Raw genomic sequence first — 112723 nt, 5'->3', positions numbered from 1 at the left:
GCCGCAAACAGACTAACCAAATGTTTGCCTGACAATGGCTTTATTGCAAGAATTGGCGGGGATGAATTTTTAATGATCTTTCCTCACATGGAGCATAACACACATAAAATTGAACAGCTTTTGAAAAACATCATTCGCCAATTTGAACGTCCTTTTTTCATTCAAAACCATCAGCTCATTACATCCATTAGTATTGGAATCGCCATCTCTCCGCAAAACGGTAAGAATGGTATGGAATTGATGAGAAAAGCAGATATGGCCATGTATTTATCAAAGAAACATAAACAAAGCCGCTATGAATTCTTTACTGAATCTATGGAGAGATTGAGTGAGGACAGACTCAATCGCGAATTGGAGCTACGAGACGCCATTCAAAGAAAGCAGTTTGTGCTTCATTATCAGCCGCAAATCAGCGCCAAAACAAGACAGATGACAGGTGTTGAAGCCCTTTTAAGAATGAAAGCACCAGACGGTTCTCTAAAATCACCAGAGGCTTTCATTGAACTTGCTGAAGAATCGGGCCTGATTATCGATATTGGAAGGTGGGTCATTGACACGGCATGTAAGCAGGTAAAATTGTGGTATGACAAGCAATTGAAAATCCCTGTAGCGGTCAATTTATCTGCTAAGCAGTTTAACTCCGAAGACTTAATTGATTTGATCAAGCTAACGCTAAAAAAATACGACCTTCAACCATCACTTCTTGAGCTTGAAGTGACAGAAAGCATGACAATGGATAACATCAAGCAGTCAAAACAAGTACTGACATCTCTAAAACAACTTGGCGTCCGTATTAGTATTGATGATTTTGGTACAGGCCATAGTTCTTTAAGCTATTTGAAGGATTTGCCGATTCACCGTCTGAAAATTGATAAATCATTTATCGAGGATATTTTGAGCGATTCAAAGTCTGAGCAAATCACAGGGGCTATTATTGCAATGGGGCACCAGCTATCTCTAGAAGTCATTGCTGAAGGTGTTGAAACTTTTGCACAAGCGCAACTTTTATCTGCGCAGGGCTGTGACGATCTACAAGGCTTTTATTATGCCAAGCCCCTTCCAGCTAGTGATATTGAAAAATTTATCGCCTATCCTGCTCATCAGCTGGATACATAAAAAAGGTGCCAACCATGGCACCTTTTCGTTTTATCTAAATAACAAATGCTGACTGTGAATACCTGCTTTTTTCAGCAGACTAATTAATTGCTCCTGTTCTTCACGCGAAAGACCAGAAAACGCCCGCGCAATTCGAAGAGAATGGATTGGATAAATTTTATCCAAATAACTGCGCCCTTTATCCGTTAAATGAGCATAAACTGACCGCTTATCCTTTGGGTCCTGTTCTCTTTCAATGAAACCATTTCGTTCTAACTTGTCAATTACGTACGTAACATTCCCGCTGACAAGCAGGAGTCTTGAGCCGATTTGCTGAAGTTTTTGAGCACCTCTCGTATACAGTAATTCGAGAACGGCAAATTCAGTTGGATTGAATCCATGCTCCTTGCTGTCTCTAATACTGTGTTCGGAAACGCTTTTAAATGCCCTTGCAAAAACTTTGTAAAGCGTCATTGAACGTTCTACTTCTTCTTCATTAAACGATAGTCTCATCACATATCTACCTCTTATAATATTTTTTTAACTTCAAGGCTTTCTTGCGGTGCAGTTGGAGCCTTTCGTAAAAAATAGAAGTACGTTTTTGAAAACCCTTTCAACCACATAAGTGACTCCATTCGTGTTATGTATAAGATTTCGATATAAACTTTTAAAATCCTTCTTATTTTTCACAATCATCTCGAAAAAAAGCTTTTCCAGCAAACCATCATGTTACGACAAATTTTAACATAATCTGTAAAGGCTCTATATTTTCTTACATTTGATTCGTCAAATTTCTACAAAATTCAATATTGCTATAATATTAAACACACAAAAAAGAACCCTTCATGTGACAAAGCACATGATAAGGGATGTTAAAGATAGCGATCGGTTTTGTTGAAAAAGAAATGATACTCTTTTTTTAAGTCACTAATTGTCATGTTCTTGGTCATATCAGGGCTATACACCCCAAGTGAGCAAAGCTGCTTCGTATAATAATGTCTTTCTTTCGCTAAAGCTTCTTTTAATATACGCCGCATGACATCTCCCCTCCTATCAATGGATATGGATCGGGTGCTTATGAGGACTTTTTATACAAATCATTTTGTACGGCTCTAAGAAGAGCATGTGCATTCTGACCCGCAGCCTGCATGAACTGCTCCAGCAGTTCATCCCTCTTCACATCTAATGCGATGATTTCTTTTGCCATACGGATGATCTGTGTTTTCTCCATCAAGTGCGCCTCCTCCTTATTTTTTCTTTTTCTTATCATATGTTCACGTGATATGATTTGCACTTTATATGTTAATTTTCCTTCCATTGTTTTTCGATTTTTTCATTTTTGTGTTATATTATCTAACAAACGTTAGGTTTTTTTACTGACTGTTGGATATAATATGAAGAAAAGACTTGCAGGGGTGAGGATATGACGCAGGAAGATGTATCTTATAAAGATAAAAAAGTCATTTCAATTGGGATTGTCAGTGAATTAACAGGACTTTCCGTCAGGCAAATCCGATATTATGAGGAACGTAAACTCATCTACCCCCAGCGCTCAACAAGAGGCACACGGAAATATTCTTTTTCTGATGTAGAACGTTTAATGGATATCGCCAATAAACGGGAAGATGGTGTGCAGACAGCGGAAATTTTAAAAGACATGAAGAAAAAAGAACAGGCATTAAAAAGCGGACAATATAAGAAAAAAATGCTGGAAGGACAGATCAACGCGCACTTCCGGTACAAGAATCGATGAACTAAATAACAATTGCTTACTCGGCAAAATAGACTTAGCATCTGATCGTCCTGAATATGAATCGATGAAAGCACGAACTGACCCAAAGACCGATTCTTGCTGAAGAGTCTATTTCAGGTAGCGAAAGCAAATGCGTTACAGCTCATCTTGAATCATTGAAGCAACAAAACGAGGCAGCAATTGCAGCCTCGTTATTAGCTAAAACAACCATTCAACTATTTATCACCTAAGATACTTGATCTTTAACGATTTAGTTTTTCAAATTTGTTCAGGAATCGAAACAGTTCGCTCATTGAGCACATTCCCCGTGTTTAGCGTCGTTTTGGGTTCTATTAAGAGCAAGTGAACTTCTTCTTCAGCAATTGGCTGATGTTCAACTCCTTTTGGAATCACAAGAAATTCTCCTTCATTAAGCGTTATTTCCCTATCCCTAAAACGGATGACTAGATTGCCTTTCCACACAAAGAACATTTCATCCTCATCATCATGGTGATGCCAAATGAATTCACCCTTCATTTTCACCATTTTCATGTATGAGTCGTTCAACTCTCCACCTATTCTAGGATTCCAATAATCATTTATTTGCGAAAATTTTTCTTCGATATTTACCTTTGAAATCAATCGATTCCCCTCCTTATTAAATGGAAACGTCTGTTTTAGTTGCCACAGCTAAAAAATTCTCATTTTCTCCTCTCGATCAGATAAAAGGGACGCCGCAATGAGCATCAACCTCTTCTATCATTTAGTTTACATACTTCTTTGGATCACGTAAAATCAAAAAATAGCATATAAATCATCACAATTTGTGATGCAAAAAAGGAGAGTTAGTTTGGATATTAAATCTTTGGAAGTATTTAAAGCCGTTGCCATTGAACAAAGCATCACAAAAGCTGCTCAAAAATTAAATTATGTGCAGTCCAATGTCACCGCAAGAATCCAACGTCTTGAACAAGAGTTAGGTGTACCTCTTCTCTATCGATATCATAAGAAAATATCTTTAACGCCTGCAGGACGTGAACTGCTGCCCTATGTAAATAAATTACTATACGATTACGAAGAAGCGATAGAAGCAGTAAAGCTTTCCTCTACTCCGCGGGGATCTTTACACATTGGATCTATAGAGTCCACCGCATCTACAAGATTGCCCAGCATTTTCACAGAATATCACAAAAAATTTCCACAAGTAGAATTGAGCTTGTATATGGCACCTACAGTCGACCAAGTTAGCGCTATCCTCAACTACAAAGTAGACGGCGCGTTGGTAGATGGGCCAATTCTTCATCCAGAAATCATCGAGTATCCTGTATTGGAAGAATCCCTCGTTCTCATTACAAGCTACTCCACGGAGCAATTCCAGGTAGAATCTATTTTACACGAGCCGTTGCTCTCGTCATTCGCCCATTGTATTTATTTAGGACGATGGCAAAAGTGGCTAGAGAACAACGGCTATCCTCCTATGAAGGTCATGGAATATGGTACGTTAGAGGGCGTCCTTAAATGTGTTGAAAGCGGGCTGGGAGTGACTATATTACCAAAATCTATGGTTGAATCTCGGGGGGAAGGCAAATTTACCTGTCATCCATTACCAGAACCACATCGAATCGTGCCCACTGTGTTGATCAGGCGACGTGATTCGTACATGACCAGTGCTCTGTCACAATTTATGGAGTTAATAGGCATTACGAATATGTGATCTGAGACAAATCATTGTTTTCATTAATAAGATCATGTGTGATAAAAAAAGAGGATAGATAGAGCGACATTCTTTCAGCTCTTCTATCCTTTTACATTATCTCAACTTATGCCTGATTTATCATAAAGCATATGAACGATACTTTTTATTTAGATGAAGCGTCAGTTCCTTCAACAACCCCTACAAAGTCAATTCGTACGCCGCCTTTTTCAGGATCTTCTTTCACCCGAAAGGCAAGCGCCTTTTTTTCTCCAGTGTTTACATCTTTATAATTTGCATGAAAGACATGGATGCTGGCTTCTTCCAATTGAAAATCTTCATAAGAAAGCGTCTCAATTCCCCATTCCTTTTTCGATTTAAGAATGTCATTTGGGCTTGGGACTGCGCCTTCGACATAGACATTGTCCATTTTTCGTTTATTTCCTTCAGTTATCGCTTCAAGCATATGCTCTGATGCCACAAGTCTTCTGTCTTTCCCCTCGTCTTCTCTTGAACATGCACTTAGCAAAACAATGCACATGAAAATGAATAAAAACTTCTTCATTTTTCTCTCCCACCTTCTCCTTAAAATGTAAAGGATGGAAGCGCTATATGCAATCTTTATTCAAAAAAGACTGTAAAACGTTACATTTTACAGTCTTTTGACTACATCAGTGTATGAAGAAATGCTGTTGCAATTCCAAAATAGATGAGTAAGGATAAAATATCATTCAATGTTGTAATCAGCGGTCCAGATGCAATGGCTGGGTCGACGTTTAATCTGTGTAAAATAATCGGCACGACCGTACCTGCCATCGTCCCAATAATCAGTGTTGCAAGAAGCGAGGAACCAACAACAAAACCTAAAATCATATTGCCCTGCCATACCATGGCAACGACCGTAATAATGATTGAACAAACAATCCCAATATAAATACTTGTTCTCAGCTCTCTGAAAATCAAGCGCATAATGGTTTTTTTCGTTAATTCTTCTTTTGACAATCCTCTAATGACAACCGCTAGAGACTGTGTCCCTGTATTCCCTGTCATACCTGCAATCATCGGCATGAAGAATGCTAAAGCAACGACTTGCTGCAAGGTATCTTCAAAATAATTTAAGATACTGCCTGAAATCAGCCCAATGAATAGGAGCAAAATGAGCCATGGAAGACGGCGATATGCCGCCACAAATGCCGGTGTGTCGAACGTGATATCTTTACCAGAGGCAGCAAACTTTTCATAGTCTTCTCCTGCCTCTTGAATCACAACATCAATGATATCATCGACTGTCACAATTCCGACTAAGACATTGTTCTCTTCTACAACAGGGATGGCAAGGAAATCATATCGTTCAATGAGCTTTGCGATTTCTTCCTGGTCTTGAAAGGCACCAACGGCAATGACTCTTGTAAACATAAGATCCTGCACTTTTTCATCTGGCTCACCTAAAATAAGATCCCTGTATGAGAGTACCCCTACAAGCTGTTTTTGATCGTTTATGACATATAAGTAGTTGATCGATTCAGCAATTTCAGCAAAGCTTTTCAGCTTCACCACGGCATCCTGAACCGTATAATGCTGCGGAATCCAAACGTACCGATTGGTCATGATCCGGCCTGCTGTCTCAGCAGGGTAATTCATGAGAAGCTGGACGGCCTTGGATTCCTCTGCTTCCATGTTAGATAAAAGCTGATCCTTCAGCTCATCCTCCATCTCATCAAACAAGTTGGCTAGATCATCGTTATCCATTTTGTTTGTGACGAAGGTGGCTTTGTCTTTCCCTACTTTTTCAAGAACAATCTCTTGATATTCCCGCTCCAGTTCACCCATCATTTCCGTCACGTCATCGACTGTTAAAAAGCTGAGAAAGCGGCCGCGGTGTTTTTCTGGAAGCTCCTTGAATAAGTAGGCCATATCATAAGGCTGAAGTTCTTCCATAATGTTTTTAAATTCTTTACGTTTTCCATCTCTTAGTAAAATAATGATGCGTAAAATGAGTTCATCGTACGTAATGTTCTGTATCATCGCTGTTACCTCCCCAAAATCAGGAGATACCCGAATCCCTTAGATTGTGCGGGGGTCAGGATCTCCTCTATCTGATGCGTCAATCTGATCTTTTGACATACTCTCTATGTGTCTCGAATCGGGATGATCCATCCCCACACCTCCTTTTCTCATAAAAAAGCACCTTCAACCGAATGAAGGCGCTTTGTAAGCATGACAAATAAACACTTGCTCCTTCAATCGTAGAGCTTTAGCACTGTATGGCATAGGATTCATCCAGCTGCATTAAAAATCACCTTATGTCGATGATTCCTGTTGACCCATTGGCGTCTTTGGACATTTTTGGGCAGCAGCGTATCTCCATACAGGAGCCTCACCTAACGAAGTCTCATATTGTTGACACACTGAGATTACAGAAAAAGCGCAATGATGTCAATAAGCAAGATGCCAAGTTTTCTGATGTATTCGCTTACTTTTCAAAAAAAGAGCGATAGACAAGTTGACCATCGCCCTTTCATGTCTTCTATTCCTCTTCTGGCTGATTCATATCCTCTTGGGAGAGGAGATGAAAGGAATCATGCAAAAACAAAGCATATCCTTCTCCATCAGGATGGGGAACATATTCCGCACGATCCATCGTCTGTTCTTCTTCTTTTTTCTTCATCATATTCTCTCGCCTCCTTTCCAGTAGTTTGTCCCAATGAAAAAACCTTACACATAAAAGTGTAAGGTTCAGCGTGTGCGTGCTGGTGCTCACGAATGTCAAATTCGCCCCCGCACCAGTACTCGTCCTTCCTAGGGCTGCAAAGGTTTTCTATCACGCTCAAAGGTTCATTTATACCTTAATCGTCCCATTCTTGCTTGAGGATTTTGCCTGTTTTAGCGGAAATCTCAAAATCAACTTCTTCGCCGCTTGGTGTCGTAATTTCAATTTCATACAAGTACACACCATTTTCTTTATCTAATTCTGAATCTGTGACTGTTCCTTTTACTTTTGCAAGGGCAATTTGTTCAGCCTGTTTTTTGGTGATTTTTACATTTTGTTTCTTTTCTTTGACTGGATCATTGAGCGCTTTGCCTGTTTTGGCATCGACATATACTTTATATTCAAAGCCGCCTTTTTTAATCTCGACCTCATATACCCATTTTCCTTTTTTACGCTCAAGATCTACATCATCTACATAGCCCTTCACAACTTTTAATGCTGCTTTTTCAGCCTGTTTCTTTGAGACAAATGAAGATTTCTTTTGCACCACTTGTTCGGCATTTGCCGTTTGATTGGTATTTTGCGCTTGAAGGGTGAAACCACCTGCGACAAGAGCTCCTGTGAATGCTGTAGCTACTAGTACTTTTTTTATCATGTTTAACTCCTCCTCTGTTTGATTTCTCCTTTATCTTAAAAAAACAAGATGATAAAGGAAGGAAAGGAACATGAGAAAATCATGAGAAAATGATTAGTTTTCGTACGTAATCCCTTCAATATCTCCTGTATAGGCATTCACTAATACCTCTGCCTCTCTTCCATCCGGCAAATCGAGCTCTACCTCAAACACGAGCATTCCGCTAAAAGTTTCAAGATCTGCATCATCCACTGTGCCGCCCACTTCTTTTACGGCAATCTGAATGGCTTCTTCTACCGTTATTTTTGTCAGCTTCTTTTCTTTAGAGGTTGGCTGTTTCTTTTCTGCTTCAATCACCTTGAACGTGTCTTTCTCAACATCCACTTGATACAGTTCTTTTTTTGATTGAATCGTAAAGATAAAGCGATCCGATTTTTCTTTCTTTTGAATCACGGTACCCTTCACTTTTTTCACTGCCACTTCTTCTGCTTGGAGTTCGGCATTTTTCTCATTTGGTTTTTGATAGCTCTTTAACTGTTTCATCTCTTTCATTTGACCGCTTGAGGAAGATGCAATGATTTGATAGATGCCATTTGAATTTTCAAGCGTCAATGTATAGTCCTGTTTATGATTGATCAGATCAATATTTGTGATGTTTCCATTGTAGTCTTTTGCGATGATTTTTTTAATGTCTGCTTCGCTTAATATTTTTTGGTCAATGGTTTGAATCATGAGCATTGCAAAGGCCACAAGAATGAAAAGACATCCTGCGAGCGTAAGCAGCATTTTCATTTTTTTAGACATGCAGCGCCTCCTTCCTATTTCCTATTTTATAAGGAGGAAATGAGAAATTGATGAGAAAAGACCTACTTATTTCTGAAAAAGAATGGTCATCACGGTTCCTTCACCGATACGGCTGTCTACCTTTAGCTCAGCCCCATGCTCTTCAGCAATTTGCTTCGCAATTGACAGGCCAAGCCCAGTTCCGCCCGTCTCACTGTTTCTCGCTTCATCCACACGGAAAAAGCGGTCAAAGATTTTCGGCAGATCCTCTTCTTTTATGCCAATTCCTTTGTCAACAACCGAAATAAACGGTTTCTCTCCTGATCGTCCGCAGTTCACATCAACTGGCTCTGCACTATATTTAACCGCATTATCAATCAAGATGGTCAAAAGCTGTTTGATCTTCTCTTCGTCCCCTTCAGCAATCACAGGCTGATCTGTTTGTACATGAGTAAGGATGGTTCGATTGGTTGCCACTTCAAGTGTATGGCCGACTTGGCTACACAATTGACCAAGATCAACCGGCTTCATGTCCAAGTAAAGCGGCTGCCCATTTTTCGCCAGTGTGAGTAGTTGATCTGTCAGCCTTTTCATTTTTTTTGCCTCATCATGAATGGCTTGAGAGGATTCTTCTACGACCTCTGGCCGGCTTTGCCCCCAGCGTTTTAGTAAATTGCTGTAGCTCATGATGACGGTAATGGGTGTTTTCAATTCATGAGAAGCATCGTGTAAAAATTGCTGCTCTTTCTCATAATGTTTCTCGAGAATTTCGGCCATTTCATTAAAGGTTTGACCCATTTGATACAGTTCATCCTTTGAATCGCCTGTTAATTCAATTCGTTTAAATGCCTTTTCTCTCATACTTGCTTTCATCGTATTGGTCATTCGACTAATTGGGCGGACAATTTGTTTCGTTAAAATGTGGCCTGCAAAATAAGAAAGCACAATAAACAAAACGCCAGTAGCGATTAAAATCATTTTTAATAACGCCAAGTTCTCTTCTGTATTTTCAATTTCTTCATATACTTGCAGCGACACAATGTCCCCATTTGTCCAAATGACAGGGATAGCCGCGAACGCAATCATATGCTTATTGTATTCTTGAATTTCTGCTGTCTGACCAGATTCGTATGTAAAAGGAAGTGAGCTAAACGTAGATTCCTTCGTGACGGTCAGCTTTGATTCACCTTTCTCTGTGACCACACGGATCATACCATTTTGAGGCAGATACGCTTTCAGAAGCTCTGAAGATGGAAGGCCCTCTTCTTCTGACTTCTTTAGTGCAATAGCAATATTTTCAGCTACTTCCGACAGTCTGGACATATCTTTTTGCGTCAAGGTCATTGAAAAAATAAAATAAATCGCTGTATGAAACAGCAGCACCATTAAAAACAAGGACAACGATGTATAAAGCTGGATCTTATTTTTTAATCTCATGCTTTATCCTTTCATCACATAACCCACACCTCTCACTGTGTGAATCAATTGTTTTTCAAACGGGTAATCGATTTTTTTCCTTAAATAGCGAATATAGACATCAACCACGTTCGTGTCACCAAAATAATCAAAACCCCAAACAGCTGTTAAAAGCTGATCTCTTGTGAGCACTTGCTGCTGATGTTTCAATAAATGAACCAGCAGGTCATATTCTCTCGGTGTCAGCTCAAGCGTCTGACCGCCTCTTTGAATTTCTCTTGTTTTCTCATTCACCGTTAAATCTGCAATACTTAGCTCAATTTCCTTTTCCTCTTGTGCATTGTGATTGAACCTCAGCTGTGCACGAATTCGCGCTAATAATTCTTCTATATCAAAGGGTTTTGTAATATAATCGTTTGCCCCAAGATCAAGACCGCTGACCTTATCGGGAACACTTCCTCTTGCGGTAATCAAAATGATCGGTGTTGCCGTATTTGTCTTTCGAACCCTTCTAAGCACTTCAAGTCCGCTTAATTCTGGAAGCATGACATCTAGAAGCACTAAATCAAAACTCTCCTCCTCGAGCGCCTGGAGTCCTTTCATCCCTGTATCTTGGACTGTGACCTCATATCCTTCATATTCAAGTTCTAATGACAGCACTCTTGCAATTTTCTTTTCATCTTCTACCACGAGTATCTTCCCTTTGTTCATCTCTATCTCTCCTATCTGAAAGGCAAGCTTGTCTTTCCATTATTATATGTTGCCTTTCTCCATTGGAACAGTCACAATCTTCATATCTTATTTTTCATGAATGAGGAATTGTTATGTAATATGGTTGATTTTTATTTTCAGCTGATCCTTTCACATTACACAAATCAACAAAAAAAGCCTCTTTTCTGAGGCTGGTCTCTTACTTCTTTTTAGGTTGACTGACAAAAAGCTCATCTACAGTCGTATTCAAAACAGAGGCGATGTCAAAGGCTAATTGTAAAGTAGGGTCATACTTATCGTTTTCAATGGCATTGATGGTTTGTCTCGAGACCTTACATCGTTTAGCAAGTTCTTCTTGGGATAATTTAATGGATTTCCTTAGTTCTCTTATATGATTTTGCAATTTAATCACCATATTTTTTTCTGTATATGAGTAATGTAACTAAATATATGACCGAAATCACAGTTAGGAACATGATGGGAGAAATCCCAAACCCCTTATCAGAATTGTTCCCTTGGGTCGTTAAAAATATGGACTCTGCGACTTCTAATAAAAGCATACCAATGACCACCATAAATGCATACGATTGAGCTTTTGAGTAGATAAATCTCTTTCTTTCATCACCCTTTTGAATCATGGGCGCGATAAAAATGAACAGTCCGACCACTAATAAGATGACTGAATACACAACTTTGACAACATCCAACGGTTAGTTCCCTCCCAATCAAAATGTCAAATACTTTTTACATTTCAATCATATCATCCGCTAAAAAAATGTCAAATACTTTTTACATTCTATATTCTTTCGATCATTATAATGAAAAAACAATTATCTGCACATGGCATGTACCTTTTTCTTTTCTGTCATCCTCTATCTCTTTATATGATTGTTTTTTCGATCTGCCTTTTTTAGTTCTTTCCACCCATTTTCATCTGTACAGGTGCAAGCTCACTATGCAACATTTCCTTCTTTTTCATATGATACTAAGAGTTTTCCTCAAAAGGTGACTTCTTTCGGCAAGATATGAGGAGAACTGCACAATAAATAATTATTTGATTATTTGAAAAATTATTACAATTGACCCTTTCCGATCAAACATTTGTTTTATACAATAACATTACGCAACCTGAATCTACTTTGAAAACAAAATAAGGAGGGCTTTCTTATGAAAGGTGAAATTCGCTTAATTCCGTATGAAGTAAAAGCCAATGTGATGGAAGCGAAAGAGACGCCGGAAAGTATTCAGGAGATTAAAGCACCCGAACTTTGGTCAAGTGGCTTCAAAGGAAAAGGCATAACCATTGCTGTCCTTGATACAGGTTGCGACACGGAGCATCCCGATTTAAAAGATCAGATTATCGGAGGAAAAAACTTTACCGATGATGACAATGGCGATGCTGAGAATGTAAAAGACTACAACGGGCATGGTACCCATGTCTCAGGAACGATTGCAGCAACGGATCAAAATGGCGGCATTTTAGGTGTTGCGCCTGAAGCCAAGCTGTTGATCGTGAAAGTTCTTGGAGGGAAAAATGGCAGCGGGAAATACGAATGGATTATCAATGGCATTAACTATGCGGTTGAACAGAAGGTTGATATTATTTCCATGTCTCTCGGTGGGCCAAGCAATGAACCAGAACTACAAAAGGCCATCCAACATGCGGTAAGCAGCGGTGTGCTTGTTGTCTGCGCAGCAGGAAATGAAGGTGACGGAGACGAGCGTACTGAAGAGTTCTCCTACCCAGCTGCATACAACGAGGTCATTGCCGTCGGCTCTGTCTCTCTTGCAAGAGAATCCTCTGAATTCTCCAATGCGAATAAAGAAATCGACCTCGTCGCTCCAGGTGAAGACATTTTGTCCACTCTCCCTAACCATAAATACGGAAGACTAACAGGCACTTCCATGGCTGCCCCTCATGTGAGCGGTGCACTCGCCATTATTAAAAATGCCGAAGAAAAAGCGTTCCAGCGTAAGCTGACAGAACCTGAGGTATATGCTCAGCTCGTACGGAGAACCCTTCCGCTAGAACAATCGAAAACCCTTGTAGGAAACGGGTTTTTATATTTAACTGCACCAGATGTACTTCTTGAGAAAACATTAGAAGCAGAACTTTTGTCTCTATAGGTACATGTTAGGTCCTGAGAAAAGATAGAATTTTCTCAGGATTTTTTTAATTAAAATTATTCAAAATTTACTTTGACGAAATGAAGTGAACGTTATATAATCGAACACAATAAATTCATAGTTTGAGAGTCGGTAATTCGATCACACGTCGAATTTTAATTGGGAAGACCGGTGAAAATCCGGCGCGGTCCCGCCACTGTAAGTGAGGAGAGCTTTTCGTTAATCATCCACTGTCGTGAAGATGGGAAGGATGAAAAGCTTGCAGATTCACTAGCCAGGATACCAGCCGCTCTATCACATCAAACCCCCTACGGTTGATAGGAGATGTCGGAAAAGCGTTCGTCATTGATACTTACGCCTTCTTTCGCACACACATTTTGTCTTTTTAAACCAGACATTTGCCCTCATCAATCTTGACCATGAGTGTGAGTGTCTTTTTATATTTAGAGGAGGAATTGGAATTGACAATTGTTAAAACAAGTAATCTAGGTTTTCCGCGAATTGGTTTAAACAGAGAATGGAAAAAAGCACTTGAGTCTTATTGGAAAGGTCAAACTGACCGAGAAACCCTCTTAAGCACACTCGATGAACAATTTTTAGCCGCTATTAAAACTCAAATTGATCAACAAATTGACGTTGTTCCTTCTGGGGACTTCACCTTCTACGATCACGTGCTGGATACTGCCGTTATGTTCAATTGGATTCCAGAGCGCTTCCGCAGCTTGAAAGACCCGCTAGATACATACTTTGCGATGGCAAGAGGAACAAAAGATGCTGTCTCAAGTGAAATGACAAAATGGTTTAATACAAACTATCACTACATCGTTCCAGAATACGAAAAAAGCACAGAATTCAAACTCACACATAACAAACCGCTTGAAGCATACGAAAAGGTGAAAAAAGCGTTTGGTGTTGAAACAAAACCTGTCGTTCTTGGTCTTTATACATTTGTTTCTCTTTCTAAAGGCTATGAAGCCAATGAAGTGAAAGAGATTCAGCAACGCCTAGTGCCGCTTTATACTCAGTTGTTAAAAGAGCTTGAAGAAGCCGGTGTAAAATGGGTTCAAATTGATGAGCCTGCTTTAGTCACAGCTTCAAGTGAAGACGTGAAAGCAGTAAAAGCCATCTATCAAACGATTAAAGAAGCTGTACCTGCCTTAAACGTTCTCCTTCAAACATACTTTGACTCAGTAGATGCCTATGAAGAGCTTGTCACGTATCCTGTTGAAGCCATAGGTCTTGATTTTGTCCATGATCAAGGACGAAACCTTGAACAATTGAAAAAACACGGCTTCCCAAAAGATAAAATTTTAGCAGCCGGTATCATCGACGGCAGAAATATTTGGAGATCAGATCTAGGAGAAAGATTATCGTTTGTTTCTGAAGTGATTGCTGACGTGCAGCCGAAAGAAGTATGGCTGCAGCCTTCAAGCAGCCTGCTACATGTCCCAGTTGCAAAACATCCGAGCGAACAGCTTGAAGAAAAACTATTAAACGGACTTTCTTATGCCACTGAAAAACTGGCTGAATTAACGCTATTAAAAGAAGGCTTATCAAAAGGAGCGGCTGCCATTGATGCAGACATCCATGCAGCAAATGAAGCACTTCTGACGTTAAAAGAATTCGCGAAAGGAACGAATGCGGACCTGACAGCAGAGCGCAACAATCTTTCATCAAAAGATTTTAAACGTCCAGTTGCTTTTGAAGAACGACTACGCATTCAAAATGAATCTCTTGAACTGCCGCTTCTTCCAACCACAACAATCGGAAGCTTCCCTCAGTCAGCTGAGGTGCGCAGTGCTCGTCAAAAATGGCGCAAAAATGAGTGGACAGATGCTGAGTATGATGAATTTATTAAAAAAGAAACAAAAAGATGGATTGATATTCAAGAAGAGATTGGCCTAGATGTACTCGTTCATGGAGAATTTGAACGTACAGACATGGTTGAATACTTCGGTGAAAAACTCGCTGGATTTGCCTTTACAAAATTCGCTTGGGTTCAATCTTATGGATCACGCTGCGTGAAGCCGCCGATCATTTATGGAGATGTAGAATTTACAGAGCCAATGACAGTGAAAGAAACGGTTTACGCTCAAAGCTTAACGGAGAAAAAAGTCAAAGGAATGCTGACAGGGCCTGTCACGATCTTAAACTGGTCTTTCCCAAGAACAGATATCTCTCGTAAAGACATTGCCTTCCAAATCGCTTTTGCTTTACGTAAAGAGGTAGAAGCGTTAGAAGCAGCGGGTATTCAAGTGATTCAAGTGGATGAACCTGCGCTAAGAGAAGGTCTTCCTTTAAAAGAGAGTGATTGGGCAGCATACTTAAACTGGGCAGCAGAGTCATTCCGTCTATCGACATCGTCTGTTCAAAATGAAACGCAAATTCATACACATATGTGCTACAGCAACTTCGAGGATATTGTTGATACGATTGAAGACCTTGATGCAGACGTGATTACGATTGAGCATTCACGGAGTCATGGCGGGTTCCTCGATTATTTAGAAAAACACCCGTATTTGAAAGGTCTTGGACTTGGGGTATATGACATTCACAGCCCGCGCGTTCCATCTGTTGAAGAAATGAGTAAAATCATTGATGATGCACTGAACGTATGTCCGACAGATCGCTTCTGGGTCAACCCTGACTGTGGACTGAAAACAAGACAAGAACCTGAAACCATTGCTGCTTTGAAAAACATGGTGACAGCTGCTGAAGTCGCTCGTAAAAAGCTAGCGCAGCACGCATAATGGACTCACTCTTCCCCTGCTGAACATTTGGCAGGGGTTTTTTATCCGCAAATTGTCCTGTTCGATCTCCTCCTACAATGATTCCTTTTCTATCATGATTCGTTTATACTAGAGAAGTCAGTCGAACAAAGGGAGGAAGACAATGAATCACGAAGCTTTTTTACAACGCGCAATTGATCTTGCAGTAGAAGGAGTAAATAGTGGCACAGGCGGCCCTTTTGGAGCGGTCATTGTCAAAGACGGTCAGATTATTGCAGAGGGAAGCAACAATGTCACAACGAGTAATGATCCAACTGCACATGCAGAAGTGACAGCTATTCGAAAGGCGTGCCAAACACTACATACATACCAATTAGAAGACTGTATTTTGTATACAAGCTGTGAGCCTTGTCCAATGTGTCTCGGTGCTATCTATTGGGCTAGACCAAAGGCCGTATATTTTGCCGCTGGACACAAGGATGCAGCGACTTCTGGTTTTGATGACTCCTTTATTTATGAAGAAATCAATAAAGAATACGAATCAAGAAACATTCCATTTTACCAGCTGACCCTTCAAAAAACCCTTGCTCCATTTGAAGCATGGGACACATACGACAAAAAGAAAGAATACTAAAAAAAGACACCTGCTCCACAGCAGGTGTCAGTAGGTGCTTGAGAAAGGGCTAAATTTTAGCCCTTTTTTCTTTTCATGATTCCGCCACTTCAAGCTCTACTTCGATGTTTCCTCTTGTTGCTTTTGAATATGGACAGAATTCATGTGCAGCCTCAACAAGCTCTTTCGCTTTGTCATGATCAAGCCCTTGAGCGGAAACAATCAGCTTCACGCCAAGTTTAAAACCGCCATCACTTTCATCTTTTAATAGACTGACATGTCCTTCTACTTCTGATTCAATTTCGACACCTTGCTTCTTGGCGACTTGTTCAAGCGCCCCTCCGAAACAGGCCGCATAACCCGCTGCAAATAATTGTTCAGGATTCGTACCAGTTTCTCCATCTTTCTTTGCGTTTGGCATCACAATGTTGTGGTCAAGCACACCATCATCAGAACGAACATGTCCTGCTCTTCCGTGTTGTGCTTTTACTTTTGCAGTAAATAATGGTTTCATCTTGATCTCCTCCTTCTTCTACTTATACCTTTCACGTTCTATTCGTTGCTCAAACATTTATAGCACATTGAAGAATTTTTCATTTTTAGTCTATATTTATTTTAAAAAGGAAGAAAATCTTATACAATGATAAGTATGACAAAAAATAGTTGGTGACAGATATGACAAATGAATTTGAACATATGAAGCTGGAAAATCAGCTTTGTTTCTTGTTATATGCAAGTTCAAGAGAAATGACGAAGCAGTATAAACCATTATTAGAAGAGTTAAATATCACATACCCGCAATATTTGGCACTGCTTTTGTTATGGGAGCATGGGACATTAAATGTGAAAACAATGGGAGAGCTTTTATATTTAGACTCCGGTACACTCACACCTATGCTAAAACGAATGGAACAAAATGGACTCATCATCCGTGAACGTTCAAAAGAGGATGAGCGTTCGGTCCAAATTCGTTTAACAGAATACGGAGAAGCTTTACAAGAGAAGGCCACTTCGATTCCATTTCAAATGCTGTCTGGAACAGGCAGATCAGAAGAAGAGCTGAAAACACTTCGCGCTTCTTTACATGAGCTTCTGCAAAAATTAACACAATCAAAAGGCTGAGGGAATATTCCCTCAGCCTTTTTTTTGATGTCTATTATTGAGCGACAGCTACTAATTCTACTTCAATGTTTCCTTGCGTTGCTTTTGAGTATGGGCAAACGCCGTGTGCTTTATGAACAAGTTCATCAAGTGCAGATTGCTCAATTCCAGTTCCTTTTACTTCTAATTTGACACCTAGTTTGAAACCGCCGTCTGAACTGTCTTTGATTAAGCTTACATGTGCCGTTACTTCACTTTCAAAACGGATACGCTCTTGTCTTGCGACCATTTGAAGGGCTGAATCAAAACATGCAGAATAGCCCGCTGCGAATAATTGCTCTGGATTCGTTGCTTTCTCAAGCTTTTTCGCTCTTGGCGTTCCTGGCATTGCTACATCATGCTCTAGTACACCATCTGTTGACACAACCTTACCTTCTCTTCCTCCTACAGCTGATACCGTTGCAGTAAATAAAACTTCTGACATGAATATAACCCTCTTTCGCTCTATTAATATTTTCTACAATTGAATTGTACACAATCTAAATTCAAGAGTCAATGAAAAACACTCACTTTCATCTTTCCTCCATTTTTTATTTTTATGAATGTGCAACCTACGATGATTGAAGCGGTCAATAAAAAAAGCCCTTTAAAAAGGGCTTTTTAGATCGTGATATGCTGCGGATTCGGTTTTTCCAGCGTATGGTTTCTGTTATCGGGGTCGGCATTAGGTGATGTGATCCATAATGCCAAGATCGTGATGCTTGTACAGACGACTGCCCATTTTTTAAAATTCATATAAACAATCCCCTCTCTGAATATAGATACGAGCATGTTCCGCTTCCCCATAGAACATGGAAGATTTTTCATAATCCTCCATTTCATTATAATACTTTGCGGTGTCTAAAGCCAGCTCTTCTATATCTGGATATGCATAGGAAGATTCTAAAAAATGGAAAATACGTTTAATATGCTCTGCATCTTGTCGTAAGTACAACGCTTCTAAAAAAATGGTCTTCTGAATATGAATGTCATCCTGCAGAGCTTCTGCTCGTTTCATACATTCTTCTCTGTAATATAATGCTTCATCGTTTTTACCTTGTTTGTATAAGATCTGAGCGGCTGTATAAAGAGGGTCTATCGATCGACGAAGATGATCAGATTGGTTTTGATCAAATAATGAGATGGATTCTTTCATTAAGTCGAGTGCGCGGTTCAAGTCTCCCATTCTGTAATAGCTGTTGCCCATATTAAACAAAGAAGAAGCAATAAAACGCACATTCTGAAAGTCTCTTGACCTTGCAAGTGCTCTTTCGAGATGTGGCAATGCCTTTTCATGCCTTCTCATATCATCATAATTACCGGCTACAATAAATTCACACTGAATGGTACGAAGCGCATATAGTTCGTGCTGAATATAGACATCCAGCGCTAGTTTGGCATGGTGCATCGAAATGTGTGTTTGTTTCATGTGATAATATATTTCTGACATTTTAAAATGAAATTCTGCACGTTCAATATCGTCGGATACAAAAGAAAGCTTGTGCTCTGCCTTTTGATAGGACGATATGGCAGCAATGTACTCTCTCCGGCCGAACTCATACATGCCTCTGAAGAAATGATAGTAATATTCAAGCATGCCTGTGACATGCGTTTGATGCTCATCTATTTCTTTCGAAAGCTCGGAAAAGTTGGCGCGAAGCTTTCCTTCCTTTAATGGCTTTAAATAATCGAGCATGACCTCATGCCTGAATTCCATTAAAGAAAAATAGAGAAGCAAATTCTGATCTTCTTCCATTGAATCAAGAGAGGTGCGAATTTCCTGCTTTAACTGTTCTGCTTGTTCTGAATCAAATCTGCGGATTAATTCATACCACTTGTTGATTTTCACTCCAATATCCGAAGAGGGAATGATTTTCGCCATACGTTGCCTTCTCCAATCTTCTCAAAATATAAAACATTACCATATTTTATCATACTTGACCGAAGAAATACAAAAATGAAAGGAAAAAGAGAGCCTTGTGCGATAAGACTCTCTTTTTGGATGGGTTATTCTCTTATTTGTCCTTGACCACGAATGACAAATTTTTCAGAGGTTAGGGCTGGCAGACCCATTGGTCCTCTAGCATGCAATTTTTGTGTGCTAATGCCGATTTCCGCTCCGTAGCCAAATTCAAAGCCATCTGTAAACCGGGTAGATGCATTATGATACACAGCGGCAGCGTCAACGGCTGTTAAGAAAAGTGCCGCATGCTGCTCGTTTTCCGTAATGATCGCTTCAGAATGCTTAGAGCTATACATTTGAATATGCTGTATCGCCTCTTCCATGGTCTTTACGGTTTTAATACTGACAATCGGCGCTAAAAATTCCGTTTCAAAATCAGTGGTCGTCGCTAATGTGGCACTAGGTGCAAGCGCACATACTGCTTCATCGCCCCGTATTTCTACACCATGTGTCTGAAGTGCTTCAAAGAGCGAAGCGCCATGTTCTTTTGCCCATGTTTCATGAATGACAATGCTCTCAATGGCATTACAAACAGATGGCCTTTGTGTTTTCGCATTCAGAACAATTTGTTCAGCCATTTCTTTTTGGGCTGTTTCATCAATGTAAATATGACAATTCCCTGCACCCGTCTCAAGTACTGGAACAGTAGACTCTCTCACAACAAGATCAATTAAATGTTTCCCACCGCGTGGAATAAGGACATCTAGATAGTCATTTAAAGTGAACAGGGTTTTAGCCGTCTCACGGCCTGTATCTTCAATCAATTGTACACTGTCTACGGGAATATCCGTTGGTTGCAGCGCTTCATGAATGACTTTCACAATCGCTTTATTACTATGAATGGCCGATGAACTTCCTCGAAGAATCACAGCATTTCCAGTTTTCAAGCAAAGAGTGGCCGCATCGACTGTCACGTTTGGTCTTGCTTCGTAAATCATCCCAACCGTTCCAAGAGGCACACGTACTTTTTCAATGAGAAGCCCGTTTTCTTTTTGAATGGTCTCTAATGTTTCACCAATTGGGTCTTTGAGCTGAATGAGTTGATGCGTAGCGTCTGCAATCGCTTCAATTCTCTCTTCTGTTAATGTAATTCTGTCGATCACAGATGGCGTGAACTCTTTGTCTATAGCCGCCTGAACATCTTTTTGGTTTTCGGCAATTAAATAAGCTGAAGATGCTTTTAATGCTTTTGCAATAGCGTCTAATGCAGCATTCTTTTGTTCAGTTGTATTTAATAGCAGCTGATCTTTGGCTGCGCTTGCCTTTTTTGCTTTTTCTAGAACTTCATTCATCGTTTTCCCTCCTCAGTTTTGTACGTGCTGAACCCAGTGATCTCGGTGAATGACTTCAGGTTTTTCATAAGAAAGCTCATGACTTCGCATCCCTTTAATGCCAAGAAGCTCATCTGAATCATACAATGTTTGTCCTTTACCGACTAATCCGTTTGGACCAACAACTTCGACGACCTCTCCTTTAGAAAATTCACCAGCTACATCAATGACACCAGCTGGAAGAAGACTCCTTCCATTATGCAAAATCGCCGCCTCTGCCCCCGCATCAATCATGATCTTCCCAGAGACTGGCGAGTGGAATTGAATCCATTGGCGACGGTTATTGACTGATGATAAGTCTTGTTCACCAATATATGTGCCGTCTCCTTGACCAGCGAGAATGTGAAGAAGCTTGTCTTCCCCTGTACCTGTGCCAATGAAGACTTTAACGCCAAGGGAGAGAGCTGTTTGTGCAGCTGAAAGCTTAGATTTCATCCCGCCTGTTCCAACCTTTGAACCCGTACTCTTCGCATATGAGAACAATTCATCTGAAATGTGAGTCAGCACATCAAACCGCTTCGCATCAGGATTCTCACTTGGATTGGCATCATAAATTCCGTTGATATCTGTTAAAATGATCAATTGGTCTGCATGAATTAAGCCACTTACCAGTGCTGATAACATGTCATTATCACCAAAGGTAAGCTCCTCGATGGACACAGAGTCATTTTCATTAATGATCGGTAAAATTTTTCTCTCGAGCAGTTCCATCATCGTTGCGTAAGCATTTCGATATCTTGTACGATCTGAAAAGTCATTACGTGTTAAAAGCATTTGTGCAGGCGTCATCTGAAACTGTGAAAATAGTTCTGTATATTTCTGCATTAACAAGCCTTGACCAACAGCAGCAGCAGCCTGCTTCCCTTTTAAGGTCACAGGTCTTGACGGATATCCTAAACTGCCAAATCCCGCCGCAACGGCACCTGACGAAATGAGAATGATTTCATGTCCTGCCTCTTTTAGCTTTGCAATGGCTTTGACATGATCCTGCATTTTTTGTTCATCAATGGCTCCTTTTTGCTCTGTTAATGAACTGCTACCAATTTTTATGACGATCCTTTGCTTTTTCATCATTGATTCCCTCCGCTATACCTTTCACCACATAAAAAATCCCTTTTTCTCCTTATGTAAAGGACGAAAAAGGGATTTTCCGTGGTACCACCTTCATTGAATAAGCATACGTCTGCTTATTCCACTCAACTCCTGTAACGCCAGGCATGCGCTTAGATTTTTCCTCTAAGGCTCAAAGGGTAGGTTCAGCAGCTGTCTGCGGCAAATGTTTCAGCATGTCATTTGCTCTCTTTTACACAACAGGTCCTGCTTACTATTCCTTCTCAACGCTCGTTAATTTTTTTATATTATCACCAATTGCTTCAGAAAAGTCAAGCGGTCAATTAAACACAATCGTTTTATTCTCATGAACAATGATTCGATCTTCCAGATGCCATTTGACAGCTCGGGCAAGCACACTGCGCTCAATCGTGCGGCCAATATTTTTTAATGCCTCTGCATCATCTCTATGATCTACCCGCTCAATATCCTGTTCAATGATTGGCCCTTCGTCTAAATCATTTGTCACGTAATGAGAAGTCGCCCCAATCAGTTTAACCCCTCGCTCATATGCACGCTTGTAAGGGTTAGCCCCTATAAAAGCCGGCAGGAAGGAATGATGAATATTAATGATTTTGTTCGGGTGCTGTTCGATAAAGGCTGGCGTCAAAATTTGCATGTATCTAGCAAGCACAACCGCATCAATATCATATTCTTCTAATAATGCAAGCTGTTGTTTTTCTGCATCTTGGCGAATGTCTTTATTTGCTTTCACGAAGTGGAATGGAATGCCGAGTGCTTCGACTGTATCTTTTGCCGTTTCATGATTGCTGATGACAACCGCTATTTCAGCCATTAAATTACCGCTTTGCCATTCCCATAAAAGTTCATGTAAACAATGAAGCTCTTTGGACACAAAGATCGCCAGCTTTTTCAGATCACTTGCACGCGACATGCTCCACGTCATGTGAAATGATTGCGCAATTGGCTCAAAACTGCTTTTCAGTTGATCTAAGTTGGCCGAGATGTCTTTCCAATCAAATTCAATTCTTAAAAAGAACCGGCCGCTCTCATGATCTGTTGTGTATTGACTAGATTCAATGATGTTTGCTCCATGTTCAAATAAAAAAGTAGAAACAGCTGACACAATACCAGGCTGATCCGGGCAGCTGACTAAAAGCCTTCCTTTTTGCTCATGCTTTTGTCTGTGTAATTCAAGTTTTTCTGTAATCAATGTTCTCATGTCTTATGACCTCATTTACATTTTTCATTCTAATGAAATATTATACTGGACTGGAAAGAGAAAAAGCAATTAAGCGTCGTGTTTTTTATTGAATATTCATTCAATTCTGCACCTGGCGTGATATAATATGGATAGACCTTTTATCATAAAAGGAGTGATGGAGATGAAAAGCATGACTTTGTTTGGTAAAGTGAGCTTTTGGCTCGGCATCGTATGTCTAATCACGGGCATTTATCTATTTATGACCGGAGAAAGACTTATTCCTTTACTTACATTTGGTGTATGTTTTCTGCTTGTGAGTCAGCTTTACCGCAAAAATGAAAACGATTCCAATCATCATTCGATGTAGCAAAAAGGCTGGCACATGTTTGCCAGCCTTTTCTTATTCAATGATTTTCAACCCGACCGCTGCTGATAAAATGAGTGCGATAAAGAAAATACGTTTTGCGTCTTTCGACTCACCATAAAACAACATCCCAACAATCGCTCCTCCAGCTGCTCCGATTCCTGTCCAAATCGCATACGCCGTTCCCATCGGAATTGTATTCATCGCAAGAGACAGCATCAGAAAGGAAAGCGAAAAGCCAGCTGCTATGAAGAAAATCCATTTGACATGGCGATCTTTCTGGAATTGATTCATCATGGTGACACAAAGCATTTCTAAGATGCCTGCTCCAATGAGTAAAAGCCAGCTCACGATTCAGCCTCCCCTTTCTTTTCACCTGTGGTCAATTTGAGTCCTAATACACCGCTTAAAAGTACCATGATCAAAAGTAATTTTACTAGCTGTACCGGTTCACCCATGACCATCCCTACTATGACCGTACCGGCTGTTCCAAGTCCGGTGAAAACGGCGTAAAGTGTGCCAACTGGAAGTACAGTCGTGGCTTTCAGGAGTAAATAAAAGCTGACAACAATACAAACGATGGTTGCACTCCATTCCAATATAGAGCCAGCATATTTCAACCCCATCACCCAGCCGACTTCAAATACGGCTGCAATCAAAACATTTCCCCATTTCATTCGATCTCTTCCTTTCTTACCGATTCCAAGCAATAAAAAAAGCCCGGAAATCGATCGTTTGATCAAATCTCCCGGGCTTTTATCCCTCCGTGTCCATACGGTCTATTGTCTAGACCCTATGTGTTTTCTCTCGGTCCAGACTGCGCTGCCCGCACGGAACCCTAGAAAACCAATTCATGATAATCAGATCTAGCGTAGAGCCGATTCTGTATGAAAAAGTGTATCACACCCTGATATGCCGGTCTACCACTTTGCTTTTTCCCTTCAAATATACTTGTTCATTTTTCGAAAGAAAGTGGATGAAAGCGAAGTATACTAAATGTTAGAAAGAGGAACGACCACATCACTGATATAATAAAACAAGAGGTGGATCAAATGATGATGACCGACGAACAAAAACACGAATTTTATCAAGCACTTATTGATAAGAATCCGCAATATGATGGCACGTTTTTTGCTGGTATTAAAACAACCGGCATCTTCTGCCATGCCACGTGCACTGCTAGAAAACCAAAATATGAGAACTGCGAGTTTTTCTTTACAGCAGAGGAGGCGCTGCTTGCAGGGTATCGGCCGTGTAAGCGATGCACGCCTTTAACATATCCTAACAGCATTCCAGAAGAAGTCAAAACACTTGTATCAGCAGTTGAAGAGAGTCCTGAGAAACGGTGGAAAGAAGAAGATTTTCGCCAATTAGGGATTCACTCTGCAACAGCTCGGAGAAAATTCAAAGAAATCTATGGAATGACCTTTGTTCAATATGCTAGATCACGCCGAATGGGGCTAGCGTTTAAAGAGATTCTGAACGGAAAAAAAGTCATTGATCAGCAAGTCACCTTCGGTTACGAGTCTTCCAGTGCCTTCAATGATGCCTTTACGAAAATCATGGGGAATCCACCCAAAAAGGCGCAAGTCAATATTTTGCATGCGAATTTTATTTCTACTCCGATTGGGCGGATGATGAGCATTTCAGATGCAACCCATGTGTATTTGCTTGAATTTATGGACAGGCGAGGATTAGAAAGAGAAATTGAGAACATCAGAAAAAAACATCATGCCCGTATTTTAGTTGGAGAAACAAACGTCCATCAGCAATTAGCAAAGGAATTGGCCTTATATTTTGAAAAGAAACTCACGCAGTTTACTGTGCCACTTGCTATACATGGCACCCCTTTTCAGAAAAGGGTATGGGATCTTCTATTACAGATTCCGCCAGGCGAAACGAGATCGTATCGAGATCTTGCCATCATGCTTGGCGATCCCCATTTGGTTCGGGCAGTTGGAAATGCAAATGGTGCCAATCAGTTAGCCATCATCATTCCTTGTCACCGAGTCATTCAAACAAGCGGTGAACTTGGCGGATATGGCGGGGGAATCGAACGAAAGAAATATTTACTTCAGTTAGAACAGCGTCTATAAAAGAAAAAGCGGCTCTCCTTATGATTCAAGCGAGCCGCTTTTTCCGTCACGAGTAACACTGTAAACATCAATCATTTGATCCCATTTTGAAATGGTTTTTTCTTTTTTCATCCCCATTTTCATTGCGACCTTGACTGACGCTTCATTGTCAGGGCGAATTAAGCTGACCATTCGCCTCACCTTCATTTCGTCAAAACCATACGCAAGACAGCCTTTTGCAGCCTCAACAGCATATCCTTTTCCCCATGCCGACCTCTTTAGCATATAGCCAATTTCAAGCTCTGTTTGTCCTTCGACGTTTTGGAGAACAATTCCGCTTTGACCAAGCGGTTCCTTCGTTTCTTTTTCTTCAATGATCCACAGGGACGTATGAAATGTGCGGTCATTCTTTTGATTCCAAGCAATCCACTCTTTTGTCTGCTTTTCATCCTTTAGTGAAGGATAATACTTCATGACCTCTGCATCTTGGAATAGCTTTTCATATAAAAAAGGCGCATCGTCTTCATCCATTGTTCTCAGTCTGAGACGCTCTGTTTCAAGCACGATCCGTGTTTGATGTGCCATTTTTTATCCCCCCTGCTTACTTGCTAAAAATATCTCCGAACAACCCATTTGAATCTGGGGCAAAGTAATGGAACCCCGCACCCGTTAAACTAGCAGCTAATGCGGTCCACATGATTAAACTGACCGTCATCCACACAGTGACTTGTTTTCTTTTCGTACCGAAGCTCATACACATAAAAGCCGCTAAATGACTGCCAATGATAAAAGGACCGATAAGTGCCAAACCAGGGAGACCATACCGTTCCCAAACCTTTCTGGCTTTCAGCTGTTTTTTCTCTCCTTTTTCATCATGTTTCTCCTCTTTCCTCTTCAGCCACCACGCTTTAAATCGGTCCACGAAGACGATGAGTAGCAAGACGGTAAGAAAGTTGCCGACGAATCCAATAACTGCCGTTGTCACAGGATGCAGACCACTTAAAATCCCCAGCGGAACGACACCAACCACTTCAAAAAAAGGTAAAGCAGCCAATATAAAAACGAGTACATACCCCCATACAATATCCAATCACAGAACCCCTTTTCATTTTTGTCCTCTTCTCATTGTAAAGAAAAATGTGATCCCATATCTACATTTTTTTAGAAAAAGAAAAGCACATCGCAAGTGATGTGCTCTATCTACATTAAATGTTCATTTTTCTTGTTTGTTTTCTGTAAAAAAGCGATTGTGAGCAAGACTAAAATCACAATGGATACCAGACTTGTGAAAAGAAGCATCAGAGGTGATGTCCATCCAAGCCATTCGAATAGGAGCTGCGGCCCAAAGAAGATCACCGGAATGAGCGACACCATATTGGCTTTTAAAATGGCATTCAATAAGACAATACACAGCAGCAACAGAAGAATGACGCCCCATCTTTGGCTCGAGGTCAACACAAGTAAAGGAGTACCAAGTTTTTGGTCCAATAATTTCACTGTGATCAAGGCTGTCATCTGAAAAACACCTAATATCCAAAAGTAAAAGAATGCCCTCCTGCTTGTTTGAAAGGCAGAAGCTCTAAACATCACAATGGTCATGATCACATTGGCCACTATGATTAGCGGATAACCAATGAGTGCATACCAAGAATACGATAAACTTTGACTGATGGCATCTGCTAACATCATGTAAAAAAGAGATCCAATTAAAAAAGCACTGACAAACGGAACCCAGTCTTTATGATTTCTAGAAAGCTCTTTCGCTAGCTCATCAGCAAAGCCCCGTGGATCTCCGCCAAATACATCTTCCCCTGTTTTCCCATCTTTCTCAGCTTCGACAGCGTGTGTCGTTAATTCATCCATCACTTCGTCGATCTCGTCCTGATTTTTCCCTTTTGATATGAGATAGAGTTGCAGCTCTAATAAGATGTGTCTCGTTTCTTTTGTTACCATCTTCTCACTTCCCTTTATGTAATAATCGCTCTACATTCCCTGACAGCTCATTCCATCGCATGGTAAAATCCGTCAGCGCTTCTTCGCCTCTTTGTGTCAGCGTATAGTATTTCCTTTTCGGCCCACTCGCCGATGCTTTTGTGGACGTATGAACCAGCTGTTCTTTTTGCATGCGCAGCAAGATCGGATAAATACTGCCTTCACTAATTTGATCAAACCCATAGTGCGCAAGCTTCTTTGTCATTTCATAGCCATAAATTTCACCTTCAGAAATAATCGACAGCAGGCATCCCTCTAAAATTCCTTTTAGCATTTGTGTTGATTGTGTCATCATCGATCCTCCGCTTTCAGTACCTTGCATGACAAGATAGTTTGATCTTACCACACACTATCTTGCCATGCAAGATACCGGCTCAGAAAAAAATCACCGCTTAAAGGGTGATTTTTACGCCCAAGGCTTATCCGTCCCAAGTGCGTCAGCCAAAGCTTTACTATGCTTCCGGCGGCTTTTTCTTTCCTCTGCCCGCTGCTTCGCTGTTTGATGAAGCATGATTTCTTCCTCTGTTTCCGGCATGACTTGTGGAACTCGTTTTGGCTTCCCGTTTTCATCAAGCGAGACAAAGGTAAGAAATGAAGTTGCTGCGAGTCTGCGCTCTCCAGACATCAAGTTTTCCTTAATGACTTTGACGAATACTTCCATAGAAGATGTGCCGACCCATGTCACATAAGATTCTAAGCAGACGGACTCTTTCTGTCCAATCGGCTCTAAAAAATCAACTGAATCCATTGATGCGGTGACTGTTTCACTACGGCTGTGTCTTGCTGCCGAGATGGAAGCAATGTCATCTATATAACTCATTAATTTCCCGCCAAATAACGTTTGGTGGTTATTCGTATCGAGGGGGAATACCCTGCTGGTTTTCACAACTTTTGATTCCTTGCAGTATTTGAAATTTTCTTCACTCATCGTCATAGCTCCTTCTTGCTGTTTTCGTTGATGCGGAACGACTTTTATTAAACACTATTCTATTAGGTTTGTCTAAACTTTTTGCTTTAGTCTCTCATGAGAGATTTTCTTTCGGAAATGTTTCAACATTTACTAGAAGGAGGAATAATATAACTATCGATAAACAAGGAGGCCCTTTGATGGATTCTATGAAATCAGAGAAAGTGTATAAAACGCCGCAATGTATGAGTGAATATGATGATTTACAAGAAGTCCTCTTATGCAGTCCAATTTATATGGAAATTAAACAGATCATCAATGAAACCCAAAAGCATTTTGCAAGAGAAAATATTTCTCAAATCAAAGCCCTCACGCAGCATAAGCAATTCATCCAAACGCTGAAAAACCATCATGTCCGGCCTGTCCTTCTTCCTGCAAATGAACGTTTCCCTGAACAAGTCTTCACTCGGGATATTGGATTTACAATTGGACAAACTTTATTTGTTTCAAACATGGCAGCCCCTGTCAGACAAGGAGAAGAACATTCCTTAAAAGAATGGGCACAGACAAAAGGATGGACAACCATCACGCTGGATGATGGAACGATTGAAGGCGGCGATGTGCTTGTAGACCAAACCCGGGTATTTGTGGGGATCAGCAAAAGAACAAATCTAGCCGCCATCCAGCAGCTCAAAAAAGAACTGCCGAATCACGACATCATTCCTATTCATCTTCCTTCTCACATTTTGCATCTTGATTGTGTGATGAATATTCTTTCTCATCATGAGATCTTGATTTACCCTGAAGCTTTTACGGAAAAGGATCTTCATATGCTCAAAAAGCATTATGATCTCATTGAAATAAGTGAGCAAGAGCAGTTCACACTTGGACCAAATGTGTTGTCCATTGGTCAGAAAAAAGTCATCAGCTTACCAATCAACCAAGAAACAAATGCTGCATTAACAGCCCGCGGCTACACCGTCATTGAAGTAGATTTTTCAGAAATCATTAAATCCGGCGGCTCTTTTAGATGCTGTACATTACCTATTAGGCGTTCATAAAAGCCAAAAAGCCAGCTTGTCTACTCGCTGGCTTTTTAAATGCTTACCTTCTTCCCTCTATCTATTTCCTATCATATAAATGACAAGCCACTTCATGTCCTTCTTCGACTGCTTGTAATACTGGCTTTTTGTCCGCACATACATCCATTGCAGCAGGACATCTTGTCCGAAATACGCAGCCGCTTGGCGGATTCACTGGACTTGGAATTTCTCCCTTTAAAATAAACCGCTTGCGTTTATCTTCCACATCAGGATCTGGAATCGGGATAGCAGACAGCAATGCTTGTGTATATGGATGAAGCGGTGTTTTATATAAAGCATCACTGCTAGTCATCTCCACGAGATGTCCTAAGTACATGACACCGATTCGATCGCTAATATATTTAACCATCGATAAATCATGGGCAATAAATAAAAACGTCAATCCTTCTTCTTTTTGCAGTTTTTTCAGCAAATTCACGACCTGAGCTTGAACGGATACATCAAGTGCAGAAATCGGCTCATCTGCCACGATAAACTTTGGCGATAAGGCGAGTGCTCTAGCAATCCCTATTCTTTGCCTCTGACCTCCGCTGAATTCGTGAGGATAGCGTGTAGCAAAATCATGACTTAGCCCCACTGCTTCAAGCAGTTCCTTCACACGCTCGAGTCTTTTCTTTTGACTGCCATACAATTGGTGGATCTCCATCGGTTCTAGCATAATATCTTTTACAGAGAGCCTAGGATTTAAAGAAGAATACGGATCTTGAAACACCATTTGAATTTGCCTATTGAAATCAAATGATTCTCGGTTCGATAAGTGATGGAGACTTTTTCCTTCATACAAAGCCTCACCTTCTGTCGGGTCATAAAGCCGCATGAGCACTTTTCCAAGTGTAGATTTACCGCAGCCTGACTCACCAACAAGACCAAAGGTTTCGCCTTGTTTCAGCTGAAAGGTGACACCATCTAATGCTTTTAGCGTTCTTCCTTTCGATAGATGAAAATGCTTTTTTAAGTTGTTGACTTGCAGAAGTGGTTCACTTCCCATCACATCTCCCCCTCTCAGCTTTCAAATACCGCCTTGTTCCTGCCCATTCCTGTTCATATGAAGTACCAGAAAGAGAAAGGAGTTCAATCTGTCTGCCCGTTTTAGGCGAGTGAAGCATCATGCCATCTCCTGCATACATCCCTACATGGCGAACTGCTCCCTTCCCATTGTCATTGGCAAAAAACATGAGGTCACCTGGCGCCAAATGGTTCGATGCGACTGGAGTTCCTTGAACTGCTTGGTCACTTGCGTCTCTCGGTAATAAACATCCACACGCTTTGTACATGCTGTAAACAAAACCCGAACAGTCGTAGCCATAGCTGCTCATGCCGCCCCACAAATATGACAGTCCAATAAATTGTTTTCCTATAGCTAAGGCATCCTTACCGCTCATAGAAGAAGGTGATGAAGCACTGCGCACATCTTCTTTTTTGATTTCTCTTCTTCCTACTGGAGTTAGAACATCAAAGGAATCGCTCATTTCTTCAACAGGTGTTAGTTCTGTTAAAAAACTAACCTCCATATCCGGTGTTCCGTTTTGATATAAAACCGCTTTTTTCTGACAAACAATCAAGGGACTAGCAGGTGGTTCACTCTCTGATACTTCATTTAATTGCTCTACAGGGATATAACCTGGATAGCCTTGCGGGTGTTTCCGGCTTGCCTGCTGCGGGATGACAACTTTCATCCAGCCATCTGTTTCCTCCAGCCCAATGACTCGTTCGCCAAGCAGTACTTGGGTTTGAATAAGATTTTCTTCACATAAGGCCAATTTCTGTTCATATGTTTGCTCATCAATCCATTCTTTGATCTGGACGGAACTTTGAAGAACGTGTCGATCTATTTCTCTCGGTGACTGCGGTGCTGTCCATATATTTGCGACTGGAACCTTTGATTCATATAACATCATAAGACCCCTTTCACTCTTTGAATGCCTAACCCATGATGCGGCGGAAAGAGAATATCTTTTCCTTGATAGATAATTCCTCCGTCTATTAAGTCCTCTTTGAGCATAAGCGGCGCATCAAAATCGTAACGGGTAATATTCGGTTGGCTTGCAGCAAGATGAGCGGCTGCGGTAATCCCTAGTTTTGATTCGATCATACTGCCAACCATGCACTTGACGCCGTATGCTTCTGCTAAACTATTGATTTTCAGCGCTTTTTTGATACCGCCTGTTTTCATTAATTTTAAGTTGATGAGATCACAGCTTCTCGTTTCTAACACCTTGATGGCATCATGGAGGCTAAAAATACTTTCATCTGCCATAATCAATGTGTCTGTTGCTTCCGTCACCCGGCGCAGACCCTCGATGTCTTCTTTAGGCACTGGCTGCTCGACTAGTTCAATATCGAGTGCCTCCATTTTTCGAATGGCGACAATCGCTTCCTTCCATGTCCAGCCTTGGTTGGCGTCAAGCCTGATTTGAATATCCGGCCCGACTTTTTCTCGAATCCGTTTGATCCGCTGAATATCCGTATCTATATCATCTTTTCCCACTTTGATCTTTAAGGTACGAAAGCCTTCAGCTGCATATTGCTTCGCATCCTCTGCCATTTCTAGCGGACGGTTGACACTAACCGTGTAATCCGTTTCCAGCTGATCACGATAACCACCAAGATATTGATAAAGCGGCAGGCCAGCCTGCTTCGCTAAACCATCGTAAATCGCCATATCTATTGCAGCCTTTGCACTCGTGTTTCCTACAAGTACACGGTCGATCGCTGAAAAGATTTGTTCATATTGTGACAATGAGGCCCCAATCAAGATCGGCCTCATCACAGCGCAAATAGCATAGTCGATGCTTTCCAGTGTTTCACCTGTAATGACCGATGTCGGGACTGCCTCTCCATAGCTGACATCGCCTTGATCATAGGTGATGATCAAAATAAGAGATGCGGCGTCATACACCGTTCTTAATGCTGTTTTGAAAGGCTTCTTTAGCGGTACATTCGTTCTGCATGTGCGAACATCTACGATTTTCATTTGATCGCCTCTTTCGCTGCAACACCTGGGGAAATATGCAGTTTTTTCCCTGTAGCATCTAATGTAGCGTGCACGCCGATTGGAATGGCGAAGTTTGGAGATGAATGACCGATCCGAAAGCCGCCAAGTGCAGGTTTCTGTTGCGGGACAATATACGTCTCCCATAACTGATCCAGCGTTAACGACTGCTCTTTCTTTTTCGGCTCACATTGATGAAAATCACCAATGATAAATCCCGCCGCATCATGTAATTTTCCTGCAGAGGCTAAGTGTTGTATCATTCGATCGATTTTATATGGTTCTTCGTCTATATCTTCTATCAATAAAAGCTTCCCCTTTGTATCAATTTCAAAAGGTGTACCAAGTGTCGTGACAATAAGGGCAAGATTTCCTCCGGTGATTTCGCCTGAAGCCGTGCCATGATAAAAAGTGTGAAGAGGTGACAGGTGGTTCGTATACGAAAAGGCTTTTGGAGTGAATAGCTGTAAAAAGGTATCCTTTGTATACGGATGAACCTCTTCAAGTCCCACATCAGAGGAGAGCATTGGACCATGAAAGGTCACAAGACCCGTCTGCTGCTGAATGGCTGTATGTAAAAACGTAATATCACTGTATCCCCAAAAGATTTTTGGATTCCGGCGAATCAAGTCATAATCAATGGCTTCTGCAATTCTTCCTGTTCCGTATCCTCCGCAAGCACAAATCACTGCCTTCACGTCTGGATCTTGAAACATGTGATGAATATCTTCCACTCGTTCATGATCATGACCTGCTAAATAACCATACCGGGAGTCGATATACTTCCCCTTTTTCACCTTTAGCCCTAAGCTTTCTAAAAAAGAAATACCTCTTGCTAATTTCAGCTCATCAGGCGGACTTGCTGGTGCAATGATTCCCACTGTATCTCCTGTTTGAAGTGCCACTGGCAGATGGTTCATGCCAATCCCCTCTTTCTCTTCGTTTCTTTCAATCTATGGGCATCTTCTTCATAACATGAACAAATAAAGGAACAGACGCTTTTTTCAAAGCGTCCCGTTCTCTCATTTTTTCATTTACTCTCCATCAACCTGTGCCCATTTCAAATCAATGTAACCAACCGGATGACGCACAATGCCCTTTACGCCTTCTTTTTGTAAATAGACTTGGTTATAAAAATGAATGGGAATGATCGGTGCTTCTTCCATCAGAAGTGCCTCGGCATCATGCAGCATACGATTTCTCTTTTGTTCATCTGCTTCTTGACTCGCCTTTTTGATCAGCTGATCATACGTATCATTTGACCAACCTGTCCGGTTCATCGCATTTCCTGTTTGGAAGCTCTCTAAGAAATTGATTGGGTCTGCATAGTCAGCTAGAAATGAACTTTGCGAGAATTGGAATTTGAGTGCCTTTTGATCTTCTGCAAACACATTTGCTTCCAAGTTGGCAAGCTTCACATCTACCCCTAGCGCTTCTTTTAATTGTTGCTGAATGGCTTCTGCTTTTTTCTTATTTTCAGGCTTTGTACTATATGTTAATGTGACGGGCGGCAGCTTTGAATAGTTCTCTTCTTTCAACCCTTTTTCTAATAGTTTTACAGCTTCACTCGTATCATGTTTGACAAGGTCGCCGCCAGCTTCTCTGAAATCTTCACCCTTTGAATCTAAAATTCCTGGTGAAACGAAGGCACGTGCTGGCTTCTCTTCATTTTTCGTCACATACTCTACAATATCCTGAGGATTGATCGCCATTTGAAAGGCTTTGCGAATGTTCTTATTTTGAAAAGGCTCCATGTTGACATTTAGACGATAAAAAAACAGCCCTGCTTGATCCTCAATTTGCACATCTTTGCTTTTTAACAGGTCTTCACTTTGTTCTGCCGGAACGAAGGCCGTATCTAAATCTCCTGATTGATACATTTGATAATCTGTGTTTCGATCACTGATCATGAGCCATTTCACTTGGTCTAGCTTGACCGTTTGTTTGTCCCAATACGTGTCACTTTTTTCCATTGTAAAGCTTTCATCATGCTTCCACTCTGTCAGCTTAAACGGTCCATTGCCGACAAAGGTTTTCGCATCCTTGGCCCAGTTCGGGTCCTTTTCCGCTACCTTCTCATTCACTGGGAAAAAGGCAGGGTTTGCCGTCATATTTAAGAAAGATTTCTGCGGGTATGCTAGCTTGACCTCTAGCGTTTGATCATTAACAGCCTTAACTTTTACATCTTCTTTCTTCCCTTTTCCGCTGTTAAACGCTTCGCCCCCTTCAATCATATAAGCTAAGAATGCCGCAGAAGAGCCCGTCTTTGGATCTAGCAGCCGCTTCCACGCATATTCAAAGTCACTTGCTTTGACTGGATCACCATTTGACCACTTAATCCCATCCCTTAAATGGAACGTGTACGTTTTTCCGTCCTTTGAGATGTCCCATTTTTCCGCCATGGCAGCAGATGGTTCGTGCTTCTCATTCAGTCTCGTTAATCCTTCCATTAAGTTATTGAGCCCTTGCCAGGACACATTATTAAAACCAATGGGTGGATCAAATGATGTCGGTTCGTTTTCGTTATTTAACGTTAAAACTTTCTCTTCACCCTTGCTTGAAGATCCTTTACCTGCTTGCTCATTGGCTGTACATCCTGCAAGCAGCATCACTGCGATAAAGCACATACCGAGAATCCAACCTGTTTTTCTCATGAAAAACTCCCCCTTTGTGTTGAAGATAAAACCGTTTGCTTCGCTCGTTCATCTTGAAGCCAGCAATGTACTGCATGTGTAGGTGAACGCTGCGTTTCATGCGGCATAATATGATCACACACTTTCATCGCAGACGGACATCGATCGGTGTATGGACAACCTTTTGGCGGAGCAAATAAATCTGGCGGGCTTCCTTCAATAGGAATGAGTTCATCTTTCATATCCAGCCTTGGAACGGATTGCAGCAGCCCTTTTGTATAGGGATGCTGTGGACTGTAAAAGATATCTCGCCTTGTCCCAACTTCAACGATTTTCCCCCCGTACATGACAGCCACTCGATCAGCGACTTGTGCTACGACCCCTAGGTCATGTGTGATTAAAATAATCGTCACGCCTGTTTTTTTCTGAATCTCTTTAAATAGTTCTAAAATCTGCGCCTGTATGGTGACATCTAGTGCAGTTGTCGGTTCATCTGCAATCAGCACCTTCGGCTCACAAATAAGAGCCATTGCAATCATAAGCCGCTGCCTCATGCCACCGCTGAATTGATGCGGATATTGCTTCAGCCTCTCTTTCGGCTGCGGAATCCCCACCAAATCAAGCATACGAAGCGCCTCTTCTTTCACTTCTTTTTTTGTCAACTTCTGATGCACTTTTGCAGCCTCCATCAGCTGATCTCCAATTGTCAGCGTCGGGTTGAGTGCCGTCATAGGATCTTGAAAAATCATGGAGATATCGACACCACGAATGCTTCGCATGTCTTTTTCAGATAATGACAGCAAGTTGCGATCACGAAACCAAATTTCCCCTTGATCGACTTGTGCGCTGTATGCAGGGAGAAGCCGCATGATACTTTGAGACGTCACACTTTTTCCGCAGCCTGATTCTCCGACAATGGCGAGGGTTTCTTTTTCATACACATCCACATTCACCCCGCGTACCGCTTGAACAGAACCGCCATATGTCCGAAAGCTAACATGCAGATCGATAATCCGAAGCATTTTTTTCATCACGCCATCACCTCTTCATCTTCGGATCAAGCGCATCTTGCAAGCCATCACCTAAATTATTAAAGCAAAACATCGTCAGCGAAATAAAAAATGCCGGAAAGAATAAACGCCACCAGTGACCATTATCTGACAGCACTGTCGGCAAGGCATCATTGGCCATCACACCCCAGCTTGCAAACGGCGCTTGAATGCCTAAACCAAGAAAACTTAAGAACGCTTCAGCAAATATCGCTGTCGGTACAGTCAGCGTCATCTGGACAATAATCGGTCCCATCGTATTCGGCAGTAAATTTCTGCGGATGATGCGCAAACTTTTTGCGCCAAAGGTTTTCGAGGCAAGGACATATTCTTGGCTTTTCAGCTGAAGGACTTGACCTCTCACGATTCTTGCCATCCCGATCCATCCTGTGACAGTGAGCGCCACAATAATAGTGACAAGGCCAGGCCCCATCAGAACCATCAATAAAATGACGACGAGTAAATACGGCAGACCGTAAAGCACCTCGACAATCCGCATCATGACATGGTCATACTTCCCGCCTTTATAGCCTGCAATACCGCCATAGATGACACCGATTGCAAAATCAATGAGAGCGGCCATCACGCCCACAAATAATGAAATGCGTGCGCCGTACCAAGTACGTGTAAACACATCACGTCCAAGTTCATCTGTTCCAAACCAGTGAGCAGCTGACGGTGGCAAGTTTTGCATGGAAAGCCGCTGTTCTGTCACACTATTCGGTGCCAGGAGTGGGCCTAATACAGCCATGACGAAAAGAAAAATCAGCACCGATAAACTAAACATAGCGAGTTTATTTTGTTTTAACCGTCGCCAAGTATCTGCCCAATACGAAAGTGAGGGTCTTTTAATGGCATGGACTTCAGATGTCTTTTGTTCTTTAGGAGCAAACCATTCATCTGGCACTTCATGCGCTTGATTCGTTTGATCATGCTGAAGGTGTATACTCATGCCTTTCCTCCTTTCTGATGCAGCTGGATCCTTGGATCAAGCAGACGATATGTCACATCTACAATGAAAAGAAGGGTAATTAAGATGATGCTGTAAAAAACAGTGGTTCCCATGATGACAGGATAGTCACGGTTGTTAATACTCTCGACAAAATATTTTCCCATTCCAGGGATCGCAAATATTTTTTCAATCACAAAACTGCCTGTTAAAATACTTGCGACAAGTGTGCCAAGGATCGTGACAACAGGTAAAAGTGCATTCCGCAGGGCATGTTTAAACACAATTTTATAAGGGGAAAGTCCTTTCGCTTTTGCAGTTCGAATATAGTCCTGCGACAGCACTTCAATCATGCTCGATCTCGTTAACCGGGCAATGATAGCCATTGGACCTACCGCCAGTGCAATGGTAGGAAGCACCATATGCATTGGACTTGTCCACATCGCTGTAGGAAAGAGCTTTACATTCACAGCAAGCTGCTGAATTAATAAGGTAGCAAAGATAAAGTTTGGTATGGATATACCGAAAACAGCAATCGTCATGGCGATATAATCAATCAAGCCATTATGCCGGAGGGCAGCCATGATTCCGAGCAAGATGCCGGAGATGACAGCAATCAAAATAGAGATAAGACCAAGTTCTAATGAGACTGGAAAACCTCTCGCCAATAAATCATTGACACTTTCAGAAGGCTTTTTAATGGAAGGACCAAAATCAAAAGTAACGATGGATTTTAAATAGATCATATATTGAACATAGAGTGGTTCGTCTAAGTGATAGTAGCTTTCGAGGTTTCGCTGGACAGTTTCGTTTGTATTTCGTTCTTCATTGAAGGGCGATCCTGGGATGACCTTCATTAAAATAAACGTTAACGTCGTAATCGTTAAAATCGTGGCAATCATCGCAATCAAACGCTTGAGCAAAAAGCTGGTCATCTGCCGTCTCCCCCTCGCTTAACAAAATGTTGTACGTGCGGCAAGCTCTGTCATGACAAGCATCGCTTGGTAGGCTTCTAATATATTCTCTGCTTGGTACGTCACCGTTGTTGTCCCATCAATAATGGCAGTACCAGGCATTAAATTCGCCCATTCAGCTTGTCCATAATTGGCAAACTCAATCTTCAGCAGCGGCTGATCAGGAGGCGTCAGCGGCTTGATGTGATGAATCTCTTTCATTGCGACTTCCACTTGCTGAGAGATTAGTTGGTTGACTTTGGCAGGAGTAAGACATTTCACAGCAGATCTTGAAATGGTTTCTTTTACCGCCACTGTTTTCACGCCAGGCATTAACTTTTCGGCTTCAAGTGCCGCTTGATCGTCTCCGCATACAAGAATGACTGGAACACCATAATAGCCTGCGACATACGCATTAAAGCCCATTTCACCAACTGGATGATCATTTATGTAAAAATGTCTGACACCAAAAATCATACTGTGAGACATCACACCTTTCATTGATGCCCTCGCATGGTAGCCTAAAAAAACAGCGGCATCATACGTTTGATCTAATCCTTGAACCATTGAATAAGGCTTTACATCCCCTGATATGAGAGATGCTTCCTCATGCAAATCTTCAATCAACAGATTATTCATTTTAGAATGGCTATCATTCACTAAAATATCGGTCGCCCCATGTGTAAGAAGAGCTTCTACACAGGCGTTCACTTCACCTGTCATGATTTTTCTCCCGCGCTCATAATTGTGCTGGCGGCTATCAACAAATGTATGATCAGCTAGACCAGTAATTCCCTCCATATCGACTGATACATAGAGCTTCATCCCCATCCCCCTTTAATTAAACTTAAAATTTGTGTATATTTTTCTAAATTTTCTAAAAAATTATATGAGAACTTGATTGATTTTTCAATACAATGTCTGAAAATAAGGAAATTAGACTCAGGTAATACAGGTCAAAAGAATTGATGCGAAAGGATTTATTTTACAGAAAAAACACCACTAGCTATGTCTTTAGTGGTGTTTGTCTGATTCATCGATTTGCGATTTTAGCTGCGCATATTTTTTCATCGTTTGTGTAAACAAGTCATCGAACATTTGCGGTGCCTGCTGCTGGATGACTGCAGCGCCTTCTCCTGTAATCCCGCCTTTTGTTGCGACCCTGTTCACCGTTTCAGCAAATGTCAGTCCATGTTCAACAAGTACTTGTCCTGTACCGAGCAGCGCATATGTTAAAAATTCATAGGCTTCTTCTAAAGAAAGCTCACTATTCCGAACAGCGGCTCTCGCCATTTCTTCAAAGATTGCTGCAATAAAGCCCGGAGAAGAGCTTGTCAAATTACTCGCCGCATCAAACCGGTCCTCTTCCACTTCCCTGACGATACTAAAAGCTGAAAGCAGGCGGTGGAGTCGTTCTTGTGCCTCCTGTCCAGCAGTTTTACCATGCGCCACAAGGGATACACCCGTCCCTACGGCTGATGTCAAAGTGGGAATGTATCTAGACACCGGCTGATTCGTATGTTGCATTAATTTGTCTAACGTGACAGCCGCTGCCACTGATACGATATGAAGAGATGTCTTTGCGGGGCTCAGCTGATCTAAGACATCAAGTACAGCAAGCGGTGGTACACAAACAAACACGACATCACATGATGCAGAGATGTCATCTAAAGAGCAAATGTTGACATGCTGGTTCTTCTCTTTCAGCTGTTGCAGCCGCTCCGTTTCACTTCTTGTATGGATCATAAATTGACTGGCATGAAGTACTCCTTTGTCCAGCCATTTTTGTACCATCATATCTGCCATGCTTCCATATCCAATGATTCCAATAGTCTCCACAGTTTAATCTCCTCTATTTTGCTTAGATTCACTACTTATTTTAACAATTTCCCACAATGTTTTCATTTTTATCCCACACTTTTTTCTTACGATAAAGTCAGTATCCACCACACACGGTCAATCACCTTACACACATACATGTAAAAATCGATGAAAGAGAGTGATCTTGATGACACATCACAAAGATGAAAAACACACTTCTTATGAATTACAAACCATTGAACAGCCGAAACAAAAGCAGAAGAAGCCAAGTGGCTGGCTGAAGCCATTTGTCAGCGGGATTGTAGGAGGTACGTTAGCGTTAGGTGTTTACGTTCTAACTCCATATGCTCAGCATTCAGAAAATAGTTCAACTGATTCGTCAACGAAAACAGCCGCTGTATCGACAAATGATACAAGTACAAATTCGTCAAAAACAACAGCGTCACAAACATCGAATTCGACCAGCAGTATTTCCAGTATGGTCGAAAACGTATCACCAGCCATCGTCGGCATTACAAACTATCAAACACAAAGTCAAACAACCACAGATTTTGGCGATATGAACACACCTTTTGATGGATCACAGCAAAATCAAAACAGCAGCAGTCAAGAACAAGAAAGCGGTACCGGATCAGGGGTTATTTTCAAAAAATCCGGCAGTAAAGCCTATGTATTAACAAACAACCATGTGATTGAAGGAGCAAATAAATTAACAGTCTCCTTGCATAATGGCAAGACGGTAGCAGGAAAAGTGGTCGGTTCTGATCCGCTGACTGATCTTGCTGTCGTGGAAATTAGCAGCAGCGGCGTTACAAAAGTCGCTGAACTTGGAGACTCCTCATCCCTTCGTGCAGGAGAAACCGTCATCGCAATCGGAAACCCGCTTGGTGAAGATTTATCAAGAACAGTGACACAAGGAATTGTCAGCGGTGTCGATCGAACAGTTTCTATGGATACATCAGCTGGCGAAAGCAGTATTAATGTCATTCAAACAGATGCCGCCATTAACCCCGGTAACAGCGGCGGACCGCTTTTAACAACAGACGGAAAGGTTATGGGGATCACCAGTATGAAAATTTCTGAAACAGGTGTGGAAGGTATTGGGTTTGCGCTCCCAATCAATGATGTCAAACCAATTGCAGAGCAGCTTCTCACAAAAGGAAAAATCGAACGACCTTATATCGGTATCAGCATGCTGGATCTCGAACAAGTACCAGATGCTTATCAGAAGGAAACGCTTGGACTGACAAGCAATCAGCTGGATAAAGGCGTGTACGTAAAAGAAATCGCTGCTGGCTCACCTGCTGAAAAAGCTGGATTAAAGGCAGAGGATGTCATCACCGCCATCAATGGCAAAAAAGTGACAACCGGCAGTGAATTACGCCACGAGCTTTACACGAATGCAAAAGTAGGAGATACCATCAGCATCACACTCGTTCGTAATGGAAAAGAAGAAACAAAACAAGTGACATTAACACAATCTGAATCAAAGCAAGTCAGCTCTTAACGAAAAAAGCAGCTCATAAAAATTGAGCTGCTTTTTTCATGTTCACTTGATTGGGACCAATCTTTGTTCAATTTCTGCTCGTTTGTGCTCTAAAAATGGTGGAAGTGCTAATTGATCACCAAGTTCATCCACGCTTTCATCCACTGTGAATCCCGGACCGTCTGTTGAGATTTCAAACAAGATGCCATTTGGCTCTCTAAAATATAGGGCTTTAAAATAAAAACGTTCTACAACACCAGAGTTGGTGAAACCGGCTTTGGCTATTTTATCATGCCATTTTTCAAGCTCTTCTGCGTCCGCTACACGAAAGGCTACGTGATGAACACTCCCTCTGCCAGATCGCTCAGCAGGTCCTTCTGCTTTTTCAATGACATGAATCTCTGTTCCAGCTCCGCCTTGTCCTGATTCAAAAATCGTCACGATTTCCCCATCATTTGATTGTTCACGTGCTTTTTCTGTGAAACCAAGAATACTCGTTAACACACTGATCGTTTTATCTGCTTCTGCAACTGTTAATTCTACTGGTCCCAAACCTCTAATCGCAAAATCAGCAGGAATCTCATTATGCACTGGTGGCTTCGCTCCATCTTGCATGCTTGGTTCTACAGTCAAAAACAGCTGCTGTCCTTCTGGATCTGTAAATTTCAAGGCAGGTCTGCCGCCTCTTAAAGAAGCTGTTTCTTTCTTTACACCTTTTTCTTCAAAGCGCTTTTCCCAAAAGGTGAGTGCCTCTTCTGAAGTGACAATCAGACCTGTGCGTGAGATCGCATTTGTTCCGTCCAGCCGGCGGGCGAGCATCGGTATTTCAAAAAACGTCAGCTCTGTACCAGGTGAGGCGACCTCATCTCCATAAAATAGATGATACATCGATGGATCATCTTGATTGACTGTTTTTTTCACCAGTTTTAAGCCAAGGATTTGGCGGTAGAAATCAACGTTTTTCTGAGCATTTGCTGTTAGTGCTGATACGTGGTGAATCCCATTTATTTTCATTGTGTTCACTCCTATTATAAAATATCTCGAATTCAAGATAATATCCTTATGAATAAAATAGGTCATTTTAGAAGAAAAGTCAACCATTCGACTGCATCTTTATTGGATGTTCGGTTTTCGCCCATTAAATTAACATTACATCAAAAATATTCTTATATTGTTCGCTTTTAAGATAACATTCATCCTAATATCTCCAATAAACGAACACTTTTAAATACAAATACGAAAATCAGAAAATTTTTTTAATTCTTGTTTTCCTAAAATCGTATTACAATGAACAAAATACATGTCACAGTAACGTACGAAAGTGATGCAGGAGGTCGTGTGTAATGAACAAAGAACAACCAGCGTTAAAACAAGACATCGGCTTATTTTTTGCCCTATCTCTTGTCATCGGAACAATTATTGGATCTGGCGTTTTTATGAAGCCTGGCAACGTCCTTTCTTATTCAGGAAGCTCAGGCCTCGCCTTATTCGCATGGCTGTTAGGCGGGATCTTAACCCTTGCAGGCGGACTCACAGTCGCTGAAATTGGTACACAAATCCCACGTACTGGCGGTTTATATGCCTATCTTGAAGAAGTATACGGTGAATTTTGGGGCTACTTATGTGGCTGGGTGCAAATTATTATTTACGGACCAGCGATTATTGGTGCTCTTGGTCTTTATTTTGGTTCATTATTAGCTAATTTATTTTCTCTTTCTTCTTTATGGGCTACAACCATTGGCATTATCACCGTTCTTTTTTTATGTGTGATCAACATCATGGGAACGAAATACGGTGGCTTTGTCCAAGGACTGACCACGATCGGAAAGCTTGTTCCAATTGCAGCAATTATTGTGTTTGGCTTATGGAAAGGAAATGAACATATTTTCACAGCCGTCAATGAGAGTATCGCACAAATGAACTTCGGTGCAGCAATTTTGGCGACGTTATTCGCCTACGATGGCTGGATTTTGCTTGCAGCGCTTGGCGGTGAAATGAAAAATCCAGAGAAACTGCTTCCTCGCTCGATGGCAGGCGGTATTTTAATTGTCACAGCATGTTATCTCTTTATTAACATCGCCCTTTTGCACGTGTTACCAGCTGATCAAATCGTTCAACTAGGTGAAAATGCAACAAGCACAGCTGCTACAATGCTCTTTGGTCCAATTGGCGGTAAAATTATTAGTATCGGAATCATCATTAGTATCTTTGGCTGTTTGAATGGAAAGGTTCTTTCGTTCCCGCGTGTCATTTTTGCGATGGCAGAACGAAAACAAATTCCGTTTGCCAAAGCCATTTCACGCATTCATCCTACTTTTCAAACACCTTGGATCGCTGTATTTGTACAGATTTTGATTGCCATTGTGTTTATGATCGTCAGTAATCCCGAGAAGCTGTCAGAGGTTTCGATTTTCATGATTTACATCTTTTATGTGATGGCCTTTTTCGCTGTCTTTAAGCTAAGAAAACAAAACAAGGGAATGAAGCGCGCTTATAGCGTACCACTTTACCCGCTCACACCGATCATTGCGATTATCGGCTCTTTCTTTGTCTTAATCAGCACCATGATCACCGATTGGCAAAGCTGCATGATCTCCATGCTGATCGGCATTGCCGGACTGCCGATTTATTACTATATGAAAAAAACACAAAATAAAGCAGAGCGCTAAGACAGCCTCTGCTTTATTTTTTATATTGCTTAATGACCTTATAAGATTCGTTTAAATATCTCATCAGCCGGTATGGCTTACTTAAAACCCGGATGGGGAGTCTTGAAATAAATCCATTCAGATTCGCCTTATACTCCTGCGTCATCCGCTTCGGCTTTGTGGCAATTTTTTCATACACTTCTTTGTAAAATTCCTTCATGATGTCGACTTGCACACTGATCTTCTGATGACACTCTGTACACTCAACGCTTTTCATCTGATCATTCACATAAACGATGCTGTGGAGGGTCTCTTCTTGGCACCGAGTACAGTGTAGGTTTGCTTCCATTTCGGTTTGCTTCAAGATACACAGCTCCTTTCTCGTTTGATGTTGCTCTTTTTATACAATACGATGGCTGTCAGCTGTTTATTGGACAGATGCTTCCTTTAAAATAGCTGCCGCAGTCAATTCATCGGTGACGAGCACCTGAATAAAGCCGCCGTTTAAGGCTCCTAAAATACTTTCAGCCTTATGGGTTCCTTCCACAACTGCGATGACTTTTTTCACGCTCTTTAATTGTTCTAACGATAATCCAATCACCTTTTGGTTCAGCTCATCTTGGACTGGTTTCCCTTCCCCGTCAAAGAAACGAAAACCAATATCACCAACAGCTCCTGATTGCCTTAAACCAGACAAATCTTCTTCTTTTAAATAACCGACTGTTTTCAATGTAGAGCCTTTATGCGGATTCCCAATACCGATCAGGGCAATATCAACATTTCTGCCTTCTTCAAGCACAGCTTCTATGTCCTGCATCGCCATCAGCCGCTCTTTTAATTCTTCTGTTTCTAAAATCGCAGGTGCATATAAATAGGAGCACGTACCATTCATCTTCTTTGCCAGCTCATATGCCAGCTGATTCGCGTGAATGTCGACTGCCTGCCTGCCCATTCCGCCCTCTAAAGGAATGACTTTGACATCGTTTCTTCGTTCAAATGGATATTCCTTCACTAGCTCGGCAAGTGTGGTTCCCCATGAAATACCAATTTTCTCAGCGCCTTTCATGTTTTTAGAAAGATAATAGGCACCCGCTTGACCGACTGCCCGTTTGACCATCTCAGACATTGTCCCGACACTTGGGACAACGACAGCATCCGTTAATTGAAAGGTCGTTTCCAGCTGCTTTTCAAGTTCCACTGTATGAATACTTTCGTCTTTAATGTACACTTCAACGATTCCCACATCTTTTGCTTTTTGTAAGAGCTTTGAAATGACTGGTCTTGAGACATTGAGCTTTTTTGCAATCTCCTGCTGCGTCCACCCGTCTGTATAATAAAGATGAGCAACCTTGACGAGCTGTCGTCTTTCTTCCCAATTCAGCATGTGACATCATCCTTTTAATATACTATGATTACCAGTATACCAAACATTCGTTTCTAATTGGAACAATTGTTATGAAAATAAAAAAAGAGCGATTAACTCTCCGCTCTTTTTCCCTCGCTATATTTAGGCTGATACGTTCTCCCGCCATCTAATAAGAGTATCTGTCCGTGCAAATAGCTTCCCTCGTCACTTGCGAGAAATAAAGTGACTCCAGCAATATCTTCTGGTTTTCCTAATCTCCCGATAGGAATAAGGGATCGAAGCTGACTTTTCTCAAGCTCAGTCGGATAGAGCGTATCAAGCATCTGAGATTCAATGACGCGCGGTGCAATGACATTGATGCGGACATGATGGGAACCCAATTCCTTTACAAGCGAACGCATGAGACCAAATGCCCCGGCTTTTGACGCGTAATACTGGATGCCGCCGCCAGAGCCTGTTATCGCAGATCCTGATCCAATAATGACAACGCTGCCTTCTTTCCGCTCACATAGATAGGGTGCTAATGCTTTGATGCAGTAGAAAAGACCATATAGATTCACAGCCAGTGTCTTTTTCCAAAGTGAAAAATCAACCTCTAAAAAAGGAAGGGATTTCGTCATTCCTGCTGAATAGACAAGATGCCCAATGCCACCCAACTCCCTTTCAGCTGCTGACGCCATTTGCTGAACACTTTCCCACGATGAAACGTCAGCTTGGAACGTCAGCAGCTGAGGATGCTGTTGTTTTAAAAGCGAAAGTCCCTGTTCATCTATATCTGACACAGCTACACGATGCCCTTCTTTTAAAAAACGCTGAGCAATTTCTTTGCCGATTCCTTGGGCGCCACCTACGATGAGAACTGGTTTTTGTTGATTAGCCAGCGCTCTCACCCCCATCGAGCATAATCGCTGCTCCATCTGTAAATGCACCGTACGACGTACTTAAGAAAACCGTCATATGAGCCACCGTCTCCTTGATTTGCTCTTTGTCAGGAAGCAAATGGAGAGGCGGCGGAAGTAGTGCCAATACCCGGATGCCTTTGTCTTTAAATTCGCGCGCTAATCCTTTTGTCATGGCATTCAACATACTATTTGATGTAGCATGTGAGATCCCGCCATCACCTGTTATGCTGCCTGATGAGGAAATATTAATGATGCAGCCCTGCTTCTGATCCACCATATGCCACACAGCGGCTTGACTGGAAAGAAAGACTGTATTTACGGATCTTTCCACTTCATCGACCCATATCTCAGGACTTACGTCATCAATCTCCTCATCTGCTTTTTGCTCGGCTTGATTGACTAAAATATCAAGCTTGCCGCATGTATCGATGACTTGTCTTAGCATAAGCGTAGCATCACGCGGTGTCTCAAGCGGATTGATGACAACAGTCGATTGGCCGCCTAATTTTTCAATGTCTTCGCTTATCGACTTTGCTTTTGATTCATCACGAAAAGCGTGTATGAAAACATGTGCACCTGCCTGGGCCAAAGCTAGGCAGATGGCTTCTCCAAATCCATCTGTGCTATCTGTCACAAGTGCCACTTTCTGATGAAGCTGGACGTGCACACGGATCTCCTCCCTATCCCTTGTTTGGCATTTATTTTCTCAGCTTACTCACAATATCAAGAGCTGCTTCATAAAAGCCTTCTGAGATGGTTGGATGCGGGTGAATCATTTTGGCCATCTCTTCCGCTGTTCCTTCTAAATACATAAATGAGGAAGCCTCTGATATCATCTCCGTTACATGCGGACCAACCATTGTAGCGCCAATGACTTCACCATATACGGTATCGTACACGAGTTTAATAAAACCGGTTTGAACACCTGCTGCCAACGCTTTCCCGCTTGCAGCTAAATCAAATCGCTCTGCCCGCACGTTTAGCCCTTTGGCTTTTGCCTCTTTCTCTGTCAGTCCCACACTCGCTACTTCTGGCAATGTATAAATACATCTAGGAACGATGTCGTGATTCATTTTTTCAGGCTCGCCGCATATATTGCTGACCGCAACGGCTGCCTCTGCCATCGCCGCATGAGCGAGCTGATAGCCGCCGGCTACATCTCCAATTGCATATACACCTTCAACACTTGTCTTCATCTCGTCGTTTACTTTAATAAAAGGACCATCCAGCTGAAGATCAAGCTGACTGACAGCAGAGACATTTGGTCTTCTTCCGACGCAAACTAGCAGTCTTTCAGCCGTAAAGATGTGCGTCTCTCCTTTATCGTCTGTCGCATGAATCGCTTTGACTCCTTCACTTTCTGTTACCTCTGTCACCGTCGTTTTCTTTGCGATATGGATGCCTTTTTTCTTCAATTCTTTTTCTAGTAATTTCGACGCTTCTTCATCTTCCTGCGGAATAATCGACGGAGCGGCTTCTATAATGGTGACTTTTGATTGGAGACTCTGGAAGATGCATGCCAGCTCAAGACCAATTACACCCCCGCCAATAATGACGACAGATGCAGGAATATCTGGGATGTCAAAGATCGTATCACTTGTGTCAAATTGAATCTCTTTGAGCCCTGGAATAGGCGGAATAGCAGGTGATGAGCCAGTGGCAATGATCAGCTCTTTTGTTTCAATCGTTTCTGATCCATCTTGTTTTTCAATGTCAATGCGATTTTTTGTCACAGCTGTGCCTCTGCCGTTATATACATCAATCTTTCCTTGCTTTAATAAAAAGGCGATTCCGCCCCTGAGTTTTTCGATGACATCATCTTTACGTTTTCTCATTTTATCGAAGGAAAGAACCATCTCACCTGTTTCGATTCCCCAGCTTTTTGCTTTCTCAATGGATTCAATGACTTCTGCATGTTTGAGCAGTGTCTTTGAAGGGATACAGCCTCGATTTAAACAAGTCCCCCCTAGAAAATCCTCTTCAATCAATGCAACTTTGTGTCCACGTTCAGCGGCTTGAAGGGCGGCAGTGTATCCGCCAGGCCCTCCGCCAATGACTGTCAGATCATACGTTTTTGTCATCCGATTCATCTCCTACATTAGCAATTCAAATGGTTGTTCAAGCACTTTTTTAAGGTCTGTTAAAAAGGCTGCTGCTGGTGCACCATCTACCACTCGATGATCAAATGATAAACTGACGCCCATCATTGGCCGCACCTGAATTTCTCCATCGATCACTACAGGTTTTTCTTGAATGCGTCCAACGCCTAAAATCGCCACTTCCGGCTGATTAATAATTGGGGTAAACGTGTCAATGGCATACATCCCTAAGTTACTAATGGTAAATGTAGACCCCTTCAACTGGTCTGGCAGTAGCTTTTGATCGCGTGCATTTCGACCAATTTCTTTTGCTTCTTTTGTGAGCTGTTTCAGCCCTTTTTGATTTGCATGAGAGATGACCGGAACCATTAAGCCGTCTTTCACAGCAACCGCAAGACCAATGTGCACATCCTCATGGAAATGGAGCTCATTTTGTTCAAACGTCATATTGATTTGCGGATGGCGCGTGAGGACACTGCTGACCGCATGGATGATGATTTCTGTAAACGACAATCTGTAGCCTGTCTCTTTTTCAATCGCTGGGAGCAGCTGTTTGCGCACTTCTTTTGCTTTTGTCATATCAATTTCACTTGTTAATGTGACGTGCGGCGCTGTAAAGGCACTTTGTGACATGCGATCTGCGATCACTTTTCTCATCCCGGCTAGTTTTTGTGTTCTCACTGGAGCAGCCTCTGCCTTTTGTGCGCCTGCTGCTGTCACATCACTCTTCATGATTTTGCCGTGAGCGCCAGAACCAGCAACATTCGCTAAGTCGATCCCTTCACGAGCAGCCACTTTTCCTGCAAGTGGTGATACGCGCTGGCCTTCCTCGTTCGTGTGAAGGGCCGCTTCGACATCCCGTTTTTGAATTCTGCCTTTTGGTCCTGTACCAGATACTTCGTGAATGGCTACTTGGTGATCTTTTGCCGTTTTTCTCGCTGCAGGAGTTGCGCGTACTTTCTCACCCACCGCTGGTTCAGCTTCAGTCGAAACAGATGGTTCAGATGGTGATGACGTTCCGCTGTCTTCAGAAGATGCTTCATCTGACTGCGCTGGCGGCTCGCTCGGCACCTGCTCATTAGCCTCTCCGATATATCCAATGACAGCATTAACTGGAATCTGATCATCTGCTTCGTAATATTTCTTTAGAAAAACGCCATCATCATAGGCTTCAACCTCGATATTGATTTTGTCTGTCATAATCTCAAATAGAGGCTCACCGATTTCAACCGAATCTCCTTCTTCTTTAAACCATTGAAGCAAGGTACCGATCTCCATCGTACTGCTTAGCTTCGGCATAAATATCTCTTTTGGCATGATCTTCTCCCCTTTACTTAAGAGCGCACGAGCTCTTTTGCTGCTTCAATAATATCTGGCACTTGTGGAATGACTGCTTTTTCCAGCGTTGGGTTGTACGGTATTGGGACGGCAAGACCACCAAGTCGTTTAATAGGCGCATCTAAATAGTCGAAGGCTTCACTTTCCGCTATCATACTGGCAATCTCTCCGCCGTAGCCGCCTCGTTTCACTGCCTCATGCACAACGATACATTTGCCTGTTTTTTTCACAGATTCAATAATGGTTTCTTCATCTAATGGGACGAGCGTTCTCGGATCAATGATCTCGACATCGATTCCTTCCGCTTCTAGTTCCTTCGCTGCTTCGAGCGCTTTGTGCACCATAATGGCTGTTGCGACAATTGTGACGTCCTTTCCGCTTCTCTTCACATCCGCTTTCCCTAAAGGAATCGAGTACTGCTCTTCTGGTACTTCACCAATTGTTTTATATAAAAGCTTGTGTTCATAGAAAATGACAGGGTTGTCATCATCCATTGCTGCTTTTAAAAGTCCTTTTGCATCATAAGCTGTTGAAGGCTGAACCACCTTTAGTCCAGGAATATGAGCCATCCACGCTTCTAAGCTTTGGGAGTGCTGCGCTGCGGCACCTGTCCCGGAACCTGCTGGTGTTCTGACAACAAGCGGCACTTTCCCTTTTCCGCCAAACATGTAACGTGTTTTCGCTGCTTGGTTTACAAGCTGATCCATTGCAATTGTAATAAAGTCAGAGAATTGTAGTTCTAAAATCGGACGCATCCCTGTCAAAGCCGCTCCGACTGCGCCTCCTGCGATGGCAGCCTCTGAAATCGGCGTATTGCGGACGCGTTCTGGACCGAATTCCTCGATCATCCCGCGCGTGACACCAAATGCGCCACCGTATACGCCGATATCTTCACCTAAAATGAAGACATCTTGATTTTTTCTCATTTCCTGACTCATTGCTTCTCGAACGGCTTCTAAATATGAAATCTCTCTCACTGTCGTGTTTGTCACGTGATTCCCCTCCTAATTAGGCGTATACATCCTCTAATAGTGTGTCAATTGATGGTTCTTTACTATTTTTCGCAAATTCAACAGATGCCTCGATCTCTTGCTTCGCTTCTTCTTGTAAACGAGCAGCCTGCTCTTCTGTCAGAACATCTAGCTCCATTAAGAGTGACTTAAAGCGTTTAATTCCGTCTTTTTGTCTCCATTCTGTCTCTTCTTCACGTGTACGGTATTTTTTCGCATCACTCTTTGAGTGACCCTTCCAGCGATACGTTTTCATTTCAATGAGTGATGGCCCTTCTCCAGCTCTTGCACGGCTGACCGCTTCATCAACTGTATTCATAATCTCAACCATGTCATTTCCATCAACTGTTTTCCCTGGCATTCCGTAGCTTTCTGCTCTTGTTGAGATGTCTTCAATGTTGATCATTTCTTTCACAGGACCAGACATGCCGTATTGGTTGTTTTCACAAATAAACACAACAGGTAAATCCCAAATGGAAGCAAGATTCAGCGCTTCATGGAAGCTGCCTTCATTTGTGGCGCCGTCTCCGAAGAAACAAAGGACCACAAAGCCTTCCTTTTTCATCTTGGACGTGAGCGCCGCACCTGTTGCAAGCGGAATACCGCCGCCAACAATTCCATTTGCCCCAAGGTTTCCTTTTTCTAAGTCGGCAATATGCATGGAACCGCCTTTTCCTTTGCAGTAACCTGTTTCACGTCCGAACAGTTCAGCCATCATTTTATTGACCTCTGCACCTTTTGCAATACAGTGACCATGTCCGCGGTGTGTACTGACAATCTTATCTTCATCCTTTAACACAGCAATAGATCCAACAGCCGATGCTTCCTGTCCAACACATAAATGGGTCGTTCCATGGATTAATCCTTTAGCAAAGAATTGATCGACCTTTTCATCAAAATATCTTACTAACCACATTTGTTTATATAAATCTGCTAATTTCTCATGACTAATCTGTTCAGGCAAAGTGATTTGTTTTTGCATTTCTTCTCTCCCCTTTACATTTGTTCTTATGTGTTACATTTGTAATTATCATACGTTTAACTCTCATTGAAGTCAAGCATTTCCGTTTATTTTTTAAGCGTTTTCATCTTTTTTCAGAAAAAAAGAGAAAGGCAAAGCCCTTTTCCAAAGACCTTCTCTTTCTCTCCATCTCGTACATTCTCATTCATCTGGATACATCATGATTTTGACGCTTTCACCTTCTGGATGCCTAGCGCATTCTATCGCCTGACGAAGCTGACTTAATGGATATCGATGCGTCACCATTTTTTCTGTATGAACGACTTTCGCTTTTAAGAGCTCTAGCGCTTCACGATAATGATATGGATGCGAGGAATAAGCTCCGACTACTTTCACTTCATCATGGAAAAAACGTTCTGCTGGAATGGAGACATCCCCTTTCGGAAAGTGAGCAAAGACCAAAATCGTTCCGCCTCTTGCGACAGCTTGAAATGCTTCTTTTAAAAGCGCACTACTCCCCACAGAAATAATGACAAGGTCCGCTCCCTTTCCATCTGTTTCTTTCATGACGCGGTTTTCTACTGGCTCAGATGCTGGATGAAAAGCGACGTCCGCCCCAAGATTTCTTGCTTGAAGGAGCCTGTTCTCATTTACGTCTGTAATCATCACTTTTCCAGCCAAATAATATTTGGCAAGCTGTAATTGAATGCAGCCAATTTGCCCCGCTCCAAGAATCAAGACCGAATCTCCAGGATGAACGGGCGCCCTTTCAAAGCCGTGAAGACAGCAGGCAACCGGTTCGACCATCGCTCCTTGTTCATATGAGACGTCATGTGGGAGCTTGCCCATTGTATGCTTAACATGTAAAGCAGGAACACGAATATATTCCGAAAAACCGCCCGGCTCTACATTTGTGGCTGCAAATTGCGGGCACATTGTATAAAATCCTCTTTGACAAAAGTCACATGTAAAACAAGGGACATGATGCGCTACATACACCCTGTCTCCCGTTTGAACATGTGTGACGTGACGGCCTGTTTCGATAATGTCACCAGCGATTTCATGCCCTAGCACTGTGCCAGGAGGTACCGTCTCATGTGTCGCTTTATAAATATCCGTCCCGCATAACCCGCAGGCACGCATTTTTAATAATACTTCGTCGTCACCAATGGCTGGCCGCTTACGCTCCTCGTAACGAATGTCCTCTGAAGAATAAAAGACAGCTGATTTCATTTAGCCGCATCCTCCTTTTCATCACATGTCGCAAGACTCTGCAAGGATTGAACGAGCTGCTTGTACTCACTCATCTCACTTGAAATCCAGTAGCGTCCGCCAAATATTCGCGCAGGTCCCACTCTGACATATACTTTCCCGATATGAGGATATGGTTTTAAAAACAATTTTCCTTTAATATCGGACACGGCATATGTGTGCCACCTGCCAAAAGCACCTATTTTCAGCTCATCTTCACTAATCATGATATTCGTTGGCTGATTCAGGCCAGTGATGCTAGAAAGCATAAGGATAGGCAGCGTATAGACACCTAACACAGCTAATGGCTCAGGTCCTGCCGACATTAACGTATAAAGAGACCAGAGAAAAAACACACATATTAACAAGGCCGGAAGGAAAATAGAAAACATGGCAGACGTTCGGCTATAAGCATGCTGCTGCATGAGAGCTCCCCCTTTCAAATGACATGGAAGGAGCTTTCGCAGCTCCTCCACGCAATCATCGTTCACTTAATATGATCGATAATTTTTTCAATATCATCTTCAATGCCAAATCCCGTTAAAAAAGATAACGTTTGAATCACAGGCGTTCCTTTTGTATCACTAACAGGCGTTGTCGTCACAATTAAATCAGCACCCTCTGCTTTCTGCGGAACCTCAGATGCCTTACACTGTTCAACGATGACATCGTATCCTTTTTCCTTTAATGTCTCTTCTACCTTTTTTGCCACAACCGTTGACGTAGCAACTGCCGTTCCGCAAGATACTAATATTTTTTTTGCCATGAGAATCCCTCCAGCTCGTTTATTGATCTTTCTGATCTAAGCCCATTTCTTTTGCATACTGCTTTTTAATATCATTTCGCACCCAGTACCAAAGAAGCGCATATGCCAGTGCACAGACAATCGCTGCAATGAAGTAAGGATTGCTCGGATCAAGAAGTCTCACCATGATCCAAGGAATGACGTGTGAACCAAGATCGATACCAGAGATCATATTTGCCCCTTCTGGGAAGTCGAAACCAACTGCTTTCCCCATTGTTGTGGCGAGTGGTGCAAGGTTCGTTGCAATGAAGAAGACAATCATTAAGGTAAAAATACTGTTAATGAGGCCGCGAATAATATTCCCACGAGCGGCTGCTACTGCCCATACTACTGTAAATGGCAGAACCGATAAGTCTGCAAACGGCAGCATACCATTGTAAGGAAGAACGACAGCGAGCAAAATGGTGATTGGCACCATCAAAAGGGCTACAGCCATATTCGCTGGATGACCAATGACAATCGCTGTATCCAAACCAATATAGACATTTTTTCCCGGGAAACGCTTTTGAATATAAGAACGAGCACCCTCAGAGATTGGAATAAGTCCTTCCATTAATAAAGCAACCATTCTTGGCATTAACACAAGCACTGCAGCCATTTGAATTCCAAGGGTCATGACACCTTTTGCATCATAGCCCCCAAGAAGACCAATAATGATACCAAGTATAAGACCCATCACAAGCGGTTCACCAAAGATGCCAAAACGTTTTTTCAAAGTTTCTGGATCCGCATGAATTTTGTTTAAACCAGGGATTTTATCAATCACGCGGTTTGACGCATACATGAGCGGAGCGAAGTTGACCGTTTCAGCATGAGCCATCGATACGCCTTTTAATCCGAAATGGTGTTCAATCGTCGGTGCCGTCCAATCGGCGAGTTTTAGTGTAATCGCAGAAACGATTAAACCAACGGCAAGAGCTAAGAACATATTATGATAAGCGTAGTAAGTAACAGAAGCAGCGAAAATCAAATGCCAGAAATTCCAAATATCCACATTCAATGTTTTCGTAAAGTTAACAGACAGCAAAATGACATTTAACAAGAGCACAAGAGGAATCATCAAAGGGGCAACAGGTGTACCAAATGAAATGGCGGCTCCAATCGGCCAACCTACATCTAAAATATCAAGCTTTAATCCAAGGGAATTGACCATGGCTTTGGCTGCTGGTCCAAGACCGCTTACAAGTAAATTAATGACAAGATTGACCCCGACAAATCCAATTCCGATGGTAATACCTGCACGGAAGGATTTTTTAAATCCTTGCCTTAAAATCATACCGAATAACGTCATAATAATTGGGAGCATAATTGTTGGCCCTAAGTCTAAGATGAAATCGACGGCTTGCTTGATCATACATCCACCTCCTGATTTTAAATAAAGCGCTTACATTATGTCTTGAATAACTATTGGTTTAATTCTTTTTGAAGTACATCAACGGCTTCTTCATACGATGTCATGTGAGATAATCTTGTCATTACTTCTTCTTTTCTGAAAAGCGTCATCAGTTTCTCTAACATCACGAGCTGCTTACTAGGTTCAGAGATTGCCAGAACGAACACAATTTTGGCTTGAACTGTCTCATGAGGGCTTCCCATCTTATGAAAAATAACAGGTTCCTTTAATGTCGCTACACTGATCGCCGGTTTGTTTACATGTTCAGGATCTGTATGGGGAATGGCTACCCCAAAGGTCGCAAGAGGAAGACCGGTCGGATATGTTTTTTCTCTTTCAAGCACTGCTGGTAAAAAGCTCGATTTAATATACCCTCCAGTTTCTAACCTTTCTGCTAAATAGGCAGTCACCTCCTCACTTGAAGATGCATCGTATTGCAGCTCAATCAGCTGTTGATCTAACTCAAACAAGCTGTTCAAACAACCACCCCTTTCATTTGGTATAAATATGAACACATGTAACAAAAAGAATGAACATTTTAAAATAGAACCTTTTATAAAGCGCTTACAAACAGATGTGTTATAAAATGTTCAATACTGTTACCTTTGTAAAGATATTATAATATTCGAAATTATAAGTCAATGTTCCTAGGAAAATTTTTATAAAAAAAGATGCAGCTTTTTGCCGCATCTCTTTCATTACATCACATCAACTTCTTGTTAAATATGGCTTCCTATATCTAAAAATTCAGCTACAAAAAGGTTGTCTGTCTGCTCTGTCATTTCTTTTTTTGTGCCGATTTTTTCGATTCTGCCCTCATTCATCACCACAACACGATCAGCGATATCAAACGCTTCTTCTTGATCATGCGTCACAAAGATGGTCGTCATTTGAAATTCTTGATGAACTTTTTTCAGCCAATGTCTTAAGTCTTTTCTCACCTTTGAATCTAGTGCACCAAAAGGTTCATCTAAGAGAAGAGCTTTCGGTTTGACGGCAAGTGCACGTGCGAGTGCTACACGCTGCTTTTGTCCACCTGACAGCTGCTCTGGATAACGATGTTCATACTGCGTTAATTGAACGACTTTCAGCAGCTCATGCACCCGCTCTTTGATGTCTTTTTTAGGCAACCTTTCTCCTCTAGGTTTCATCTTCAATCCATAAGCCACATTATCAAATACCGTCATATTTCGAAAAAGCGCATATTGCTGAAAGACAAAACCAATTTGCCGTTTTCGCACTGGAATATAAGTATAATCCTGTTCTCCAAATAAGATTTGCCCTGTATTCGCATCATCAAGCCCTGCAATAATTCTTAATAAAGTCGTCTTACCTGACCCAGACGGTCCAAGTAAGGAAATCAATTCCCCATTTCCGATCGTCAAATCCACGTTTTGCAAAACCTTCGTCTGCCCAAATTGCTTTGATATTTGTTTCACTGTAATCCCCAAGGCTGATCCCTCCATTTATTTTGAACGCTTGCCAAGCCTATGATCCATCTGCTGAATGATCTGCTTGATGATTAATGTAATGACCGCCACAAATGCCATGAGAGAGGCCACGGCAAAAGCCGCTTGGAATTGATACTCGTTGTATAGAATTTCTATATGAAGCGGCATCGTATTCGTCATTCCGCGGATATGACCGGATACAACCGACACTGCACCAAATTCACCAATTGCCCTAGCCCCTGCTAAAATGGCGCCGTAAAAAAGGGCCCATTTTATATTTGGAAGTGTCACAAGGAAAAAGGTCTGCCATCCACTGGCACCAAGCGTAAGCGATGCTTCTTCCTCATGAATGCCTTCATTTTGCATAAACGGAATTAACTCTCTCGCAACAAAAGGAAATGTCACAAAGATGGTCGCAAGAATCATCCCCGGTACAGAGTAAATCACTTTCCATCCATTTGCTAAAAGCCACGGTCCTAAAAGTCCATTTGAACCAAATAAAAGTACAAATACAAGTCCTGCAATGACAGGTGACACCGCAAACGGAAGATCAATGACAGTCGTTAACAAACGTTTTCCCGGGAAATGAAATTTTGTGATGAGCCAAGCAGCACTGACCCCAAAAATCATTTGAAGCGGCAATGTGATCATCACAATGAAAACAGTCAATTTAATTGCCGCAAGCGTGTCTGGATGTGAGATGGCAAGAAGATAAGAACTCCATCCTTTCTCAAAAGCCTTTGAAAACACAGCAATCAACGGCATGAGTAAAAACAAAATCAAAAAAGCATACACCACACCAATCAACATACTCTTCACCGCTTTTGATTCCGTCACAGGACTCCTGTACTTGATGCGGTGCTCTTTAATAAGCTCCCTTTCCAATCATCTCACCTCACTTCCACTTGTTTTTTCCGCTCGACAAACCACTGCAATCCGTGAATCAATAACAAAATGACAAATGATAAGAGCAGCATGAAACAGGCAATGGCTGCGGCACCTTGATAATCATACTGCTCAAGCTTAGACATGATCATCAGTGGTGTAATCTCTGTTTTAAACGGAATATTTCCCGCTATAAACACAACGGAGCCATATTCACCGAGTGCTCTTGCAAATGCAAGAGAAAATCCAGTCAGCACCGCTGGAAACAAGGCAGGCAGCAGTACATGAAAAAAGGTCTGTTTTCTTGTAGCACCAAGTATAGCTGCGGCCTCTTCCACTTCCTGCTCAAGCCCCTCAATGACCGGTTGAACCGTTCTTATGACAAATGGAACGCCAATAAAAATCAGTGCCAAAATAATACCGAGCGGGGTGTATGCCACCTTCACATGCAAAAATTGCCCAATCCACCCATTCGGAGAATAAAGAGTCGTCAAAGCGATGCCAGCCACTGCCGTTGGAAGAGCAAACGGCAAATCAATGAGGGCATCCAGGATGTTCTTTCCTGGAAACGAGTACCGCGTGAGAACCCATGCGATCAGTACACCGAAACCTGCATTGATGAGTGCAGCTGCAAAAGAAGTCGTAACCGTAAGCTGCAACGACTTTAGCACCCGCGCATCACTAAAGACATTCCAAATTCCTTCTGCTCCTAATGAAGCCGTCCAAATAAATACCATAGATAAAGGAATCACGACAATCGCACTGACATAAACAAGTGTCACTCCGAGACTCAGCCCGAATCCAGGCAATACACGTTTTCTTTTATTGGCGGCAGCATAGCCTTTCTTCATCACGTCGCCCCCTATTTTTGTCCGCTATATATTTGATCAAATAATCCGCCATCATCAAAAAATCTTTTCTGCGCCTTTCGCCATCCGCCAAATGCCTGATCAATGGTCACCATATCAATCTCTTTAAATTGATCTTTATATTTGTTTAGCACTTCTTGATTTCTTGGGCGATAATAGTTTTTCGCCGCAATTTCCTGTCCTTTTTTAGAATACAAATAATCTAAATAAGCCTTTGCCACTTTCTCTGTTCCTTTTCGTTTCACATTTTGGTCGACAACAGCAACGGGCGGCTCTGCTAAAATACTAATGGAGGGACTGACAATCTCAAATTTGTCTTTGCCTAATTCATGCAGTGTTAAATAGGCTTCATTTTCCCAAGCAATTAACACGTCACCAAGACCGCGCTCGACAAAAGTTGTTGTGGCGCCACGAGCACCTGAATCGAGCACCTCGACATGCTCATATAACTTTTTCACAAAATCCTTCGTTTTTTCTTCATCCCCATGAAAGGTTTTATCGGCATATGCCCATGCGGCTAAATAATTCCATCTTGCACCACCTGACGTTTTTGGATTAGGTGTGATGATAGATACACCTGGCTGAATCAAGTCATCCCAGTCTTTAATATTTTTGGGGTTTCCTTTCTTCACAAGAAACACAATAGTAGACGTATAAGGTGTGGACTGATTCGGAAATTCTTTTTGCCAATCCTTTGAAAGTAGCCCTCGATCTGCAATGGCATCAATGTCGTACCCAAGAGCAAGTGTAGCCACGTCTGCTTCGAGTCCATCGATAATTGATCTCCCCTGCTTACCTGATCCTCCATGAGACTGCTGTATCGTCACATCTTCACCGGTTTTGTCTTTCCAATAAGTCTGAAAGGCTTGATTGTATTCCTGATACAATTCACGGGTAGGATCGTATGACACATTCAACAGCTCAATCTTTCCCTTTTGATTTGAGGCTTCATTCGCATTTGAGCATGCAGCACTTGTGATGATGAAAAGTGTCATCGCAATAGAAATCCATATCCATTTTTTCATGTTATCCGCTCCCTTTCACATTGAATAGTGACACCAACCTTGCCGTTTTCAGTTCTATACGCAAAAAAGGCTCTCAGCGATTGAAGTACAAAAAAGTCCTGTACGTCAATGCCAAGAGCCTTCGGTTGTCCGATCAGCTATGTATGATTGATGTTAGTCTATATATTATTCAAACTATTCACAGGTGTCAACTGTGTTTTTATTTTAATGAAAAAAGAAACGCCTTCTTGATGAGGCGCTTCTTTTCCCGGGAAATGCTATTGATCTGCAGCTACCTTTAGATTGACACCAACAGCAGTTCCATTTCTCGTTGAATCAGCTACTCCAGTGAATGTCCCTGCTTTTCGATCAATCAGTAAAGCTTGCACATTCCCTATATCAATAGGGGAACTGCCAAACTGGTGACCCATATCATTTAACTTTGTTCTTACATCTAGAGGGACACCTACTTCATAACGATACGAAGTTAAGCTGTTTGTGTAGATTCTCGGCTCTTCTACCGCATCCTGAAGCTCCATGTCATATTCAAGTAAATTGAGAATCGTCTGTGAAACAGAAGCAATAATCGTCGTTCCACCAGGAGACCCAACAGTCATGACTGGCTCTCCATCTTTAAAAATGATCGTCGGAGTCATACTTGATAATGGACGTTTATTAGGCTGGACTTCATTTGCCCCACCAGGTCTTGCATCAAAATCAGTCAGTTCATTATTTAAGAAAAATCCATACTCTGGAACAAGTATCCCTGTACCAAATAATTGTTCAATGGTTGTTGTAAATGACACAACATTTCCCCACTGATCTGCAACAGTAAAATGGGTCGTCTCACCAATGGTTTTATCTTCTGGCTGAGGAACAATTGGGGATGGATTTTTCTCATCCTCATATGCCCAAGGATCTCCTTCTTTCGGGCTGCGATTCATTTGATCTAATTGAATGAGAGAGGCTCTTTCTGAAATGTAATCATCGTCTAGTAGTCCTTTTAGTGGAACATCTACGAATTCGGGGTCGCCGGCATATGCGGCTCGGTCAGCATAGGAGAGGTGCATTGTTTCAGCAAGCAGCTGATATTTTTCGAATGATTTGGGGTCATACTGAGACAGGTTAAAATGGTCAAGTATTTTGAGAATTTGTAGCATAAACACCCCGCCTGAGCTTGGTGGAGGCATGCTTGCAAGCTGATATCCTTTATAGTCTCCCCAGATTGGCTTGTCAGTCTTGACTTCATAACGTTTGATATCTTTTGAAGTCATCGTCCCGCCAAAATCTTGAACTGTATTTGCAAGTGCCTTTGCTACTTTTCCTTCATAAAATGCTTTGCTTCCTTTTTTCGCAATGAGTTTAAATGTTTTTGCAAGACCTGGCTGGACAAGCAGATCTCCTTCTTCGAGCGGCTGATCATTTGGAAGAAAAATTGGCGCTGCGGCCGTTTTTTTCAATTTTCCTTGGTGATCATCAATCGCTTTTGCCAAGACAGAATCAATTTCAAAACCATCTTCTGCAAGTTGAATGGAGGGCTCAATCAATTCCTTCATAGAACGAGTACCCCACTTATCTAATGCAGCTTCAAGACCTTTTACAGTCCCTGGAACACCTACCGCATTTCCATGTGTAGATCGCTCAGCAAACGGAATCACTTTTCCATCATCTGTTAAAAACATGTCAGGTGTTGCGCCCTGTGGTGCTCGCTCTCTGCTGTTGATGATGGATGTTTCCTTTGTCTTCCCATCATAAACCATCATAAATCCGCCGCCGCCAATTCCAGACATCATTGGCTCTGTTACGTTAAGTGCGTACTGAATGGCAACAGCAGCATCCACTGCGTTCCCACCTTTTTTCAATACGTCAGCACCAATCTCCGATGCAAGCGGATGTGCAGTAGCCACCATACCATCTTTGCCAACAGCTACTTTATTCCCATGAGTTTCGTTTGCAGTGACTTGGCTGACCGGCAGGAAAAACGAGAAAACAAACAGACATATGGACAAAACAGTTAGAGAAATGCGTTTCATGAACAACACCCCTTCCATATTCTTACTTTGACCTTACCGACTTCTTGACCAGAATACAATAGATTATTCTAAAATTTCAAAATTTTTCATTCTATCATCCTATATCTGCCAAACAAAACACATGTTTTCAAAACATATGACATGCACATCTCGTAGTAATAAAGACATACGTTTTCCAAGTTTGAAACTTCACGATATAATAAACTCATAACAAAGGGGGAAAAAGAATGAACCACAAAAGCACTTTATTTTGGGAATCTTATTGGGAAGAAAAATCAGAAAAAACTCCTGATCACGCCTCTGTTTCTGCTTGGGCATTTGGCGCAAATCCAGATCACTTGCTTGACCTTGTACAACAAGGAAAAAAAACAGCCACTTGTTCTGGATACCTTTTTTACGAAAAAGAACAAGAGCCTCTTCCAAAACCCGGTCAATATGCGGTCATTTTGGACAGCCAGGAGGAACCAAAAGCCATCATAGAGATCACGCAAGTAGATATCATGCCAATGAATGAGGTTCCTGAATCATTTGCAAAAGCAGAAGGTGAAGGCGATCTTTCATATGACTATTGGTACAAAGAACATGAAGAATTTTTCACAGAAGCCCTTAAGCCGTACGGATTAACATTTAAGGAAGATATGCTTCTTGTTTGTGAGCGATTTAAGCTTGTTTATTCAGCTTCTTAACTTTTAAGCGGTGCCAAAAATGGTCCGCTTTTTTGCTTTCTTTTCCCCTTTCTGAAAAAGGTGAGTTGAGATCACATCTTTAGGTCAGAATAAGATCAAATAGAAAAAGTGAAGAAATTTTCGACTACACCTGTTTTTTTTCGACAAAAGAATATATAATTATTTGATGTGTGCATTGTCTCATTTATACAATGGAGGGTTTTTACATGTTAAAAAGGAAAAAAGACAAGTTTTCCGTCTTGTTAACGGAAATTGCTAAAAATTTAGATGAAACTGCTGAGTATTTTGTTAGCTATAAAGTAACAAATCAAACCACTCTGAAAGAATTTTCTGACACATTGAAGGAATATGAGACAAAAGGTGATAATCATGTTCATACCATGATTAAAGAGCTGAACAAAGCCTTTATTACACCGATTGAACGTGAAGACATTCTTCAATTGACGAATAGCCTCGACGATGTTTTAGACGGCATTGAGCATTTTTCAGCAACTTTAGAAATTTATTCAATTACAAGCTCTGACGAACATATCGACAAATTCAGCCACTACATCAGAGAATGTGCGAAAGAAATTTTAACGACTATTGAATTACTGGCTGATAATCGCTTGAAAGATATTCATCCGCACGCAATCAAAATTAAAGAGATTGAGCATAATTGTGACAATCTTCACCGCAAATCACTAAAGAACTTGTTTGGAAAAGAAACAGATCCAATTAAGGTCATTCAATACAAAGAAATTTACGAAACACTTGAAGAAATCGCAGATTCCTGTCAAAGTGTTGCCAACAATCTAGAAACAATCATTATGAAGAATGCGTAACGGGGTTAGTTAAACATGGATACATTACTCATCCTTACCATACTTATTGTCATTTGTGCACTTGCTTTTGATTTCATTAACGGATTCCACGATACAGCAAATGCCATTGCTACTTCTGTTTCAACAAAGGCGTTAAAGCCTAGACATGCTATTATTATGGCAGCGTTTATGAACTTCTTAGGAGCAATGACATTTACAGGTGTGGCAAAGTCCATTACAAAAGACATCGCAGATCCTTTTACACTTCAAAACGGATCTGTCGTCATTTTGGCTGCTTTAATTGCAGCCATTACTTGGAACTTGCTTACTTGGTATTACGGGATTCCGAGTAGTTCTTCACACGCACTGATCGGGTCAATTGCAGGAGCTGTTATTGCCTCTGCTGGTTTTGGCGCTTTAAACTATTCGGGATTCATTAAAATCATTCAAGCACTATTGCTTTCACCTATCCTGGCTTTTGTTTTGGGATATATCGTGTATACCATTATCAAAATTATATTCCGAAACAACAATCTCGCAAAAACAAATAAACAATTCCGACGTGTTCAAATTTTAACGGCTGCACTGCAATCGTATACCCACGGAACAAACGATGCGCAAAAAGCGATGGGAATTATTACGATGGCTTTAATTGCAGGTAATTTGCATACAACAGACGACATTCCTTTCTGGGTACAATTCTCTTGTGCGCTTGCAATGGGACTAGGTACGTCTATTGGCGGCTGGAAGATTATTAAAACAGTCGGCGGTAAAATCATGAAGATTCGTCCAGTAAACGGAGTATCTGCAGACTTAACGGGTGCAGCTATTATCTTCGGTGCAACATTTATTCACTTACCGGTTAGTACCACTCACGTGATCTCATCTTCTATTCTAGGTGTAGGTTCTGCACATAGAGTAAAAGGAGTTAACTGGGGTACGGCAAAACGTATGCTTGTCACTTGGGTGATCACATTACCGATTTCGGGAACTCTAGGGGCACTTATATACTTTGTGTTAAATGCGATTCTTTAATTTAAAAGACCTGTCTAACAGGTCTTTTTTTATTTGTTTGCATCCTCAAATGGTCTTTTTCTGCAAGCCATTTTTTCATGAAGCAGGGTTTCCAAACATATCCATAGAAATAAATAAGTATCCATCTGTCTATGGGAGAGAAGAACATGCTATTATTTTTTCAATTGACTGTTTGGTTATTGCTAGGTGCTCTTGCTGTATATGTATTTGCGGTATGGCGCTTTGAACAAAAAGTAAAAGAAAAGATGTTTGCGATTCGTAAAACGTGGTATTGGATTTATGTAGCGGGTGCTGTTGTGTACTGGACAAATGACCCTTCTTCAATCTTCACCGATTGGATGCACTACCTGATTATTGCTGTTTTTTTCGCATTAACTGATGCCTTTATTTTCCTCAGCTCCTATATTAAAAAACTCGGAAATCATGAACTTGAAACCGACACCCATCAACTCCTAGAACAAAATAACGACCTGCTTCATTCTTACCTCAATAAACTAAAAACGTACCAATACCTATTGAAAAACGAACCGATCCATGTATATTATGGAAGTATAGAAGCTTATATAGAGGGAATTGAACGACTGATCTATTCTTTTGCAGAAAAAATGAATATTCAAGCAGTTCTTTGTCCTTATGATACGCAGGAGCAAAAAGATGACCTGCTGCGGACACTTGATCAGAGAGCGCTCATTCAAGCAAAGCTTGACAGGCAGGAAGTGTATTACGATGATTTCGGCAAATTGGTTCTCATCCCGTTTTCAGTAGCGGATGCACACTTTGTGATTAAGCTGACCTCTGAGGAAATTGTCACTGAATTCGACTATTTATTAATGACTTCACTTACAACGATTTATGACCTAATCTTGCCTGACGAAGAGGAAGGTGATGAAGATGGAACACGCACTTCAAGGGGATAATAACAATCGCAAGAAAAACCCATTTAAGATTTTAAAGAAAAAGCGCCATATTAGTATGGCTGATTACAAAGTAAGTCCCCATACGGAGCGTATTTTCAAAAAGAATGAACAGCTCCTAGATGAGTATAAAAATAAAAAAGCTTGATTACACTAAAGGACGCGGAACTTCATCCGCGTCCTACTTCCGTTTTCACATCTACTTGCATACAATAAAACCAACTGCTGCAACGATTGAGGTGCCAATATGAAAAAGAAACTTAAACAATTAAGGTATGTTCAGTTTGCTGAATTTAAGCCATCCCCTTATGTCTGCCGATTGCATGAAAAAAGTGAAGCCCTCATTCAAGCGGTCAAAAAGAAAGACTCACTGATTTAATAGTTGAAGCAACTTCACTTTTGTTTTAGGACCGTATACTCCATCACTTGTTAGACCATTCATCAGTTGAAATCGCGCGACGGCATTGGCTGTTTTTTCCCCATAAACGCCATCAATGCCCTTATCTACAGCTGTTTTGTCAGGATAAAAATACACAGCAGCAAGCGCTTTTTGGACGAGACGTACATGCTCCCCCTTTGTCAGAGGTGATGTCACCTTTAACACCCCATCCGGCAGTTCATAACTGAGCTTTTCTTCTGCATGATAAATCTTGAGAACTTGTCCAACTCGAATCATGTTCGGGTCACTAATCTGATTCCATGTCTGTAAATCACTCACTGTGACACTATGGGCTTTGGCAATACTCGTTAGCGTATCCCCGCTTTTCACCACATATGTGATAACCGTTTCCGGATCACCTGCAGTCTCAATTCCTCTTTTAAATTCATCCCATGTAGCTAGCAGCAGACGTGGACATGTTTTTCCTGACCAATGCTGATGCGTCACCACATTTGCTAATGGAATGCCATGTTCTTTTAAAAGCTTTTGAATAAGCCACTGGGCATGTTTGACAGCTTGTTGAAAGTTTCCATCCTCATTTTCACAAATTTCAATGCCAATCGATTTTCGGTTGCCATCTCCATGTCCATCCCCAGCATGCCATCCATTTTCATTTAAAGGGAGATGCTGAAAAATTTCCTTGTCATCCACTGTAAAGTGCCAGCTTACCTCTGTTGTTGAGCGTTTGACATATGCCGCGTGATTTTTTGCGTCAGCTCCCTTAGATGTATTGGCTGTGTTATGCACAGTTACATAAAGCGGCGTCATAGCATATCCTGGCCGATTTCCGTTTCCAACTGGAATAAAATCTTGATAAATTTGTACCATGTTTTGCACTCCTTTTTGTTAAATTGATGTTTGATCTTGCTCATCAATCGGTGGCAAACGTAAGACAAATTTGTTTGTTTTCGTCATAAGACTATGGTAAAATTTGAATTCAATCGCCGTTTTATCTTTGTAAAATATAAAAAAATAGAATAAAAAACAGGAAAAACTTCCAATTTTCTTTGATTTTATGTTAAAATTGTTAAAAACAAGCCGATATAAAAAGTAAGCGATAGCTTTATTAGCCATTTAGTCCTATATGGACTTTTCTTTTACGGCAAAAATAGAACATACGTTTGTATGGAGGTTTTGACATGACTTATTTTTTAACCCATTTAGAAGAAGATATTAAACGGTTATACACTCAACTGCAAATAAGCGGTCCTGCCTATGTAGACATGCATAGGATCGCCGCTGAATTTCATGTATGGGTACACTACGAGGATACTGGCAGCATGATGATCAAACATCAAGGTCTTTACAGTATTATTTTAAACAGAGCCTTATCGTCAGAAGAACAGTGGCAGGATTTCGCCCACGAGCTTTGTCATGTGCTGAAGCATACAGGCAACCATTTTAACATGCACAAGCTCTTTCGAGAACTGCAAGAGTTTCAAGCAAAACAATTCATGTATCACTTTTGTGTTCCGACTTTTATGCTGCTGCAAATGACGCTCCCAAACCTTAGGCAGCAAGCCATTTTGCATATTGCTCAAACATTTCATGTCACTCGGGATTTTGCTGAAAAACGGCTTGCTCTATTTGAACAGCGAAGAGCCGGCATTCAATTTCAAAAAGAATTCACTTCTTATTTAATGAGAGCAGGCAAGGTCGCAGAAAATGAAGTTGCGTATCAAACAAAAGCGTCTGCACACGTGACGTCAGAAGTTTATTCATAAAGGCTTAACACTTGTTTCAGTACATTTGTGTATTGATAAAATTGTTCGGTTTGTGTATCACGCCTACGGCTCCGCCTAAAGTCTTGAAAGAAAGCTCTTCTCTGAGCTTGGCTAATTTCAATTTGAACACTTTTTCCTGTGAGGCATTGATTATTAATATTTTGAGGATGTGTTCCAGCAAATTGATCCGATTCAGATAAAAGTAAGGCATGGAAGCCATTTTGTGTGAGACACTTCACTGTTTCAGCAGCTTTTTCCCTGTCGGTACCGCCAACTAAAGTTTGTAGGACGTCTGTTTCTCCATAGCCGTGGAGTGCAAACGTATAATGATGTGTATGCACTTGAGAAAGACAAATCGGCTCATCAAAACGTGTGCTCGTAATATGAAGAACATGATTGCCTTTCACTTTAAGGCCCTCGAATAAATACATAGAATAATCGGTTGCTACTTCATGGACCAGCTCGCTCACGCCAGATTCAATTCCTCCCGCATGAGGTGACAGGACGAGAAGCTGATCCCCTTTCCGCTGATGAAGAATCTGATAGTCGATCCCTTTTCTTTCATGAGCGGAAAGCTCTTCATAATTTTGATACGTATCTATGATTTGATTCATTCCATCTGCCCCATTTCTCTATATGAGCATAAGTCTACTGATCGCAAATTCTTTTGTAAAGTGTTTTCGAATAACCAGTGTGATCTGAATGCATCCTTAAATTTTCCTTATCTTTACGGGCTAACTGTTGAATGTTGAGAAAAAATGACCGATAATTGAAATGAATAGAACTTTTGGACTATATGAATCTTTTTGTAATCTCTCTCATATATTAGAATATTGCGATCTACACCTGGAGGAATTCATGTTTAAAAAGAAAACCACCATCATCCTTGCCATCTTATGTCTTAGCTTCGCCGGAATTATTTACTGGAAATGCTTCTCTCTTCAAGGCGTGTCTCACGGAACATTCATCCGCTCGATATCATCACCTGATGGAACCTATACCATTAACACATATCGACATAGCGGAGGAAAACTAAAAGAGAATGCGGTCAGAGCAGAAATTGAAAACAAACTCACCCATCACAAAAAAACAATCTACTGGAAGTACCCTGATAAAGATCCTCTGATCAAATGGGAAAATGCACAGCTCGTTCAAATTGGACATGAGTTTTTAAATGTGGTCAAAGGTGAAACATACGATTATCGCTTTGATCAGAAAAATAGAAAATAACGAGCCAGCAAAAAAACGAACCCTTTTTGGATTCGTTTTTTACGTTGACATCACCTTTTGCATAAATTCTTTCATTTCTTTGCTAACCGTCGTCAACCTGTCTACAATTTCACTAAACTCCGTCACTAATAAAGCCTGTTCTGAAGATGACCCTTTCATATGGCCCATACTCTCAAGTAACGTATGTATATTAGAGGAAATCCCTTGCAATGAGCTTTCTATGTTTTCTGTTGCACGTGAGGTTTCGCTTGAGAGTTTTTGAACCTCGCTCGCTACCACACTAAAACCCGCCCCCTCTTTCCCTGCCCTGGCCGCTTCAATTGAAGCATTCAATCCTAGCAAACTCGTTTGTTTAGAGATACCTTTGATCATTTTTGTAATATCTGAAGTTTTTTTCGAGCTTTCAAGTGTTTGCTGTGTTTGGAATGTCATTTCCTCACTTGTCGCAGAGAGCTCTTCTGAATGAGCCGCCACCACATGCACTTTTTCTTGAATACTTTGAATGATGTCGTTCAATGACTCCATATACGCCTCAAGCTCTATTTGATTTTTAAGCGGAAAACCTAAAGCGATTGCACCAATGACTTGTTGATTTTCATCGAAAATCGGCAATCCCATTGCATTTAAAGGCGTCCCATACACCGATTCAGGTACAAATGTACTTGATGTTTCGCCTCTAAGCGCATTTTTCATATTCTGATCATCTGGTTTAATGGGATCTCCTGTCCGTATTTGAAAATCCACATCTTTTGATGGCAAATACAGCAAGAATTTTTCTCGATCAATGACCCCCATCGTCACTTCATCTTTTAAAATCTTCATCATATAAGGTGCTGCTGTTACAATACTCTGTAGTATATCCATCTTCTCTACCCCCTTAATGTATTTATCGGTCATTCCTCTTAAATTTGATTATTGTTTTTTAAAAATAATGATCAAGATTGAAGTTTTTTTCATATTTACGAGTAAAAAGTATGCCAATTCCTTTCTATATTCAAAAAAACGAGAATTTGCTATACTTAGAAAATCAACATATGATGAAATGGTCATGTAACCATTTTATATATTCACTGGAGGCGCATGTTGTGACACAACCCATGAAGTATGAGCGGGCGATCGTCATCGGAGGCGGAATAACGGGAATGCTCGCTGCAAAGGTTTTATCAAGTTTTTACCTTGAAGTATTGATCATTGAAAAGGACGAATTGCCAGACGCTCCTGAAAATCGTCTTGGCACGCCTCAAGCTTTTCATCCACATAGAATGCTGCCACTAGGCAAACAAATAGTGGAACGTCTATTTCCTGGTTATACAAAAGAATTACTAGAATTGGGCGGGTACAACACATGGCATCAGACATCTCGCTTTATGACAAAAGATGGCGAGTTAGTACTCACCGATACTGAAGAAACAGCTGTCACACGACGTGCCATGCTAGAGTGGGTGCTGATGCAAAGAATGTTACGTGAGGATCGTGTTCAATTTTTAGAAAAACATGAAGCGATCGCTCTTCTTTTTGAAGAAGAAACGACTAAAGTGAGTGGATTACAGGTCAAAGATCGGAGGATAAAGCCTGGAATCATCAACAAAATAAGTGCGGACTTAGTCATTGATACGTCTGGAAGAATGTCTAAATTGCCAAAATGGCTGAAAAGCGCAGGACGAACCTTGCCGCAGACAGATGAGCTAATCGTGTCTCTTGGCTATAGCACGAGATACTACCAAATACCACCTGAGGCACCGAATCTGGAACCAATGGTCATCGTTGGACAGCCAAATAAGAAAATTCCAACAGGACTGTTTGAACGAGTAGATCATGATTTAGTAGCGGTTCTTCTCTCAGCAGCTGGCGGCTCTCATTATCCAACAACGGACGCTAATCAGTTTGATGTAGAGACCGCTAGGCTGACCAATCCCTCTATAGCAGAAGCCATCACTCATTTAATTCCCTATACGAAACCAAAAGGATTTAGAGTTCCGGCTTGTGTCAGAAACCACTATGAACAAATGGAAGATTGGCCAAGCGGCTTATTGGTCATGGGTGATGCCTTATGCACATTAGATCCAATACATGGTCAGGGAATGACAAAGGCAGCTCTTGAGGCACAAACACTTGAGCGTATGCTCAAACAAGCACAAGAAGATAGGCTTATTTCTTTTGAACGGCATACCTTACAACAAATGCAGCACGCCAATGAGCTTGGCTGGTGGCTCTGTGCAATTGCAGATATGGCATGGGAAGGCGTCGAGTTAAAAGGAACCCCCATTTCCCATCTGACATTTGTACAAGAATTTTTCAATTATTATGTACAATATGCCGTTCAAACAAAACAACCTAAATGCCTTGAGGCGTATCATCGTATGCATTCATTCTTAATAGAACCGAGAAAAATCATCAACCTAGAGCAGCTGCAAGACATGATTCAAGCTGACTCCACTGGTGAGGTCCGCAACTGGTGGCAGAGGTGGGATCAAAAGAATGATGAATTAAATCGAGCTTTCTTCTATGAAGCTGTTCCAGATTTTCAATTACATCTGTTGCTAAAATCAACATAAAAAAAGCCCCTCAAAGGGGGCTTTTAATTAACGTAATAATTGAAGTACGTTTTGTGGCTGTTGGTTCGCTTGTGCAAGCATTGCTTGAGACGCTTGAGAAAGAATGTTGTTCTTTGTGAACTCACTCATTTCTTTCGCCATATCAACGTCACGAATACGAGACTCAGCAGCTGTTAAGTTTTCAGCAGAAGCGCTAAGGTTGTTGATTGTGTGCTCTAGACGGTTTTGTACTGCACCAAGCTTAGACCGCTGAGCAGACACTTGCTTAATAGCTGTTTCAATAATACCAAGTTGTGCATCAAATCCAGCAGCTTCCTCGCCATCTTCACCACTTGCACTAATAAATTTTGTCACATCGATTCCAGCAACAGAACCGGCTCCATCTTCACCTTCAGCCGTCCCATCTGTACCTAAAACTGAAGCACCCATGTTTTCGATGTTAAGTGTAATTTGTTGTGTTGCGTTTGCACCGATTTGGAATACAAGGCTTTGTGCCTCACCACCGTCATCAGCACCCTTAGACGAATAAGTTCCATCTAATAATTTCTTCCCGTTAAACTCTGTACGAGTAGAAATACTTGTAATCTCATCTTGCAAGTTTGAAATTTCATCTTGAATGGATGCCAAATCCTCTTCCTGCTGTGTACCTGTGTTCCCAGCTTGAACAACAAGCTCACGAATACGTTGAAGTATCGCATGAGATTCAGTCAATGCGCCTTCAGCCGTTTGAATAAGAGAGATACCATCTTGAGAGTTTTTAGTAGCCATTTCTAGACCACGGATTTGACTTCTCATTTTTTCAGAGATCGCAAGACCTGCTGCGTCATCCCCTGCGCGATTAATGCGAAGACCAGAAGAAAGTTTCTCCATGTTCTTTTGGCTTGAACCGTTGTTAGTAGAAAGACGATTCAATGTGTTAAGTGCTGCGATATTGTGGTTAATTCTCATATTAAATGACCTCCATGTGTTTGAACCAATTAGACATCCATGTCTAAAAGTTCTAAATTAGAATTTTTCTGTAAGCCTTACAATCCATTTATCGAACTTTAATGGAATATGTTTAACAAAAAAGGAATAAATAAGGGAAAAGTCTCATTCAATATGATCGTTTCGCTAGAGTATGCCAAATTTAAAGGTCGTTTTTCATGATTTAACAGAGGGATTAAAGAATCACAAGTGAAGAGAAGGAGAAAAAGCGAAGAAAAAAGAGCATAAAAAAAAGCCCCATTAAGGGGCCTTTCATTAACGTAGTAATTGAAGTACGTTTTGTGGCTGTTGGTTCGCTTGTGCAAGCATTGCTTGAGAAGCTTGAGAAAGAATGTTGTTCTTAGTGAACTCACTCATTTCTTTCGCCATGTCAACGTCACGGATACGAGACTCAGCAGCTGTTAAGTTTTCACCAGAAGCACCAAGGTTGTTGATTGTGTGCTCTAGACGGTTTTGGACTGCACCAAGTTTAGCACGTTGAGATGATACTTGATTGATTGCATCGTCAACAATCTTTAATTGAGCATCATAGCCATCAGCTGCAACATCAGGTGCATTAGTAGCAAATTTAGTTACATCTAAAGAAGAAACATTTAAAGTATCGTCTGTTCCAAGTGCATCAGCAGACATTGCTTCAATGTTAACTTTAATTTGTTGCGTAGCATTTGCACCAATTTGGAAAACCAAATCCTTTTGATCTGCAGGAGTAGTTGTATTAACTGCATATTCTCCAGTAAGTAACTTTTTACCGTTAAATTCTGTACGGTTAGAGATACCATCAATCTCTTCGATTAATGCATCCATTTCCTCTTTAATAGCAGTTAAATCTTCAGTTTGTTGAGTACCAGTGTTACCTGCTTGAACAGTTAGTTCACGCATACGTTGAAGGATTGCATGAGTTTCAGTCAATGCACCTTCAGCTGTTTGGATAAGAGAGATACCGTCTTGTGCGTTTTTAGAAGCCATTTCTAATCCGCGGATTTGTCCACGCATTTTTTCAGAGATTGCAAGACCTGCTGCGTCATCTCCTGCACGGTTAATTTTAAGACCAGAAGAAAGTTTCTCCATGTTCTTTTGGCTCGCACCGTTGTTTGCAGACAAACGGTTTAATGTGTTAAGTGCTGCGATATTGTGGTTAATTCTCATTTCCTATTACCTCCATGTATGTGGGACCTGACAGACGTCCTTGTCTGAAAAAAGTCCTTTATTCTAGGGCTTAACAACCCTGACAATTCTATTATCGGACGTGGTTATGGGATGTTTAGCAGATTTTTAAAAAAATATCTTGTTTTTTTATGATGTTCATCCTATTTTTAACAATAATACAAAATATAAAAAGCTGCTAATCTATTATCAGCAGCTTTCATTTTATCAATATTGCTTGATATCAAACATTAAGATATTTTGGTACACCACGTAATCTTTCTTACTTGTGAAAGGTCCTTTATTGTGTTCATCATTGATCTCATAAAAGTTCATTCCGATTCCAAAGCTTCTTTCTTTATACCAATTAAGAAAATTGTTGATTTCTTTCATTGAGAGCAGATAATCCTTTTGCAGTCCGTTTATCATAGTAATTGAAAGTATACCTTTTGTTGATTCTTCCCCAGGCTTTGTTCCATCCTGATCTTTCGGTTCTTCGGTTGACCCATCACCAGGTTTTGTTCCGTCCTGATCTTTTGGCTCTTCTGTTGTGCCATCACCTGGATTTGTCCCGTCCTGATCTTTCGGTTCTTCTGTTGTGCCATCACCTGGATTTGTCCCGTCCTGATCTCTCGGTTCTTCTGTTGTGCCATCACCTGGATTTGTCCCGTCCTGATCTTTCGGTTCTTCTGTTGTGCCATCACCTGGTTTTGTTTCCTCCTGATCCGTTGACACTTTTTGCAGATCTTTTAATGGAATAGAGATAACAGATTTAAAATTGTTTTTGACAGAATGACTACCAATTGATTCAGCATAGTCTCTTCCACCAATAACATATAATTGATCATCAGCAATAACTGCCACAGATCCGACTCTACCTTCAGGGATTTCATATAAAGAATCTTTAACTTGACTAGTTTGTGGATCAAATATTTGAACTTGTTTTAATAATTTGCTAGATCTATCACCAATTTGCTGTCCACCAATGATAAATAGTTTATGATTATATGTCGCATATGCAGCTTCATAGGCAAAAGAATTTAATTGCACATCCTTTAAGCGTTGCCACTTCCCTAGCGACCTATCATATTCTAAAATGTCTTTATCTTTCCCTCGGCTAACATTAGCCTCACCACCAGCAATATATATTTTCCCATTTATTTCTGAAATACTTCTACCTTGGTGATTCACTAATAGGGAACTATCTAAAGATTCCCACTCTCCACTTACCGTATCATAGGAATAAAAGTTTTCTTTATAGGATGATAAAGAGGATACGATATAAATCTTTTCTCCAACTGTAACAGCTCGTAAGGCACCTGTTGTATAGGATGTATATATAAATTTATCAGGCATCTTAATCGGTTCTTCTGTCCATTGGTCAAGTTCTGTATCATAAACATCCATAGTTCTATGAACTGTTTTAGTCGTTTCATAGAGACCGCCAATGACATAGATTTTTTTATCTACTGTCGCATAAGCAGCACCTGTTCTTGACCTAGGCATCGCTGATTTTTCTGTCCACGAATCAGTTTTAGGATCATACATATATGTTGAATCATTGAACTTAGACTGCTGGCTAGCTCCACCGAATACATATATTTTTCCGTCAACTACACCTACACTTGCTCCGATACGCTCTTCCGGTAAGTCCGCTCGCTTCGTCCAACCATTTGTCTCAGCTGCATGAGCTTTTAACGGATGAATTGTGACCATCATAAAAATGGTCAAAAGCACTAAAAATAATCCTTTTTTCATCGTTTCTTTCCTCCATCTCTTAAATTTCCCTCCTTTTATCGACATATTTGTAATAAAATTTAATTTTTGCCGTTGTGCCTGTCATAAATTTAGGACGCTCTTATTTCTATTAGTATCTTTCTACATATATCAAATTTATCTGACATTACCTTTTCATAATCGCTTCTTCATCTTTCAACTGAATCATAAGTGAGGATTGAATATATAATAAATTGATAATACGTCGTGCCATTTCTGAGGGAGATGCATTGTAGTCATTTCTGATCCATTCAATGATAAAACCAAAGATGCCGTATGAACGATACTGGACAAAATAACTGTCGTTGATTTCTTCATACTGATCACTAACAAATGACATTCTATTTTGGAAGATATATTGTATTTTCTTAAGCAATTGTTCTTGTATGTGGGGAATTCGGTCTTCCATCACTAATAAATCATAATAGTCGCGATTTTCAACGATATATTGAAATACATCGGTGCCCTCTGGTTTCATGCGAGTTAAATCCAACAGTGGATTTTCACGAGTCGGCTTACAAAATTCATATTCGAAATTGACCATTTCCCGGTGAATAACATCTGCTGCTAATTCATCTTTACTTTCATAATGCACATAAAACGTCGTCCGATTATAGTTTGCCTTTTCCACAATATCCTTCACTTTTACGTGCGAATATCCTTTTTCTTTTACTAGTATTTTGAATGTTTGACGAAGTGTTTCTTTTGTTCGCTCAACACGGCGATCCTCTTTTTTGATCATGGGCCCCTCCTTTAGACACTTTTTAAAAAATGTTGATTAGAGATACATAAATTCATTTGTGTTGAAAACCTATACAAATAAGTTTTTTTGCTGATTGAAACGAAAAATCTTTCGTCCTACAATCAACTTAGTCATAAAGAAATGAATTTTTTGTGACATTTGATCTAACTTCTTCAGAATATCATACTATACAAAAAGTGAGGGCACATGATATGGAAATTCAAGCGATGGTCACAACAAATGAAAAAGATTTCGAGAAACAAACATTATTACTAGATGATCCAAAAGCAGATGAAGTGCTTGTCAAAATCGTTGCATCTGGCGTTTGTCATACGGATGCCACTGTATTAGATGGCACGCTTCCTGTCCCACGTCCTGCTTTATTAGGACATGAGGGCTCTGGCATTGTCGTAAAAGCAGGTTCTAATGTCACAACCGTTCAAGAAGGAGACCACGTTGTACTTGGTTTCGCTTATTGCGGTCATTGCCATAATTGTCTTGACGGGAACGCTGGTGGATGTGAAAACATGATTCCACTGAATTTTTCTGGTCGTAATAAACATAATGAAACGCCTATCCATACACATGATCATCAAGATGTATCACAATTTTTTGGTCAATCGTCATTTGGTACATATGCAACGGTTGATGAGAAAAATGTGGTGAAAGTAGACAAAGAAACTGATTTACGTTATTTAGGACCATTCGGTTGCGGCTTAATGACTGGGAGCGGTACTGTCTTAAATTCACTTGCTCCAGCTCCAGGTACAAGCTTTGTTGTGTTCGGTACAGGCGCTGTTGGTTTAAGTGGGTTAATGGCAGCAAAAATTGCAGGCTGTGATCCGATTATTGCCGTTGATATCCATGATAGCCGCCTTGAGCTAGCAAAAGAATTAGGTGCAACACATGTCATCAACAGTAAACATGAGAATCCAGCTGAAAAAGTTAAGGAAATCACAGAAGGAAAAGGAGCACATTACTCATTTGAAACAACTGGAGTACCAGAAGTCACGCTAGCTGCCCTTCACTGCCTGCGTGTCAAAGGAACTTGTGCAACAGTAGCAGTAGGAAAGCGCGATTTAACGTTTAATGTGACCAATGATCTCATGCTCAATGCACTCACGCTAAAAGGTGTGATAGAAGGCGATGCCGTTCCTCAACTATTCATTCCTAAACTAGTCAAGTTCTTTAAAAATGGACAATTCCCAGTTGAGAAACTAGCAAAATTCTACGAATTAGAAGAGATTGAACAAGCTTTTGAAGATTCTAAAAATGGATCTACGATTAAACCAATTCTTATTTTAGATAAAGAGTATCGAGCTTAAGCCGAAATAAGACGTGAAACTCAAAATCCCCCTTTCCATATAAAGGGGGATTTTTGGACTTTCATGCTGTCCTTACCTTCACACATACATCACCGGCGTCGATATTTTAATAATCTTCCCGCCTCGACGATAAAACCTTGGAACACGGCGGCTTAATGTTGCAATGACTTCATAGTTAATCGTATTGAGCATTTCAGCAATTTCATCAACAGAAATTTCTCCGCCCTTTTGACGGCCATAAATGACGACTTCCTCGCCTTGCTTTGCTTTCATCTCTCCTAAGCTGATCATCGTCATATCCATTGTGACTCTGCCAGCAATCGGCATTCTTTCTCCGCGGAAAAGCATAAACCCTCGATTGGATAAAGCACGTGAGTACCCATCTGCATAACCAATCGGTATGGTCGCAATGACTTCGTCAGGCTTTGCCACATAGGTTGCCCCATAGCTGACGGTTCTTGGCTTTGTCACCATTTTCTTCACGAACGCAATCCTTGCTTTTAAACTGAGAGCGGGCTCTAACTGAACAGCGTCTAAGCTTTCAATGTATTGCGAGGGATACAATCCATAAAGTCCGATACCAAGCCGGATCATATCGGCGCTAAATTCAGGAAACGCAATCGAAGCAGCTGTATTGTTCATATGTACGGTCGGCAGTTTGATCCCTTCTTCTTTCAAAAACCGAAGAAAATCAATGAAGATGCTGTGCTGCAGCAACGTGAAATCAGGGTCAGGCTCATCCGCAGTGGAGAAATGCGTAAATATTCCATCCCACCTCAGGTTTTCACTCTTTTCAAGCGCCTTCACCACCGCTAACAGCTCTTCCTTTGTCCGTACACCTAATCGCCCCATCCCCGTGTCAACATTGACATGAATCCCAAGCCGGCGCTGGCTTTCTTCTTCCGCTAAGATCTCATTTGCTTGAGCAATCCAGTCTTCTCGAAGGCCGGAGAGATCAATTCTCCAGGCTGCGGCCCTTTTCACACAATCGAGCGGTGTAAATCCAAGAACCAAAATCGGCGCTTCAATTTTTGCTCTTCGCAGCACAATGCCTTCCTCTAAGCTAGCAACTGCAAGTTCTGTCGCACCGCTTTCTAGTGCCTGCCGTGCTACCTCCACTGAACCGTGTCCATAAGCATTCGCCTTCACGACAGCCATGATCTTACTTTTTCTTGGAATATGCGCTTGAATCGCTTCGATATTCCTTTTTATCGCATCAAGATTGACTTCGATCCAGACTTCCCTGCAAAGCTTTTGCATGTATTTCTCCTCCTAATCAATTTAATCATCCCTTTATCCATGTTCGCTTTTATGCGTAGTCTATCTTTATTCATTTTTAGGAAAAAACATTCAATCATGCCAAAAACAAATAATTCCTAAATATGTATATTTTTTGAATTTTTATTTATTTAGACATTTTTTGACATTTTTCTCCTACTAGACGTGCTATTCTTATAAGAATCTGTTAAACATTGGTTTAATAGAAAAATAAGGAAAAGGGAGATGTTTTAATGTTTAAGGGAAAAATGAAAAAAATAGTGGGAGCTACTCTCTTCACTGGTGCTTTAATGTTCTCTGCAATTCCTGCTGATGCCGCTTCGAATTTAATCCCTATTAGGGACAAGTATGATGGCTATCAATATCAATGGAATGGCTACAATAGCAGTGGAGTAGCAACCGTTACCGTTTTCTTTAGAGATTCGAATGGTAAGTCTTACTCTAATACTTATGAATGTGTCACTGTTATAAGCGGCACTTGTTATGTTTACGAATAATGTAAAAATGCAAAAAAATCTGCCCCTTTATTAGGGCAGATTTTTTCACTTCACTTACTTAGAGGCCTCACATGAAATGGTGATTCCCCCTAGTAATTATTTTTCATGTGGTACACTTTTCTAGCTATTCTCATATTATTAACAACATTGAATCGATATAAAGGTGAAAGAGAAATTTAACATTGGCAATTCAAATTTTGAATGAGTTTATAGTGGAGTTTTGCGAATGAAAAATGAGACTTGAGAACTTTTGAATCTTTGTTGTTCTAGTATCGGCTTATACTGCCTGCCTTCCAATCAGAATGTTAGATTCATGAATGCTTTGCTAACTATTGATTTTGATTAAAATCTTTAGCGATAAGAAAGGTGACAATCAAATAGAAGATTGTGCCGAAAAACATACCATTTAACAAACTGATTAACAACATCTTACAAATCAGACCAACATAATAAGACACTGGCGTCCCTGGAAATACAGCCATATTTAACAGGCTAATCATAAAGGTTAAAGCAAAGAATATAATGAAAATCCTTCGAAATAATTTGGATTTTAACATTGTCATTTTACTTCCTCCTCAGTATATTTTATGTGAAAAATATACTTTATCCATTGCATAAATTCCATTTTAAAGTAAAAAGCCCTTTAAGGGCCTTTTACTAAGCAGAATAACCGATACTTGCTGTATGACCTCTCCTAGCTTCATCATGACTTGCTGTAACTTCAGATGTGAAATAACTCACAACACTTATCACACTCATCACCACGAATACAATGGATACAGTTTTAAATTTCATATAGACAGTCACCCCGCTTTACTTGAACTTGGAAATAAAGAATTTTTTCATAAAACAGCATTGCCTTGTCTTTATCTCCCAATTCATTATAATATTTTGCGGCATCTTTTGCTAAGTCTTCAAGGTCAGGATACATGGACTTCATCTCTAACCATTCTGAAATTTGTTCTAGTTGTTCAAAATTGTTGTCAACGTATAGTGATTTTAAAAACGTAAAGATACGTAACAGCACATGATCTTTCAGTTTTTCAGATAGTTCTATTCCGCTATGCAAAGCATACGTACCTAAATCCTGTTCGTTCTTTTTAAAATAGGCTTTTGACAACATCACGAGAGGGTCTAAAATCCGATTTAAATGCTCGTAGCCCCGCTCTTTAAATGCTCGAATCGAGTCATTAAAGTGAATAATTGCTTGTGCTAGGTCACCATGATGAAAATAGCTCAACCCTAAATTATAGAGCGCTGACCCTTCTAATCTTTTTGTTGAGTGATCGGCAACTTGTTCTAGTGCGCGTTCAAAATGTGGAATGGCTTTTTCGGGACAGCCCATATCGATATAGTTTAAGCCAATGACAAAAGAACATTGAATTTCTCTAACTGTGTATGTATCTTTTTCTCGGTAACATTCTATCGCCTGTGCGATATGGTGCATGGACATGTGGGTTTGTTTCATGTGGTAATAGATTTCAGCCATTTTGTAATTGAACTCGGCACGTTCAATATCGTCACTTACAAGGGTTAACTTTTTTTCTGCCCGCTTATAGAAGGTAATCGCATTTAAGTATTCGTAGTTCTCAAATTCATACATGCCGTAGAAAAAATTGAAGTAATATTCTAGCAATCCTGTTAATTTCTCTTGATCTTTTTTTATCTTCACTGCAAGTTCCCTGAAGTTCGCTCGTTCTTTCCCATTTTCTAAAGGATCCAAGTAATCTAGCATTAATTTATGTCTGAACTCCATGAGTGAGAAATATAATAATAAATCCTGATTTTCTTCCATATCATCAAGCATCGATTTGATTTCTTCTTTATACGCCTCGGCATCAGGAACATTAAATCTTTGAATATGATAATACCATTCATTGATTTTCAAGCCGACGTGAGAAGAAAGTACTTTTTTCATCCACCCCTACTCCTCCCTCTATTTTCCCTATAATGACATATATTATCATTTCATAAACCTTTCGACACCGAAAATAAACCGCAAAAAAGCCCCTTGTAAAGGAGCTAAAACATAAATGATCTTTCTTCATAAACAAGAACCCAGTATTCCGCCCCCGGTTCTCCTTCTTCTACCACTGCTTTCCAACCTCTTTTGTGATAGAAAGATAAAGCCTTGTGATTTTCGGAGACGCATTTGAGGGTGACCGGTGTTCCTAGAACTTCTATAGCATGTTGAAGCAATAGATCTCCAGCCCCTTGACCAGCCGCATTTGGATGGACAAACAAGAGATGAATAAAACGATCTGGTACATAGAGAGAAATGAAACCAAGGATTTTATTGTTCTTCTCGACTAAAAAAATTTGTTCCTCCTGGGTATCCTGATCAAAATCATGCAGATTTATTTCTTCCGTATGGAGCCAGTGAAAACTTTGCCGGCGGGATTCGAAATAAATGTCTCTTAATTGTGGATAGTCGATCGTTTTTGCTTCTCGTATAAGCATGTGAATCCCTCCAATTTCCAATTAAATAGGGCAGCCTCTAGACATAATGACCGAAATGCTTCCAGCGAGTAAAATTATGAGCTGGATCCTTCTTCACGTTTTCCCCCTAACTTCATAGATAACTGAACACCAATCATCAGCATCACGATGGCGAGCATTGCGAAAATAGCAGCTTGAAAATGTCCGCTGATATCGAAAATCAAACCGATTAAAAATGGACCAAATCCTCCCATGATGTACCCGCCCATCTGTGACATCGCTGACCATGTACCGGCTTCTTCTGGCGTACGCGTTTCAATAATAGGCAACATAAGCGCCAAAGGAAATAATCCACCTGCTCCAATCCCTAGAAAAATAACAGCTGGCAGGATCGGCATTGGCAATAGAAGGAATATGAGGCCAATCAGCTCTGACAAACTGCATAAGATCAGAAATAATTTCGGCTTTCCTAGACGATTGACGATGTTTGGAACGAGTAATGCCACCGGAATCTGAATGAGTGTAAATATCGTAAGCAGCATGGCGGCATACTGCGGACTATTCCCAAAATCAAGCGCAATGGGTGAAATCCACGCTGTTAACGAATAGAACATGCTAGACATAAAGCCAAAGAACAAGGTGAATTGAATGGCTTTTTTGTTTCGCAGCGGTAATCTCAGCGGCACATCTGCATGATCCGCTTGTTGGTTTTGACGAGCTAGACCGAGCCATAAAATCAGTGCAATAACGCCTAAAACCGCCCAGCAGGATAACGCAAGTGGAAGGTTATGCTCACTGCGAAGGTAAATCGGAATGGTCAAGCCCGAAGCAAGTGCAGCTCCAACTGTCATCGATATAGAGTACACACTGACAATCCCAGGACTTTTCGGGAAATACTTTTTAATAAAACTAGACAACAATGGTCCGGCAAAACTAATTCCAACTCCTCCTGCAAAAGCAGTCGTAAGAAGGATGGTAACCGTTTGACTTGTACCACGCAGTCCAGTCGCAATTGTGATAAGAAAAATCGAGAAAAAAAGAGTTCTCTCTAATCCAAACCGGCGGCTTAGTTTCGTTGCTACAGGGGCAAACACTCCCATGCACAAGACCGGCAAAGTGGTTAAAAGACTTGCCGTGAGTGCACTAACGCCAAGGTCTGATTGAATCATGCTCATCATAGAAGCTACGGATGTAATGATTGGGCGCAAGTTTAAGGCAGCTAAAAATAAAGCAGCTAAATAAAATATTTTTTTTATCAATACTCTTCTTCCTCTCTCATCTTGTTGAGGTTACTATGAGTATAAATCCGCTTCATTCATTGATCAATACAATAATTCGTATTATGATGATAGGAAAATACTATCATTAATGAAAGGATGGCATATGGATACTCGTCACATTACCTATTTTATGGCTGTATTCGATCATTTACATTTCACAAAGGCTGCAGAGCAACTAGGTATATCACAGCCTACATTAAGCCAACAGATTCAGCTGCTTGAAGCTGAAGTTGGGATGCCGCTTTTTGACCGAATCGGTAAAAAAGTAGTTGCAACTGAAGCTGGTACGCTTCTTTATCAATATGGCATGAAAATGCTTCAGGCTGAACGAGATGCCAAAAATGCTATGAAAGAACTGTTATCTGAACAGCGGGGCACTGTTCGGCTTGCCGTCCTCCCCTCTGATCTTGACTTTCAGCTTGTTCCGCTTTTTGTAGAATTTAAAACGCTGTATCCAGAGATCAACCTAAAGGCTTTTTCGACCATCTTTGTTCGTGACGAGGTGCTCTCACATAAAGTCGATATCGGAATTGGGCTGCGCGGGCCTGCGGATAAACGACTGATTCAAATTCCACTTGGCGATGAGCCCTACGAATTGTTTGTTCATTCAGACAGTGAACTGGCAAAAAGGCGTGAAGTGACGCTAAAAGAGCTGACAAAACATGCACTGGTCATGTATCCAAAAGGCTATCTAGGAAGAGATTTGGTCGATGACGTATGTAAAGAACACGGTTTTGAATTGGACACGGTCATGGATGTTGGGTCTGCCACTTCATTATTGCAGCTGGTTGAAGCCGGTATCGGCGCCACCATCCAGCCAAGAGGGCTGTTAAAGCAACATTCAGCATGGCCTAATATTGTCTCTATCCCTATTTCTGCCCCTGCTCCTGTTCGGCATCTTGAATTAACGTATTATGCCGATCGATTTGTGACCAAAGCGCAAAAACAGCTATCTGAATGGCTAATAGACTTTTTTAAATCAAGAACAAACTAAAAAGTGAGGGTAACACATGAAGAATGCAAACAGCATATTTACAAGAACAAACCGGGTTGTGATTCGTCAGTTTGATCAGCAGGATATTGAAGCATTTTATCAATACCGATCAAATCCCTCTATTGCCACATTTCAATCTTGGGAAAACTACACGCACGAAGACGCTGAATCATTTGTTCAACACCAAATGACGCAACAACCTAATCAACCAGGGACGTGGTTTCAATACGCGATTGCCTTATCTGAATCCAATCAGTTGATAGGAGATTGCGCCATTCATACACTCGGCAGCGAGCCTAGAATCGTTGAAATAGGATTTACCCTAGCGCCTGAATTTCAAGGAAAGGGCTATATTCATGAAGCCTTGAATTCAATGATCGAATATATTTTCACTACACTGAACAAGCATAAAATCATTGCCTTTACAGATGTACGAAACGAAAAATCTATTCGAGTGCTGGAACGTTTAGACATGAGACGCGAAGGACATTTGCTACAAAATTATATGTCAAAAGGACATTGGGTCGATGAGTATCAATATGCGATTCTTCAATCCGAGTGGGCCGCGAAGCGTCATTAATCATTTATTTCCTATTCAAAATCCCTAAATAAGCGCTCCAAGGTCCTACATCGGTTCGATATCGTTCCGCCATGACCCGAACAATTTGGGAAATATGGGTGAAATCATGGACAACCCACGCAGAAAGTAATTCGCTCACTTGCACGACGCCGAATTCTGGATGGACGCTCTTTTTCTCTAGATCAAGACTTGAATGTGTCATACGCTGAATGTATGCCACATTCTCCATCCGCACATGATGAAACTCCGCTAGTGCTTGTTCTATCTGTCTTTCAGTTTGATTCAAATGGGCGTAGCGGTCAAATGCAGGAAATGGGGTATTCTCTCCATCAGCAAGAATGACATTTAATCGGGGAATCCAGTTGAATTTCTCTGCTTCAATCAAATGTTCAATGACTTCAACGGGATTCCACGTTCCCTCCCCTTCACGACTGTGAAGCCAATCCTTCGATAAACCTGACAAAAGACTTTCTAATGTACGAGGAGTTCGACTCAACATATCTAAAGCTTCATTCAAATTGAAATTCATATGGCTGCTCCTTTATCAATTTTTCTTTATTCTAATGTTTTTTAATTAGATTGCAACTCATACCGCAAAACAGATAAAGAAGAAAATAAAAGACGCTTTTGATAAAACCTTCTATATACAAATAGAACTTTTCTATAACGCTCAGCATGCTTTCTTTTTTTATAATAGAAAAAAATGAAATGTGGTGATAGTGATGTCTACAACGATTGGGATTATGGGCGGTATGGGCCCTTTAGCGACGATTGATCTGATGAAAAAAATCATCTCTCATACACCAGCTATTAAAGATCAGGATCATCTCCATGTGATTGCTGATAATTATCCGCAAATCCCTGATAGAACCAATGCCATATTTGGGAAAGGCGAAGATCCTACAGAATATATGATTGCATCAGCTAAAAGATTAGAACGCGCAGGAGCGGACTTTATTCTGATTGCATGCAATACCGCTCACTTCTTTTTAGAAAACGTACAACAATCCACTCATATCCCTATCATGAATATGCCATTAGAAACCGCAAAGCACCTGAACAAACATCACTATACGTCTGTGGGCTTACTATGTACTGATGGCACATTAAAAACCCAGCTCTATCAAAAGGCTTGTGCCCATCACAAGATTGATGTCATGACTCCTAGTGAAAATCTTCAGAAAAACGTGATGAATGGGATTTATGCCGTGAAAGCAGGGAAATTGAGTAAAGGCGAAAGTGAACTGGCGTTAGCTGCAGAAATTTTAATCAATCAAGGAGCAGAAGCCATCATTGCCGGCTGTACAGAAATTCCTTTAGTTCTAAGGTCAACCAAAGCTGTGAAAGTGATTGATCCTACTGTCATTTTGGCGAAAGAAGCTGTAAAATTAGTGTATGAGCTTGAAAAGCTAAACATTTAAAGAACGTCATATAAGGGGATAACATGAATATTGAGAATATAGAAGCGTTTATTTATGTATGCCAGCTAGGCAGTATCAATAAAGCTGCAGAAGCACTGTATTTAACCCAGCCTTCTGTTTCGGCACGTATTCAATCGTTAGAAAAAGAATTAGATCTGAAATTATTTGATAGACAGAGAAATAAATTATCTCTGACGGAAAAAGGTGAACAGTTTTACCCTCATGCCAAAAAGATTCTCCATTCTTATCAAGAAGCAAAGCATAGTCTCAAACAAACGATGATCCCTTATGAATTGACGATTGGATGCGCTTCCTCTATTTCCAATAATCTATTGCCTAACATATTGCCCGCCCTAAAAGAAAAATACGAAAACCTGAAAGTGAAAATTGTAACAGGACATTCAAAGGATGTTGTCCAAAAAGTGATTAACAACCAAGTAGACTTTGGCATTGTCAGGACTGAAACACATCCTCAAATTGAATCAATCCCGATTTTCAGCGATCCAATCGGGCTGTTCGTCCCAACTCATCACCCTCTTGCCAGCCATGACAACATCAATATGAATGAACTAGAAGAACAACCTTTTATTTTCTTTGACTATGGGTCATTTGATTGGTTGATGCTCCACCGATTATTTCAAAAAAACAACATCACACCGAACATTTCCATTGAGGTTGATCATATGGAAACTGCAAAAAATTTGGTGCTGCAAGGGATGGGACTATCGTTTCTTCCTCATCATTGTGTTAGAAATGAAGTAAAACAAGGAACATTAAAACAAATTTCTATCGATCCATCTATCAATTTCAACATCAATATTGAGTTTATCTATAAAAAGGGAAAATCCAAATCCGTTTTCATTGATCAACTCAAACAGTTTTTTCATGAATTAGATTAAAAAAAGCCCTTTTTGGGGGCTTTTTTTCTTTCACTATCGTTTTTTCACTGGATGAATGTCCCCTCCCAAAAAGGCGATATTAGGATCTCCACTATTTTCTAGAAATTCAGCCATTTCTTGCAGCTCTTGTTTAATACAGTCATTCCTTGGCATATCTGGGTTTAACAGAAGGTTGGAGTGAATAGCAGTAGCTGTTTCATACAAGACATGTTGATCTTTTATCTGTTTGATGCACTGTTTCATGCGCAAGAAAAACCATGCGATCTCTTCAATGTCTTCCATCGGATAATGCGCTATTTTGAAGAGATTCTGCTGACGAAGGTCTCCTCTCTCAAAAATGTGTTCAAGCTCTTCTTTACTGATATATAAATCCGAAGCTTCCTCCTCAATCTCTATTACTTCAACCATGGCGTCGTCAGCTGTATATAATCGCTCAACAAATTCATCGAAACTATCTGCCAGCTTAAAATCTACTTCCAGCTCTAAATCGAAATAGTGAATAGGAGGATGTTCTTTCGTTTCTCGGTAATCTATTGCGATCCATGTATCTTCTTCTCCGCTGATGAAAATAAGTCCCTCGGGCAGCTCCAATTCATCACTTAACTGAGCGCTATTCATAATTCCATCATCTTTGGCGATTCCTCTTAGATGGTCGAATTGAACATGATCCTCTGCCCATGAATTCGGCCGTTCGGTTGGAAAAGCATTACGAACTGTAAAACCACCATTCCATTCTAAAATGAGCTTTTTATATGTATCAGGTAAAGTGACACCAAGTGCTGCCTCTGCTTCACGAATTTTTGCCTCATCTATTTTTTCTAACGTGAAAGGACTCTCTTCTTCTTTCTCCCAGAACGATTTCAAGGGGCATACCTCCCAATATTAATTGATATAAGTATATCATTCGTATTTTTAACATGGCGGGTCACCACCAGATACCCAGGACAATGATGGTTAGATCATAAAAAACACCTTTTTGTACTCTTAAAGAGGTCATAAATTTGACCATAAAACCAAATGATAAAACACAATAATATCCCTCCTTTACAATTGACTAACAGTCATTTATAATTGACCTCAAGTCATTTATAAATGACCCAAGGTCACCAAAAGGAGGAATTACAAATGAGTAAAAAAGTCGCTCTTATCACAGGTGCATCAGCAGGAATTGGAAAGTCCACAGCAATTGAATTAAATAAGAAAGGTTTCATTGTTTATGGTGCTGCTCGTCGAAAAGAAATGATGGAAGACCTCACCAATCAAGGAATTAACACCATGTCACTTGATGTCACCGATGAAGAGTCTATGGTAAACTGTGTACGTGAGATTTTGGACAAAGAAGGAAGAATCGACGTGCTTGTCAATAATGCGGGCTACGGCTCATATGGTGCGGTTGAAGATGTATCTATGGAAGAAGCTCGAAGACAAGTAGAAGTAAACCTGTTTGGACTTGCCAGAATGACGCAGCTTGTTCTGCCAAGTATGAGACAAAACAAATATGGAAAGATCATTAATATCTCTTCTATGGGTGGTAAAGTGTGGACATCATTTGGCGCATGGTATCACGCTACAAAATTTGCAGTAGAAGGTTTTTCTGATTGCTTACGGTTAGAAGTTGAACCATTTGGTATTGATGTCATAGTTGTGGAACCTGGCGGGATTGCAACCGACTGGGGAGTCATTGCAGCAGAAAAACTTAGAACCGCTTCTGCAAAAGGAGCTTATAAAGAAGCTGCCAACAAATCAGCAGACAACATGGTAAAAACTTATTCAGGAAGTAATTTAACAAAACCAGAAGTCATTGCAAATACAATTGTAAAAGCTGTCACTGTAACGAAACCTAAAACGCGCTATTTGGTTGGGTTTGGTGCTAAACCTATGGTGTTTATGAAGAATCTTCTTGGTGATCGTACGTTTGACAAGATCATTAAAAGATTCAGCTAATCACATGCTTCCTTATATATCACTTTGTCTGACTCCAAATCAAAATGATCCTTTGAAATGGAGGTTGAAAAATAATGAAAAGAGCGATGACAGATGAAGCTAAGGCTCTAAGAGCTCAAGCGATTTTAGATAAAGCAGCAGAGCTTTTTGAAACACATGAATATAACCAAATCAAAATGTCAGATATCGCCAAAGAAACGAAGCTGTCTAAAGGCATATTATTTGTTTATTTCAAAACGAAAGAAGCGCTGTTCTTCCAGCTATTATGCCGGGAATATGTAAAGAGACTAGAGCGATTCATTGAGATTATTTCTGAAACACAAATTAAAAACCTTCAGGATATCAAACATCTTTTTCTGAAGGAATTGGAAGAAATCATTGATAAAAATCATATGTACATCAGATTAGAAGCAATTCGCACTTCTGTTTTGGAAAGAAACGTAGACTCTGACACCATGCTTCAATCAAAAATGATGTTATTTCAAAAGCTAACGGAAATGACAGACTTACTTTGTCAAAATGATGTGATCAATGAGGCGCAAGTGATGGATATTTTTCAAGCTGAAGCAGCTATTATCACTGGATGCAAGCTTACTGCCACCTTATCTGATGAAGTCATAACTATTATAGAAAACCATAATATGCTTGAGTTTAAACGAGATTTTAAAACAGATGTGATGAATACAATGTCTTTTTATCTTGATGGTTATTTACACACCCTTGAAGCTTAACATAAATTATTGTGCACAACCAAAATGCATACAACGATTTTTCAGGAGATATGAACAGTTACTTCTTCCTAATGTTGATTTCGACAACGCCTACATGAAAACAGACCTCCTTAAGGTCTGTTTTTGTATTTGCTTATACAGCTGTGCCTCGATCAATCATAGTCGTGTTTCGATTTGATTTTTGTTGTTCTTCCATTGTTGTATTCCGAATTGTTTTTATTTCAATGATTTTCAAAGTTTCTGATGTTAAAACATTTAATTATCCATTGAATACAATCATTAAGGGTTTTTCAATAATCATTTACACTCTCCCCTATGAATATCATTTTGTTCTTTAAGAGACTTTCTATCATTATTCTGCTACTCTTTCCGAATCATTTCTTCTCTCATAGAGATTTGCTAAGCATAAGCAAACTCTTCACGATATATGGATACAACTTCTTTTCCTCTGATCCTTTAAATATTTTGTGTATATTTTCATTAGCTGCATCTGTATAAATTACCTTTAATGAATGGAGTAACTTTCATTTATTTTCAAACCAATATTACTTTGGAGTCTGATTTTCTTCTAATAATTTTATAATCTTTTCATTAGATTGTTGAATATTTCTCAAAATCGATACCATGTTTCCTGTAAATCCTATCAATATAATGAATAAAATAATGATCATCCACATAAAATTGCCTCCTATGGTTGAATTAACGTTCTAATAGAAGAATAGCCTCTAAAATTAACTTCCTCAAATTTAGTACTATTATCAAAAGGTGCAGGAAAAGCAATGACTTGAAAATTCTTTTCCTTTTTCACTTTTGGCAATTTTATTTGATAAACATTTGTTTTTTCACTTTCTACAGATACATACATCACAGGTTTTCCATTGAATTTTTGTTGATCGAATTCCGAGAATGCGACTAAAGCATAATTCATTTTTTCTTTACTTGTATTATCCACTTGGAGATAGACCGGCATTTGACTTTTTGAAGTATACAGCACTTTATTTGAAACCTTTCCTGAAGCCATGAAAATTTCTTCTCCAGTTAATTCATCCGTTTTATATATTGGAGAAAATTCACTTCTAATATGATGAGATGAAGCTTTTTTTGTAATGAATCGCATCATATAATTTTCTTGTAAACCTGTCGCTATATCTATATGACTATCTTTCAAATGATACTTTGCTTCGGGAACAATAATAAACGCTATTTCTCCAACATCTTTTGGTAATGTCGCTTTGATTGGTAATGTCATCACCTGGTCTTTAGTCATCTCAAATGTGTATGATTTAGCTGGTCTATGATTATCTGCAGAAAATGCTATTTGATTAAAATTTGCTAGTAAGAATAACGTGTACTTTCTATCTGCGTCTATGTAGTGTGAGAAGGAAAGAACTTTGTTCATTTGGTTCTTCTTAATCAAACCGATATCTAGAGTATCAAGAAGCTTCCCCTCAGGTTCATACATACCATATGATACGGTCTCCGTTCCTGGTCCAGTAACATCCAACATTTCATCATTATAGTCTATATCGCCAGAGACTTTTCCTTGTCTGACAAATAAAATAAAAGTCATTAGTAATACGATGAAAATGGTTATGAATAAAATTGTTCTATGTCTCATCATGTCTATTAAATTTTAAAAGTCTTTTGGCGACTAACAGTTTTATAACCACTATCTTTATATAAAGAGTTTCCAATCGCTTTACCTTTACATCCCCAGCCACCATCAACACCACCGGCAGCATTCGCTCCAGCATAATTTGATTTCTTCGCAGAATCGGTCTTGCTTTTAGAAAGTCCTCCATCTCCTCCATATAGTCGTGATTTTGCTTCTATATAATCAATTTTACCCTTTGACTTCGCTGTCGTTAACATGCTGTAGTTACATTGAAATATCTCGCCAATCAATCCACCAGTTTTTCTTAGTTTCCAATTCGTAACATAGTCAGCTTTTGCCGATTTTTTGTTAGTTGAATGCGATACAGAATCCGTTGAAGTATCCTCTGCAATTGTTATCCATTCAGTTTCATTTTTCTCAACAGTAGTTGCTGAAACAGTTGCAGGGAATATCGTGCTAGCTAAAAATATTGAAGACAGTAATAATGTATTGCTTTTTTTCATCATGTAAACCACCTTTATCAATTTTTAGAGTAAATACATATACATTTAATTCAATATAATGATTTTAAGATAGAGTGAGCATACATTTTTTCACATCCGACAAAATCACTGCTTTCTTCTATAAGAATCTGCCCGCCCTTTTTACAGTTTCAAAATATTCCATTACTCCGTAGTTCATCACCTATCATTAATTAATTTAGAAGCTTACATGACAAACACTCAGAATCATTTTTCAGGCCTACTACTCTTGAAGACAGTTTCAAGCTGAAAATTTCTATATCCCTATCCACACTCCATCAAATCCCTTTATATTACATTTATTATCACATAATGGAATTCATAAAACACCGAAAAGAAACCGCAAAAATAATTGAGAAACAAAACATGTTTGCCTTATTTGCAAACTAATAACTTCTTCATCACACAACAAATAAGCAGACTCGTTAAAGTCTGCTTTATGCTAACTTCTATAAACCATTGGAAACCTCTTGCAAATCACTTCTGACATTCAGGACATATCCAATGAATCGTCTAACCACTCTTCACAATGTTCTATAAGCCACCTCAAATATTCCACATATTGACCGACATGATAGCCATCACAAACAGCATGATGGACTTGAATCGCAACTGGCAAGATGATTTTTCCTTCTTTCATCTTAAATTGACCTAACGTAAATATTGGTAGTAAATAAGTTATATCTGTAGATACATTAAGGTTAAAAGAAGTAAAATCAATCCACGGCAGACTTGAAATATTGAACATGTTTTCTGGCATATGAGGTGTCGGAAATAGGTTGTTACTTTTGCTGTAAGTGTCCATGTCCGCTACACAGCTTTTATAAAACCGACCAAAGTTTTCGTCATAAGGCGTCCAAATACTTGAAAATGTCTTTGTTTCTTTATTTAAAATCGTATAACTAGGATGGAGAATCTCCCAGTAACCAAGTGCATCGTTCACTTGATCCATCCGAAACTCAGGAATTTGCTGCACAGCTCTTGCTAACAAATAAATTTGCACAGGATATACTTTTAGCCTTTTTTCTTTTAATATTGCATACAATTTCGTGATGTCTAGATCGATCACCAGGCTATATGTGCATCGGGTTACCGTCATATAATGATGAAAGTGCTCTTTTCTCGGATAATTTTCATCTATTTGTTTAAACATTTTTTATCTCCTCCTGAATGTAATTGCTTGTATTCAGGAGGAAGCTTTATCTGTTTTTACCACCACAATCATCCTTTCAAAAGATATATCATGTTTCTGTCTATTCAAAGACTACCATGAGCTTTGCCTACGTTAAAGCCTGCAGCAACTCTTCGTAAGTTATCTTGCCCAACGTGAATTTTTCTAGTGCTATATATGTATTCTCCGCTGAGGTATTCATTCTATTATGACAGTCATTCACTAGCTCATGTTCATTTGGTAATGGTTCATGTATATGTTCTGTTTTTCGAAATGCTTCATAGTATCTTATACCAAATATTCTTTGGGACATCGCATTGATGTGAATTCCGTCCGGATTAGGTATAAGGCCTTTCGCAGTAACATAATAACAATTTTCATGATGATTTGCATATTTTTGTAGTACCTCATTGATCAGTTGATATTCCACACATCCTGCGCCAAATGCTGTCTTTCCTAAGAAATCGCCCAAACCACCTATCACAAGCGGAATGTTAGGTACAGATAATTCAGTTCTTAGCTCATGAAATAATCTTCGTATTTTTTCATCGTATTCTTTGTATTTCCCATCCTGGCTGTCACTTTCTCCTTGATGCCATAATATCCCGGCCAATTCGCTATCTTCCTTTGCAAATGTAGCTTCATTTATTGCATGACGAAATAATGCCCCATCTCGTGACCACTCATCAATGGAACTGCCACCTTCGGCACATGGAATAAGACCAATTTTTTCTCCCTCATGATCCTTACACCAAGTCTCCGCGAAAGAAGCCGCTAGTCCTACGCCAGCTACCGGTCTATCAAAATGGATGGGCTCAGTCATCATTTGCCATCTACCATTTCGCAACATCATGATTCTTTCATTATAAATTGGTGGCACTTCATGCTTAAAGCCTCGACCCGCCATATTAGATTGTCCAATTAGTAAAAATGACTTCATATTTTTCTCCCCCTCTCTTTATTTTTCATATTTTTGTTGAAAGAACAGTAAACAGCAATTACTTAGGGTAAGATCCTGATGCATCTATCGATCAGGTGGATCGACCATGATCAATCCACTTAAACCATTTTAACAAGAAGAAATCTCTTGTCCATGTTGTCATATGGGCTTACGTTAAACTTGTGAAAAAAACATATTCATGTATAATACAATTGATGTATCATACATGAATTTTAGGAGGGTGACCTTTTTGAAAAGAGAAGATGCCTTAAAACTAAGATCAGATATTAAGAAAATGATTATAATAACTGGGGTTTTTGAATCTCAAAATTTGCCCAATGGACCATTTGAAAAACCTCTACCAACTTCTCAAATGATGGCGTTAGAGGAAATAGAGATGGAAAAATTAACTGTTTGGCAACTATCCAATAAACTTAGATTAGAGACTTCAACTGTAAGTAGATTGGTAGATAAGTTAGTAAAAAAGGGGCTTGTTTATCGTGAAGTAAATGAAGAAAACAGAAGAGAACTTTTTCTGCACCTCACAGAAAAAGGCCACATTACTGTTAATCGCTTAAGAGAACAATCCCTTACATTTTATCAACGTATCCTCAATAATTTATCAGAATCAGAACAAAAAATAGTTGTGGATGGTTTTGAATTATTTATTGATTCTATTTCTAAGTCTTTTGATTAGAGTGAGGTAAATCATACCCTTTGGAGGATAAAATGAGTTTGGATTTTGAACGTCCTATTATTGAACTAAAAGAGAAATTTGATGAATTAAAGAAAATGATGAAAGAACATAATGTAGATTTATCATCAGAAATCCATGTATTAGAAAAACGTTTAAATAAAATGCAAGATGAAATTTATTTTAATCTTACACCTTTTCAACGAGTTCAAATTGCAAGACTACGTAACCGGCCCACGACATTGGATTATATACCTTTATTGTTTACAAACTTTTTCGAACTTCATGGTGATCGATTATATGGCGATGATCAAGCAATGATAGGTGGTATTGCAAAATTTAAAGGGATGCCCGTTACGGTTATTGGTCATCAAAGAGGGAGAAGTACAAAGGAAAATATAGAAAGAAATTTTGGAATGGCACATCCAGAAGGATATAGAAAAGCGCTAAGACTGATGAAACAAGCTGATAAATTTAATCGCCCTATTATTACATTCATTGATACAATTGGCGCCTATCCAGGCAAAGGGTCTGAAGAACGTGGAATTTCTGAAGCGATAGCTCGAAATCTATTGGAAATGGCTACACTTAAAGTGCCAATTGTTTGTATTGTAATTGGAGAGGCATCAAGTGGTGGAGCTCTTGGTATTAGTGTCGGTAACCATATCCATATGTTAGAGTATTCATGGTACTCGGTCATTTCGCCAGAAGGAGCAGCATCTATCCTATGGAAGGATGCTAAGTATGCTCCAGAAGCTGCTGAACATATGAAAATTTCATCAAAAGATTTAAAGCATTTAGGAATTATTGATGAAATCATTCCTGAAATTAAGGGTGGAGCACAAAATGATATAAAATCACAAGCAAAATTGATTGAATCTGCAATCGAATCATCTCTTAAAAAATTGATACGATTATCCTCGGAAGAGCTTATACAACAGCGATATGAAAAGTATAGACAAATAGAGAATTATAAATGAAAATACTTAAAACCGTATTACATTTCTGAGGATTCTTACTAAAAAGTTCTAAATATTTTGTAAGTAACCTCTTAAACTTGATATGCTGATACTATTAAAAGTGTGTGATCGGTATGGAAAAGGGATTTTTTGATTCTAAAAATACTGAGAAACAATCTGGTGGATAAAGTTCGTCCCCAATTCGTCCCCAATCAAAAGAAACAGAACAAATTTTCGTTGTCAAAAAAACAAAAAACCCTTGCTAGGCAAGGGTTTAAACGATGATTCCGACTGGGCTCGAACCAGCGACCTCTACCCTGTCAAGGTAGCGCTCTCCCAGCTGAGCTACGGAATCGGGTTATGTATCAGTTCTGGGCTTTCTGTTACTGACAGTCTCTATTATATAACCATCATGATCAATCGTCAATGGTTTTGTTCAAAAAAGGCACAAAGCCGGTATCCATACCGGCTTTTTACTGACTTTTATGATTGCTTCACAAGAACTGGCTTTAGTTGATCTAGTGCTTGTTTGAAGTCCCTTTTGAGGTCTTCTCCGTTTTCTACGCCCACACTTAATCGAAGTAAACCATCCGAGATACCTCTTTTTTCTCTTTCTTCTTTTGGCATAGCGGCATGTGACATTTTGGCCGGATAGGAAAGAATGGATTCGACTGCTCCGAGGCTGACGGCGAATACAGGTAATGTAACGCCATCGACCAATTCTTTGACAGCCGCTTGGTTTTCTAGTTCAAATGAAAGAACAGCACCTGCACCGCTCGCCTGCTTCCGCTGAATGTCTGCCCCTGGGTGATCATCTAATCCTGGGTAATATACTTTTTTGACCGCAGGATGTTCTTTGAGGAATGAAGCCAGTTCTAATGCGGTTTGACTGGCTTTTTCTAATCTGACTTGAAGGGTCTTTAATCCTCTAAGCACAAGCCAGCAATCCTGTACGCCAAGTACCGCCCCGAAGGAGTTTTGCAGCGAATAAAGTTCGTCTCCTAGCTTCTCATCTTTCACCACGGCTAAGCCTGACAGTACATCACTGTGGCCGCTTAAAAATTTCGTTGCGCTGTGCAGCACAACGTCAACACCAAGGTCCAGCGGACGCTGAAGCGCAGGCGTTAAAAACGTATTATCTAAGAAAGTCAGACAGTCATGTTCTTTCGCAATCTGTACGACACCTTCAATATCCGTAATACCGAGTGTAGGGTTTGACGGTGTTTCCATGTAAATGACTTTTGTATTTGATTGAATGCCTTGTTTCACTTCATTCAAATTGGTCATGTCCACAAAGGTATGCTCAATCCCAAATCTTGAAAGAACTTGGGTGATCATTCGGAAAGTCCCGCCGTACACATCTCTTGTGACAAGGACATGATCTCCTTTTGATAATAGAAGAAAAGCGGTTGAAATGGCTGCCATACCTGACGCAAAGGCAAGCCCTCTCGTTCCTCCTTCTAGCGCTGCAATGGTATCCTCCAATGCCTGACGTGTAGGGGTGCCTGATCTGGAGTAGTCATATTGACCGAAGTCATCGAAGCTGCTTTGGTGAAACGTCGATGCATGTTGAATCGGTACACTGACTGCACCTGTTGAACGGTCTGTTTTAAACGCATTATGAACGAGTTGTGTTTCTAGTGTCCAATCGTGTGTGGTCATTTCGTGTGTACCTCCTCTTTCACATTTGATAGTGCCTGTTTCAGGTCTGCTTTTAGGTCCTCCACATGCTCAATCCCGACTGAGAAACGGAGCAATTTGTTACAAACACCGTTTGCGATGCGAATCTCTTCTGGGATGTCCATATGGGTTTGCGTTGCAGGATACGTAATGAAGCTTTCGACTCCGCCAAGGCTTTCAGCAAAACAAATCGTTTTCAGCTGCTTCAAAAATGGATTGACCCAGTCCTCTTTGGCTACTCGGAATGACAGCATGCCTCCCTTTCCTGGGTAAAGGACATCTTGAATTTCAGGCTGCTGCTTTAGAAAATCAGCTAATTCCTTCGCATTTGCTTCGTGCTGACGCATTCTCAGCGCCAATGTTTTCATTCCTCTCATTAAAAGCCATGAGTCAAATGGAGATAAAACCGCCCCAATGGCGTTTTGATGCTGGAACATGTCTTCCGATAGCTTCTCTCCTTTTGTGACGACAAGTCCGGCAAGAACATCGTTATGTCCGCCTAAATATTTGGTTGCACTATGAATGACAATGTCCGCTCCGAGTGTAATCGGTTTTTGCAAGACGGGCGTATAAAAGGTGTTATCCACAATGACCAATGCACCATGTTCTTTTGCGATCTTCGCAACCTTTTGAATATCCGCTTCCTGCATGAGTGGGTTTGTTGGCGTTTCAATAAAGACGGCTTTTGTATTTGGCGTCATTTTAGAGCGTAAACAGTCTTCATCTGAAAAATCATCATAAACAAAGCGCAGTCCGTACTTTTTCCATTCGTTTTCAAATAGACGGTATGTACCGCCATATAAATCTGATGAAACAATGAGTTCATCCCCGCTCTCAAACAGCGCCATGATCGTTTGGATGGCAGCCATTCCCGAACTGAAGGCAAAACCGGCCGTTCCTTCTTCGAGTGAAGCAATTGCATCTTCTACAAGCTGCCTTGTTGGGTTTTTCGTCCGAATATAATCAAATCCTGTTGAATCCCCAATGCCTCTATGTCTGTAAGCTGTTGAAAGATAAATGGGAGGACTGACAGTACCAGTCACCTCTTCGCTGCGGTTTCCAATTTGCGCTAACTTCGTTTCCACATGTTCTGTCATTTGACACCATCCTAAGTAAAAATCTAATTTCAAAACAGAAAAACCCCTTCTTCATAAGAAGAAGGGGTTTAATCGCTTCCTCTTATCTTCCAAGCAAAAAAGCTGCTTGCTGGATTTAGCACCTTGGTACATCACATGAAGTGATGCATACCGGTTGCTGAGGTTTCAAAGGGCCAGTCCCTCCACCTCTCACGATAAGAATGTGTTGTCTGTCTGTTCTAATTCTTAATACTGTAACGCATTAAACCTCATTTTTCAAGGGGAAATGTAACGATTAATTAAAATTTTCTGTATTTTGTAGCAGATTGAATGTTAGCCAATTTGATTGCATGTTAGCATATAGGAACAACGCTGTTTTTCGTGTTACAATGAATGGAAACGTTTCACTTATGATGAATTTGGTTAGCTGGAGGAATGGATTATGGTGAAGAAAACAGGCATCATTCAAGAAGAAACCTTACAGTCAAAAGAACTTGGGGCAGATATGACCATTTTGATTTATTTGCCAGTCAATTACTCCCCCCTTTATACATATCATGTCATCATTGCACAAGATGGTCATGATTATTTCCGTCTAGGTAAAATAGGCAGACAAGCGGAAGAATTAATGCAAAACAAAGAAATGGAACGCTCGATTATCATTGGTGTCCCATATGAAAATGTTACTGAAAGACGAAATACGTATCATCCAGACGGACCAAAGTTCGAGGCGTATAAACGCTTTTTGGCAAATGAACTAGTTCCGTATATTGATGAACACTATCCAACGTATCAAGTTGGATCAGGTCGTACATTTATTGGTGATTCATTAGGTGCTACGATCTCACTTATGACAGCCATTGATTATCCTTCGTTATTTGGCGGACTGATTTTGCAGTCTCCTTACGTGGATGAGTCGGTTCTGCAAGCAGTCAAACAGTCATCATCCCTTGCTCATTATGCCATTATCCATCAAATCGGGTTAGAAGAAACAGCTGTGAAAACGACAGATGGGCAAGTGCTAGACTTTATTCAGCCGAACGAAGAATTAAAGGTCCTTTTGGAGAAGTCCGGTGCGGATTATTTATTTGAGACATTCGAAGGCGATCATAAATGGACGTTTTGGCAGCCGCTCATTTCACCTTCGTTAAAAAGAATGCTCCCATATTCGTTAATCAACTGAATTTTGTTATAATAAAAAATAATAAATACTTTCTTAATCAGGAGGGAACATGATGAAATACGGAGTTGTTTTATTTCCATCAAAAAAATTGCAAGACATTGCGAACTCTTATCGGAAACGTTATGATCCGAACTATGCACTCATACCACCTCATTTAACATTAAGAACACCTTTTGAATTAACGGATCTAGAAGCAGCTGAGGTCGTCTCCACCTTGCGAGAGTACGCAAAAAATGCTTCTCCTATTACGTTACGTATTAAAAAATTCAGTTCATTCGCTCCTGTAAACAACGTGATTTATATGAAAGTAGAACCGAACGAAGAATTAATGACTCTTAATGAGAAGTTGTACACTGATCCGCTTGCTGGTACACCTGAATATGCATTTGTCCCGCATGTGACAGTGGCTCAAAAGTTATCAGACGATGAGCATTCAGACGTTCTAGGCACATTGAAGCTGAGAAAAATTGACCACGAGGAAACGGTTGACCGCTTCCACCTTTTATATCAATTAGAGAACGGTTCTTGGACCGTTTATGAAACATTTATCTTAGGAGAAGAGGGTTAAAGACATTTGAATACAGTCATCGTAAAAGAACAAACACAACGAGAAGATGCTTATTATGTTCGAAAAGAAGTTTTCGTAAAAGAACAAGAAGTCCCGTTAGAGATCGAAATTGATGAACTTGAGGACGAAGCCATTCACTTTGTCATTTATAATGATGACAACAAACCACAAGCTGCTGCTAGACTGCGCATAATTGAAGGTCATAAAGCAAAGCTTGAACGAATTTGTGTATTAAAAGAGGCGCGCTCTTTCGGTCTTGGCCACCAGCTTTTAGAAGCACTTGAGTCTGAAGCGATGGCAAACGGAGCGAAAGAAGCTGTCATGCATGCACAAGTCCAAGCTCTTCCTTTCTACGAAAAGAAAGGCTACAAAGCCATTTCAGAACCGTTTGAAGAAGCAGGGATTACACATGTCAAAATGACAAAAACACTATCCGTTTAACGAAAATAAAAAGCCAGGGCATCATGGATGCTCTGGCTTTTTATTGATTCCATCTCGTTCGCTCAGGAAGAAAGCGCAGTCATTTAGACGTAAGTATTGATATGAACGCCCTTACCTTCTTCCATAAACATATCTCGTACAAAGCGTTCCCGCTTTTTTTGCTGTACTTTCGTTTCCGCTTCTGTCACTAAGTCCTCTTTTTTCTCCAGCTCTCTGTATACCTTGTCATGAAAGGTGCGGGTGACCTTCGTCACTTTCGCATAGTCTTCTTTATCCTGAGGAGCAGGACGATTGATATATTGAAAATACAGATCCGGCTGAATCGGGGCTATATATCCCATCAAGAACGCCTCCTTTGCTTCTCTTCTATTCTACTATTCCCTAATTATGACTGTTTGAAACACGCCTCATTTGATATGATTAGATGTGTTTCTTTTTAAGATTGATTGACTATTGGAGGACTAGCTTTGAAATGCGCACGACGACATGATCGAACGATCTCATTACATACATATTCGAGAGAACACTATCAATTCCTCCATGATGAGGGGAAAAAAGGGCATTTATCTTGCCCATATTGCGGACAACCCGTCTTTTTTAGATTAAATATACATGAAGAACCTGCCTTTATCCATAAGCAAATATCTCAGCAAGAGATTTGCGAAAAAAGAGAACAACAAGAGGAAAAGAAACCGGCTGAACGAGAGGAAGATGCATCCTACAAAGAACTTGGCGGCTTTCGCTTTCCAACCGGCAAACAGATCATCTCACAAACAGAAGATTCGGATGACTGGCAGGAACCACGGTCCATTCAATTTGGCGAAACCTTTCATTTAGAAAAGAATGAAGAAGTGCATACCATTGACCTCTTTCCACACATCACCTTTAGCGCACCACAGCTTCAAGCAGTCACACACAAAGACGGTCCGATGCTTGTGCTAGCTGGCGCCGGCAGCGGGAAAACAAGGGTACTGACAGCAAGAGCTGCTTATCTGATGTCATACCATCAAATCCCTGCTCACCATATCCTGCTCGTGACCTTCACCACAAAAGCAAGCAGTGAAATGAAAGAAAGACTGCGTATGCAGTATCAGCTTCATCCTTCACAGGCGAGCCAAGTTGTGACAGGCACATTCCACAGTCTATTTTATAAAATGCTGCTTCACGATGATCGGGGTAAATGGAACGGACAGCATTTGATTAAATTCGACTGGCAAAAAGAGCAGTATATTCGCAAAGCGATCATGAATGAAGGACTTGATGAAAAAGACTATCCAACCGATCAAGTGCTGCAATCAATCGGCTATTGGAAAAATGCTTTTTTACCAAACGAACTTCCTGAGCTGAAAGATGAAAAGGAAAAGCAAATGTGGACAATCTATCAGTCATACGAACAGCAAAAGCGTGAAAATCAACAATTTGACTTTGATGACATGGCGATTGCCTGTTTACACATGCTGAATAAGCAGCCTGAATTGCTCAAACAATATCAAGAACGATTCAAGTATATTTTAGTAGATGAATTTCAAGATATTAATCCCGTACAATATCAATTAATCCAGCTTTTAGCTGGAGAATCCGAGCAGCTATTTTGTGTAGGCGATGATGATCAAGCCATCTATGCATTTAGAGGAAGCAATCCTGCTTTTATTCTTGACTTCAAACAGGACTATCCTTCGGCCGAGATCGTCCATTTACATGCAAATTACCGCTCTCATCATACGATTGTCGCAAGTGCAGACGCCATTATTAAGAAGAACCAGCATCGTTACGAGAAAACGTTAAAAGCCGTTCGCGTGGAGAAAATTCCGCCGACTCTTTTTTATCCATATGACGAGGAAGAGGAAGCGACCATGATCGTAGCAGATATTCAGGAGAAAATTAAAAACGGTGCAAAACCGAATGACTTTTGCGTGCTGTTTAGAACGAATACAGGAGGCCGCGCGATTTATGAACGTCTTCATCAATCGGCGATTCCGTATCAAACCGATGCTGGTGTAAAAGCCTTTTATAGCAGAAGAATTGTTCGGGTGCTGCTCGCTTTTCTTTCGCTAAGTCAGGATGCAGATGATGTCGCCGCAATGAAGCTGCTGCTGCCCATTTTCTTTTTAAAGCAGCAAACACTGAATACCCTGAAGGCGCTGACCATTACAGAAGATTGTTCTATGGTAGAGGCACTTGGAAAGCTAACAGACATTCAGCCGTTTCAGCGCAAAAAACTGCAATCGATCGTTCCCCTGTTTCGAACGTTAAAATCGTTAAAGCCATCTGAAGCTGTAGCGTTTATTGAACAAAGGATGGGACTTGGTGATTTTTTTAAAAAACGCGTGAATGATACGAATGTGCTTGAAAAAGGAACAGATGATGTACGAGATGTGAAAACAGCGGCGAAACGTTTTGAAACAATTGAAGCCTTCCTCGCTCATGCCGAACATATGAAATCTGCTGAAAAGGAAAAATCAGATGAACCAGGCGTTCAGCTCATGACGATCCACCGTGCGAAGGGACTAGAATTCCAAACAGTGTACATCACGAGCGTGGTTGATGGGGCGCTCCCTCATGACTTTGCACTTGATGAGCTGAGAAACGGTGATGAAGAAGCCATTGAAGAGGAGCGACGCTTATTATATGTTGCCATGACGAGAGCTGAACAATCCCTTTATCTATCAGTTCCTTCATATAGAAGAGGAAAAACTGCTCATCGTTCCCGCTTTTTGTACCCTCTTTTAAAGAAACATCGTGAAGGTTTTACCCAAAAACAACAGGCCCCCCTTTAAATGGAGAGCCTGTTGTTTATTTTTTGTTGTTCATCATTTTAGCGATTGTATTAAAATCAAGCTTTTCTTTTCCACTTGTAATCGATTGAACGATTTTGTCTTCCATTTCTTTAGGTACACGTTTGTTTGCAAGCTGCGCTACTTTTTTAATGACACCTCGAACGGTATTCTCATCTTTAAAGTTCGCGTTTTGCAAAGAACCTGCAAGCTTAAAGACATCATTCATATTTACACCTGTTTTATTTTCCACACTTTTAAAGAACTTATTATCCATTCCTTTGCCTCCTCTTTGTGGAGTAATCACCTTACTATATGAAAATAGGCGAGATATGTGCCTATCCTGCTGCCTTGTTAGCAAAGAGAAAGGAAAGCAAAAGGCTTCCCTATTGCTTCCCTCACCTTCTTACTGTTTAGTTAAAGAAAGAAGCACCAACGATGATTAGAAGAATGAAAAGCACGACGACAAGAACAAAAGTTGAACCATAACCGCCGCCGTAGCCGCCGCCATAACCTCCGCAATAACCGCCACCGTAACCGTAACAACTCATATTTAAGCACCTCCTCTTCTCCCTTACAAAATATGAAAAATACATGAAATGGTTTGGACGATCACATAAAAAAGTGCGGAATTTTTATTTCTGCTGTTTAAAGACGTAATCTGCCTCTCCATGACGGATCATGAATGCTTCTGTTTCTTTCGCAAAAGTATCCATTTTCTCGCCAAATGCTTTTAAGTGCTCTTCAAGATCCTTCGCTTTATTCGCTAGATCCATTTCAGCTTTTTCGTGCGCTTGCTCTTTCCCATCATGGGGTTTAGTGAACAAGGAACCGATTAATTGTTCGAATGCATCCATTCTGGTCACCCCTTCTCTCTTACATATGCATCACCCAAAAAAAGGGCAACAAAAAAACCGGATAAATCCGGCTTTTGTTTTTCCCTATTGAGGTTTCTTTTTCTTCCCGCAGCCGCAGCCAGTCTTCTTGATTTTCTTCGTATATACAGATTGTTGATTTGACTGCGCTGGATACCCTTGAAGCATATGTGACGGTGTTTCAGTTGGTTTCATCGCAACCCTTCCTTTCCTATTCCGTGTTAGTATATGCATTTTCTTTAAGCGTGTCTGATCAGAATGCCTGTTTATTTCACAAGCTTCGACACGACTGCTTCAATCAAGCCTGCTGCGGCGGCAATCGCTAATAGTAAATTAAGCCACATGCTGATGACAGGAAAAAATATGTATATCAGTAGTAAAGCAGCAGTGCACCACATACCCGTACACCAATAACAGCTTAACAGCTCTCCTATCCAAGATCGCAGTCCCTTCCCCTTAATGACGATATAGGTCTCGACTTCACCTTGTTCGTTTACCTCTTCTTGCTCTTCATGAAATAGACGGCGAAAGGGGGCTGTAATCGTATCAAACACGATCAATCTCGTCAGCCTAAAGGATGCGAGGGCAAATATAGCAAATGACAAAGCGCCGCTCATGGAACCTCCACCTCCTTCATTCTTCTTTTTCCGTCCTTTCTTTATATATGCAAAAAGAAAGGCCGCCATGATGAATCGAGGGCAAATAAAATTGGGTTGTACTTTTTCATGCTTTCCGATTCCACCTTGAGCCCCTGCTGCATTAAATAATGTATAGATAAGAAAGGAGTGAAAGTATTGTCTATTGAAGAAAGTGCTGATTTATTATACACACAACTGTTGAACGAATTAATCAGCAATTATGATGATTTCATCGAGATCAAGGATTCCGAAAATGTCACGATTCATAAAACAGATGTAACAGCCGCACTCTCCCTTCAAGCGACCGTAACGACAATCATTACTCTTTTAATTCAAATTCTTGTACCAGATGATGAATTGGCTGCAGACATCACAGAACAGCTTTTAGCTGCACAACAAGTGACAGTTCAAAAGAAAACAGTGATTCAAATCATCAATTGTTATAACGTCACGATTACATTATCTGATGCATCCATTATGAACTCCGTACAAATTCTCACTCAAACACTGAATGTACTTTTAGTTGAAGCCGGCATTCTTTGACCCTTTCTTTTTCTAACATCACGTATGAAAGAGGTGAAATAATCGTGGCTGAAGAGAACGAAAAAAAGGAGTTTCAAATCAACACTGATGTTGATCCATTAACAAGCCTTCTTGTGAGTGACATTTTAAATAAAAATAATGTCACAGATGATCAGAAAGCAAACCTTTCAGAAGATCAAAGAAGGATGATTTTGAAGCTGGTTCAGGATTTACAAAAGAAAGCAGATGATTTCGTACAGCAGCAGCAAGAGAAAAAGCGTCAGGCAGAGGCAGCAAAACATGCAGAAGAGGTAGAGCCTGAACCACAAGTGCGCCCTAAACGAAATTCACTTCGAGAACGTATCCAGCAGCGTCGTCAAGCGCAGCAAAATAACGATTAAATAAAAATGGGTTGCCTGCTAGGATAAATGCCCGAGACAAAACCAATCATTCCAGCATTTAATAAAGTAAACGGAAGGAGGAAAAGAAATGGATTCTAAACCATACTCTTGGGTCGCTCTAGATCGCAACTGTACACACCACGGCGATTACCATCATAACTACGAAAGAAAAGCAGTTTGTGACGGCCACTATTATGATGATGAAGATGTTTTACAAGACTTTGATCAAGTGAGTGTGACAAAGCAGACATCTGAGGAAGTCATTATCGTTAGAGATTCTTGTGACATTAACGTCTCTTCTGTTGATGCACAGGTTGCAGCATCTATCCAAGCAGCTGTTCAAACAGCGATCATCACCATTACAAACATCTCAATCGCTGATGGTGACCTAGCTGACCGCGTCACGCAAGATCTATTGCAAGCAGCTAGCCACAAACAAACAAATCGCCAGAAACTTGTCATCGAAAACTCTAGAAACGTTACAGTCTCTACAATCGATGCAGACATCTCTATTGCCATCCAAACGCTTACACAGACACTTGTTGCGACGATCGTTGCAATTGGTATCCTCTAATGTACAAAAGCAGAGCGAAAAGCTCTGCTTTTCCTTTTTCTAAAAATACAACAAAGATAAATAGTCATTTACCCACACCAACTAGAGGGCGCATACATATGTTGTTAAGGACTAAAGTCAAATACCTTGTTAAAGGAGCTGAAATCCATGAGCTGCGGAAAACACCATGGCCGACATGATGAAAACTGTGTATGCGATGCGGTTGATAAGATTTTAGCAGAGCAGGAAGCTGTAGAAGATAAATGTCCTACGAGCTGCTACAGTAATTTATTAAGCCCGACAGTTTCTGGAAAAGATACGATTCCGTTTTTACTTTTTGATAAAAAGGGCGGATTGTTCTCTACTTTCGGAAACATTGGAGGATTTGTTGACGATTGCCAATGCTTCGAATCCATTTTCTTCCGGGTTGAAAAATTGCATGACTGCTGTGCCACATTATCTGTATTAAGACCTGTTGATGTACACGGACATACGCTAAGCGTTTGTCACCCTTGCGATCCTGACTTCTTTGGTTTAGAAAAAGCGGACTTTTGTATCGAAGTTGATTTGAACTGTTTCTGCGCCATCCAATGTTTAAATCCAGAACTTGTCGACAGAGTCATGCCAACAAAAGATAAAAAGCATCATCACCACGGCTAAACCAATCGCCCGCTCATCTAACTTGTCATAAGTCAAAGCATCCCCTTCCTCACGAATGACAACCAATCATGCGGAGCAGTCAGCAAAAGGCGGCCGCTTCCGCATTGATTGACATTAGATGCATCAACCGGCGAGACACGTAATAAAGCTTATAGATGATGACAGTGCTCAAACACTCAAACAAATTTCCTTGTATAGGAGGGTTGAATATGAGCCGCAAACATTCATGGAACTGTGTAGCAGAGGCTGTTGAAAACATAAACGACTTACAAAATGCCGTCGAAGAGGATTGCCCGACCAGCTGTTACAGCAATCTCCTTTCTCCATCACATTCATTAGGTGACACTGTCCCGTTTGTTCTATTTACCTCAAAATCAAAACCATTCGTCGCATTCGGAAACGTCGGAGAAGTAGATGCTGGCCCTTGCTTCAGCACTGCATTTTTCAGAGTCGAACACATCTCTGATCACTGCGCAACACTCAGCTTGCTTATTGCATTTGACAAAGATCGTCATATTTTAGATTTTACAGATAAAGATTCCGTATGTGATGTGTTCCGTTTAGAAAAATCAAAATATTGCATTGAAGTAGACCTTGACTGCTTCTGCGCAATCGAGTGCTTAAATCCAAGACTCATCAACCGTAGCTGCTAACAAAAAAAGTCCCGTTATGGGACTTTTTTTATGTTCATTAAAAACCAAGTGGATGAATAGAAGAAATATCACCAATCGCTAATTCCACTGGATTACCGCCGCCTGCCGTGCGGATGACGGCCATATTGTCTTTTCTCTCCATGATGATTCCTCTGTATGTTTTTCCATCGGCTTCAATGAGGCAAAGCGCTCTCGGCATATTATGCGGCAGACTTGTAAGAAAATCGACTTTCTCCTCGATATTCATTTGGCTTAACGGCTTCTTCACTCGTTTTCTTCTTGGTTCTTCTTTTGTTTCATGAAATACGCCTTCTGGCTGTTTTTCTTGTTCTTGTACTGGCTCTCGATTTTGTGAATTATCTTTTTCTTGATTGATCTCCCGCTCTTGCTGTAGCGCAGGCGGCTCTTCTTTTTTCTGCTTTACTTCCTGTGATACAGGTTCTTGCACGCTCTCTGTTGCATCCTCTTTGGCACTTTTTTTGGTTTCTGAAGGTTTTTCTGACTTCTTTCGCTTTCTCACAATATTTTGCATGGCCGGCGCTGATTCATCATAGCTCGGCTGAACAATATACATAAGCGGCTTTTGATTCTCATCACCTTTATTTGACATACTGATCCCTCCCGAATGATTCATTCCTTATATATATGAGAGGACACCCCAAATCAGAAGAAAAATAAAAAACAGCATACCAGTGATTGGTATGCTGCAAATCATTTATTCGTTTAGCGGGCAATGATATGGAAGCCAGAATCAACATGAAGATTCTCACCTGTCATGCCGCGCGATAAATCACTGAATAAGAATAGTGCTGTATCGCCAACTTCTTCAGGAGTCGTTGTACGGCGAAGCGGTGCACGCTCTTCTATATCCTTCAGGATCGTATTAAAGCCGCTGATTCCTTTTGCAGATAACGTACGAATTGGACCAGCAGAAATGCTGTTCACACGGATGCCTTCCGCTCCAAGATCAGCTGCTAAGTATTTCACACTTGCTTCAAGGGCTGCTTTTGCTACACCCATGACATTGTAGTTAGAGACAACGCGCTCTCCGCCTAGGTAAGTAAGTGTGACAATGCTTCCGCCTTCTGTCATGAGCGGACGTGCTGCTTTTGCTACTGCTGTTAGTGAATAGGCACTAATGTTGTGCGCTAAAAGGAAACCTTCACGGTTCGTGTTCAAATATTCACCGACAAGCTCTTCTTTGTTCGCAAATGCAATCGCATGTGCAACACCATGGATGACTTGTACTTTTTCTTTAATCGTTGCAAAACATTTTTCGATTTCTTCATCACTTGTCACATCACAAGGAAGAATAATGGAATCATCACGCTCTAGCGTGCTTGCTAGCTCTTTCACTGATTCTGCCAGACGATCTCCAACATAAGTAAAAATCAAACGAGCTCCTGCTTCGTGAAGTGAACGAGCAATTCCCCAAGCGATGCTTCGTTTATTGGCAACACCCATCACCACAATATTACGGCCTTCTAAAGAAAAGTTCATATGTATTAAAGCCTCCTATTTTTTCAAGACATAGTATTAGTACCTGATCATAATCTTATCACAAATCATGAGATATTGACAATTTCCGCTGAAAGAAAGTTTTTATTTCAGAAAAAAGACCGCCTTCACAAGTGAAGACAGTCTTCTTTTTATGCTTTGACTCTGTTTTGCTGATAAGCAAAGTGGTTAGTCGGTCCGTGCCCAGCGCCAATATTCAGAGGAAATTTGATCGCCTCATGGACAAAGGTTTCTGCCGTTTCAAAGGCTTCCTTCATGGAACGACCTTTTGCTATTTCTGCCGTTAATGCCGCTGCAAATGTACAGCCTGTTCCGTGTGTATGTGGTGTATCAATATGTTCATTACTGAGTTCAAAAAAGCTTTTTCCATCGTACAAAAGATCTGTAATGAGGCCGTCTGAAGGGCTATGACCTCCTTTGATCACAACATAGGACGTGCCAAGCTCATAAAGTCGTTCTGCTGCTCTATGGCGATCGTCTTTTGTCTGAATGCGCATGCCTGTCAGCACTTCTGCCTCAGGGAGATTCGGTGTGACTGCATAACTGACAGGTAATAACTGTGTTTTCATAGCAGAGACCGCATCTTCATTTAATAAAGAAGCGCCTCCTTTAGCAATCATGACTGGATCGACAATTAGTTTCAAATCATATTGCTTCGTCTTTTCAGCAACGACACTGATCATGTCGGCACTCCACAGCATCCCTGTTTTAGCGGCATCTGGCAACAAGTCTTCTGCTACTGCATCAATTTGACTTTCGAGCGCCTCGATAGACAGTGGATAAATACCGTGAACACCAAGTGTGTTTTGAGCTGTAATGGCCGTAATGGCGGACATTCCGTACACACCAAGCTCCTGAAAGGTTTTCAAATCTGCTTGAATACCTGCTCCACCACCAGAATCAGTACCTGCGATGGTTAATGCTTTTTTAATCGTCATGTCATCTCACCCTCTCATTAGCCAATCCATTGATGATAAATCGTTCTCGCTTTCGCAATATCATTTGTCCCATGTACAAGCGCTCTGCCATCTTTGAATAAAACGAGCTTGTACTCATCCTTCTGACACGAAAGCAAATAAGGATTTTCCAGCACATCCATTCCTGCTTTCTTTAGCTGACGTGCTACTTCATGCAGCGCCGGGGGTGCCCCTAGTGCACTGCGAATTTGTACGGTATTTCGTCCACATAATACATCTGCTTTTGCTCTTTGATCATAAGAGAGAAATGGATATGTCTTAAGACCGCAGCTTGGACATTGTTTCTTTTTTAAAGGCGTAACGGATCGAATATCAGATCGCTCGTTTGTCCATAAATCAAACGATCTTAATACCGGCGTGATTTGGTGTCCTGTTAAAAGCTTCAGTGCATCCGCCACTTGATAGGCCGCAACCTGCTGCACAACTGGACTAATAATTCCTGCTGTATCACATGTCATGCCTTGTGCAGGTAAATGCTCAAGCAGGCAGTGTAAACATGGTGTTTCACCAGGAATCACTGTGAATTGAATACCATAGCTTGCTACACAGGCTCCGTAAAGGAACGGAATTTGATGTTTGACGGCCGCATCGTTCGCAATCATTCTCACCTCAAAATTATCCGCTGCATCCACGATGATGGATGCCCCGCTGACGTACTCATCAATATTTTGAGCGGTCACGTCAAGGACGATTCCTCTCACGTGAACATCACTGTTCACCTTCTTGAGTCTTTTCTCAGCAGCCACAGCCTTTGGCAGCCGATCAAGAACATCTTGTTCTGTGTATAGCTGCTGACGCTGCAGATTGCTCCATTCAATATAATCTCTATCCAAAATGGTGACAGATCCTACGCCGGCACGGACGAGCATTTCAGCACTCGCTGTTCCAAGTGCCCCAGCCCCAATAATGACGGCCTTTGAGGCATGTAGCCGTTTTTGTCCTTCCTCTCCAATAGGCCTAAAAAGCTCTTGGCGTGAATAACGTGTGCTCAAAATGCTGGCATTCCTTCCTGCGGACTGCTGGCTGTTCCATAGTTTTTGAATGGAATACGGCCTGCCTCGAACCCGAGTCTTCCAGATTCAATCGCCAGCTTCATCGCTTTAGCCATTTTCACAGGGTCCTTTGCGCCAGACACGGCTGTATTCAGTAATACAGCATCAGCGCCCAATTCCATCGCATAAGCAGCATCCTTCGGAGAACCTACACCCGCATCAATAATAACTGGCACCTTTGCCTGTTCGATAATAAACGATAGATTCAGAGGGTTTAAAAGCCCTTGACCTGAACCGATTGGAGAAGCACCTGGCATAATGGCATGGACACCAAGTTCTTCTAATTTCCTTGCCAACACCACATCATCTGACGTATATGGCAGCACGATAAAACCTTCTTCTAATAACATTTCAGATGCTTTTAACGTTTCGACTGGATCTGGCAGAAGAGACCTTGAACAGCCAATGACTTCTACTTTGATCATGTCACACAGTCCAGAAGCTTTCGCTAAACGGGCAATCCGCACCGCTTCTTCCGCTGTACTTGCCCCGGCAGTATTTGGCAGCAATGTATAGGCTGATAAATCGAGCTGCTCTAAAAAATTGGGCTGTGATGGTTCAAATATGTTCATTCTTCGCACAGCAAAGGTCAAAATTTCAGCTTCTGATACGTTCACAGCTTCTTTTTGAATTTCAAATGATGGGTACTTCCCTGTACCAAGTAATAATCTAGATGTGAATGTTTTTCCGCCAATATGCAGCATGTTGTCATCCTCCTCCTACAAAGTGAACGATTTCAATCGTGTCATTTGGTTGAATTTTTACCTGTTGAAAGGCTTCTTTATCTATAATTTCTTGATTTTTTTCAACGATCACCACTCGGTTTTCAAGTTGATAGGCTGATAGCAGATCAAAAATCGTGCCATTTTCCTTATCGAAATCAACCATTCTTCCATTCAATTGAACTTTCATACGAACAATGCCTCCTTTCGCCCAATACGAAACACATGAAGCCATTCCTTATTCACAGACTCGCCTACTATCAAGCCGCGAATGATTTCCCCCGTAATCGGCGCAAGTAAAATGCCATTTCGGTAATGTCCCGTTGCAAAAAGAATACGCTCGTCTTCCGGATGTTTTCCGATATAGGGGTGCCGGTCGCTTGTCGCTGGCCGTAGACCTGCCCAGCATTGATCAATCGGCATCTCTCGAATAGAAGGCATGAGCTGAGATGCTTTTTGAATAACTGCTTCAATACCGCCAAGTGTCGGAACGGCCTGCCAGTCATTAGGTTTCATCGTTGCACCAATCACTAGCTTACCGCTATCCCTTTGAACGATATAACAATGATCATGATAGATGGTGTGTGCAAGCGCTGGACCGTTATTCCAAACAGACACGCATTCTCCTTTTACTGGATAGAGAGAATGTGATAACCCCAGTTCTTCCAAAAAACGGCCTGACCATACACCACTTGCTACAGTCAGATGATCACATGTGAAGATGCCTTTAGCTGTACTGACTGTCAAAGTTTCTTTTCCCCTCTTCACATCGATAACGGGGGTAAACTCCTTCACATCCGCTCCGTGCCGAACAGCCGCCTGCCAAAAAGCCCTGCATACCGCATATGGCTCGACATGTACATCATCTGCTATCAAGCCTGCTCCTACGATGTCATCTGCTATTTGAGGCATACGTTCTTTTACGCTGCTTGCTTCAAGCCATTCAAATGTGGGCAAATGCTGCATCCGGCAAAGAGCTCGCTTTTCTTGTTCTGTAAAAGCCACCTTCATAATCCCGCCCACTGATGTCCGAATATCAATGCCCGATTCATGCTGAAGGTCGACCGTTAATTTTTCATATAAAGCCTGACTTTGTCTGCCTACTTGAAAGAAAGTATCTTCATCACCTTCTCCTTCAGCATGTGCACCCAGCATGCCAGCAGCCGCACTCGTCGTTTGCTTCCCGATCTCATTTGCCTCAAATAAGACAATCTGCTTTCCTACTTTTGCAAGGTGATAAGCGATCGACATCCCTATGATTCCACCACCAATGATTGCAACATCATAATGCTTGTTCATAAGGATTCTCCTTTCGCTTTTTAGAAAATGTTTGCGCCATTTTGCGCGGCTGAGGATGAGCAAAAATTCCCGACATGACGGCTATTCCCTTTAAATCAACATGCATCAATTCTGGCAGTCGTTCTGGTGTGATTCCACCAATGACAACGACTGGAATGGACAGCGTAGAAGTCATGTTTTCCACAATCTTTATGCCTCTCGCCTGTAGTCCGGGTTTGCATGCGGTATCATACACATGCCCAAACATGACATACTCTGCCCCGTTCTTCTCTGCTGCTTTGGCTTCTTCTATCGAATGAACCGATACCCCCGCATGGAGATGAGGAAATTTTTGTCTTAATTCCTTTGGCGAAAAGCTGTGTCCTGGAAGATGAACCCGGTGAATATTGGTCAGCAGCGCAACGTCAACTCGGTCATTTATAATCAGCTTTTCTTTCGGAACACCTTCTGCTAGTAGTTGTTTCACGAGGTGAACCAGCTCACCTGCTGCCTTCGATCGTTCACGAATATGAATAAAG

129 protein-coding genes, 1 tRNA gene, 4 riboswitches and 1 other annotated feature (2 of these 135 running past the window's edge) are annotated in these 112723 nt (G+C 40.8%); of the genes, 40 read left to right on the top strand and 90 right to left on the bottom strand.

Annotated elements, in window-relative coordinates:
* Positions 1-1116 carry the 3' end of an EAL domain-containing protein gene (locus AC0VYC_RS06410; protein WP_475389728.1) on the top strand. 1308 nt of this gene lie to the left of the window's left edge, so the window shows 1116 of its 2424 coding nt (coding positions 1309-2424); the start codon falls outside the window, past its left edge; it ends in the stop codon at positions 1114-1116.
* A 30-nt stretch (positions 1117-1146) separates the two neighbouring features.
* Here AC0VYC_RS06410 and AC0VYC_RS06405 read toward each other — a convergent pair whose 3' ends face one another.
* From AC0VYC_RS06405 to AC0VYC_RS06395, 3 genes are all read right to left on the bottom strand, one after another.
* Positions 1147-1611: a MarR family winged helix-turn-helix transcriptional regulator gene (locus tag AC0VYC_RS06405; RefSeq protein ID WP_088004396.1), complete on the bottom strand. Its 465-nt coding sequence runs from the start codon at positions 1609-1611 to the stop codon at positions 1147-1149.
* A gap of 356 nt (positions 1612-1967) precedes the next feature.
* On the bottom strand, positions 1968-2132 hold the full coding sequence (locus AC0VYC_RS06400) for a hypothetical protein (RefSeq protein ID WP_008346148.1): 165 nt from the start codon (positions 2130-2132) through the stop codon (positions 1968-1970).
* Positions 2133-2170: 38 nt separating this feature from the next.
* Positions 2171-2326 carry a hypothetical protein gene (locus tag AC0VYC_RS06395; RefSeq protein WP_008346151.1) on the bottom strand — a complete coding sequence of 52 codons (156 nt, stop codon included), beginning with the start codon at positions 2324-2326 and terminating at the stop codon, positions 2171-2173.
* A 192-nt stretch (positions 2327-2518) separates the two neighbouring features.
* On the opposite strand from AC0VYC_RS06395, the gene AC0VYC_RS06390 reads away from it, so the two are divergent.
* On the top strand, positions 2519-2848 hold the full coding sequence (locus tag AC0VYC_RS06390) for a MerR family transcriptional regulator (RefSeq protein WP_007498778.1): 330 nt from the start codon (positions 2519-2521) through the stop codon (positions 2846-2848).
* Between the two features lie 258 nt (positions 2849-3106).
* On the opposite strand, the gene AC0VYC_RS06385 is transcribed toward AC0VYC_RS06390, so the two are convergent.
* Entirely contained in the window at positions 3107-3469 is a 363-nt protein-coding gene (locus tag AC0VYC_RS06385; protein ID WP_163116621.1) for a cupin domain-containing protein, read from the bottom strand.
* A gap of 208 nt (positions 3470-3677) precedes the next feature.
* Here AC0VYC_RS06385 and AC0VYC_RS06380 point away from each other — a divergent pair, with 208 nt between their 5' ends.
* On the top strand, positions 3678-4541 hold the full coding sequence (locus AC0VYC_RS06380) for a LysR family transcriptional regulator (RefSeq protein ID WP_056704864.1): 864 nt from the start codon (positions 3678-3680) through the stop codon (positions 4539-4541).
* 145 nt (positions 4542-4686) lie between these two features.
* Here AC0VYC_RS06380 and AC0VYC_RS06375 read toward each other — a convergent pair whose 3' ends face one another.
* From AC0VYC_RS06375 to AC0VYC_RS06335, 9 genes are all read right to left on the bottom strand, one after another.
* Positions 4687-5085: a hypothetical protein gene (locus AC0VYC_RS06375; RefSeq protein WP_024719633.1), complete on the bottom strand. Its 399-nt coding sequence runs from the start codon at positions 5083-5085 to the stop codon at positions 4687-4689.
* A gap of 101 nt (positions 5086-5186) precedes the next feature.
* Complete coding sequence (gene mgtE, locus AC0VYC_RS06370; protein ID WP_007498785.1) at positions 5187-6545, bottom strand: magnesium transporter; 1359 nt, start codon at positions 6543-6545, stop codon at positions 5187-5189.
* A 207-nt stretch (positions 6546-6752) separates the two neighbouring features.
* Positions 6753-6916: riboswitch (M-box (ykoK) riboswitch) on the bottom strand.
* A 131-nt stretch (positions 6917-7047) separates the two neighbouring features.
* Entirely contained in the window at positions 7048-7191 is a 144-nt protein-coding gene (locus tag AC0VYC_RS06365) for a hypothetical protein (protein ID WP_008346168.1), read from the bottom strand.
* A gap of 175 nt (positions 7192-7366) precedes the next feature.
* The gene (locus tag AC0VYC_RS06360; protein ID WP_008346169.1) at positions 7367-7885 is read right to left on the bottom strand and encodes a PepSY domain-containing protein; all 519 of its coding nucleotides are present in this window, start codon (positions 7883-7885) and stop codon (positions 7367-7369) included.
* Positions 7886-7978: 93 nt separating this feature from the next.
* A complete protein-coding gene (locus AC0VYC_RS06355) occupies positions 7979-8668 on the bottom strand; it encodes a PepSY domain-containing protein (protein ID WP_047945988.1) in 690 nt (229 codons plus the stop codon).
* 66 nt (positions 8669-8734) lie between these two features.
* The gene (locus tag AC0VYC_RS06350) at positions 8735-10084 is read right to left on the bottom strand and encodes a sensor histidine kinase (RefSeq protein WP_251210784.1); all 1350 of its coding nucleotides are present in this window, start codon (positions 10082-10084) and stop codon (positions 8735-8737) included.
* 3 nt (positions 10085-10087) lie between these two features.
* Positions 10088-10774, bottom strand: a complete 687-nt coding sequence (locus tag AC0VYC_RS06345; RefSeq protein WP_008346176.1) for a response regulator transcription factor — start codon at positions 10772-10774, stop codon at positions 10088-10090.
* 199 nt (positions 10775-10973) lie between these two features.
* Complete coding sequence (locus AC0VYC_RS06340; protein WP_008346178.1) at positions 10974-11177, bottom strand: helix-turn-helix transcriptional regulator; 204 nt, start codon at positions 11175-11177, stop codon at positions 10974-10976.
* A 1-nt stretch (position 11178) separates the two neighbouring features.
* Positions 11179-11481 (bottom strand): hypothetical protein, encoded by a 303-nt coding sequence (locus tag AC0VYC_RS06335; protein WP_041092341.1) that lies wholly within the window; start codon positions 11479-11481, stop codon positions 11179-11181.
* 460 nt (positions 11482-11941) lie between these two features.
* On the opposite strand from AC0VYC_RS06335, the gene AC0VYC_RS06330 reads away from it, so the two are divergent.
* The 3 genes from AC0VYC_RS06330 to guaD all read left to right on the top strand — a co-directional run bounded on the left by AC0VYC_RS06330 (position 11942) and on the right by guaD (position 16264).
* On the top strand, positions 11942-12901 hold the full coding sequence (locus tag AC0VYC_RS06330; protein ID WP_475389720.1) for a S8 family peptidase: 960 nt from the start codon (positions 11942-11944) through the stop codon (positions 12899-12901).
* A 112-nt stretch (positions 12902-13013) separates the two neighbouring features.
* Positions 13014-13206: riboswitch (cobalamin riboswitch) on the top strand.
* A gap of 156 nt (positions 13207-13362) precedes the next feature.
* Positions 13363-15651 (top strand): 5-methyltetrahydropteroyltriglutamate--homocysteine S-methyltransferase, encoded by a 2289-nt coding sequence (gene metE, locus AC0VYC_RS06325; RefSeq protein WP_039170288.1) that lies wholly within the window; start codon positions 13363-13365, stop codon positions 15649-15651.
* A 142-nt stretch (positions 15652-15793) separates the two neighbouring features.
* The gene (gene guaD, locus AC0VYC_RS06320; RefSeq protein ID WP_008346184.1) at positions 15794-16264 is read left to right on the top strand and encodes a guanine deaminase; all 471 of its coding nucleotides are present in this window, start codon (positions 15794-15796) and stop codon (positions 16262-16264) included.
* A 73-nt stretch (positions 16265-16337) separates the two neighbouring features.
* On the opposite strand, the gene ohrB is transcribed toward guaD, so the two are convergent.
* Positions 16338-16757: an organic hydroperoxide resistance protein OhrB gene (gene ohrB, locus AC0VYC_RS06315; protein WP_024719628.1), complete on the bottom strand. Its 420-nt coding sequence runs from the start codon at positions 16755-16757 to the stop codon at positions 16338-16340.
* Positions 16758-16918: 161 nt separating this feature from the next.
* On the opposite strand from ohrB, the gene AC0VYC_RS06310 reads away from it, so the two are divergent.
* Positions 16919-17365 carry a MarR family winged helix-turn-helix transcriptional regulator gene (locus AC0VYC_RS06310; RefSeq protein WP_008346188.1) on the top strand — a complete coding sequence of 149 codons (447 nt, stop codon included), beginning with the start codon at positions 16919-16921 and terminating at the stop codon, positions 17363-17365.
* Between the two features lie 34 nt (positions 17366-17399).
* On the opposite strand, the gene AC0VYC_RS06305 is transcribed toward AC0VYC_RS06310, so the two are convergent.
* From AC0VYC_RS06305 to purU, 6 genes are all read right to left on the bottom strand, one after another.
* A complete protein-coding gene (locus tag AC0VYC_RS06305; RefSeq protein ID WP_007498801.1) occupies positions 17400-17828 on the bottom strand; it encodes an organic hydroperoxide resistance protein in 429 nt (142 codons plus the stop codon).
* A 176-nt stretch (positions 17829-18004) separates the two neighbouring features.
* Positions 18005-18139 (bottom strand): hypothetical protein, encoded by a 135-nt coding sequence (locus AC0VYC_RS06300; protein WP_008346190.1) that lies wholly within the window; start codon positions 18137-18139, stop codon positions 18005-18007.
* On the bottom strand, positions 18129-19265 hold the full coding sequence (locus tag AC0VYC_RS06295) for a Rap family tetratricopeptide repeat protein (protein WP_024719625.1): 1137 nt from the start codon (positions 19263-19265) through the stop codon (positions 18129-18131). Before AC0VYC_RS06295 ends, AC0VYC_RS06300 begins: the two co-directional genes overlap by 11 nt.
* 125 nt (positions 19266-19390) lie before the next feature.
* The gene (locus AC0VYC_RS06290; RefSeq protein WP_335350798.1) at positions 19391-20638 is read right to left on the bottom strand and encodes a glutamate-5-semialdehyde dehydrogenase; all 1248 of its coding nucleotides are present in this window, start codon (positions 20636-20638) and stop codon (positions 19391-19393) included.
* 12 nt (positions 20639-20650) lie between these two features.
* A complete protein-coding gene (gene proB, locus AC0VYC_RS06285; protein ID WP_058337559.1) occupies positions 20651-21748 on the bottom strand; it encodes a glutamate 5-kinase in 1098 nt (365 codons plus the stop codon).
* A gap of 56 nt (positions 21749-21804) precedes the next feature.
* Positions 21805-22024 (bottom strand) — a binding site (T-box leader).
* A 43-nt stretch (positions 22025-22067) separates the two neighbouring features.
* Complete coding sequence (gene purU, locus AC0VYC_RS06280; RefSeq protein WP_007498809.1) at positions 22068-22970, bottom strand: formyltetrahydrofolate deformylase; 903 nt, start codon at positions 22968-22970, stop codon at positions 22068-22070.
* Positions 22971-23133: 163 nt separating this feature from the next.
* Here purU and AC0VYC_RS06275 point away from each other — a divergent pair, with 163 nt between their 5' ends.
* Positions 23134-23319 carry a hypothetical protein gene (locus tag AC0VYC_RS06275; protein ID WP_024719622.1) on the top strand — a complete coding sequence of 62 codons (186 nt, stop codon included), beginning with the start codon at positions 23134-23136 and terminating at the stop codon, positions 23317-23319.
* A 33-nt stretch (positions 23320-23352) separates the two neighbouring features.
* On the opposite strand, the gene AC0VYC_RS06270 is transcribed toward AC0VYC_RS06275, so the two are convergent.
* Positions 23353-23667 carry a DMT family transporter gene (locus AC0VYC_RS06270; RefSeq protein ID WP_017367096.1) on the bottom strand — a complete coding sequence of 105 codons (315 nt, stop codon included), beginning with the start codon at positions 23665-23667 and terminating at the stop codon, positions 23353-23355.
* Complete coding sequence (locus AC0VYC_RS06265) at positions 23664-23993, bottom strand: DMT family transporter (RefSeq protein WP_024719620.1); 330 nt, start codon at positions 23991-23993, stop codon at positions 23664-23666. Before AC0VYC_RS06265 ends, AC0VYC_RS06270 begins: the two co-directional genes overlap by 4 nt.
* A 66-nt stretch (positions 23994-24059) precedes the next feature.
* Positions 24060-24169: riboswitch (guanidine-I (ykkC/yxkD leader) on the bottom strand.
* A 199-nt stretch (positions 24170-24368) separates the two neighbouring features.
* Here AC0VYC_RS06265 and AC0VYC_RS06260 point away from each other — a divergent pair.
* Positions 24369-25412, top strand: coding sequence for a bifunctional transcriptional activator/DNA repair enzyme AdaA (locus AC0VYC_RS06260; RefSeq protein ID WP_025207222.1), 1044 nt, complete (start codon positions 24369-24371; stop codon positions 25410-25412).
* A gap of 18 nt (positions 25413-25430) precedes the next feature.
* Here AC0VYC_RS06260 and AC0VYC_RS06255 read toward each other — a convergent pair whose 3' ends face one another.
* The 5 genes from AC0VYC_RS06255 to AC0VYC_RS06235 all read right to left on the bottom strand — a co-directional run bounded on the left by AC0VYC_RS06255 (position 25431) and on the right by AC0VYC_RS06235 (position 28311).
* Entirely contained in the window at positions 25431-25976 is a 546-nt protein-coding gene (locus AC0VYC_RS06255; RefSeq protein ID WP_017359129.1) for a GNAT family N-acetyltransferase, read from the bottom strand.
* Positions 25977-25992: 16 nt separating this feature from the next.
* Entirely contained in the window at positions 25993-26481 is a 489-nt protein-coding gene (locus AC0VYC_RS06250) for a small multi-drug export protein (protein WP_007498817.1), read from the bottom strand.
* Between the two features lie 110 nt (positions 26482-26591).
* On the bottom strand, positions 26592-27344 hold the full coding sequence (locus tag AC0VYC_RS06245; RefSeq protein ID WP_142154844.1) for an HAAS domain-containing protein: 753 nt from the start codon (positions 27342-27344) through the stop codon (positions 26592-26594).
* A 4-nt stretch (positions 27345-27348) separates the two neighbouring features.
* Positions 27349-27675, bottom strand: a complete 327-nt coding sequence (locus AC0VYC_RS06240) for a PadR family transcriptional regulator (RefSeq protein ID WP_017367090.1) — start codon at positions 27673-27675, stop codon at positions 27349-27351.
* A gap of 114 nt (positions 27676-27789) precedes the next feature.
* The gene (locus AC0VYC_RS06235) at positions 27790-28311 is read right to left on the bottom strand and encodes an acyl-CoA thioesterase (protein ID WP_008346212.1); all 522 of its coding nucleotides are present in this window, start codon (positions 28309-28311) and stop codon (positions 27790-27792) included.
* Between the two features lie 179 nt (positions 28312-28490).
* Here AC0VYC_RS06235 and AC0VYC_RS06230 point away from each other — a divergent pair, with 179 nt between their 5' ends.
* The gene (locus AC0VYC_RS06230) at positions 28491-29351 is read left to right on the top strand and encodes a dimethylarginine dimethylaminohydrolase family protein (RefSeq protein ID WP_035700470.1); all 861 of its coding nucleotides are present in this window, start codon (positions 28491-28493) and stop codon (positions 29349-29351) included.
* A gap of 61 nt (positions 29352-29412) precedes the next feature.
* On the opposite strand, the gene AC0VYC_RS06225 is transcribed toward AC0VYC_RS06230, so the two are convergent.
* The 10 genes from AC0VYC_RS06225 to proG form a co-directional block, all read right to left on the bottom strand.
* On the bottom strand, positions 29413-30381 hold the full coding sequence (locus AC0VYC_RS06225) for an ABC transporter ATP-binding protein (RefSeq protein ID WP_008346217.1): 969 nt from the start codon (positions 30379-30381) through the stop codon (positions 29413-29415).
* The gene (locus AC0VYC_RS06220) at positions 30371-31288 is read right to left on the bottom strand and encodes a C40 family peptidase (protein WP_475390020.1); all 918 of its coding nucleotides are present in this window, start codon (positions 31286-31288) and stop codon (positions 30371-30373) included. The genes AC0VYC_RS06225 and AC0VYC_RS06220 overlap by 11 nt, the downstream gene beginning before the upstream one ends.
* Complete coding sequence (locus tag AC0VYC_RS06215) at positions 31288-32367, bottom strand: dipeptide epimerase (protein WP_475389711.1); 1080 nt, start codon at positions 32365-32367, stop codon at positions 31288-31290. Before AC0VYC_RS06215 ends, AC0VYC_RS06220 begins: the two co-directional genes overlap by 1 nt.
* Complete coding sequence (locus tag AC0VYC_RS06210; protein WP_475389709.1) at positions 32364-33305, bottom strand: S66 peptidase family protein; 942 nt, start codon at positions 33303-33305, stop codon at positions 32364-32366. The genes AC0VYC_RS06215 and AC0VYC_RS06210 overlap by 4 nt, the downstream gene beginning before the upstream one ends.
* A 114-nt stretch (positions 33306-33419) precedes the next feature.
* Positions 33420-35039, bottom strand: coding sequence for a peptide ABC transporter substrate-binding protein (locus tag AC0VYC_RS06205; RefSeq protein WP_475389707.1), 1620 nt, complete (start codon positions 35037-35039; stop codon positions 33420-33422).
* Positions 35036-36049: an ABC transporter ATP-binding protein gene (locus AC0VYC_RS06200; protein WP_007498841.1), complete on the bottom strand. Its 1014-nt coding sequence runs from the start codon at positions 36047-36049 to the stop codon at positions 35036-35038. Before AC0VYC_RS06200 ends, AC0VYC_RS06205 begins: the two co-directional genes overlap by 4 nt.
* A 7-nt stretch (positions 36050-36056) precedes the next feature.
* Complete coding sequence (locus AC0VYC_RS06195) at positions 36057-37019, bottom strand: ABC transporter permease (RefSeq protein WP_024719611.1); 963 nt, start codon at positions 37017-37019, stop codon at positions 36057-36059.
* Positions 37016-37951, bottom strand: a complete 936-nt coding sequence (locus tag AC0VYC_RS06190; RefSeq protein WP_048001639.1) for an ABC transporter permease — start codon at positions 37949-37951, stop codon at positions 37016-37018. Before AC0VYC_RS06190 ends, AC0VYC_RS06195 begins: the two co-directional genes overlap by 4 nt.
* Positions 37952-37969: 18 nt before the next feature.
* Entirely contained in the window at positions 37970-38794 is an 825-nt protein-coding gene (locus tag AC0VYC_RS06185; protein WP_274660228.1) for a M55 family metallopeptidase, read from the bottom strand.
* 189 nt (positions 38795-38983) lie between these two features.
* Positions 38984-39808, bottom strand: coding sequence for a pyrroline-5-carboxylate reductase ProG (gene proG, locus AC0VYC_RS06180; protein ID WP_475389703.1), 825 nt, complete (start codon positions 39806-39808; stop codon positions 38984-38986).
* Between the two features lie 169 nt (positions 39809-39977).
* Here proG and AC0VYC_RS06175 point away from each other — a divergent pair, with 169 nt between their 5' ends.
* Positions 39978-41297: a S1C family serine protease gene (locus tag AC0VYC_RS06175; RefSeq protein ID WP_475389701.1), complete on the top strand. Its 1320-nt coding sequence runs from the start codon at positions 39978-39980 to the stop codon at positions 41295-41297.
* 42 nt (positions 41298-41339) lie between these two features.
* On the opposite strand, the gene AC0VYC_RS06170 is transcribed toward AC0VYC_RS06175, so the two are convergent.
* Positions 41340-42290 (bottom strand): ring-cleaving dioxygenase, encoded by a 951-nt coding sequence (locus tag AC0VYC_RS06170; RefSeq protein WP_400912668.1) that lies wholly within the window; start codon positions 42288-42290, stop codon positions 41340-41342.
* Between the two features lie 329 nt (positions 42291-42619).
* Here AC0VYC_RS06170 and AC0VYC_RS06165 point away from each other — a divergent pair, with 329 nt between their 5' ends.
* On the top strand, positions 42620-43945 hold the full coding sequence (locus tag AC0VYC_RS06165) for an APC family permease (RefSeq protein ID WP_475389698.1): 1326 nt from the start codon (positions 42620-42622) through the stop codon (positions 43943-43945).
* 13 nt (positions 43946-43958) lie between these two features.
* Here AC0VYC_RS06165 and AC0VYC_RS06160 read toward each other — a convergent pair whose 3' ends face one another.
* From AC0VYC_RS06160 to ggt, 18 genes are all read right to left on the bottom strand, one after another.
* A complete protein-coding gene (locus AC0VYC_RS06160; RefSeq protein ID WP_024719605.1) occupies positions 43959-44288 on the bottom strand; it encodes a hypothetical protein in 330 nt (109 codons plus the stop codon).
* Between the two features lie 63 nt (positions 44289-44351).
* Positions 44352-45308: a sugar-binding transcriptional regulator gene (locus AC0VYC_RS06155; protein ID WP_007498849.1), complete on the bottom strand. Its 957-nt coding sequence runs from the start codon at positions 45306-45308 to the stop codon at positions 44352-44354.
* Between the two features lie 92 nt (positions 45309-45400).
* Complete coding sequence (locus AC0VYC_RS06150; RefSeq protein WP_024719604.1) at positions 45401-46186, bottom strand: SDR family NAD(P)-dependent oxidoreductase; 786 nt, start codon at positions 46184-46186, stop codon at positions 45401-45403.
* Positions 46164-46859 (bottom strand): SDR family NAD(P)-dependent oxidoreductase, encoded by a 696-nt coding sequence (locus AC0VYC_RS06145; RefSeq protein ID WP_024719603.1) that lies wholly within the window; start codon positions 46857-46859, stop codon positions 46164-46166. Before AC0VYC_RS06145 ends, AC0VYC_RS06150 begins: the two co-directional genes overlap by 23 nt.
* Before the next feature lie 31 nt (positions 46860-46890).
* The gene (lpdA, locus tag AC0VYC_RS06140; RefSeq protein WP_096881316.1) at positions 46891-48273 is read right to left on the bottom strand and encodes a dihydrolipoyl dehydrogenase; all 1383 of its coding nucleotides are present in this window, start codon (positions 48271-48273) and stop codon (positions 46891-46893) included.
* Positions 48274-48285: 12 nt separating this feature from the next.
* On the bottom strand, positions 48286-49608 hold the full coding sequence (locus tag AC0VYC_RS06135; RefSeq protein WP_041507419.1) for a dihydrolipoamide acetyltransferase family protein: 1323 nt from the start codon (positions 49606-49608) through the stop codon (positions 48286-48288).
* A gap of 17 nt (positions 49609-49625) precedes the next feature.
* On the bottom strand, positions 49626-50606 hold the full coding sequence (locus AC0VYC_RS06130; RefSeq protein WP_026050078.1) for an alpha-ketoacid dehydrogenase subunit beta: 981 nt from the start codon (positions 50604-50606) through the stop codon (positions 49626-49628).
* A 31-nt stretch (positions 50607-50637) separates the two neighbouring features.
* A complete protein-coding gene (gene pdhA / locus AC0VYC_RS06125; protein WP_008346257.1) occupies positions 50638-51621 on the bottom strand; it encodes a pyruvate dehydrogenase (acetyl-transferring) E1 component subunit alpha in 984 nt (327 codons plus the stop codon).
* A 180-nt stretch (positions 51622-51801) separates the two neighbouring features.
* A complete protein-coding gene (locus tag AC0VYC_RS06120; protein ID WP_017367078.1) occupies positions 51802-52833 on the bottom strand; it encodes an alcohol dehydrogenase catalytic domain-containing protein in 1032 nt (343 codons plus the stop codon).
* Positions 52830-53276 carry a hypothetical protein gene (locus AC0VYC_RS06115; RefSeq protein ID WP_008346260.1) on the bottom strand — a complete coding sequence of 149 codons (447 nt, stop codon included), beginning with the start codon at positions 53274-53276 and terminating at the stop codon, positions 52830-52832. The genes AC0VYC_RS06120 and AC0VYC_RS06115 overlap by 4 nt, the downstream gene beginning before the upstream one ends.
* Positions 53277-53338: 62 nt before the next feature.
* Positions 53339-53617, bottom strand: a complete 279-nt coding sequence (locus AC0VYC_RS06110) for a PTS sugar transporter subunit IIB (RefSeq protein WP_017367077.1) — start codon at positions 53615-53617, stop codon at positions 53339-53341.
* A gap of 19 nt (positions 53618-53636) precedes the next feature.
* Positions 53637-55010 (bottom strand): PTS galactitol transporter subunit IIC, encoded by a 1374-nt coding sequence (locus AC0VYC_RS06105; RefSeq protein WP_007498866.1) that lies wholly within the window; start codon positions 55008-55010, stop codon positions 53637-53639.
* A 50-nt stretch (positions 55011-55060) separates the two neighbouring features.
* Complete coding sequence (locus tag AC0VYC_RS06100) at positions 55061-55528, bottom strand: PTS sugar transporter subunit IIA (protein WP_335364732.1); 468 nt, start codon at positions 55526-55528, stop codon at positions 55061-55063.
* A 240-nt stretch (positions 55529-55768) separates the two neighbouring features.
* Entirely contained in the window at positions 55769-56500 is a 732-nt protein-coding gene (locus tag AC0VYC_RS06095) for a sulfate/molybdate ABC transporter ATP-binding protein (RefSeq protein ID WP_024719598.1), read from the bottom strand.
* Between the two features lie 15 nt (positions 56501-56515).
* A complete protein-coding gene (cysW, locus tag AC0VYC_RS06090) occupies positions 56516-57385 on the bottom strand; it encodes a sulfate ABC transporter permease subunit CysW (protein WP_159145609.1) in 870 nt (289 codons plus the stop codon).
* Between the two features lie 5 nt (positions 57386-57390).
* A complete protein-coding gene (gene cysT, locus AC0VYC_RS06085) occupies positions 57391-58236 on the bottom strand; it encodes a sulfate ABC transporter permease subunit CysT (RefSeq protein WP_024719596.1) in 846 nt (281 codons plus the stop codon).
* Positions 58237-58247: 11 nt separating this feature from the next.
* Positions 58248-59279, bottom strand: a complete 1032-nt coding sequence (locus tag AC0VYC_RS06080) for a sulfate ABC transporter substrate-binding protein (protein WP_058337450.1) — start codon at positions 59277-59279, stop codon at positions 58248-58250.
* A gap of 257 nt (positions 59280-59536) precedes the next feature.
* Complete coding sequence (ggt, locus tag AC0VYC_RS06075; RefSeq protein WP_017359155.1) at positions 59537-61291, bottom strand: gamma-glutamyltransferase; 1755 nt, start codon at positions 61289-61291, stop codon at positions 59537-59539.
* Between the two features lie 227 nt (positions 61292-61518).
* Between ggt and AC0VYC_RS06070 the strand changes: the two genes are divergently transcribed.
* The 6 genes from AC0VYC_RS06070 to AC0VYC_RS06045 all read left to right on the top strand — a co-directional run bounded on the left by AC0VYC_RS06070 (position 61519) and on the right by AC0VYC_RS06045 (position 65108).
* A complete protein-coding gene (locus tag AC0VYC_RS06070; RefSeq protein ID WP_073414248.1) occupies positions 61519-61977 on the top strand; it encodes an ASCH domain-containing protein in 459 nt (152 codons plus the stop codon).
* A 206-nt stretch (positions 61978-62183) separates the two neighbouring features.
* A complete protein-coding gene (locus AC0VYC_RS06065) occupies positions 62184-62801 on the top strand; it encodes a DUF47 domain-containing protein (RefSeq protein WP_017359157.1) in 618 nt (205 codons plus the stop codon).
* Between the two features lie 15 nt (positions 62802-62816).
* The gene (locus AC0VYC_RS06060; protein WP_017359158.1) at positions 62817-63815 is read left to right on the top strand and encodes an inorganic phosphate transporter; all 999 of its coding nucleotides are present in this window, start codon (positions 62817-62819) and stop codon (positions 63813-63815) included.
* Between the two features lie 146 nt (positions 63816-63961).
* On the top strand, positions 63962-64732 hold the full coding sequence (locus AC0VYC_RS06055) for a type II toxin-antitoxin system SpoIISA family toxin (protein ID WP_024719591.1): 771 nt from the start codon (positions 63962-63964) through the stop codon (positions 64730-64732).
* Positions 64701-64877 carry a type II toxin-antitoxin system SpoIISB family antitoxin gene (locus tag AC0VYC_RS06050; RefSeq protein ID WP_008346289.1) on the top strand — a complete coding sequence of 59 codons (177 nt, stop codon included), beginning with the start codon at positions 64701-64703 and terminating at the stop codon, positions 64875-64877. Before AC0VYC_RS06055 ends, AC0VYC_RS06050 begins: the two co-directional genes overlap by 32 nt.
* Positions 64878-64976: 99 nt before the next feature.
* Complete coding sequence (locus tag AC0VYC_RS06045) at positions 64977-65108, top strand: hypothetical protein (protein WP_272940929.1); 132 nt, start codon at positions 64977-64979, stop codon at positions 65106-65108.
* Here the strand turns inward: AC0VYC_RS06045 and AC0VYC_RS06040 are convergent.
* Complete coding sequence (locus AC0VYC_RS06040) at positions 65097-65996, bottom strand: N-acetylmuramoyl-L-alanine amidase (RefSeq protein WP_096881314.1); 900 nt, start codon at positions 65994-65996, stop codon at positions 65097-65099. The two genes, AC0VYC_RS06045 and AC0VYC_RS06040, sit on opposite strands and share 12 nt — an antisense overlap.
* 311 nt (positions 65997-66307) lie before the next feature.
* On the opposite strand from AC0VYC_RS06040, the gene AC0VYC_RS06035 reads away from it, so the two are divergent.
* Positions 66308-66892, top strand: coding sequence for an ImmA/IrrE family metallo-endopeptidase (locus AC0VYC_RS06035; RefSeq protein WP_024719587.1), 585 nt, complete (start codon positions 66308-66310; stop codon positions 66890-66892).
* On the opposite strand, the gene AC0VYC_RS06030 is transcribed toward AC0VYC_RS06035, so the two are convergent.
* On the bottom strand, positions 66883-67506 hold the full coding sequence (locus AC0VYC_RS06030; protein WP_047945590.1) for a poly-gamma-glutamate hydrolase family protein: 624 nt from the start codon (positions 67504-67506) through the stop codon (positions 66883-66885). The genes AC0VYC_RS06035 and AC0VYC_RS06030 overlap by 10 nt on opposite strands.
* Before the next feature lie 244 nt (positions 67507-67750).
* Between AC0VYC_RS06030 and AC0VYC_RS06025 the strand changes: the two genes are divergently transcribed.
* Positions 67751-68122, top strand: a complete 372-nt coding sequence (locus AC0VYC_RS06025; RefSeq protein WP_017359605.1) for a DUF5412 domain-containing protein — start codon at positions 67751-67753, stop codon at positions 68120-68122.
* Positions 68123-68161: 39 nt separating this feature from the next.
* On the opposite strand, the gene AC0VYC_RS06020 is transcribed toward AC0VYC_RS06025, so the two are convergent.
* A complete protein-coding gene (locus AC0VYC_RS06020; RefSeq protein WP_019743472.1) occupies positions 68162-68986 on the bottom strand; it encodes a methyl-accepting chemotaxis protein in 825 nt (274 codons plus the stop codon).
* 221 nt (positions 68987-69207) lie between these two features.
* Here AC0VYC_RS06020 and AC0VYC_RS06015 point away from each other — a divergent pair, with 221 nt between their 5' ends.
* Positions 69208-70677, top strand: coding sequence for an NAD(P)/FAD-dependent oxidoreductase (locus tag AC0VYC_RS06015; RefSeq protein ID WP_475389685.1), 1470 nt, complete (start codon positions 69208-69210; stop codon positions 70675-70677).
* 27 nt (positions 70678-70704) lie between these two features.
* Here AC0VYC_RS06015 and hag (AC0VYC_RS06010) read toward each other — a convergent pair whose 3' ends face one another.
* From hag (AC0VYC_RS06010) to AC0VYC_RS05995, 4 genes are all read right to left on the bottom strand, one after another.
* Positions 70705-71625 carry a flagellin Hag gene (gene hag, locus AC0VYC_RS06010; RefSeq protein WP_041092274.1) on the bottom strand — a complete coding sequence of 307 codons (921 nt, stop codon included), beginning with the start codon at positions 71623-71625 and terminating at the stop codon, positions 70705-70707.
* A gap of 294 nt (positions 71626-71919) precedes the next feature.
* Positions 71920-72810 carry a flagellin Hag gene (hag, locus tag AC0VYC_RS06005; protein ID WP_041092272.1) on the bottom strand — a complete coding sequence of 297 codons (891 nt, stop codon included), beginning with the start codon at positions 72808-72810 and terminating at the stop codon, positions 71920-71922.
* 225 nt (positions 72811-73035) lie between these two features.
* On the bottom strand, positions 73036-74565 hold the full coding sequence (locus AC0VYC_RS06000) for a Kelch repeat-containing protein (protein WP_475389682.1): 1530 nt from the start codon (positions 74563-74565) through the stop codon (positions 73036-73038).
* A 145-nt stretch (positions 74566-74710) separates the two neighbouring features.
* Positions 74711-75325: a TetR/AcrR family transcriptional regulator gene (locus AC0VYC_RS05995; protein ID WP_440147706.1), complete on the bottom strand. Its 615-nt coding sequence runs from the start codon at positions 75323-75325 to the stop codon at positions 74711-74713.
* A 212-nt stretch (positions 75326-75537) separates the two neighbouring features.
* On the opposite strand from AC0VYC_RS05995, the gene AC0VYC_RS05990 reads away from it, so the two are divergent.
* Entirely contained in the window at positions 75538-76650 is a 1113-nt protein-coding gene (locus tag AC0VYC_RS05990; RefSeq protein WP_007498906.1) for an NAD(P)-dependent alcohol dehydrogenase, read from the top strand.
* A gap of 78 nt (positions 76651-76728) precedes the next feature.
* On the opposite strand, the gene alr is transcribed toward AC0VYC_RS05990, so the two are convergent.
* Positions 76729-77910 carry an alanine racemase gene (gene alr, locus AC0VYC_RS05985; RefSeq protein ID WP_025207190.1) on the bottom strand — a complete coding sequence of 394 codons (1182 nt, stop codon included), beginning with the start codon at positions 77908-77910 and terminating at the stop codon, positions 76729-76731.
* A gap of 251 nt (positions 77911-78161) precedes the next feature.
* On the opposite strand from alr, the gene AC0VYC_RS05980 reads away from it, so the two are divergent.
* On the top strand, positions 78162-78425 hold the full coding sequence (locus tag AC0VYC_RS05980; protein WP_024720168.1) for a hypothetical protein: 264 nt from the start codon (positions 78162-78164) through the stop codon (positions 78423-78425).
* Between the two features lie 784 nt (positions 78426-79209).
* Here the strand turns inward: AC0VYC_RS05980 and AC0VYC_RS05975 are convergent.
* The 3 genes from AC0VYC_RS05975 to AC0VYC_RS05965 form a co-directional block, all read right to left on the bottom strand.
* On the bottom strand, positions 79210-80343 hold the full coding sequence (locus AC0VYC_RS05975; protein ID WP_096881305.1) for a response regulator aspartate phosphatase: 1134 nt from the start codon (positions 80341-80343) through the stop codon (positions 79210-79212).
* Between the two features lie 104 nt (positions 80344-80447).
* Positions 80448-80885, bottom strand: coding sequence for a GNAT family N-acetyltransferase (locus AC0VYC_RS05970; protein WP_096881304.1), 438 nt, complete (start codon positions 80883-80885; stop codon positions 80448-80450).
* Positions 80886-80959: 74 nt separating this feature from the next.
* Positions 80960-82120: an MFS transporter gene (locus tag AC0VYC_RS05965; protein WP_327861973.1), complete on the bottom strand. Its 1161-nt coding sequence runs from the start codon at positions 82118-82120 to the stop codon at positions 80960-80962.
* Positions 82121-82232: 112 nt separating this feature from the next.
* Here AC0VYC_RS05965 and AC0VYC_RS05960 point away from each other — a divergent pair, with 112 nt between their 5' ends.
* Positions 82233-83138, top strand: a complete 906-nt coding sequence (locus AC0VYC_RS05960) for a LysR family transcriptional regulator (RefSeq protein ID WP_019743043.1) — start codon at positions 82233-82235, stop codon at positions 83136-83138.
* A gap of 16 nt (positions 83139-83154) precedes the next feature.
* The gene (locus AC0VYC_RS05955; protein ID WP_035700391.1) at positions 83155-83718 is read left to right on the top strand and encodes a GNAT family N-acetyltransferase; all 564 of its coding nucleotides are present in this window, start codon (positions 83155-83157) and stop codon (positions 83716-83718) included.
* A 4-nt stretch (positions 83719-83722) separates the two neighbouring features.
* Here the strand turns inward: AC0VYC_RS05955 and AC0VYC_RS05950 are convergent, their stop codons facing one another.
* Positions 83723-84247 (bottom strand): DinB family protein, encoded by a 525-nt coding sequence (locus AC0VYC_RS05950; protein WP_475389678.1) that lies wholly within the window; start codon positions 84245-84247, stop codon positions 83723-83725.
* Between the two features lie 193 nt (positions 84248-84440).
* On the opposite strand from AC0VYC_RS05950, the gene cuyB reads away from it, so the two are divergent.
* Both cuyB and AC0VYC_RS05940 read left to right on the top strand, forming a co-directional pair.
* Positions 84441-85139 carry a cysteate racemase gene (gene cuyB, locus AC0VYC_RS05945; protein ID WP_041507435.1) on the top strand — a complete coding sequence of 233 codons (699 nt, stop codon included), beginning with the start codon at positions 84441-84443 and terminating at the stop codon, positions 85137-85139.
* A gap of 23 nt (positions 85140-85162) precedes the next feature.
* Entirely contained in the window at positions 85163-86038 is an 876-nt protein-coding gene (locus tag AC0VYC_RS05940; protein WP_039168805.1) for a LysR family transcriptional regulator, read from the top strand.
* A 33-nt stretch (positions 86039-86071) separates the two neighbouring features.
* Here the strand turns inward: AC0VYC_RS05940 and AC0VYC_RS05935 are convergent, their stop codons facing one another.
* Complete coding sequence (locus AC0VYC_RS05935; protein ID WP_178930059.1) at positions 86072-86902, bottom strand: SMI1/KNR4 family protein; 831 nt, start codon at positions 86900-86902, stop codon at positions 86072-86074.
* Positions 86903-87163: 261 nt separating this feature from the next.
* Here AC0VYC_RS05935 and AC0VYC_RS05930 point away from each other — a divergent pair, with 261 nt between their 5' ends.
* Both AC0VYC_RS05930 and AC0VYC_RS05925 read left to right on the top strand, forming a co-directional pair.
* A complete protein-coding gene (locus AC0VYC_RS05930; protein ID WP_268362300.1) occupies positions 87164-87982 on the top strand; it encodes an oxidoreductase in 819 nt (272 codons plus the stop codon).
* A 74-nt stretch (positions 87983-88056) separates the two neighbouring features.
* Positions 88057-88713 (top strand): TetR/AcrR family transcriptional regulator, encoded by a 657-nt coding sequence (locus AC0VYC_RS05925; RefSeq protein ID WP_178930057.1) that lies wholly within the window; start codon positions 88057-88059, stop codon positions 88711-88713.
* A 688-nt stretch (positions 88714-89401) separates the two neighbouring features.
* On the opposite strand, the gene AC0VYC_RS05920 is transcribed toward AC0VYC_RS05925, so the two are convergent.
* From AC0VYC_RS05920 to AC0VYC_RS05905, 4 genes are all read right to left on the bottom strand, one after another.
* On the bottom strand, positions 89402-90334 hold the full coding sequence (locus tag AC0VYC_RS05920; RefSeq protein WP_427243851.1) for a hypothetical protein: 933 nt from the start codon (positions 90332-90334) through the stop codon (positions 89402-89404).
* A 5-nt stretch (positions 90335-90339) separates the two neighbouring features.
* Entirely contained in the window at positions 90340-90834 is a 495-nt protein-coding gene (locus AC0VYC_RS05915) for a hypothetical protein (protein WP_475389674.1), read from the bottom strand.
* 505 nt (positions 90835-91339) lie between these two features.
* Positions 91340-92002: a type A chloramphenicol O-acetyltransferase gene (gene catA / locus AC0VYC_RS05910; protein ID WP_178930055.1), complete on the bottom strand. Its 663-nt coding sequence runs from the start codon at positions 92000-92002 to the stop codon at positions 91340-91342.
* 127 nt (positions 92003-92129) lie between these two features.
* On the bottom strand, positions 92130-92960 hold the full coding sequence (locus AC0VYC_RS05905; protein ID WP_178930052.1) for a sialate O-acetylesterase: 831 nt from the start codon (positions 92958-92960) through the stop codon (positions 92130-92132).
* A gap of 250 nt (positions 92961-93210) precedes the next feature.
* On the opposite strand from AC0VYC_RS05905, the gene AC0VYC_RS05900 reads away from it, so the two are divergent.
* Positions 93211-93657, top strand: a complete 447-nt coding sequence (locus AC0VYC_RS05900) for a MarR family winged helix-turn-helix transcriptional regulator (RefSeq protein WP_047945567.1) — start codon at positions 93211-93213, stop codon at positions 93655-93657.
* 32 nt (positions 93658-93689) lie between these two features.
* Positions 93690-94634 (top strand): acetyl-CoA carboxylase carboxyltransferase subunit alpha, encoded by a 945-nt coding sequence (locus AC0VYC_RS05895; RefSeq protein WP_216894921.1) that lies wholly within the window; start codon positions 93690-93692, stop codon positions 94632-94634.
* A 261-nt stretch (positions 94635-94895) separates the two neighbouring features.
* On the opposite strand, the gene AC0VYC_RS05890 is transcribed toward AC0VYC_RS05895, so the two are convergent.
* The 3 genes from AC0VYC_RS05890 to AC0VYC_RS05880 all read right to left on the bottom strand — a co-directional run bounded on the left by AC0VYC_RS05890 (position 94896) and on the right by AC0VYC_RS05880 (position 97390).
* Positions 94896-94968, bottom strand: a tRNA-Val gene (locus AC0VYC_RS05890).
* Positions 94969-95096: 128 nt separating this feature from the next.
* Positions 95097-96275 (bottom strand): cystathionine beta-lyase, encoded by a 1179-nt coding sequence (metC, locus tag AC0VYC_RS05885; RefSeq protein ID WP_407708351.1) that lies wholly within the window; start codon positions 96273-96275, stop codon positions 95097-95099.
* Positions 96272-97390: a methionine biosynthesis PLP-dependent protein gene (locus AC0VYC_RS05880; protein WP_475389671.1), complete on the bottom strand. Its 1119-nt coding sequence runs from the start codon at positions 97388-97390 to the stop codon at positions 96272-96274. Before AC0VYC_RS05880 ends, metC begins: the two co-directional genes overlap by 4 nt.
* A gap of 79 nt (positions 97391-97469) precedes the next feature.
* A riboswitch (SAM riboswitch) is annotated at positions 97470-97591 on the bottom strand.
* Between the two features lie 220 nt (positions 97592-97811).
* On the opposite strand from AC0VYC_RS05880, the gene AC0VYC_RS05875 reads away from it, so the two are divergent.
* From AC0VYC_RS05875 to AC0VYC_RS05865, 3 genes are read left to right on the top strand one after another with little or no spacing between them, the layout of a single operon-like run.
* The gene (locus tag AC0VYC_RS05875; protein WP_019743058.1) at positions 97812-98552 is read left to right on the top strand and encodes an esterase family protein; all 741 of its coding nucleotides are present in this window, start codon (positions 97812-97814) and stop codon (positions 98550-98552) included.
* 52 nt (positions 98553-98604) lie between these two features.
* A complete protein-coding gene (locus AC0VYC_RS05870; RefSeq protein WP_024720139.1) occupies positions 98605-99120 on the top strand; it encodes a YjcG family protein in 516 nt (171 codons plus the stop codon).
* A 6-nt stretch (positions 99121-99126) separates the two neighbouring features.
* A complete protein-coding gene (locus AC0VYC_RS05865; protein ID WP_047945552.1) occupies positions 99127-99561 on the top strand; it encodes a GNAT family N-acetyltransferase in 435 nt (144 codons plus the stop codon).
* A gap of 83 nt (positions 99562-99644) precedes the next feature.
* Here the strand turns inward: AC0VYC_RS05865 and AC0VYC_RS05860 are convergent, their stop codons facing one another.
* Positions 99645-99902, bottom strand: coding sequence for a hypothetical protein (locus AC0VYC_RS05860; protein ID WP_008348414.1), 258 nt, complete (start codon positions 99900-99902; stop codon positions 99645-99647).
* A 126-nt stretch (positions 99903-100028) separates the two neighbouring features.
* Here AC0VYC_RS05860 and AC0VYC_RS05855 point away from each other — a divergent pair, with 126 nt between their 5' ends.
* The gene (locus tag AC0VYC_RS05855; RefSeq protein WP_475389669.1) at positions 100029-102338 is read left to right on the top strand and encodes an ATP-dependent helicase; all 2310 of its coding nucleotides are present in this window, start codon (positions 100029-100031) and stop codon (positions 102336-102338) included.
* A 16-nt stretch (positions 102339-102354) separates the two neighbouring features.
* On the opposite strand, the gene spoVIF is transcribed toward AC0VYC_RS05855, so the two are convergent.
* The 5 genes from spoVIF to AC0VYC_RS05830 all read right to left on the bottom strand — a co-directional run bounded on the left by spoVIF (position 102355) and on the right by AC0VYC_RS05830 (position 103827).
* On the bottom strand, positions 102355-102612 hold the full coding sequence (gene spoVIF, locus AC0VYC_RS05850) for a sporulation-specific transcription regulator SpoVIF (RefSeq protein ID WP_008348417.1): 258 nt from the start codon (positions 102610-102612) through the stop codon (positions 102355-102357).
* A gap of 136 nt (positions 102613-102748) precedes the next feature.
* Positions 102749-102886 (bottom strand): YjcZ family sporulation protein, encoded by a 138-nt coding sequence (locus tag AC0VYC_RS05845; RefSeq protein WP_008348419.1) that lies wholly within the window; start codon positions 102884-102886, stop codon positions 102749-102751.
* An 84-nt stretch (positions 102887-102970) separates the two neighbouring features.
* The gene (locus tag AC0VYC_RS05840; protein ID WP_008348420.1) at positions 102971-103192 is read right to left on the bottom strand and encodes a hypothetical protein; all 222 of its coding nucleotides are present in this window, start codon (positions 103190-103192) and stop codon (positions 102971-102973) included.
* An 84-nt stretch (positions 103193-103276) separates the two neighbouring features.
* On the bottom strand, positions 103277-103405 hold the full coding sequence (locus AC0VYC_RS05835) for a hypothetical protein (protein WP_008348422.1): 129 nt from the start codon (positions 103403-103405) through the stop codon (positions 103277-103279).
* A gap of 71 nt (positions 103406-103476) precedes the next feature.
* The gene (locus AC0VYC_RS05830; RefSeq protein ID WP_035700339.1) at positions 103477-103827 is read right to left on the bottom strand and encodes a DUF1360 domain-containing protein; all 351 of its coding nucleotides are present in this window, start codon (positions 103825-103827) and stop codon (positions 103477-103479) included.
* A gap of 177 nt (positions 103828-104004) precedes the next feature.
* On the opposite strand from AC0VYC_RS05830, the gene AC0VYC_RS05825 reads away from it, so the two are divergent.
* The 5 genes from AC0VYC_RS05825 (at position 104005) to AC0VYC_RS05805 (ending at position 106637) form a co-directional block, all read left to right on the top strand.
* Positions 104005-104391, top strand: a complete 387-nt coding sequence (locus AC0VYC_RS05825) for a spore coat protein (RefSeq protein WP_007498962.1) — start codon at positions 104005-104007, stop codon at positions 104389-104391.
* Between the two features lie 44 nt (positions 104392-104435).
* Positions 104436-104771 (top strand): hypothetical protein, encoded by a 336-nt coding sequence (locus tag AC0VYC_RS05820; RefSeq protein ID WP_035392394.1) that lies wholly within the window; start codon positions 104436-104438, stop codon positions 104769-104771.
* An 88-nt stretch (positions 104772-104859) separates the two neighbouring features.
* Entirely contained in the window at positions 104860-105345 is a 486-nt protein-coding gene (locus AC0VYC_RS05815; protein ID WP_008348431.1) for a spore coat protein, read from the top strand.
* A gap of 147 nt (positions 105346-105492) precedes the next feature.
* On the top strand, positions 105493-105984 hold the full coding sequence (locus AC0VYC_RS05810) for a CotY/CotZ family spore coat protein (protein ID WP_008348432.1): 492 nt from the start codon (positions 105493-105495) through the stop codon (positions 105982-105984).
* A 209-nt stretch (positions 105985-106193) separates the two neighbouring features.
* Positions 106194-106637: a CotY/CotZ family spore coat protein gene (locus AC0VYC_RS05805; protein WP_008348434.1), complete on the top strand. Its 444-nt coding sequence runs from the start codon at positions 106194-106196 to the stop codon at positions 106635-106637.
* 37 nt (positions 106638-106674) lie between these two features.
* Here AC0VYC_RS05805 and AC0VYC_RS05800 read toward each other — a convergent pair whose 3' ends face one another.
* From AC0VYC_RS05800 to tenI, 8 genes are all read right to left on the bottom strand, one after another.
* Entirely contained in the window at positions 106675-107247 is a 573-nt protein-coding gene (locus tag AC0VYC_RS05800) for a CotO family spore coat protein (protein ID WP_475389667.1), read from the bottom strand.
* Between the two features lie 113 nt (positions 107248-107360).
* Entirely contained in the window at positions 107361-108137 is a 777-nt protein-coding gene (gene fabI, locus AC0VYC_RS05795; protein ID WP_003211867.1) for an enoyl-ACP reductase FabI, read from the bottom strand.
* Between the two features lie 149 nt (positions 108138-108286).
* Positions 108287-109093: a bifunctional hydroxymethylpyrimidine kinase/phosphomethylpyrimidine kinase gene (thiD, locus tag AC0VYC_RS05790; RefSeq protein WP_024720133.1), complete on the bottom strand. Its 807-nt coding sequence runs from the start codon at positions 109091-109093 to the stop codon at positions 108287-108289.
* A gap of 17 nt (positions 109094-109110) precedes the next feature.
* Positions 109111-110124 carry a thiazole biosynthesis adenylyltransferase ThiF gene (locus AC0VYC_RS05785; RefSeq protein ID WP_475389664.1) on the bottom strand — a complete coding sequence of 338 codons (1014 nt, stop codon included), beginning with the start codon at positions 110122-110124 and terminating at the stop codon, positions 109111-109113.
* Entirely contained in the window at positions 110121-110888 is a 768-nt protein-coding gene (locus AC0VYC_RS05780) for a thiazole synthase (RefSeq protein ID WP_210552359.1), read from the bottom strand. Before AC0VYC_RS05780 ends, AC0VYC_RS05785 begins: the two co-directional genes overlap by 4 nt.
* Before the next feature lie 4 nt (positions 110889-110892).
* A complete protein-coding gene (thiS, locus tag AC0VYC_RS05775) occupies positions 110893-111096 on the bottom strand; it encodes a sulfur carrier protein ThiS (protein WP_256689177.1) in 204 nt (67 codons plus the stop codon).
* Positions 111093-112205 (bottom strand): glycine oxidase ThiO, encoded by a 1113-nt coding sequence (gene thiO / locus AC0VYC_RS05770; protein ID WP_475389662.1) that lies wholly within the window; start codon positions 112203-112205, stop codon positions 111093-111095. Before thiO ends, thiS begins: the two co-directional genes overlap by 4 nt.
* A protein-coding gene (gene tenI / locus AC0VYC_RS05765) for a thiazole tautomerase TenI (protein ID WP_327855237.1) crosses the window boundary here: on the bottom strand, positions 112189-112723 show its 3' portion. Its footprint extends 83 nt past the window's final position; the window shows 535 of its 618 coding nt (coding positions 84-618); its start codon lies off the right edge, out of view — the gene reads right to left on this strand; the stop codon is at positions 112189-112191. Before tenI ends, thiO begins: the two co-directional genes overlap by 17 nt.

This window comes from Bacillus sp. iso_77 (genome assembly GCF_056173625.1).
The sequence above is the reverse complement of the archived record's forward strand: the minus strand, read 5'-3'. Positions and strand labels throughout refer to the sequence as shown.

Excerpts from the sequence above, each read along its gene's own strand:
- AC0VYC_RS06400 (WP_008346148.1), bottom strand. The coding sequence starts at position 2,132 with ATGCGGCGTATATTAAAAGAAGCTTTAGCGAAAGAAAGACATTATTAT.
- AC0VYC_RS06395 (WP_008346151.1), bottom strand. The coding sequence starts at position 2,326 with ATGGAGAAAACACAGATCATCCGTATGGCAAAAGAAATCATCGCATTA.
- AC0VYC_RS06390 (WP_007498778.1), top strand. The coding sequence starts at position 2,519 with ATGACGCAGGAAGATGTATCTTATAAAGATAAAAAAGTCATTTCAATT.
- AC0VYC_RS06375 (WP_024719633.1), bottom strand. The coding sequence starts at position 5,085 with ATGAAGAAGTTTTTATTCATTTTCATGTGCATTGTTTTGCTAAGTGCA.
- mgtE (WP_007498785.1), bottom strand. The coding sequence starts at position 6,545 with ATGATACAGAACATTACGTACGATGAACTCATTTTACGCATCATTATT.
- AC0VYC_RS06365 (WP_008346168.1), bottom strand. The coding sequence starts at position 7,191 with ATGATGAAGAAAAAAGAAGAAGAACAGACGATGGATCGTGCGGAATAT.
- AC0VYC_RS06360 (WP_008346169.1), bottom strand. The coding sequence starts at position 7,885 with ATGATAAAAAAAGTACTAGTAGCTACAGCATTCACAGGAGCTCTTGTC.
- AC0VYC_RS06355 (WP_047945988.1), bottom strand. The coding sequence starts at position 8,668 with ATGTCTAAAAAAATGAAAATGCTGCTTACGCTCGCAGGATGTCTTTTC.
- AC0VYC_RS06350 (WP_251210784.1), bottom strand. The coding sequence starts at position 10,084 with ATGAGATTAAAAAATAAGATCCAGCTTTATACATCGTTGTCCTTGTTT.
- AC0VYC_RS06345 (WP_008346176.1), bottom strand. The coding sequence starts at position 10,774 with ATGAACAAAGGGAAGATACTCGTGGTAGAAGATGAAAAGAAAATTGCA.
- AC0VYC_RS06330 (WP_475389720.1), top strand. The coding sequence starts at position 11,942 with ATGAAAGGTGAAATTCGCTTAATTCCGTATGAAGTAAAAGCCAATGTG.
- guaD (WP_008346184.1), top strand. The coding sequence starts at position 15,794 with ATGAATCACGAAGCTTTTTTACAACGCGCAATTGATCTTGCAGTAGAA.
- ohrB (WP_024719628.1), bottom strand. The coding sequence starts at position 16,757 with ATGAAACCATTATTTACTGCAAAAGTAAAAGCACAACACGGAAGAGCA.
- AC0VYC_RS06310 (WP_008346188.1), top strand. The coding sequence starts at position 16,919 with ATGACAAATGAATTTGAACATATGAAGCTGGAAAATCAGCTTTGTTTC.
- AC0VYC_RS06305 (WP_007498801.1), bottom strand. The coding sequence starts at position 17,828 with ATGTCAGAAGTTTTATTTACTGCAACGGTATCAGCTGTAGGAGGAAGA.
- AC0VYC_RS06300 (WP_008346190.1), bottom strand. The coding sequence starts at position 18,139 with ATGAATTTTAAAAAATGGGCAGTCGTCTGTACAAGCATCACGATCTTG.
- AC0VYC_RS06295 (WP_024719625.1), bottom strand. The coding sequence starts at position 19,265 with ATGGCGAAAATCATTCCCTCTTCGGATATTGGAGTGAAAATCAACAAG.
- AC0VYC_RS06290 (WP_335350798.1), bottom strand. The coding sequence starts at position 20,638 with ATGAATGAAGTTCTAGAAAAAGCAAAAAAGGCAAGCGCAGCCAAAGAT.
- proB (WP_058337559.1), bottom strand. The coding sequence starts at position 21,748 with ATGAAAAAGCAAAGGATCGTCATAAAAATTGGTAGCAGTTCATTAACA.
- purU (WP_007498809.1), bottom strand. The coding sequence starts at position 22,970 with ATGAGAACATTGATTACAGAAAAACTTGAATTACACAGACAAAAGCAT.
- AC0VYC_RS06275 (WP_024719622.1), top strand. The coding sequence starts at position 23,134 with ATGAAAAGCATGACTTTGTTTGGTAAAGTGAGCTTTTGGCTCGGCATC.
- AC0VYC_RS06265 (WP_024719620.1), bottom strand. The coding sequence starts at position 23,993 with ATGAAATGGGGAAATGTTTTGATTGCAGCCGTATTTGAAGTCGGCTGG.
- AC0VYC_RS06260 (WP_025207222.1), top strand. The coding sequence starts at position 24,369 with ATGATGATGACCGACGAACAAAAACACGAATTTTATCAAGCACTTATT.
- AC0VYC_RS06255 (WP_017359129.1), bottom strand. The coding sequence starts at position 25,976 with ATGGCACATCAAACACGGATCGTGCTTGAAACAGAGCGTCTCAGACTG.
- AC0VYC_RS06245 (WP_142154844.1), bottom strand. The coding sequence starts at position 27,344 with ATGGTAACAAAAGAAACGAGACACATCTTATTAGAGCTGCAACTCTAT.
- AC0VYC_RS06240 (WP_017367090.1), bottom strand. The coding sequence starts at position 27,675 with ATGACACAATCAACACAAATGCTAAAAGGAATTTTAGAGGGATGCCTG.
- AC0VYC_RS06235 (WP_008346212.1), bottom strand. The coding sequence starts at position 28,311 with ATGAGTGAAGAAAATTTCAAATACTGCAAGGAATCAAAAGTTGTGAAA.
- AC0VYC_RS06230 (WP_035700470.1), top strand. The coding sequence starts at position 28,491 with ATGGATTCTATGAAATCAGAGAAAGTGTATAAAACGCCGCAATGTATG.
- AC0VYC_RS06225 (WP_008346217.1), bottom strand. The coding sequence starts at position 30,381 with ATGGGAAGTGAACCACTTCTGCAAGTCAACAACTTAAAAAAGCATTTT.
- AC0VYC_RS06220 (WP_475390020.1), bottom strand. The coding sequence starts at position 31,288 with ATGTTATATGAATCAAAGGTTCCAGTCGCAAATATATGGACAGCACCG.
- AC0VYC_RS06215 (WP_475389711.1), bottom strand. The coding sequence starts at position 32,367 with ATGAAAATCGTAGATGTTCGCACATGCAGAACGAATGTACCGCTAAAG.
- AC0VYC_RS06210 (WP_475389709.1), bottom strand. The coding sequence starts at position 33,305 with ATGAACCATCTGCCAGTGGCACTTCAAACAGGAGATACAGTGGGAATC.
- AC0VYC_RS06205 (WP_475389707.1), bottom strand. The coding sequence starts at position 35,039 with ATGAGAAAAACAGGTTGGATTCTCGGTATGTGCTTTATCGCAGTGATG.
- AC0VYC_RS06200 (WP_007498841.1), bottom strand. The coding sequence starts at position 36,049 with ATGAAAAAAATGCTTCGGATTATCGATCTGCATGTTAGCTTTCGGACA.
- AC0VYC_RS06195 (WP_024719611.1), bottom strand. The coding sequence starts at position 37,019 with ATGAGTATACACCTTCAGCATGATCAAACGAATCAAGCGCATGAAGTG.
- AC0VYC_RS06190 (WP_048001639.1), bottom strand. The coding sequence starts at position 37,951 with ATGACCAGCTTTTTGCTCAAGCGTTTGATTGCGATGATTGCCACGATT.
- AC0VYC_RS06185 (WP_274660228.1), bottom strand. The coding sequence starts at position 38,794 with ATGAAGCTCTATGTATCAGTCGATATGGAGGGAATTACTGGTCTAGCT.
- AC0VYC_RS06175 (WP_475389701.1), top strand. The coding sequence starts at position 39,978 with ATGACACATCACAAAGATGAAAAACACACTTCTTATGAATTACAAACC.
- AC0VYC_RS06170 (WP_400912668.1), bottom strand. The coding sequence starts at position 42,290 with ATGAAAATAAATGGGATTCACCACGTATCAGCACTAACAGCAAATGCT.
- AC0VYC_RS06165 (WP_475389698.1), top strand. The coding sequence starts at position 42,620 with ATGAACAAAGAACAACCAGCGTTAAAACAAGACATCGGCTTATTTTTT.
- AC0VYC_RS06155 (WP_007498849.1), bottom strand. The coding sequence starts at position 45,308 with ATGCTGAATTGGGAAGAAAGACGACAGCTCGTCAAGGTTGCTCATCTT.
- AC0VYC_RS06150 (WP_024719604.1), bottom strand. The coding sequence starts at position 46,186 with ATGGGGGTGAGAGCGCTGGCTAATCAACAAAAACCAGTTCTCATCGTA.
- lpdA (WP_096881316.1), bottom strand. The coding sequence starts at position 48,273 with ATGACAAAAACGTATGATCTGACAGTCATTGGCGGAGGGCCTGGCGGA.
- AC0VYC_RS06135 (WP_041507419.1), bottom strand. The coding sequence starts at position 49,608 with ATGCCAAAAGAGATATTTATGCCGAAGCTAAGCAGTACGATGGAGATC.
- pdhA (WP_008346257.1), bottom strand. The coding sequence starts at position 51,621 with ATGCAAAAACAAATCACTTTGCCTGAACAGATTAGTCATGAGAAATTA.
- AC0VYC_RS06120 (WP_017367078.1), bottom strand. The coding sequence starts at position 52,833 with ATGAAATCAGCTGTCTTTTATTCTTCAGAGGACATTCGTTACGAGGAG.
- AC0VYC_RS06115 (WP_008346260.1), bottom strand. The coding sequence starts at position 53,276 with ATGCAGCAGCATGCTTATAGCCGAACGTCTGCCATGTTTTCTATTTTC.
- AC0VYC_RS06110 (WP_017367077.1), bottom strand. The coding sequence starts at position 53,617 with ATGGCAAAAAAAATATTAGTATCTTGCGGAACGGCAGTTGCTACGTCA.
- AC0VYC_RS06105 (WP_007498866.1), bottom strand. The coding sequence starts at position 55,010 with ATGATCAAGCAAGCCGTCGATTTCATCTTAGACTTAGGGCCAACAATT.
- cysT (WP_024719596.1), bottom strand. The coding sequence starts at position 58,236 with ATGAAGAAAGGCTATGCTGCCGCCAATAAAAGAAAACGTGTATTGCCT.
- AC0VYC_RS06080 (WP_058337450.1), bottom strand. The coding sequence starts at position 59,279 with ATGAAAAAATGGATATGGATTTCTATTGCGATGACACTTTTCATCATC.
- ggt (WP_017359155.1), bottom strand. The coding sequence starts at position 61,291 with ATGAAACGCATTTCTCTAACTGTTTTGTCCATATGTCTGTTTGTTTTC.
- AC0VYC_RS06070 (WP_073414248.1), top strand. The coding sequence starts at position 61,519 with ATGAACCACAAAAGCACTTTATTTTGGGAATCTTATTGGGAAGAAAAA.
- AC0VYC_RS06065 (WP_017359157.1), top strand. The coding sequence starts at position 62,184 with ATGTTAAAAAGGAAAAAAGACAAGTTTTCCGTCTTGTTAACGGAAATT.
- AC0VYC_RS06060 (WP_017359158.1), top strand. The coding sequence starts at position 62,817 with ATGGATACATTACTCATCCTTACCATACTTATTGTCATTTGTGCACTT.
- AC0VYC_RS06055 (WP_024719591.1), top strand. The coding sequence starts at position 63,962 with ATGCTATTATTTTTTCAATTGACTGTTTGGTTATTGCTAGGTGCTCTT.
- AC0VYC_RS06050 (WP_008346289.1), top strand. The coding sequence starts at position 64,701 with ATGAAGATGGAACACGCACTTCAAGGGGATAATAACAATCGCAAGAAA.
- AC0VYC_RS06045 (WP_272940929.1), top strand. The coding sequence starts at position 64,977 with ATGAAAAAGAAACTTAAACAATTAAGGTATGTTCAGTTTGCTGAATTT.
- AC0VYC_RS06040 (WP_096881314.1), bottom strand. The coding sequence starts at position 65,996 with ATGGTACAAATTTATCAAGATTTTATTCCAGTTGGAAACGGAAATCGG.
- AC0VYC_RS06035 (WP_024719587.1), top strand. The coding sequence starts at position 66,308 with ATGACTTATTTTTTAACCCATTTAGAAGAAGATATTAAACGGTTATAC.
- AC0VYC_RS06030 (WP_047945590.1), bottom strand. The coding sequence starts at position 67,506 with ATGAATCAAATCATAGATACGTATCAAAATTATGAAGAGCTTTCCGCT.
- AC0VYC_RS06025 (WP_017359605.1), top strand. The coding sequence starts at position 67,751 with ATGTTTAAAAAGAAAACCACCATCATCCTTGCCATCTTATGTCTTAGC.
- AC0VYC_RS06020 (WP_019743472.1), bottom strand. The coding sequence starts at position 68,986 with ATGGATATACTACAGAGTATTGTAACAGCAGCACCTTATATGATGAAG.
- hag (WP_041092274.1), bottom strand. The coding sequence starts at position 71,625 with ATGAGAATTAACCACAATATCGCAGCACTTAACACATTGAATCGTCTT.
- hag (WP_041092272.1), bottom strand. The coding sequence starts at position 72,810 with ATGAGAATTAACCACAATATCGCAGCACTTAACACATTAAACCGTTTG.
- AC0VYC_RS06000 (WP_475389682.1), bottom strand. The coding sequence starts at position 74,565 with ATGAAAAAAGGATTATTTTTAGTGCTTTTGACCATTTTTATGATGGTC.
- AC0VYC_RS05995 (WP_440147706.1), bottom strand. The coding sequence starts at position 75,325 with ATGATCAAAAAAGAGGATCGCCGTGTTGAGCGAACAAAAGAAACACTT.
- AC0VYC_RS05990 (WP_007498906.1), top strand. The coding sequence starts at position 75,538 with ATGGAAATTCAAGCGATGGTCACAACAAATGAAAAAGATTTCGAGAAA.
- alr (WP_025207190.1), bottom strand. The coding sequence starts at position 77,910 with ATGCAAAAGCTTTGCAGGGAAGTCTGGATCGAAGTCAATCTTGATGCG.
- AC0VYC_RS05980 (WP_024720168.1), top strand. The coding sequence starts at position 78,162 with ATGTTTAAGGGAAAAATGAAAAAAATAGTGGGAGCTACTCTCTTCACT.
- AC0VYC_RS05975 (WP_096881305.1), bottom strand. The coding sequence starts at position 80,343 with ATGAAAAAAGTACTTTCTTCTCACGTCGGCTTGAAAATCAATGAATGG.
- AC0VYC_RS05970 (WP_096881304.1), bottom strand. The coding sequence starts at position 80,885 with ATGCTTATACGAGAAGCAAAAACGATCGACTATCCACAATTAAGAGAC.
- AC0VYC_RS05960 (WP_019743043.1), top strand. The coding sequence starts at position 82,233 with ATGAAAGGATGGCATATGGATACTCGTCACATTACCTATTTTATGGCT.
- AC0VYC_RS05955 (WP_035700391.1), top strand. The coding sequence starts at position 83,155 with ATGAAGAATGCAAACAGCATATTTACAAGAACAAACCGGGTTGTGATT.
- AC0VYC_RS05950 (WP_475389678.1), bottom strand. The coding sequence starts at position 84,247 with ATGAATTTCAATTTGAATGAAGCTTTAGATATGTTGAGTCGAACTCCT.
- cuyB (WP_041507435.1), top strand. The coding sequence starts at position 84,441 with ATGTCTACAACGATTGGGATTATGGGCGGTATGGGCCCTTTAGCGACG.
- AC0VYC_RS05940 (WP_039168805.1), top strand. The coding sequence starts at position 85,163 with ATGAATATTGAGAATATAGAAGCGTTTATTTATGTATGCCAGCTAGGC.
- AC0VYC_RS05930 (WP_268362300.1), top strand. The coding sequence starts at position 87,164 with ATGAGTAAAAAAGTCGCTCTTATCACAGGTGCATCAGCAGGAATTGGA.
- AC0VYC_RS05925 (WP_178930057.1), top strand. The coding sequence starts at position 88,057 with ATGAAAAGAGCGATGACAGATGAAGCTAAGGCTCTAAGAGCTCAAGCG.
- AC0VYC_RS05920 (WP_427243851.1), bottom strand. The coding sequence starts at position 90,334 with ATGATGAGACATAGAACAATTTTATTCATAACCATTTTCATCGTATTA.
- AC0VYC_RS05915 (WP_475389674.1), bottom strand. The coding sequence starts at position 90,834 with ATGATGAAAAAAAGCAATACATTATTACTGTCTTCAATATTTTTAGCT.
- catA (WP_178930055.1), bottom strand. The coding sequence starts at position 92,002 with ATGTTTAAACAAATAGATGAAAATTATCCGAGAAAAGAGCACTTTCAT.
- AC0VYC_RS05905 (WP_178930052.1), bottom strand. The coding sequence starts at position 92,960 with ATGAAGTCATTTTTACTAATTGGACAATCTAATATGGCGGGTCGAGGC.
- AC0VYC_RS05895 (WP_216894921.1), top strand. The coding sequence starts at position 93,690 with ATGAGTTTGGATTTTGAACGTCCTATTATTGAACTAAAAGAGAAATTT.
- metC (WP_407708351.1), bottom strand. The coding sequence starts at position 96,275 with ATGACCACACACGATTGGACACTAGAAACACAACTCGTTCATAATGCG.
- AC0VYC_RS05880 (WP_475389671.1), bottom strand. The coding sequence starts at position 97,390 with ATGACAGAACATGTGGAAACGAAGTTAGCGCAAATTGGAAACCGCAGC.
- AC0VYC_RS05875 (WP_019743058.1), top strand. The coding sequence starts at position 97,812 with ATGGTGAAGAAAACAGGCATCATTCAAGAAGAAACCTTACAGTCAAAA.
- AC0VYC_RS05870 (WP_024720139.1), top strand. The coding sequence starts at position 98,605 with ATGAAATACGGAGTTGTTTTATTTCCATCAAAAAAATTGCAAGACATT.
- AC0VYC_RS05860 (WP_008348414.1), bottom strand. The coding sequence starts at position 99,902 with ATGGGATATATAGCCCCGATTCAGCCGGATCTGTATTTTCAATATATC.
- spoVIF (WP_008348417.1), bottom strand. The coding sequence starts at position 102,612 with ATGGATAATAAGTTCTTTAAAAGTGTGGAAAATAAAACAGGTGTAAAT.
- AC0VYC_RS05845 (WP_008348419.1), bottom strand. The coding sequence starts at position 102,886 with ATGAGTTGTTACGGTTACGGTGGCGGTTATTGCGGAGGTTATGGCGGC.
- AC0VYC_RS05840 (WP_008348420.1), bottom strand. The coding sequence starts at position 103,192 with ATGGATGCATTCGAACAATTAATCGGTTCCTTGTTCACTAAACCCCAT.
- AC0VYC_RS05835 (WP_008348422.1), bottom strand. The coding sequence starts at position 103,405 with ATGAAACCAACTGAAACACCGTCACATATGCTTCAAGGGTATCCAGCG.
- AC0VYC_RS05830 (WP_035700339.1), bottom strand. The coding sequence starts at position 103,827 with ATGAGCGGCGCTTTGTCATTTGCTATATTTGCCCTCGCATCCTTTAGG.
- AC0VYC_RS05815 (WP_008348431.1), top strand. The coding sequence starts at position 104,860 with ATGGATTCTAAACCATACTCTTGGGTCGCTCTAGATCGCAACTGTACA.
- AC0VYC_RS05810 (WP_008348432.1), top strand. The coding sequence starts at position 105,493 with ATGAGCTGCGGAAAACACCATGGCCGACATGATGAAAACTGTGTATGC.
- AC0VYC_RS05805 (WP_008348434.1), top strand. The coding sequence starts at position 106,194 with ATGAGCCGCAAACATTCATGGAACTGTGTAGCAGAGGCTGTTGAAAAC.
- AC0VYC_RS05800 (WP_475389667.1), bottom strand. The coding sequence starts at position 107,247 with ATGTCAAATAAAGGTGATGAGAATCAAAAGCCGCTTATGTATATTGTT.
- fabI (WP_003211867.1), bottom strand. The coding sequence starts at position 108,137 with ATGAACTTTTCTTTAGAAGGCCGTAATATTGTGGTGATGGGTGTTGCC.
- thiD (WP_024720133.1), bottom strand. The coding sequence starts at position 109,093 with ATGACGATTAAAAAAGCATTAACCATCGCAGGTACTGATTCTGGTGGT.
- AC0VYC_RS05780 (WP_210552359.1), bottom strand. The coding sequence starts at position 110,888 with ATGCTGCATATTGGCGGAAAAACATTCACATCTAGATTATTACTTGGT.
- thiS (WP_256689177.1), bottom strand. The coding sequence starts at position 111,096 with ATGAAAGTTCAATTGAATGGAAGAATGGTTGATTTCGATAAGGAAAAT.
- thiO (WP_475389662.1), bottom strand. The coding sequence starts at position 112,205 with ATGAACAAGCATTATGATGTTGCAATCATTGGTGGTGGAATCATAGGG.